This is a genomic window from Hymenobacter artigasi (genome assembly GCF_012275535.1).
Classification (GTDB): Bacteria; Bacteroidota; Bacteroidia; order Cytophagales; family Hymenobacteraceae; genus Hymenobacter; species Hymenobacter artigasi.
In genome coordinates this window covers 1-113,883 of record NZ_JAAVTK010000013.1, presented here as the reverse complement: position 1 = coordinate 113,883, position 113,883 = coordinate 1, and the positions used below count along the sequence as shown (strand labels likewise).

The following is a 113,883-nucleotide window of genomic DNA, read 5'->3' as shown; positions in this document are numbered from 1 at the left end:
CTCAAGTTCATCGGCAAGTACACCAAGTTTGCCGACCTCGATGGCGTGGGCGGCGGCTTCGACAGCGGTTACCAGCCCATGGGCCTGCCCGCCAGCAACTTCGACAACGAGCCAAGCCCTTTCGCCCCGAACACCATCCGGCTGGGCTCGAAGATTAACGAGTCGCCGGTGCCGTTTCCGAAGAGCAACAGCTTCGGCGAGGAGCCGCCGTTCTAGCGTGTGATGCAGGCCGAAAACGCAGCATCACTCACCAGTGTGCCCTACCAACGCCTCTATTCGGCAGGAGGAATCAGGCTCTTGTCGTTGTTTTTTAATACGATAGTGGGTGGGGTGATGGCATTCCAGAACCTGAAGGATGTCCGGCAGCCCAAGACGGCCTGCGTTGTTTTGTGGGGCAGCATTGGCTACACAATCATCGTGCTTTTCCTGGTGGCCCGACTGACCGGCCCGCCAGCTTCTATATGGCTTTCATGGACTTTTAACATACTCGGTGGCCTGGGGCTGGAAGCGTATTGCCGCAGGTTTATACCTGAGTGGCAAACGGCTCCACTGAAAAGCAATTTCAAGCCGATTATGCTTTGTCTGGGCATTTTCGCGCTTCTGTTCGGGCTACTCTTTTCGCTCGCCGGCCATGCTAATCGGCCACTGTTTTAACCAAGGCTTTTATGATGGATGGCATCAGCCTGACTACCCTGGCGCTATTGAGCTTTTTCGCCTTTCTGGCCGGTTTTATTGATTCGATGGTGGGCGGCGGCGGGCTCATTCAGCTGCCGGCCCTGCTGCTGCTGCTGCCCAAAGACACGCCCATTCCTACGGTGCTGGGCACGGGCAAAGTGGCCAGCCTGGCGGGCACCTCGGCGTCGGCATATCGCTACCTGAAGGGCCTGACGGGCGTACCCATTCGCTGGCGCACGGTGGCGGTGGCGGCGGTAGTAGCGGGCTGCTTCGCGCTGCTGGGTGCCCGCGCCGTGAGCGGCCTGAACAAGGAGCTGGTGAAGCCGCTGGTGCTGGCCCTGCTGGTGCTGATGGCCGCCTACACCTTCTGGCGCAAGGATTTTGGCAGCCTGCATGCGCCCCGCCTGCACGGCCGCCGCGAGCTGTGGACGGGCGTGGCGCTGGGCGCGAGCATCGGGTTTTACGACGGCTTTTTTGGGCCGGGCACGGGCAGCTTGCTGCTGTTTGCCTTCGTGGGGCTGTTTGGCTACGATTTCCTGGCCGCCTCAGCCTCGGCCAAAGTGGTGAACGTGGCCACCAACATTGCCGGGCTGGCCTACTTCGTCTCGACCGGGCAGGTGTTGTACCAGGTGGCGCTGCCCATGGCGGTGTGCAATGTGCTGGGCGCCACGCTGGGGGCGCGGGTGGCCATGCGCCAAGGCACGGGCTTCGTGCGGGTGCTGTTTTTGGCGGTGGTTAGCGTATTTATTCTGAAGCTGGGCTGGGAGACATTTGCCTGAAACAGCAAGTGCCCCGAATCACTACATACGGGGCACTTGGTCAGTTAGCTAATCGGGTAGCAGGGCCCGTCGGGGTTACCTGGTGGAGCGCACGAAACGGGTGCTGGTGCCGGTGCTCAGGTCGCGCACAAAGTAGATGCCGGCGGGCAGGGCGCGCACGTCGAGCACCGACTGTGAAGCCAGTACTTCTCCCGTTTGCAACTGCCGCCCGAGTTGGTCGCACAGGGCAAAGCGAGTGCCGAGCACCCCCATAACCGTCACGTTTTCAATGGTAAGGCTGGGATAAACAACCAGCCGCTGACTGAAGGCTGCATTTTTCACGACCACCACGGGGCTGATGCTGCTGGTGCCGTCGCGGTCGACCTGCCGCAGCCGATAGTAGCACAACGACTTGGGGCGAGCATCCACGAAACTGTACTGCGTGAGCTGCGACGCGGTGCCCACCCCCTGCACCTGGCCAATGGCCCGGAAGCTCTCCGGCGAGTCATCGGCCCGCTCTACCACGAAATAGTCGCTATTGCGCTCCGAAGCCGTGCTCCAGCTCAGGGAGGTGCCGGCAGCAGTGCTTTTGCCCTGAAAAATGGCCAGCTCTACCGGCAGTGGGGCCGCGAGGGGGGCATAGGCGGCAAATAAATCCACGTCCAGGCTGGCATTAATCAACCCTCCAACCCGCAGCTCAATCTGGTTGAAGGGCTTACCAGCAGTGAATTCCACGTTGGCCTTGCCCCCGCTCAGCGCGCTCAGGGTCACCAGACTATTCACGGCAATATTTTCTTCGTACCCCGAGTTCGAGTTCATGTAGGTACGAATCGACATGTTGTTTAGGAGCGACACATCCAGGGTTGAGCCGGCCTGAATAACCAATCCGACCCGGCCGCCCGACTGCACCATCGAGCTAAAGACCAACCGGAGCCGGGAAGCACCCAGAGCCGGGGCTGAAAGCGTAGCAGCGGTCATAAGCGAGCCGTCCACCGCTTGCTCGGTATTAGCAGCAAACGCGGAGGTGGCTACGGAGGTCGCGTACTGCACCTGCTCGGCGCAGGCTTTTCCGGTCATACTCAAAGAAACAAGCGCCACCAAAACGACGCGCACCAAGGGGTATAGTTTAAACATAAGTAGCTGATTAGAGTGTCCGCCTATGCCAGACACAATCTTCCAGCCACCCTTCAGCCAGTTGCCTAACCAGCTAACAATCAATAATTTTACTTTTTCGCACTTATTTAAATTGCATCTAAATGGGAAAGTCAGCACCAAAATGGGAATGAGTTACCAAAAACCAACTTATTACCAGACCTTTATATTCTTGACAAGAATTTATCCGATTGAACAATACTTAGCTCAAACCAATCAACCCAGATTCAATTCATTCCAACCAAAATTACATTTTCAACCGGCCGTGCCCGACGGCTTTTGCGCCGCCGGTTCCACCACATAATGGTGCCCGTAATGGGAAAGGTGGCTCCCAACAGGCCGATAGTAAAAGCCAGAATTTTGGTTGGCAAGCCCCCAATAGCTCCCGTGTGCACCGGCTTGAACAAACCCCGGATACGCTGGCCCACCGGCTTTTGCGCATAAGTCTGACTGCTGATTATCCGGCCCGAATACTGGTCGAGATAGACTTCATAGGTAGCACTTTCGGTGATGGCGCCGGGGCGCAGGATGGCCACCCGAATACTGCCGGTAGGCTCCTTGGGCATTTGCACGGAGTATGACTCGGCATCGGGGGCCTGCTGGCGGGCCAGGGCCAGCATGGCATCGGCGGCCAAGGGCGCGGTGCCGCCCACAACGGGCGCGGCCGAGGTGGGAGGTTCGGGCCGCTTCAGGGGCGAGTGGGTGAGCTTATTGATGCCCGTGCCCACCCAATCGAACGACATGCCCACGCCCGTGAGGGCCATGATGAACAGGAACACGGCGGCATAAAAGCCCAGCGAGATGTGAAAATCGTGGTTCAGGCGCTTCCAGTTGCTGCCCCACTTCACCGTCAGGCGCGGCTTGAGGGCCTTGCGGGCGGTGGGCCACCACAGCACCAGCCCGGTGCCGAGGATGAACAGGAACACCACGGAATTCACGCCCATCACCAGCTTGCCGGTTTTGCCGGCTACTAGGCCGCGGTACAGCTGCTCCACGGTTTTGAAGAAGTTGTCGCGCGGGTTCAGCTCACCCGTGACGGCGGCCGTGTAGGGATTCACGAAGATGCGGGGGCCGGCCGCGCCTTTGCCCTTGCCTCCTTTGCCGGGGCCGCCTTTGCCGGGCATCTGGCCCGCACCGCCGCGCGCGTTCCCCTGTGCTTCCTTACCGTTGGCATCGCCGGCCAGGCTTACTTCCACGGTGCGGGCGGGGTCGGCGTAGAGCTTGAAGCTGCTGATTCTGGCTTTGGGCTTATAGGCTTTCACGGCCTCGGCCAGCTGCGTCAGCGGCAGGCGCGGCGTGGTGGCGGGGGCCACGAAGTAGCGCGCCGGGTACCAGGCCTGCTCTATTTCCTGCTCGAAGGCCAGCACGCTGCCCGTGAGGCACACGAACACGATAAGCAGGCCGGTGCCCAGGCCCAGCCAAAGGTGGATATTGCGGAAAAGGGTTTTGGTCGGGCTCATCGGGGTTCAACTACAGCTTGTAAGTGAGGGTGGTGGCGAAGGTGCGGGGCGCGATGGGGTTGATACTGTTGTCGTCGTGCACGTTGTAGCTCAACTCGTTGAGCAGGTTGGCCATTTTGAAGCGCACCGAAAACCGCTCGTAGGCATAGCCCACCGAGGCGTCAAAGAGGAAATAGTTGGGCAGAGCAATGAGCTTGAAGGCATCGGCCGATGCCGTGCCGTTCGTGGCCCAGGGCTTGCCGGTGGTGGGGTCGAGCAGGCGGGGATTGCGGCCGGCCAGGCGGTCGCCCACGTAGTAGGTCGTCAGGCCGGCGCTGAGGCCGCGCAGGAAGTTGTTGTTGGCGAAGACGTTGGCAAAGCTGTAGTACAGGCTGGCATTGGCCGTGTGGGCGGGGTTGTAGCGCAGGCGGCTGCCGTCTTCGTAGAGGTTGCTGCGGGTGTAGGCCGTGTGGTTGTAGCTGTAGCCGGCAATGAGCGAGATGCCATTGACAGGCCGGCTCTGGATATCGACTTCTATGCCCTTGCTGGTGACCTGGCCGGCCAGCTCCTGCGGGCTGGCAGTGGCGGCGGTGGCAAAGCGCGGGTCGGTGGGCAGCACGCTCTGAGCCTGGTTGCTGTTCACGATGCGGTAGGCCGTCACGTTGGCCGACAAAGCTCCTTTAAACAGGTCATTTTTGATACCGACTTCGTACTGGTCGATGAGCGAAGGGGCCAGGTTATTGCCCCGCACATCGACGCCGGAATTCGGGGTGAAGGAATTGGAATACGAGGCAAAAATGGCCGTCGTTTTCACGGGCTGATACACTAGGCCCAGGCGGGGCGAGAAGGCATTGTCGTAGCGGCGGTTTTCGGCTACCGTGGGCGCGTTGGTGGCCGGCAGCGCCAGGGCCGGATAAGTGTACACGTCGCTGGGGGTTTCCTGGTAGCTCCAGCGCATGCCGGCCAGCACCTTCACTTGGTCAGTCAGGCCGATGAGGTCCTGCGCGTAGAAGCCGGCGCGGCGGGTGTTGCCCAGCGTGCGGGTGTTGTAGCGCATGGCGTCGAAACCCGTTACCCGGCCTTTAGGCTGGCCCAGCACCCGGCTGGCATTGAGGATGTTGAGCGAGTCGTAGGCCTGAGAGATGAAGGCCAGCGTGTTGGTGTTGTACTGGTCGGCATCGGCGCCCACCAGCACGGTGTGGCCAATGCGGCCGGTGCGGAGCATCCCGGTGAGGTCGACCTGCGCGAGGTAATAGTTCTCGGCCGTTTGGGTGCGTTGCAGGCCGCGCTGCCAGTCGCCGTAGCGGCGGCCGGCCGTGGTGCCCACAATGCTGGTGGGGCGGGCAGCGCTGCGCAGCTCGTTGTCGTAGCGCTGGAACGAGCCCACGGCCCGCACCTGCCAGGTGCTATTGAGGCGGGTGGTGAGGGTGGCGGTAGCGCTGGTCTGGTTGGTGGCGTTGGTGGCGTCGGCCACGTTCAGGAAGCGACTGCGCGATTCCTGAATCTCGTAGCCGATAGCCCCGATGCCGTAGTCGGGCGTGCGGTTGTCGCGCAGATAGTCGCCTTCAATCACCAGCTCGGTTTTAGGCGACAGCCGGAACAGCAGCGAGGGGTTGACGTACACGCGGTTGCTCTTCACGCCGGCGCGGTAGCTGTCGGCGCGCTCCCAGGTGCCGTTCAGGCGGAAGGCCACTTGCCGGCTCTCCCCCACCGCGCCGTATACGTCGAACTGCGGCTTCACGAAACCGTAGCTGCCCACCCGCAGCCCCACCGAGCCGCCGCGCTCAAACAACGGCTTCTTCGTCACCAGGTTCAGGATGCCGCCCGCCGCCACGTTGCCGTACAGAATGGCCGCGCTGCCCTTCAGCACCTCCATGCGCTCCAGGGAGCTTACTTCGGGCATGATGCCGTTGTTGAAGCGCACGCCGTTTTTGAAGGTGTTGGCGCTGGTGTAGGCGAAGCCCCGGCTGGCGATTTCCTCCTGCGCGCCGCCCGTAGTGCCCATCACGTACACGCCGGCCACGTTGGTCAGCACGTCGCTCAGGCGCAGGGCCTGCTGCTGCTCCAGCACCGGCCGCTCAATGGTGAGCGTGGCCTGCGGGTTGTCGAGGGGCGCGATGGGCATTTTGCCCGCGCTGGGCGTGCTCTGGTTCAGGCTTTTAGCGCCGGCCACGGTCACTTCCTGCAATTGCTGCTCGCCCCGGGCCAGCGTGAAGGGCGGCAGGGCCACCGCCTGGCCGGGCTGCACTTCTACGGCCACTTCCTGCGCCTGGCAGCCCAGGCAGCTCACCACAAAGGCCTGCCAGCCCGCCGGCACTTTTAAGGCGAAGCTGCCGTCGGCGGCGGTAACGGTGCCGCGCTCGCTGCCCTTGAGACGCACCGAAACCTGCTCGGCCGGCTGGCCATCGGCCAGCAGCACGCGGCCCGTCACGGTGCCATTCTTACTGCTGCCGCGCTGCTGCTCATGGTGCCGCAACGGCGTATTCTGGGCAAACCCCGTGGCGGGTAGCAGCGCAATGGAAAGCGAAAGGAGCGGGACGAAGTATTTCATGACCTTATTTAGAATGATTCAAAATAGAGCACAAAGGTGTTCGCTATTTAGAATCATTCCAAATAAACTTTCCAAAGAAACCAGAATGTCTTCAGGATTGCAATGGGATTGATTCAGCATTTTTCAGCCAATCGACTGCTTTTCAAATAAAAAAACCCGGCTGCAAGGCCGGGTTTTTTTATTGAGAACATATTGTTAATGGGTTTCGCCGTTGAACGGAAACCGCCTGCATCGTTCAACAACGGGACACAAATCCACAGGTCGCTACACCGTGCTGGCGAAGTCGTGAGCGCTGTCAGGCGTCAGTGGACAGCCGTTCAATCAGGCCAGCTGGGCCTCGTGTTCGGCCGGCGCGGGCGTTAGCTCGAAGGCCTCGGCCAGCAGCTCGTAGGAGCGCAGGCGGTCCTGAAAATCGGCGGTGATGGTGACGGCCGTGATTTCATCTACCCCGTAGTCGGCGGCCAGCTGGGTGAACTGGGCGTGCACCTGCTCGGGGGTGCCGCTCACCACGCGGTTGCGGTTGGAGGCAAGGTGGGCCTGGTCCTGGGCGGAGAAACGGTGGTTACGCACTTCTTCGGTCGAGGGAAAGGTGCGGTATTCGCCCCGGTTGAAGCGGATGAGCTGCATGTCCATGGCTTTGCGCAGCTCCTGGGCTTTTTCCTCGGTATCGGCGCAAAACGTGAATACGGCCACGTTGGCCAGCGGCGCGGCCAGCTCGCGGCTGGGCCGGAACCGCTCGCGGTACTGGCGCACGGCCGCCGGGCCGCCCGCCCCATTAATGAACTGCGCGAACGAAAACGCCATGCCCAAATGCGCGGCAAACAGGCCGCTCTGGCCGCTGGAGCTCAGCAGCCAGAGCTCCGGCACGGTGGGGGCCTGGGGGGCGGCCATCACCCGCTCGTGAATAGTGTCGGGCACCTTGTCATCGCGCAGATAGGCTTGCAGGTCCATGAGCTGCTCCACGAAATCCTGCTCGCTGAAGGTGTTGCTGGGGTTGAGGGCGTGGGCCGTGAGGCGGTCGCCGCCGGGGGCGCGGCCCATGCCCAGGTCGATGCGGCCGGGAAACAGGTTTTCGAGCAGGCGGAAGTTTTCGGCCACTTTCAGGGCCGAGTAGTGCGGCAGCATCACGCCGCCCGAGCCCAGCCGGATGTGCTGCGTCTGGCTGCCGAGGTGGGCAATGAGCACCTCGGGCGTAGAGCCGGCCAGCGTGTGGGTATTGTGGTGCTCGCTCACCCAGAAGCGGGTGTAGCCGAGGCGGTCGGCGAGCTGGGCCAGCTGCACGGTTTCGAGCAGGGCCTGGCGGGCGGTGCTGCCCGGCCGGATGGGCGACTGGTCGAGGACGTTGAGGCGGATTTGGGGGGTGGATTTCATAGCCAGCGGATTGGAACAAGGTGGTAAACCCCCGGCCGGGCCATCCGGTTCGGAAAAGCGCCCGGGCCGGGCCGGCGCAATGAACAATTGCCCGTTCAACTGTTAATGCCCGAAACAATCCCAAATCCTTTCAAATGAGCGACCAGAATTTCGTCACCCTCGCCGTGGCCGATGGCACCGAGATGCGTGCCTACACCGCTTTCCCCAGCAGCACCGGCCCCGTACCGGGCATCATCCTGCTGCAGGAAGCCTTCGGCGTTAACCACCACATCCGCAGCGTGGCCGACCGGCTGGCGGCGGCCGGCTATGCCGTTATCGCCCCCGAGCTGTTCCACCGCACGGCCGCCCCGGGCCTGGAAATCGACTACGCCAATTTCGGCACCGAGGCCATGCCCCACTACATGGCCATCAACAACGACGACCTGACTTCGGACCTGCAGGCAGCCTACGCCTGGCTGCAAACCCAGCCGCTGGTGAAAGCTGAAAAAATTGGCAGCATCGGCTTTTGCCTGGGCGGCCGGGTATCGTTTCTGGCCAATGCCGTGCTGCCGCTGGCGGCAGCCGTATCGTACTACGGCGGCGGCACCCACACCATTGCCGACCGCGCCAAAGACCTGCACGCCACGCACCTGTTTTTCTGGGGCGGGCTCGATGAGCACATTGGCAAAGCCGATATTAACCAGGTAATTGAGGCGGTGGAAGCGGCTAACAAGCCCTACATCAACACCGTCATCTCCTACGCCGACCACGGCTTCCACTGCGACGCACGGGCCAGCTACCACCCCGAAGCCGCCAAAGAAGCCTGGGCGCTGACGCTGGCGTTTTTCGGGGAGAAGCTGGGCGCGTAAGCATAACTTCCCTGCAAAACCTGACGCGGGTGACCTCACCCCCGGCCCCTCTCCAAAAGAGAGGGGAGCCTGATGTCAGGCTATAAAAAAGGTTCGATTCTATCCAGAATCGAACCTTTTTTTTGCAAAAAAACACCTTGTATACGCCGCCGTGGCCCCCCTCTCCTGCGGAGAGGGGCCGGGGGTGAGGTTTTGCCGTTGGTTCGGCTCCGCCGCGTCAGGCTGCCACCGGCTCTATTACCGGCTGGCGGCCCAGGTACTGCGCCATGCTACTGGCCAGCACAATCTGCAAGGCGTGGTAGAGCATGAGCGGCAGCAGAATGAGCCCCGTGGCGGCGCTGGCCGGAAACAGCAGGCTAGCCATCACACTGCCGTGCACCAGCGACTTTTTCGAGCCGCAGAAAACGGCCACAATCTGGTCGGCGCGGGGGAAGTGCAGGGCGCGGCTCAGGGCCCAGATGATGCCGAACACCAGCAGGTACAGCGCAACCATGCCCGCGCCCAGCTTGAAAATATCGGCCGGGCGGTAGCGGCTGAAAATGCCATCGGCGAAGGAATCGCAGAAAGCGGTGAAGACGATGAGCAGGATGGTGACCTGGTCGAAGATGCGCAGGCCGGCCTTGTGGCGCTCGGCGAAGGCGTGGAAGCGGGAATTGAGCAGCACCCCCGCCCCTACCGGCAGCACCACCTGCCACAGCAGCTGCACGGCCAGGCTCCAGAGTTGGCCACCGCCCGTGCTGGTATGCAGGAAAAAACTACACAGCAGCGGCGTGAGAGCGATGCCCAACAGACTGGAAATACTGGCGTTGAAAATGGCCGCCGGCAGGTTGCCGCCCGCAATGCTCACCATCACCACCGACGTGGAAACCGTGCTGGGCAGCGCGCACAGAAAGAAGATGCTTTGCCAAAGCAGCTCGCCGCCTTCAGCCCCAAAAAACGGGTGCACCAGCAGCGCCAGGGCCGGAAACAGCACGAACGTACTCAGCTGCACCAGCGTGTGCAGCCGCCAGTTGCGCATGCCGTCGCGTAGCTTATCAAAGCTCAGCTTCAGGCCATAAAAGAAAAAAACCAGCGCCACGCCCACCGTCGTAATGCTGTGCCACGGCACAGGACTGGCCTTGCTGCCCAGGCCGGGCGCGAAGTAGGCCAGCGCCACTACGCCCAGCAGCGCCAGCAGAAACCAGTCGAGCCCGGCGCGGGATAAGAGGGCGGCAAAGCGGTTTGGGGCAGCGGGCGGAACGGGAGTCATAGCGCAAGAATACGCCGGACGGGCGGCTTTTGCGATGCAGAGTGGCCACGAAAAAAGCGCCAGCCTCCTGAGAGTCTGACGCTTTTTCATGTGACCGATGAATCTGCTGTCATCCTGAGCGTAGCGAAGGACCTTGTCACCGCTGAGCAAATCGCGTCAACGTGACAAGGTTCTTCGCTGCGCTCAGGATGACAGCAGATTATCTACTCACTGGGAACACCGCCGCCCAGGCCGGGCGCGGCATTGCCCTGCACGCCTTGGGCATTGGGCACGCCCATTTTCTCTTCGCGCTTGCGCTGGTACTTGCCAAATTGGGCGGGGTTGAGCACGTCCTTGAGGGCTTCGAGGCGCGAGCGGCCAGCGCTTTCTACCACGCCGGCCAGCTTGCGCGGGTCGGCTTTGTAGCGCAGGCGGCCGATTTCGACCTGCTCTACGGCACGGCGATTGATGACGCGCACCTTCTCGGTTTGCTGGGGGTTGAGGCCCAGGTTTTGCTGCATGTTGGTGGTGAGGGCGTTGGCTTTGGCATCGATAACGGCATCGGGCGGCGAAACCACGGAGGGCTCGGCTGGCACGGTGGTTTTGATTTTGACGCTGGGCTGACCGGCGGGCTTCACCTTGGTTTTGACGGTGGCCTGCGCCTGGGCGGCCGGAGCCGCCGACAACAGGGCCAGGGCCAGCAGCGGCGAGAGCAACAAGAATTTCATAGAAAAGCGAAAAAGCAAAAAACAGCGCCCGGAAACATAGCGCTATGAAAGAGTAAATATCGGCCAAAAGACCGGCTCATATCGTGCCGAACGCCTTTCCACGCATCTTTCGTGCCAGCGAACCCCGAAAATTCGGGCCTCCCCGGCTCAGCTTGCAACCTTTGGGCCGCTTTTTCCATACTACTGACCATGAAACAAGCCAAACGCTCGAAATCAAACTGGCTGCTGGCCGCCGGCCTCGGCGCGGCCACGCTGGCCGCCACCCTGTGGGGCAACCGCCGGGGCTCCTACGACCTGAGCCGCCGCGTGGTGCTCATCACTGGCGGCTCGCGTGGACTGGGCCTCGTGCTGGCCCGCCAGGCCGTGGCCGAAGGCGCCCGCGTGGCCATCTGCGCCCGCGACGAAGCCGAGCTGGCCCGCGCCCGCCAGGACCTGCTGATGGCCGGCGCCGCCGAGGCCGACGTGCTCACGCTCTCCCGCGACGTCACCAACGCGGTCGAGGTACGCACGATGGTAGCCGAGGTCGAAAGCCGTCTCGGGCCGGTTGATGTGCTCGTGAACAACGCCGGTATCATCACCGCCGGCCCACTGGATAACATGGATTCGCGCGATTTTGAGGAGTCGATGGCCGTGCACTTTTGGGCGCCGCTGCACGCCATGCAGGCGGTGCTGCCCAGCATGCGGCAGCGCGGCGCGGGGCGCATCGTCAATATCTCGTCGCTGGGCGGCAAGGTGGCGCTGCCCCACATGGCCCCGTACAGCGCCAGCAAATTTGCGTTGGTGGGCTTGTCCGAAGGCTTCCGGGCCGAGCTGCGCCAGCACGGCATTTCGGTGACCACCGTGTGCCCCGGCCTGCTGCGCACCGGCAGCCAGGACCACGCCCTGGTGAAGGGCCAGCACCAAAAGGAGTTTGCCTGGTTCAGCATCGCCGATGCGCTGCCCGGCTTCACGCTCAGCGCCGAGCAGGCCGCCCGCCAAATCTGGAACGCCTGCCGCCGGGGCGACGGCGAGGTGATACTGTCGCTGCCCGCCAAGTTTCTGGCGGCCTTCCACGGCCTGCTGCCCGGCACCACCACCGACATTCTGAGCTGGATGAACCGCGCCCTGCCCGCCACCGGCGAAAGCGCCGCCGCCAACGTGCGCCGCACCGGCTTCGAGAGTGAGTCGGACATTACCCGCTCGCCCCTCACGGCGCTCACCCGCAAAGCTGCCGCGAAAAACAACGAGCTATAAGCCCGAATACCCCGAATAGGCAATTCGGCCCGCCAAAACAACTCCAAGCGGATTGTTCTGGCGGGCCGAATTGCCTATTCGGGGTATTCGTTTTTACGGCGTATCCTGCGCCTTGCGTATTTCCGTTGAGCTTGTTCTAGGGCATCGATTTCGGTCGCGGCATTGCCATGCCATTAACCGCTGCGAAATCCTGTTTCCGGGACTGCTGGCGTGACTGTAGTGGCTGCTGGGCATTAGCACTTGGACGACGGGCGGCGATTTGAGCTGTTTCTGAGCAGTTGTATACTGTTGCAACTTCTGGTGGGCTTCATCAAGATTGCCTGATGATTTATCGCGGCTGGGGCTCACGGCTACTCAGTGGGCTTGCGTGACGGGCCTGGGGTATTATGTTTGAGGGTGAAACAAAAGCAAATCAATAAACAAAACGTTTCAATTTAAATACAGCACACTTATGGAATTATACGAAAACAGAGTGGTTTTATTCTTGGACATTCTAGGGTTTCAGAAAATCATAGACGAAACCGTCGTAAAAGAAAAGGAACAAACCGAAAAGGTTAGGCATATCATTGAAGCTCTACAAGAGATGAAGAATATAGTTTCACTAATACCAAAAGAAACTTCAAAAATTGTTACCCAATTTTCTGATTCAATTGTAGTTTCCTTTAAAGAAGATGACACCAAAGAAATTTCAACTTTTATTGGAAATATAAACCGAATGATTGTGGCATTATTCAGCAAAGGAATTTTATGTCGAGGTGCAATTTCCTATGGGAAGCTATTTCATAATGATGAATTTGTATTGGGGCCAGCGTTGGTAGAAGCATATCAAACTGAAACTGAAGCTGCTATTTACCCTCGTGTAATATTTGACAAGTCTGTGCTTGATATAATGAAATCAAATTATACAGCAAATAGTACTCATTCATACCGCGCCGTTCATTTTGACAGTACAATTGGCTTACATTCCAAAAAAGACTCAGATGATAAGTATTTTATAGACTATTTCGCAAATGCAAGTCAATACCTAGAAAATGAATCTTTGGTAAATTATTACAGCAGCATGCGTTCAATAATAATTAATGGGCTGAAGCATAAATCAGCAGGTGTGAAGGCTAAATACGGATGGATGAGAAATAAATACAATAAGATTGCGAAGGACTTCATTGCAATTGATAGTGAAGAGGGATTATTCTATAAGCGCGATGACATCAAGCTAATAACTGAGTCGTTCAAGATTCTATAGCTGTTCTTTACATAGCATCCCCTTATGCTCCGCTACTATGGCCTCAACCTTAGCCTGCAACTTCTGCGCCGAATCGAGGCCCTTTTGCCCATGCTAAAAAAACGAAAGAGGAACGCCAGCACAATGTTTTCCCTCCTGTTATTGTCGTACCTACCCGCCCACGCCCAGTACCTCCCATTCCACGAAGGCGAATACCTCGACACCACCACCACCCGCAACCCCGCCTGCGCAAAGACCATGACGCTGCCCTACTTCGCCATGGATGGGAAGTACCCGCGCAGCTCGGCCACGCTGGTGCGCGAGGCCACCGCCTTTCTACAGCGCGGCAGCCGCAAATTCAATGGCAGCGGCTATATCACTTTTCGGTTTGTGGTCGATTGCGCGGGGTATCGGCAACCGATGACGCAGGTGCTGCAAACCGATGCGAGTTACGCGGCCATTCACTTCCGCCCGGAGCTGGTGCAGGAGCTGTACGCCTTTCTGAAAACGCTGAAGGACTGGCGGATGGTCACCTATAGCGGCCACGCCGTGAGCTACTTCACTTATTTAACGTTCAAGCTAACCGATGGAAAAGTGGTGGCCGTTATTCCTTAGCCTGCTGGCTCCGGCTTGTCGCGGCTATGGCCAGGCACTGGCTGCCGCCGGCAGCCCGCCGCTGGCGGCGGCGTGTGGCAGCAAAGCCTATCAGGACACCCTCGTGGCCCGGTACCTCGACCGGGGCGCGCACCGCGTCAGCTACCTCAGCCCGCAGTGGGGGCAGTATTGCGACAGCCTGATTGCGGCCTGTCCCAACATTGCCTACGCCTACCAGCAGAAGGCCATGCCGCTAATTAAATGCGGCGACTACGCCCAGGCTTTCCCACTGGTAGACAAGGCCGTGGCGCTCGATGCGAACCGTTGGATGGCCTACCGGGGCTTCCTCAAGTGCATTTTCACGAAGGACTATACCGGGGCCCTTGCTGATTTCCAGCGCGTGGCCAAGCTCAAGCCCAACGGCCGCGAGATGGACCACACGTATCCGTTTTTCGAGGGTATTTGTGAGCTGGAGTTGGGGCATTACCAGCGGGCCGAAACCGCGCTGGCCCAGGATATGGCCTTGCAGCGCGGCCCCGACGGCCAGGGCCCGGTTCACTTCAACACGCTGTTCTATGCCGGCGTGGCGGCCGCCCGGCTCAAGCAATCCACCCAGGCGCAATTCTACCTGCAACAATGCCTGAAAGCCTATCCGCAGCATCCGGAGGCCAATTATTACCTGGCGCTCACCTACCAGGCGCAGGGCCAGTCAGCCCTGGCCCGCCAGCATCTGGAAGCCGCGCAACGGGCCCTGATTGGAGGCTACCGACTGAATGAGGACAATATATTCTACGCCAACTACCCGGAGCAGATAACGGAGTTCGAAGTGACGCAGGCGCTAAAGGAAATCAATGGATAACCAATTGATTTACAAAGTTTTTACGCACCATATTACGCAATTTCTGTCGACACAAAAACTGGTTATTCTTCGGGCATTACCCGGCGGGCATCGGCCAAGACTCAACCGCCGGCGGCCTGGGCGGCAGGCACTAAAGTGGGCGCAGGCTGGCACTTCGGGCAGAGGTAGGTGGCCCGGCCGCCCACGTAGTATTTCTCGATTTTCACCTTCGGGTGGCGCGGGCAGAAAGTGTGTGCGTCGGAGCCGGGCGTGGCCGAGTCGTCCCACTCGCGGGCGTGGATGAGGAAGCCCTTGGGGAAATATTTATAGTTGGCCTCGTGGGCGATGGCCGTGGTGAGCACCAGCTGAATGGCGGCGTGGAGGGCTTTAAATTCGGTTGAGGATAACGAGGCACCCAGCCGCTCGGGGTGAATTTTGGCCTGAAACAGCACCTCGTCCACAATCCAGTTGCCGAGGCCGGCGGTGATGCCCTGGTCGAGGAGCAGCGGCTTGAGCAGCGTTTTGCGGCGGCTGAGTTTGGCCTGCAATTCGGCGGCGGTAATGGCGAGGGCATCGGGGCCGATTTTTTTGGCGGCCTGGTGGGCGGCGGCGCTTTCGGCGAGGCGGATGCGGCCAAATTTGCGCGGGTCGATGAAGGCCAGGCGCAGGCCCGAATCGTCGAGGTGCAGAGCCACGCGGGTGAAGCGCGGGGCGTCGGGCTCGTCGCGGTAAGCGCCGATGTCGCCGGTCATGCCGAAGTGCAGCACGAGCACCTGGCCGTTATCGAGCTCCACAAAGCAGTTTTTGCCCAGGCGGCTGGTGCCCGTGATGGTGCGGCCCACCAGGCCGGCGCGAAGCTGGTCTTCGGGCGTGGCCAGCACGTGGGCATCGTTCACCTGCACGGCGGCAATGGTCTGGCCCACGGCAATTTCGTCGATAAAGCGGCGGTAGGTTTCGACTTCGGGTAATTCGGGCACTTGGGAAGGGTTGAGTTTTGAGGGTTGAGGGTTGAAAAAGGCCGTCATGCCGAGCGCAGCCGAGGCATCTCGCACGGAGAAGTAACTCAATCGATTGGTTTACTACTGCACGCGAGATGCTTCGGCTACACGGATGCCAGATGAAGCATGACGTTCTTTTTCTGGCTCATTAACAGAAACAAACCAGTCCCGGTTGCGCTTCCCTCCTACAAGCCTCCGCGCAGCCCGCCTTCCAGCACCACCACGCCGGTGCCGCCAATCTGCACTGATTTAATGGCTTCGCGCGGGCCGCTGATGCGAACCTGCACCGCGCCGGCCCGGCCCATGTCGTGGCCCTGCTCGGCAATGAACTCGGGCGAATTGATATAGCCGTGGTGCCAGAGGTAGGCCGCCATGCCTCCGGTGGCCGAGCCCGTGACGGGGTCTTCCGACACGTCGGGCGGGGTGCCGAAGTGGCGGGCGAAGGTGTCGCCTTCCGAAGTCGCGCCGCCCAGGCAAAACAGGTGCGGGCTGAAGAAGTCGCTGGTGGCGCGGTAGCGGCCCAGGCCGGCGGCATCGGCCACGTGAGCGCGGCGCAGGGCGGCGTGGTCGCGCAGCAGGACCATGAGCTGCGGCGTGCCGGTGCTCACCGTCTGGATGGGTGCGCCGGGCAGCAGGTCATCAGGGGTCAGGCCGAACAGCGGCAGCACCACTTCCGGCGCGTGCGTGGCCCCAAATATGGGCTGCCGCTGCGTCATCCAGACCAAGGCCGGGGCCCCGGGCGCGCCCGGTAGCACATCGACCCGAATGGGCCCGTGCAGCAGGTGCAGCGTGAGCGTGAGGCCCCCGCCGGAAGCGGGCAGCGCCACCCGGCCCGCGTGCAGCAGCGCCGTGACGGTGGCAATGGTGGGGTGCCCGGCCAGCGGAATTTCCTCGGCCGGCGTGAAGAAGCGCACCGTGAATTCGGTGCTGCCGGGCGCGGCGCGGTTCACAAAAGCGGTTTCCGACTGGTTGAACTCGCGGGCCAGGCGCTGGCGAAGCGCAGGGTCGAGGTCGTCGGCATCGAGCACCACGCCGCAGGGGTTACCGCGCAGGGGCTCGGTGGTGAAGGCATCAATCAGCAGAAAAGGAAGCTGGGACATAAGGCAGTGAATGGGGGACATGGGGAAACCGGCCGCGAAGGAACAACAGCCGGCCAGAATCAAACTCGCCGCCCCGCAAAAAAGCCGGCTCGCAATTACGCAGGCCGGCTTTCGATTATGGGCAAACGGCTCCTTACATGGTGTCGTGCAGCTTGGCTACGCGCTGGCCAGCCTTGTCATACACGTCGCCACGGGCCGTGATGAACAGGCGGTGCTGCTGGCCATCGGTGAGCACGTAAGGGAAAGTGTCGCTGGTGGTGCGCGTCACGCGGCCCACCACTTCGGCGTTGTCGTCCTCATCTACCCGCACCACTTTTAGGGCGTTGGTGAGGTAGTAGCGCTGGCTGGGGTCGTTGCGGAAGGTGAGCTGGCCCACGAGGCGCACGGCACCGCCAGTGTTCTGGCTCACGGCCACCATTTCGCCCTCATCATCGGCCGGGGCCGTGGGGTAGCGGCGCACCGGCGGCGCGGCTACCACGGCCGGGGCGGCCGAGGGCGCGGCCGCGCGGGCACTGGCCACCAGCTGCGCATTGGCCCGCTGCCAGCCCTGGCCGATGGCGGCCAGGCGCGGCGTGCGGCCGGGGTGCGTGGCCGAATCGTCGGCATCGGGCACGGTGGCCATGGCGGCCTGGGCCTGGGCCAGACTGGCCCCCAGCTTGCGCAGCACGAAGCCGGAGAATTCGTCGGCTTCCAGCTCATCGGCGGGCTGCGAGCCACCGGCGCGCAGGGTGTGGCCGTTGAGGTGGTGGCCCATCTCGTGGGCCAGAATGCTGATGCCGGCCCAGTCGGTGTGGCCGGCGCGGTTCACGGAATTCAGGAAATCGGGGTTGTAGAGAAGGAACCGCTTGCCGTTGTACACCACGGCGGCCGCGTTGTCGACTTCGCGGGTGGCGCGCAGCTCGAAGCGAGCTTTGAGGCCCACGGCATCGGTGATTTCGCGGATAACGTCGGTGGGCGCGGGGGCGGTCTGGGCCTGCGCGGGAGCAGTCAGGACCAGCGGCAGCACAAGCAGCAGCGGAGCCGCTAAGCGACTAATAAAACGAGGGAGGAAAGCCATATCGAAGCAGGAGAAGGGAAATGACTGTTAAGTACAAACCTGAAGGCAAGCGTAATGCCAGCTTTCAGCGCCCGCTGGTGGGCTTATTAGCAAGCGGATACCGGTGTAAAGCCCGCCATAACCAGCAGTTAAGCACCGCCGAACTGCCGCTAAAAATCAGCCAACGACGCGGGGCCGCTTTATTGCGCCATTGGCAATATAACCGGCTGGTTAAATAACGATTTTACCCCGCTGGCAGTTCATTAAAGGAGAGTCGTTGCCCGGGGAAAAGGGTTGCGTGATTCCGGCCGCTCACGGGCCCGGAGTAGCTTTGCGCCTCCGGCCGCCATCCCCCATTCCGTTTTCATTTCGCGTTGATGAACCAAGCCCACCTGCACCTCATTGTCAACCATGTGCCCATTGTGGGCAGTCTCTTTGCCGCCGTGCTGCTGGCGGCAGGCGTGCTAAAGCATAGTCTCGACCTGACCAAAGCCGGCCTGGTGGCCGTGCTGGCCGCTGGGCTGCTGTGCCTGCCGGCTCAGCTCACGGGCGAGGGTGCGGCGGCCATTGCCCTCAACCTGCCCCGCGTGAGCCGCGCCCTCATCCAGAACCACGAGGCAGCGGCCGAGCTGGGTTTCTGGGTGTTGGAGGCAGCGGCGGCGCTGGCCCTGTTTGGGTTGCTGCTGCTGAAGAATGGGTCGCCCAAAGCCCGCCTGCTGACGCTGGCGGCACTGGCAACGGCCGTGCTCAGCTTCGGCCTGCTGGCCCGGGCCGGCAACCTCGGCGGCCAGATTCGGCACACCGAAATCCGAGAAGGCTTTGGCACACCCGATGAGCTGTAATATCCCATAACCAAGCCCCCTACCCTTTCGCATGGCTTTTCCTTTTTTTGGCGACGATAAATCGACGGTGGCGCGCCTGTTGAGCACCCTGCCACAAACCGGCCACCTGGCCTGGATTGGCCAGCGCCCGCTGCGCCGCGAGCCGCTGGTGGCGGTGCCCGAGGTCGAATTAAAAACCGACTCCCACATGCTCGGCGACCATGCCCGGCCCAAGGCGGGCGGCAAGCGGCAGGTCACGCTTATTCAGCACGAGCACCTGGCATCGGTGGCGGGCTACCTGGGGCTGGATGCACCGCTGGACCCCACCCGCCTGCGCCGCAACCTGGTGGTGAGCGGCCTGAACCTGCTGGCCCTGAAAAACCGTCAGATTCATATCGGCGAGGAGGTTATTCTCGACATCACTGGCGAGTGCCACCCCTGCTCGCGCATGGAGGAAGAGCTGGGCCCCGGCGGCTACAACGCCATGCGCGGGCACGGCGGTCTCACGGCGCACATTGCGCAGGGCGGCATCATCCGGGTGGGCGATGCGGTGCGGGTGGTAGCGTAGCCGGCGCGGGCCGGGGCCAGTAACTTTCGGCAGCGGGTAGCCGTTTGCAGGACAGGCATTTTACCCGTTTTCGCTCCGATTATTATGGCTACTTCTTTACGTTCGTTTTCCGGGCTGGCCGGCATTTCGCTGGGCCTGGCCGTGCTGGCTGGCCCCGCCGCCCTGGCCCAGACGGTGTATGGGCTGGGCACGCTCACATCTCCCTATCTGGGCTCGCCGGCCGGATCGCAGGGCCTGGTTGCCATCAATGTGGCCAATGGCGTGGCCGTGGGCACGCCCGCTACCGTGGCCGGTGTGGCGGCCGGCCAGAGCCTGGTAGGCATGGATTTCCGGCCCGCCAACGCTCAGCTCTACGCCCTGGGCTACGACACGGCCGCCCTGGCCCCCGCCCCCAATGCCCAGCTCTACACCCTGAACCTGACCAGCGGGGCCGCCACGCCGGTAGCGCCCGCTGTGCGCCTGGAGCTGGGCCGCCGCACCGCCCGCATCGGCTTCGACTTCAACCCCGTGGCCGACCTGATTCGGGTGGTGAGCACTACCCGCGCCAACTACCGCCTCAGCCCTGTTACCGGCGCGCTGGCCGGCACCGATACCAACCTGGCCTATGCCAGTGGCTCGCCGGCCACGCCCGGCATTGGGGCGGTGGCCTACACCAATGCCTACCCCGGCGCGGCCAGCACCACGCTCTACGCCTTCGATGAGCTGAATAACGGCCTGCTTTCGGTGGTGAGCCCGCCCAATGGCGGCGTGCTTACGGCTCCGGTTACGGTGATGCTGCAGGTGCCATCGGGCACGTATGGCATTGGCTCACCGCAGGCCATCGATTTCGATATTTATTCCAATGCCGGCCTCAACCGCAACGAAGGCTTCCTGACGGAGGTGACGGCTGGCGGCAGCAGCAACTTCTACCGCTTCAACCTGACAACCGGTCTGGCCACGCTGGTGGGCAACACGGTACCGGCAGTAGTGCCCTTCGTTATCCGCGACATTGCGGTGGGCATTGGTGCGCCGCTGGCCACGGCCCCGGCCGCCCTGGCACGGCTGGCGGCGGTGTACCCCAACCCGGCCCGGGGCACGGCCACCCTGCTCCTGCCCGCCGCCCTGCGCGGCAACCAGCCCACGCTGGTAACCGTGACCGATAACCTGGGCCGCTCAGTGCTCACGCGCACCCTGGCCGCCGGCCCCGCCGAAGCCCTTGACCTGCCGCTGGCCAGCCTGGCCCCCGGCGTGTATTCGGTGCAGGCCCGCACGGCGGCTGGCCTCGTGGCCAAGCGACTGATGGTGCACTAAACCCCGCCGCTACCCGTCCTTTCTGGGATAAAAAGCACAGCGCCCCGGCCGCAATGGCCGGGGCGCTGTGCTGTGGGATACCCTTTCCCTGCAATTAAAAAACCTCCCGCCAAAGGCGAGAGGCTTTCCGAGCTATGAAAACAACTGTCCCCTGTAAGAGACACGCAGTTATGTACGCACGGCACCGGTCGTTCGGATTGCGGGGGAATTAACTGCTGCAACGCAGTTGCTGCCGAAGCAGGAGCTTCAGCTCCTGATTTCTAGCATCTGGCTGAACGCTGTTGAGCCGTTTTTCAGGATGAAAACCAACCAGCAACGAGAAACCAGCCATCAGGCCCCGTCCATCCGCACGATTTTGGGCGTGAAGGAGCCCAGCACATCCACCAGCTCGTGCTGGCTGGCCATCACAGCGTGGATGTCTTTGTAGGCCATGGGTGCTTCGTCGAGCCCGCCGCCGATGAGCTCGATGCCGTGGTCGGCCAGGTACTTGCGCACCTGGCTTTCGCCCAGCTCGGCCTTGGCGCGGGTGCGCGACATGAGCCGGCCCGCCCCGTGCGAAGCCGAAGCCAGCGACCCCGCCCCGTTCCGCCCCCGCACGATGAAGCCCGGGGCCGTCATCGAGCCGGGGATGATGCCGAGCACGCCCACGCCGGCCGGCGTGGCCCCCTTGCGGTGGGTGATGACCTCGCGGCCATCGGCCAGCCGCTCCTTCCAGGCGAAGTTGTGGTGGTTTTCCACTTTCGCCAGGGGCTTCTCGCCCAGGGCGCGGGCCAGGCGGCGGTGAATCTGCTCGTGGCAGGCCGAGGCATAGTCGCCGGCCAGGGTCATGGCGGCCCAGTATTCCTGGCCGGCTTCGGTGTCGAGGCCGAGCCAGGCGAGGTGCTGGGCTTCACCGGGCAGCTGGCACACGTCCTTGGCCAGCTTGGTGTAGCGCTCGGCGATGCCCGCGCCCAGGCCCCGCGAGCCGGAGTGCGAGAGCACGCCCAGGTACTGGCCCACGGGCACGCCCAACTCGTTTTCCGCCTCGGTGATTTCGACAATGCCGAACTCCACGAAGTGGTTGCCGGAGCCGGAGGTCCCCACCTGCTCGGCAGCTTTATCAAGCTTGTTTTTCAGAAAAGGAATTTCCTGAAATTCGGCCCGGTCCAGCACCGCGTGGTCCAGCCGCTGGCCCCGCTCGAAGCCCCGGCCGCTGCCGAAACGGGTATTTTCGAGCAGCAGGCTGCGCAGCTCCTGGGTGCGCTGGGTGAGGTACTTGGTCGGCAAATCGAACACCGACAGGGCCATGCGGCAGCCGATGTCCACGCCCACGGCGTAGGGAATCACCGCGTTGTCGGTGGCCAGCACGCCGCCGATGGGCAGGCCGTAGCCGTGGTGGGCATCGGGCATGAGCGCGCCGGCCACGGTCACGGGCAGTTTCATGGCTATTTCCATCTGATGGATGGCGCCCGGCTCGATGTGCTCGGCCCCGAACACGGCGTATTCCTTGCGCTCGACCAGAGCAATGTGCCGGTTGGGCGGGGGCAGCAGGGCGGCGGCCGTGTGGCTCCAGTCGAGGTGCGTGAGGTAGTCGCTGGGGTTGGCAATTAATTGGCCCAGCAACGCCAGCTGGTCGGTTTGGGAGAGTTTTTTGAGGTGCTTGCGCTGCAGTTGAGCCAGCGCGAGCCCGATGGCCCGGCCTTCGGGAAACCCGAGGGCGCGAAGGTCGTTGCCGCGTAATATGTTGGCCATAAAAATGGTTGTTGCACGAGGTGGAGAGGCATCAGTTGGCATCTCCATCGTTGATGAGAAAAAAATAAAACGGGCCGGGCAACAGGGCGCATCGTCGTGGTCATTTGCTCTACCAGACTGAGCTACCACCGGCAAGCCAGCGGGCGGGATTCGAACCCGCGACCCAACGAATCGAAGTAGGACGGTGCTACGGCACCAGCCCGTTTTATCAGTAAAAAAACCGGAGCAACAAGCGGCCCGCGCAACGGGCCCAAAGGCCCGACGTGATAGGGTCGGAGTAGCGCGGGCCTACGGCATCCGGCAGGTTGTTTAATTCGGCTTTCTCCGAAAATTCGGGGCAACAGGCGGCAGGCGTATAGTTTCGTCCGAAACCAAGATTTGGGACCAGGGCTCGAACCCGCAATTCTCCAATAAAGCAGAACTGGAAACAACCAGAAGTAACGCCCGCCTACGGCACCCGAACCATTCGGAATCAGCAAGGGTGGAACGGGGCCACAGGTATGGCCCCGCCCCGGTCGGCGACTGCCCCAGGTGGGCAGCCGTCTTCCTCATGTGTGCGGTAAGCTTTAGCTTGCCGGCTTTATTAGCAAAATATTGTTGTTCAGTCACTTCACGGCAAGCTAAAGCTTACCGCACAAAGCAGGGGGAATGAGCGGCGGGCCACATTTGATGAAGGGACTCGAACCCTCACCGCCGAAGCGGCCACCCAGCACCCGCGAAGTAGGCCACGCCTACGCCACCCTGCACCGCAGCGGCCGGGGGTTCCGCTTTATTGCCCGGCCGTTTTTTTTAGGATTTACAAATCAATTTTCTCGATTTCGCTCAGCGCCGAGCCGCCGTTATCCAGCGCGCTCAGCACGTCGAACACCCTATCGGACCAGCCGGCGATGAGGGCCACGCCCGTTTCGGGGCGCACCTCCAGCGGCACGGTGCCGTGCCCGGCCAGGTCGAAGAGGTATAGGCGGGCGCTGGGGGCCACGGTGCGGCGGTACTCGGCCCATTCGCGGGCCAGGGTGCCACCGTCGCCGGTGCTGTTCCAGAGCTGCACGTCAGTGAATAGCATCACTTTATCCACTACCTCGCGCCGTTCGCGCAAGTCTTTGATAACCAAGTGGCCGTTGGTAGAGTAACCCACCTCGCCTTCGCGGCGGTAGAACTCCTCCACGTTGCGCAGCACCGGCCCACGGGCCATACTGATGCGCTTCCACGTATCGCCGAACATGCCGGTAATCACGTTCTGGCAACGGCTCTGGAGCAGCATGCCCAGCACTAAGCTCACATCGTAGAGCAGCACTTTGCTGCGCGGCGAAATAGCTTTTTGCATGGAGCTCGACACGTCGCAGGCTACCACCACGCGGGTATCGGGCCCGAAACCGCGCAGGTTTACGGCACTGTGCGCGATAGCCGTTTCCAGGGCTGCCAGAACCGCTGCCACATGGCCACTTGGCAGGGCTTTCACCTCGCGGTAGGCGGCCAGGAAGCGGAACGGCAGCTGCTTGCTGCGGGCTACTGCAAACCGGTCGGCCAGGGTATCGCACACCCGCTCCATCGTTGCGGCTGATACGTTGGCTTCGAGGATGTTGCGCAGGTTACGCAACAGGGCCATGTAGCCCAGCTTACCACTGGTAATCAACGTTTCCCAGGTCTGGCGGACGGCCGTTTGCCGGTCCGCATCGGTGGCGTAGCTCCCCTGCCCGACCGCCGACAGCTCGGTTTCCCAGGTATAAGGCGTGGGCAGCTCGCCGCGCACCAATTGGTCGAAAAGGGCTTGCTGAGCCGCATCCTTGGCATTGGGGTGCACCAGGAAAAGGGCATCCCGCAGGCGCACGGCCCCGTCGCGGTCGTACTTGGCCAGCTGGTAGCCGTCGAAACGGTTGAAACTGAGCGCCAGGCCTTTCTGCAGCTGCTTGGAGAGGCGGTTGAGGACTTTGTTGCCGCTCCGGGCGTTGGCCAGGGCGTAGAAAGCCAGCAGTTCCGTTATTTCATCGGGGCGCTGCACCACGCGGGCCACCAGGCGGCTCACGAGGCTATCGCCGCGGTGCAATTGGGCCAGCTCCACACACAGCACCAGGGGCACAGTGCGCAGATTGAGACTCTCACGGGCATAAACCGCCAATTGCGCTACGAAAACGGGTTCGTTTTTGGCCACCAGCTCGCGCAAGCGCTGCAGGCGGGTATCGGCGTGTTCGTAGAACTGGTCGCTGAGCGCGGCGGTGGCCACGGCGGCGTACAGCTCCACCTGGGGCGTGAGGGTGAAGGCGGGCGCCCCCTCGTGGTTGACGGTGGGCGCGCTGTTTCGGGAGAAGAAATTGAAGCGCATAAATGAAAGGACTGAGGGTTAAATGTTGAGTGCTGAATTAGCTGATTTGAATTTTAAATCGACTCAAAAGGCCAATTTTATTTTTATGCAGCTAATTACTAATTTGAATTAGACGCACCTCTTCCGGGCAAATAAAAACGGATTTTTATTCAGGAATTAATGACACGAAAAAGCCCGGCTTTTGCGGGCCGGGCTTTTCTTTTTCGCGGGAATTACGCCGAGGTTATCGACGCATCCAACCAGGAAGAAAAGCACGACCGCGCCGGTTCAGCGAGCCGCCATCGGGGCGGAGCTGGGACTGTTTAGGCAGGTATTCGGGGCGGATACTGTGCATGAGTGGATTGAGCTAAGCGGTTGATAAACCGACGAACAACAAAAAACCCGAGCGTTGTGGGCTCGGGCGTGGCGGGTTTCAGCGAGGGCTGAAATCAGGCAAACATACCGAGCGGAGACAGCCGTTCTGGCTGCATCTTATCCGAATTGCTGGTGAATGGGAAGTGGCGGTACATGGCTGTTTGCTTTTGGTGCGACAAAGGTTAGCTATTAATTTTAATTGCGCAACTTATTTTAAAAATAATTAGCAATTATTTTTTCAGATTGAATTTATTTTTGGAAACATGAAGCTATTAAACGTCATGCAGAGCGCAGCGAAGCATCTTTACCGTCACCATTAATCCCCAATCCATTTAATTGCGTTGCGCAGTAAAGATGCTTCGCTGCGCTCTGCATGACATACGATTTACGTTTCGAAAAAACATCCACCCCCCATTCACAGTACCTGCGGCGTATGCCCCGCCTCGCCACTTCCGACCACTACACCCTCGACCTGCCCGCCGGCCACCGCTTCCCCATCGCTAAATACGCCCTGATTCGGGAACAGCTCCTGTGGCAGGGCATTGCCGAACCGGCCGATTTCTACGAGCCCGGCCTCTGCGCCGAGGCCGACGTGCTGCGCGTGCACACCGCCGCCTACTGGCACCGCGTGCGCGACCTCCAGCTTACGCCCCGCGAAGTGCGCAGCCTGGGCCTGCCGCAAAGCCCGATGCTGGTGCGCCGCTCGCTGAGCAGCAGCGCGGGCACGCTGCAATCGGCCCTGCATGCCTTGCGCGACGGCGTTGGACTGAACCTGGCCGGCGGCACCCACCACGCCTTCGCCGACCGGGGCGAAGGCTTCTGCGTGCTCAACGACCAGGCCATTGCCGCCGCGCATTTGCTGGCGCACGGGCTGGCCCGGCAGGTGTTGATTGTGGACCTGGACGTGCACCAGGGCGATGGCACGGCGGCCATTTTCCGCGACGAGCCGCGCGTGTTCACGTTCTCGATGCACGCCGGGGCCAACTACCCGCTGCGCAAGGAGCAGTCGGACCTGGATATTGCGCTGGCGCTGGGCACCGATGATGCAGCATATCTGGCGCGGCTCGCGGCCACGCTGGAGCCACTGGTGGAGCGCGTGCGGCCCGATTTCATATTCTACCAGGCGGGGGTGGATGTGCTGGCCACGGATAAGCTGGGCAAGCTGGCCCTCACCCCGGCGGGCTGCCGGCGGCGCGACGAGCTGGTGCTCGGCCTGTGCCACGCCCGCCACCTGCCAGTGGCCGTGAGCATGGGCGGCGGCTACTCCGAGCGGCTGGCCGATATCGTGGACGCGCACTGCAACACGTTCCGGGTGGCGTTTGAGCTGTGGCCGTAATGCACCCCACCCCCGGCCCCTCCCCTCCGGGAGAGGGGAGCCTGACGCAAGCAGACGACTGGCTCCCCTCTCCCGGAGGGGAGGGGCCGGGGGTGGGGTGAAGCAGTACAACTACCTTTGCAGCTGATGAAAAACCCTGATTCCGCGCATCCCGACCGTATTACGGTCCCGGTGCTGACCACTGAGCTGCCCACCGGAACCCTCGCGCAACAAGCATTCCGGCAGGCTATTCTGGACGTGGAGAACCTGCGCGAGCGGCTGCGCGACCTGCGCGCCGAGCAGGCCGAGGCCCGGCGGCGCTACTGGCAGCAGGTGGGGCCGGCGGCCACGGCCGTGGTGGCGGCCCGCCACGCGCTGTATGCGCCACTGGAGGAAGCCCTGCTGCTGAGCTACTTCAGCCGCCTGGAAGAAGCCCAGATTACGGGCGTGATTCTGGGCAATGCCCACAACCTGGAAGACCGGTTTGGAGAGGATGAAGCGGCCATTATCCGTAAATATGCCCCGGCCGGGCACCGCCCTGCAGCCGCCAAACCCGCCGCCGAGCGCAAGAAGCCCGCAGATTCGGCCCCGGAGTTTGTCCCCGACCCCACCCTGCCGCCGCATGAGCAGGCTGCCGCCGCCGCCCGCGCCCGCCGCAAAACCAAGGCCCAGCGCCAGCAGGAAGCCAACGCGCAGGCCGACCAGAAGCAGCTCGAAACCAACGCCAAAACCATCTACCGCCAGCTGGCCCGCACCCACCACCCCGACCTGGAGCGCGACCCCGAAAAGCAAGCCGACAAAACCGCCCAGATGCAGCGCATCACCGAGGCTTATGAGGCCGACGACCTCTACACGCTGCTGCAGCTACTAGCTGAATCGGCCCCCGCCGACGCGGCCGCCGATGATGTATTGGCCCGCTACACCCGCGCCCTGCTCCAGCAGCAAATTCAGCTGAAGCAGGAAATGAACGAGCTGAAATACGGCCCCAATGGCTTTGCCATGGCCTCGGGCAAAAAGCAGGAGCTGGAGCTTCGCCAGCTCAAGCGCGACCTGCGCGCCGAGGCTGAATATGTGCAGCACATCGACCGGATGATGAGTGACGCCGACGGCTTGCGTGATGTTTTGCGCCAGCTTGCCGCCGAGGGCCTGGACAGCATCTAGCGCTGCCGCTGAGCAGAGGCTCGGCGCCGTCCTGATTTCAGCCGAAATCAATCGTGGCCTTTGGGTTGGTGCTTGCTGAGGTACGCCAGTCGGCCATCGGTGAATAAGTTGTGGAAATACGCCACGGCGATGGCAAATACCACGGAAAACAAGCTGAGCAGCGCGTTATAATACACCGGGGCCAGCAGCGAAAACCGGATAAATACCGTCACCAGCACGAAGGCGGAATACCGGAAAACGTCTGGGTAATGCAGCGTGTACCGGAAGGCCACGAGCATGAATAGCAGGTCGGCAAAAATTAATATCATGTAGAACCGGTCTGCAGACTGCACCCAATGGCTGCTGCTAAACATGTGAAAAACATCGAATCCATACATGCCCAGCAGGGTGACGAGCACGAGCAGCGCAATGAATTGTTTCAACAATACGAATTGCATCTTGTCGCTTTCCTGCGTGATGGAACGGTGCCGTTGAATACCGTAGTAGACGTAAATCAGCAGGAAAACCAGCAGGGCACCCACACCATCGGCCACCATTTTATACACCGATTCGAGCTGGCTTTGCAGCGGAAGCTGGAAATTATAGTGCGAAAATTCTTTGAAAGAAGACCGCAACAAAATCAGGCTCAGAATTTCAATTTGCTTGCCGATGGAATTTGCAATGGATTCTGGAATAACAAATACCAGGCTCACCATTTCAAAAAACAACAACAGCGTAAACGATATTTCCACGGCTTGCAGGAAATGGATTTGGCCCCACATGCCCGGCAATTGCAATATGCCGGTGTAGTTGACCAAGGCCACTGCGATGCTCAACACAAACACCGTTACCAACGCCACGCTCAGCAGATAAGCCGTCCGCTTGCTTTCCCAGATGAGTTGTAGGGGTAAATAGGTTGCCTGTACGATGCGAGCCAGCAGTAGCATAAGTAGTATTCTATTTACAGAATTTACAGAATCATATATTGCTCAACAATAATGAACGCAAAAAAGCCAGCCACTCAGGCAGAAACCTGAACAGCTGGCTTTAGTATGCAACCCGGACGCGGGAAAATCTTATCGGGCAGCAGGCGCACCGGCGCGGCCCAATAGGAAACGGCCGCAAAGGGCGTGCTTACGCGCCTTTCGAGGCCAGAATGTCTACCATTTCGATGTGGGGAGGGCTGGCCCACAAATCGGCGTGGGTGCCCAGGGCGGCGGCTACCTGCCCGGCGAGGTGGGCTTTGCGGCCGGCTTCATCGGGGAAAGTATCGAAAATACCGAACGTGGAAGGCCCCAGGCGCAGGGCGTACCAGGTGGTCGTAGCGGGCTCCGCTTCGACGATGGGCAGGGCCCCGGCCAGAAAATCGGCCACGGTCTGCTCATGACCAGGTTTTACTTCGAGGCGAACTAACAGCGCAACTTTTACCATGACAGGAAGAAAATGAGTGAGATATTCCCTTACAACAAAAGTTGAGATGTTTTGGCGGTAAAGGGCTAAAAGCTACACGATGAAGCGCACCACGGATTGCACCACGCCGGCATCGCGCAGAATGCGGTTGTGGCCCAGGCCGCGCGTGGCGTGCAGCACCGCGCCGGGCCACGCGGCCACAATCTGCCGGCTTTCGGCGAAGGGGATGATTTCGTCGGCCTCGTCGTGCAGCACCAGCACCTTTTCGGCCCCGATGGACGGCCCCGAGGCGGCAGCGGCAAAGGAATCGGCGGGCCGGCCGGTATTCTGCTCGATGTGGGCCGCAAACCGTGCCACCACCCCCTGGGGCAGGTGCAGGAAATCAGCAAACCGCTCGGCCACCACCCGCGGCCCCACCGGCGCACTAATAAGCACGAGGCGCGGCAAGGCCGCCCCCGCCGGCAGCCGCACCGGCAGCCCCGCCACCGACGCCGCCCCAAACGAATGCGCCACGATGGCGCGCACCGCCCCCAGCGTATTCACCACCGCCTGCACGGCCCCACCGAAATCGGTGAGCGTGACCTGCCGGCCGCTCGATTCGCCGTGCGCGGGGCCATCGAGAGCCACCACGCGGTAGCCGGCCGCCAGCAGCGGGGCCACCCACGCCCCCCAAAAGCTGGCCCGATGCTCCCAGCCGTGCACCAGCAGCACCGCCGGGGCGGCGGCCGGGCCCCACTCATATACGGCCACGGTGCCCGTACTGGCCGCCACGGTGCGGCGGCGGGCATCGGCCAGGGCGGGGCCTTCCCAGGCCTTAAGGGCCAGGCGGCGCGGCGTCACAAACAGCCCCCAGGCCTGCCGAAATGCCAGCGCGGGCATGATGGCCCACTGCACCCGCAGCTGCCAGCGTAGCCAGCGCAAGCCCGGCGGCGGCGAAGGGTAACGGATTTTTGGAGCAGCGGGCAGTGGGGCATCGGTCATGAATAAGGAATGCGCGGGCGAATAAGTATTGGTCATGGGCGGAAGATTGTAGCACATGCTTCAGCTTGTGCGGCATCAGGTATTTTTCAATAATTCATTACTGCACAAGCTAAAGCATGTGCTACAAGCAGTCGAATCAGGTCAGCAGCTCCAACCGCAGCTGGCCCACTATTACCTGAAAGGGCGTTTCGTCGTGCACGCGGGCTACTTGCAGGGCCCCGGCCAGCGTGATGAGCACCTGCGCCGCCTTGGCCGCCGGACTGCCCACGAAGCGCAGGGTGCCCGTGGCCCGGCCCACGGCCAGCACTTGGGCCAGCCACTCGGTCAGCTCGCGGTTGAAGGTGCGGAGCTCGGCCTGCATGGGCGCGGGCAGGGTCCGGAAATCGGCCGCCAGCGCGCCAAACAGGCACACGCGCCGCTCGTGGCCCAGGTGCGTGTCGTACACTGCCAGCAGGGCTTCGAATTGCGCGACAGGCGGCAGGTCGGCCACACGGGGCAGGTCGCGCCACTTGCGCAGGCGCCGCAGCTGCCGGGCCACAATGGCCATGCCCAGGTCGTCCTTGCTCGGGTAGTGGTAATGAATAGCGGCCGGCTTCACCCCCAATTCTTTGGCCAGATGCTGGTAGCTGAAGGCATTGAAGCCGCGTTCCAGCAACAGCCCTTCGGCCAGGTCGAGAATGCGGGTGCGGGTATCAGCCGGGATGGTGGGGATTACAGGGGCAGTAGTCATTTCAGGACAAATATACTACTTACTTACTAATTAGTAAGTTTTTTTAATTAACACAAATAAGTCCTCTCCTGATTAGGAAAGGGCTTATTGAAAGAAACTGGGCAGAAGCAACCACTGTAAAAAGCCCGACGGACTAAGCGGTTTTTTTCCATTAACCCACACTGCGAAGTAGCCGCAGAGCGGCGCCAGGTTTGTAGTAGGGCGAACGGTTAAGGGATAAAGCCGCGTAGCGGTGACAGAAACGCAAGAAAATCTGTCACCGCTACGCGGCTTTATTCGTGTAGATAGCTGGTTTTCTACAAATCTGCCGCCGCTCTGCGGCTACTTCGCAACTCAGGTTAAAGCACAGGACTTACACGTAGCATATTTATCAAGCATTGGCTCAGAAATAAGCGTATCGGTGAGGCAATTAGTCGCGCTATTTGTGCAATTAATTTTGCACAAATAGCGTGACTTTACTTTGGCAAGTTGAGCTGATTGAGGCTTCCGGGATGTAGGGGCGGGGTCGTACACCCAACCGACAACCTGCCAAAGTAGAGCTGAGCCCCAGAGGGGCCAAATACCGGCAGTTGCTACTGAATTATACCAACAAAAGCCCCAGCGAAGCGACACTCGGCTGATAGCCTGATGAGTGTTGCGCTGCTGGGGCTTTTTTGTTGCAATCGCGCATTTGCGCAAGTCCCGACTCCGCAGAACTATTGCTTCAATACGCGCAGGGAGCGGCGGCCAGTGGCTGTTTCGTACTGTACCAGGTACACTCCCGTGGGCTGGCTATTCAGGTCGAACGGCAGGCTCGTGGTGGTGGCATCGGCTCGCAGGCGGAGTACTTCGGCCCCCAGCACGTTGCGCACTACTACCGGGCCGGTCAGGGCCAGGCCCGTGGGTAGCAGCAGGGCGAAAGTGCCGCTGCCGGGGTTGGGCGCAATGGTGGGCTCGGTCAGTGCCACGCCATCTACGAGCACCGGGGTTAGGTAAGTCATGGTGCCATCCAGGTCCGTCTGGCGCAGGCGATAGTAGGCGCGGGAAGCCAGCGGCTGCTTGTCGTGGAAGGCGTAGACGGTGGTGCTGCTGCTATTGCCGACGGCGGCCACCGTTCCCACGGCCTCGAAGCTGCGGCCATCGGTGCTGCGCTCCACGGTGAAGTCACGGCTATTTTTTTCGCTGGCCGTAGTCCAGGCGCAGGCCACTGCGGCACCTTCGCGGCGGGCGCTGAAAGCCGTGAGCTCCACGGGCAGCGGGTTGGCGCGCGAAGTCACGGCAAAGGGCGAAAAGCTGGTGATGCCCGTGCGCGACACCTTGTAGATGCCCGTGCTGGGACTGCTGGCGCTGGCCAGCGGCGTGGTGTCCCAGCTGCCATTGGTGTAGTGGCTGATGTGGGCCTTGTTGGTGGCAAAGTTGGTAACCGCATCCGCGCTGTTCCACTGCAGCGTCATGGCCACGTTGGAATTGCCGAGGACTTCCTCTTCTACCAACCAGGTTTTTTTCACGTTCTGGTTGGTTACGGGCGTGCCCACACCAGCTCCGGCACTGGTGTAGCCGGCATACATGCCATCGATTACCCGCACGCTGTACGCGTCTTCCACGCCGGTACCCGACTGCACGAGCGTGACGGGCGTGTAGGAAGTGGTGGTAGAGCCCACCGGAAACAGCACGGCCTTATTGTCGCCCGATACGGTGCGAACCAGGCTGCCCGTACCATTCGTAACGAGCAGCGGGGCCGTACGGGAGGGGCCATTGAAGTCGACGCCTTTTTGCAGCTGCAGGTTGTAGCTGTTCAACATCAGCGGCGATTTGTCGCCGTTGTCGTAGCTGAAATCAGAACGCACCAGCACCGGTCCGGCCAACGTCCGCGGCCCGTCGTCGCTCAGGTCCAGTGTACCGTAGGTGCCGCCGGTAATGGTCTGGACCGTATTAGTCGAGTTGATGTAGCTCACGGTGCTACCTGCGTCGAGCGAGCCCAAGGTCAGGCTGTTGTTCATATGCTCAATTTCCAGCGTGGCTTTGTCACTCAGGAATATTGTACCCACAATATTGTCGTTGGAGCCAACATACATGTAGCTGTTCTTTTTGCCGTCGCCCACCACAATTTTCGAGTTTTGCCCGCTGATTGTCCAGGTATTGGCCAGGCGCTTGGCCTTCTTGTTGTCGCCCTGCACGAAGTATGTGCAGTTATCCTGCGAGAAACTGACAGGCTCCGTGCCAGAGCCATCAATATTGGTACCCCAGCTGTTTTTCGAAGTCAGTTTCTTTTTGTCGTCGCTGCTCGAATAGTAGATGTTGGTTTGTGGCGTAATCACCACATCATCAATGCTCAGGCCGTTGCCGTTCGTACCCGAGTTGAAGTCGTACCCAAACCGCACCATAATCTCCTCGCCCACGGCCAGGTTCAGGCCCATCAGGGTCGTGCGTTTCACCCGGCGGTTGGTAGCAGCGTTGCCATCGCGCGGAGCGATGGCGGTAGAAGTTGACGGCGCGGATACGCTCAGCGCCGCTATATTTTCCCAGTTGCTGCCACTAAACACGGAGGTAATGGCCGATTTACTGCGCCGGTAATCAACCGTGACGGCGGCCGCCTGCGTGCGGCTGGAGTTAAACCACTGCTCCATGGCATACTCAATCTCCAGATTGGCAATGACCTTGGTAGAGGAGTTTTTCAGGCGAATGCCTACATAGCCCTGCCCGTTAGCGGTGGTGGTGCCGGCAATACCGCCCAGGGCGCGGTCGCTGCTGCCAGTGGCTCCGAAATGGTACCAAGAGGCCCCATGGGCAGTACCATTGGCATCAACCGACGAGGCATTGGGCCCCTCCGAGCCGTTGTCGGGGCCCAGTCGGGCCTGCGTGCCCCATCTGTAAGAGTTTTCGAAGTCGCCCCCGTAGTAGTCGAGCGTGTAGCGGGCATACACACCGGGCAGGGTGCTGTTGCTCACAAACAGGGCGTTGGTACCGGCCAGCCCATCGAAGTTCTGCTGGTAGGCCCCCAATCCAGCCGATGCAGCGGTGGGCGCATCGAAGAATTCGTATTGCGCATGCCCGGGCAGGGACATGAAAAAGAAGAAAGCGGCCGATAGCCAAACGAAAGTACCGGGTTTACTCATGTGGAACTGAGTTTAAGAGTGAATGGTATTATTTTACTAAATACTCATTTTAAGCATCCAGCATTACCATAAAGCTCTTATCATATTGCCATTTTAGCAAATAAGCCCAGCCATACTACCCCTGATAATATTATTAAGTATTTGAAAATCATTATAAAATACTTTATTATTACTTTATCATTTAAAAGCACTGTTCAATAGAATGGCGACAAAAATATAGGCATTATTTAAATAATATTTTGCATCAACAGCCCGATAGAATAGTTACGTAACAATCCTTTTTTGCGTCTATTCGCGAATACCGCCCTACTGGCTTATCCGAAGCCTGGCCTTCGGCTCCGGTGGTTATGCAGTCCGGCATTTCACACCTAAGGCCTTACAATCAGTTCCGTCTGCTTCGTGGCCAATTGAATTGTGCCGGGATGCGGGGGCTATTCGGCCGGCCGGTTTTCCTCGGCCTGGCCCAGCGCATCGACCGCCGCCTGCACGGCTTCGGCGCGGAAGGCGGGGGCGGTGCCGGGGGCTTTCAGCAGGCGCAGCAGGCGCTGGTATTTCTGGCGGCCCTCGGCCAGCATCTGCTCGCTCACCTCGATGGTGAAAACGCCGAAGGGCTCGTTTTTTTGCACGCCCACCAGCAGGAATCGCTCGGCGCGCAGGGCATCGGTGTAGAAGGCGGCCTGCCGGTCGTAGTCGTAGGCCGAGCATTGCCAGAGGAAATGGTCGGCGTCGCGGGCGCCGGTGGTTTTGAAGTCGATGATGGTGAACGGCTCGTCGGGGTGGGCCACCACGAGGTCGGCCCGCAGCTTGCAGAGCGTGTCGGATTCGGGCTCGGTGAAAAGCACGCTCACTTCGGAAGTGCCGTGCTCCAGCAGGCTGGCCAGCTGGGTGTTCAGCTTCACGCCCTCCACCAGCCACCACACCAGCGTATCGTTCAGGCCGGGCTGGCCGGCCACGTAGTCGGCGGGCTCCAGCAGGGCGGTATGGAAAGCGGTGCCAAAGCTCAGGGCGCCTTCGTTGGCACTGGTTTGGGGGCGGGGCGGGCGGCCGTCGAGGGCATCGCGCAGGCGCGAGAGGTCGGAATTGGCAATGGCGGGTAGGGCGCGGTAGGTGTCGTAGTCGAGGCGCAGCAGGTCGGGGCGCGGGGCGGGCAAGGTTGGCATAGGCCAATAACAGCATAAGCCCGCATTTAGTGGCAGGGCCGGGCCGCAAAAGCCGGTCTGACCACCCCCGAAAGACAGTCAGACCGGCTCACTACCCGCCAATAACAACCTGATTGATAACCGCCAAAATTATTTTAGCAATTCCCGGGCAATGAGCTGCTGAAAATTAATGGCTGAGAAAATACAGCTCCAGCCGCAGGCGGTTCTCGCTGCGCCTGGGGCCGCCCAGCACCACCCGCTCCGGGCTGGTGGGCGCGGCCGATGCCAGCAGCACGCCATCGTTGTCGAGCGTGCGGTCGACCACCGCCTGGCAATAGGCGGTGATGGCGAAGTTGTAGGAGCCCGTTTCCAGGCCGGTCAGCGTCGACACGCTAGTCAAATATGGAATGGCGACGGCCCCCACGGCCAGGCCCTGCTGATTGCCGCGCCCGGCCAGGTACGGAACCAGGCTGCCGGGCGGCGGCAGGTAGCGCGTGGTGGAGCCCGGTAGCACTTCGAGCACCAGATGCGCCTGCACAATGGTGATGCCGGAGCCAAAGGCGCGCAGGTTATTCAGGTATGGAATCTCGACTTTGGTCTGCAGGCCCAGCGCGCCATCGATGTAGCTTTCCTGGGCGGTGCGCGACACGTCGAGCGCCTGCAACGAAGTAGTGAGCGGCGCGAGCAGCGTGCCCGCGCCGTCGGTGGCTACCTGGTAGAAATGCTTGGCACCCGCCGCCAGGGTAAAGTCCTTCGCGAGGGCCGTGAGCGGGTCGAGGGGCAGGTGCGTGTACAGGCTCAGGGCGGCCCCGGCGGTGCTCACCTGGCTGCGGAACAGGGCCGCATCGTCGGCCGCGCCGGGCGTAATGGCCAGGCCGGCCAGCTGGTTGTAGAGCTGCTCCTCGGTTTCGAGGCGGTGAGCTTTGCCGGCGGTCAGCAGCTCCTGGCCCAGGGCATCGGCCAGACGCAGGCGCAGCGTGGTCAGCTTGGGCCTGATGCGCAGGGCGCGGGTGCCCGTGCCCTGGTTGAGCACGGCCGCATCGTAGCCCAGCTGGCTGAAGGCGTAGTACGTTTTGGCCGTCACGAAAGGGTCGCGCAGGCGGTGCACTTCCACGGTTTGCAGCCGGGTAGTGTCGCCGTAGCGGTACGTATCGGGCTTCAGCACCAACACCAGGGAATCAAACACTTCGTCGGTGGTGGGGGCGTAGGTCGCGCCCAGTCCCACCCGCACAAAGCTGCGGGCCGTGATGGTGCCCAGGCGCGGGTCGTGGTAGCGGCCCACCAGCAGGTTGTCGGTGGTGGAAGTGGCTATCGAGTCGTGCAGCACCGTGGCCACCCGCACCGTCAGGGTGTCGACGTAGTAAGCCGTGCTGCCGGTGCTGGTGGCGGGCAAATCGAGCGCGATGTTGCCCACTGGGTCGCAGGCGGCCGTGGCGGCGGCGGCCACGGCCAGCAGCGCCAGCTGCAGCCCCCGCCGCCACCAGCCGGCCCCCGCCGGCCGGCCGGTGGCGGGCCCTTTCCCGCAGGAAGTGCCCGCCTGGGTAGCGGGGCGCTTAGTCCACATCGGTAGCGGGCTCCAGTTTCCAGAGGTCGTCGTAGCGGATGCTGCCGCCCACGCCCAGCCCGACGTAGCCGTAGTCGCCCAGGCCAAAGGCCACCGCCAGGGTGCGGGAGGCCCCGCTGAAGTCGGTTTTCTGGTACCAGTTGTCATCCGTGGGGCTGTAGGCCCAGCAGCTGAGCAGCTGGGTGTCTTTGCTGCCCAGCGTGACGTAGCCGGTATTGGCAATGGTGAAGGCCACGCCGTAGGCCCGGGGCACGGCGCTGAAGTCGAAGCCGGTGCCGTTGGTAGCGGTACCCTCCAGCTTGCGGTGCTCGGTCCAGGTTTCGGTGGTGGGGTTGTAGCTCCAGTTATCGGTCTGGTACGTGCCGTTGTCGAGGCCCGTGCAGATGTAGCCCTCGTTGTTGGCCACAAACGCCACCGCTCCCAGGCGCTTGTTGCCGCCGAAGCTGGGCTTCTGGGTCCACACGTCGGTGCCGGGGTCGTACTGCCAGAAGTCTTTCTTGTAGTTGCCGTCGTAGCCGGTGCCCACGTAGCCTTTTTCGTTAATGCTGAAGGCCACGGCGCTGTAGCGGCCGCTGCCGCCGAAGTCGGCCTTCCGGGCCCAGGCGTTGGTTGCGGGGTCGTATTCCCAGAAATCCTTCAGCCGGTTCAGGCCGTCGTAGCCGGTGCCCACGTAGCCCTTGCCATTGGCGGCGAAGGCCACGGCCTGGTAGCGCCCCACGCCCGGAAACGGCGCTAGCTGCTTCCAGGTATTGGTGCCGGGCACATACTGCCAGAAATCGGTGTACTTGTCGGTGCCATCGGTGCCGAGGCCCACGTAGGCCTTGCCGTCAATCACGAAGCTTACGGCGCCGCTCCGGGCCAGGCCCTCAAACTGCGAGCGGCCATACCAGGCCCCAATGACAGAGTCGACATCCGTTGAATCTTTGGTGCAGCTGTTCAGGCTGGCTAAAATCAGCAGCAATACTGCCAGTAATCGGGGTGTTTTCATGGGAAGCTGAATGGTGATTTGTGCCTGTAGGAGGCCAGCCACGCCACTTCCGGTTGCAGGCGCCCTTTCCCCGGATGCCTTATTTTCTCCCAAACCAGGGTTTTCCACCTCCTAACGGGCTACTATCATCGCCCAGCACGTAGCTTTCATTGGTCACCGGTGCCTTTTCAAGCTCCACTCCTTTTCCCCTCTGATTATGGCTTCCTGGATTCCCTACGCCCTGCTTTCGGCCCTGTTTGCGGCCCTCACCGCCATTTTTGCCAAAATCGGCATCAAGGGCGTCGATTCGGATTTGGCCACGGCCATTCGCACGGTCGTGATTTTGCTGCTGGCCTGGGGCATTGCCATGGCGCGCGGGGCCACGGCGGGGCTGCCGGCCCTTACGGGGCGCACCTGGCTGTTTCTGGTGCTATCGGGCATCGCCACGGGGGCGTCGTGGCTGTGCTACTTCCGCGCCCTGAAGCTGGGGCCGGTAACGAAGGTGGCCCCGGTCGATAAGCTGAGCGTGGCGCTGGCCATGTTGCTGGCAGTGGCATTTTTGGGCGAAACCATCAGCCTGAAAGGCGCGCTGGGCGCGGGGCTTATTCTGGCCGGCACCGTGGTGCTGGTGTGGGCCTAAGCATCACCGATTAATGAAACTAAGCTGAGCAGCAAACGCTCAGTCAGACTTCTCAAAGTACCATGGTGGCCCCCTGCATTTGCAATGCAGGGGGCCTTTCTGCATTTACATACCTGCTATATACTAAAATCGGCAAATCACTTACCCGGGCTCAATAAATTGCATCTTTTTTATAATATTTACCATTGTGACTTTAATTACGTATTTTCATTATATTCATATTAACAATCAAACGCCATGGAAAAGATTATTACTTACCTATCCCTGACCATTATGCTGTTGCTTGGGCGAGCTTTTAGCAGCCAGGCCCAATGCACGTTCACGGCCGTGAAAGACGGCGATTTCTACGACCCTGCGACCTGGACGGTGTCCGGCTCAAAATGCACCAGCACAGCCCCCGTTTCCAATAGCGACGCGACCATTGTCATCAACGGCTTTAACGTAGTGCTGAATGGAAACTACGCCGTGGACAAAAACGGCTCCATCTCCCTGCTGGGCGGCGGCTCGCTCATTGGCGGAGCCAACCTGACGCTGGGCGATGGCAGCGGCGGCCCCACCGATACCAACCTGCTGGTGGGCGCGGGCAGCACCCTGCGCGTGGCCCAGCTGACGGTGGACAAAGCCAAGGTGATGGTGATGGCGCAGGGCACGGCGGCTACCCCCACCCTGCTTAGAACCGACTGTAACCTGATATTGGTAAACTCCGACATCATTGATAACAGCCGGGTGATTATCAACGGCAGCATCGACCTGACCCGCGGTGGGGCCGATAATACGCTGTGCGGCACGGGCAGCTTGCGCATTGGCGGCTGCGTATTCGGCAATAACGGAGCCTTCAAAAAGCTGGCTGCCAACTGCGCATCCTCTCTCGTCACCGTGTGCGCCCTGCGCCTTACCGCTGGCTGCCCCGGCCCCATCGATGCCACCAACAACTCGGAGCTGGAATGCCAGAGCCTGGCGGTGTGCTCTGGCCCACTCCCCGTCGAACTGGTGATGTTTACGGCCACCGTAACCGGGCGGCAGGGCGTGGCCCTGCGCTGGGTCACGGCCTCGGAGAAGAACAGCAAGGAATTCGTGGTTGAGCGCTCGGCCGATGGCAAAACCTTCAACGCGCTGCACACAATGGCGGCCGCCGGCAGCACCCAACTCCGCACCACCTACGACTACACCGACGAGCAGCCGCTCTTCGGCACCAGCTACTACCGCCTCCGCCAGGTCGATTTCGATGGTACCACGGCCTACTCGCCCGTACAGACTGTTCGCCCGGGCAGCGCCAACGCCGAAGGGCTGGCCGTGTACCCAGGCAGCCAAGCCCACCAGTGGGTGGTGCGCACCAGCCTGCCCGCCGAAGTGCTGGCTACCGGCCCGGCCACCGTGCGCGTGTTCGATGCCCTGGGCCGCAGCCAGCAGATAACCTGCACGCCCGAAACCGGCCAGACCGGCCGCTGGCTGCTCGACCTGCGCGCACTGCCCACGGGCATCTACATTGTGCGGCTGGTATCGGCAGCGGGCTCGTTCAGCCAGCGTATTGCGCACTAGCAATTAACTAACATTAAGGCCGCCTGCGCTTTCGAGCACGGGCGGCCTTTATGCTTTGGCCCAGCGCCACGTGAGCGACACGTTGAACACGCGGCCTTCCACGGGGGCCCACAGCTCGCGGAAAACCGGGTTGTCCAGCGGGGCGAGCACCACTTTTTCCCGGCGCGTCTGGCGGTAGTCAAGCAGGTTTTCGCCGTTCAGGGCCAGCGTGAAATTGCCCGTGTGGTAGCGCAGCAGCGCGGCAAACAGCGGGTAGCCGGGCGTGGTGCGGCCATCGGACAAGTATTGCTGGCCGATATAGGAGGCTTCGAGGCCAGCGCTGAACGCATCGGTAAATTCCACCAGCCCTACGGCCGCAAACTTGTGCCGGGCGGCCAGCGGCAGGTGCGGGTTTTGGGCATCGTACTGTCGGCGGGCATCGGTGAAAACGTAGCCGAGGTAGAGCTCGGTTTCGTCTGCCCGCAGGCGCACGTAGGTTTCGAGGCCGCGCGTGGAGAGCGGGGCGGCGGCATTCTGCCAGGTAAGGTAGTTGGCCTGGAATGGCCCCGCAAAACCCAGGCCATTCAGCACCAAAGGGTTGCCTAGACGGGTGAAGAAAAACGACTGATTCACGCTCAGCACCAGCGGCTCGTCGAAGCCGTCGAAGGTGTGCTGGTAGTTCACGTCGCCGTTCAGGCCAAAGGAAGTTTCGGCGCTCACGCCCTGCAGGGCCTTCACCAGGTGATAATTCCGCTCGTCGAGGCTGTTGATGTAGGGCACCGGGGCGCGGTAGCCCAGGCCGCCGTTCAGGCGGGCCGTCACGGATGGGCTGGCTTTGTAGAGCAGGGCCAGCCGGGGCAGCACGAAGGTGCCGTACTGGTTGTGGTGGTCGAGGCGCAGGCCGGCCTGCAGGCTCAGGCGCGGCAGCACGCGCCAGTCGTCCTGCACAAACGCGCCCAGCGTGTGGTAGGTGTAGGGGCTGCGCAGCGGCGTGGCGCTGCGGTTGAAGGAGGCCAGCTGCTCGCCGTTGGCGTTCAGGCCCACTACCAAAAGGTGGCGCGGGCCGGCCGCGTGCAGGTAGCTGGCCTCGGTGTAGTAAGTGGTTTGGTAGGCGGTGAAGGCGTTGGAATTGGTGTTCACGTCGCGGATGAAATCCGTAATGGTGCCTTTGATGGTGAGGCGGCCGCCGGCCAGGCTGTCGTTGCTGTAAAGCAGGTCGGCGGTATTGCGCAGGCTGGTGTTGTCGATGAAGAAAACGTGGCCGCTCACAGGGTCGAAGCCGTTTTTGAGCACCTCCACGTCGCCGGCCCGGCGGCTTTCCAGCGTGCCGGTATAGCCCAGCGCCACCTGGCTGTGGGCGTTGGGATAGAAAAACAGGCGTGGGTGCAGGTTGAGGCTACGCACCCGGGGCACGTCCACGAAGCCGTCGCCGTCCACGTCTTTTTCCTTTTGATTGACGAGCCCCGCGAAAACCGAGTAGCCCCAGCGCCGCCCGCGCCGGGCCGCAAAGCCATTCAAATCCGTTTCGCGCAACGTGGTTTGGTTGAAGCTGGCAGCGTATTGCGGCGTGCCCAGCGTGGGCGTTTTGCTCACCAGGTTCACTAGGCCGGCAATGGCCCCGCCGCCGTACAGCGTCGAGTTCGAGCCTTTGATTAATTCCACCTGCCGCAAATCGAGCGGCGGCACCGTAAGCAGCCCAAACGAGCCCGCGAAGCCGCCGTACAGCGGCAGGCCATCGCGCAGAATCTGGGTGTACTGCCCCGGCAGGCCCTGCAGGCGCAAATCCAGGTTGCCGGTGGTAGGCGAAGTGGGCTGAATCTGGGTGCCCGCGATATCGCCAAACAAGCTGGCAATACTGGCCGGTCGGATGCTGCTTTCCTCCTCCATCTCCTCGGCCCCCAGCACCTCCACGCGGGTGGGCAGGTCCTCGATGCGCGAGTTGGTGCGGGTAGCAGTCACCAGCACTTCCTGCTCAATCTCCACGCCGCCCGGGGCCAGCAGCAGCGTGAGCCCCTGCCCGGCCGCCGGAGCCACCGCAAAGCGCGGCCGATAGCCCAGCGCGGTGATGCGCAGCCGCGTGCCAGCCGCCGGGGCGGGCGCGAGCACGGCCGTTCCGGTAACATCGGTGGCGGCTCCAGCGCCCGTGCCCGGCACCACCACGCTGGCCCCCACCAGGGGCTCGTGGCGCAGCGAGTCGCGCACCTGCACGCGCAGCATCCCCTGGCCGTGGGCTACTGCCGGCAGCAACCCAAGCAGGCATATCAGTCCATAAATGGCAGCGCAACGAAGCATAGCAGCAGGGAGAATGAATAATAATCCGAAGGCGGAAAAGCCTGCAAAATTAGACCATTCAAAGGTGCTGATTTTGAAGGAAAACTGTTTTTAGCCCAACTGTAAGGTTTGTCGGGCGTCTTCGTCTGGCCCGGTCCCACTTACTGTAATCGCCTTATGAAAAAGCATTTTCCCTCCCGACTTGGATTGGCCCTGCTGGCCGTAGGTAGTCTGGCCCTGGCCAGCTGCAATAAGCGTACTGATGCCAGTCCGGCCCCGGCCTCGGCCGCGCCCGCCGGAATCACCTACTCCACGCTGCGCCAAGGCACTGTCTCGGCCCAGGGCGGCGTTTCGAGCGGTGGCGGGGTGGCCCTGGTGAAGGGCAGCGACGGCAACGAATACGTGCAATTCAAAACTGATTTTCACTCCGATTTTCACACCGGCTCGCTGGGTATTTACTTGGCCAAATCCAGCGACCTGATTAAAAATCAGCGCGCCGCCGACCCGGCCAGTGTGGTGCGGGTGGGTACCATCACGCAATCGGGGGCGCAGCAGCTGGCTGTGGCGGGCATGTCGGCGGGTTTCTCGCACCTCATCCTGCACTGCGATGCGGCCCAGTACAACTTCGGCGCAGCCACGCTGCAATAAATCCTTCGCTATTATGGAAAAAATCTTACTCGGGCCCGTTTGCCATTTGCGCTATGCCAGTCGGCTGGCCGGCGTCGCCATCACGCTGCTGCTAGCCGCCGCCCCTGCCTGGGCCGGCGGCGGCTGGACGCGCCAAAAAGGCCACGGCTACGCCAAAGTCGGCCTCACGCTGGCCAATACGTCCAAGTACCACCCGCTAGCGGGCGGCATCATCAACACGGCGCAGTTCCAGCAGCAGGTGTATAGCCTGTATGCCGAGTACGGCCTCACCAACCGGCTCGAAGCCACCCTGAACTTCCCCTTCTTTCGCCGCGCCACCTTCCCCAGCACCAGCCCTGGCCAGGGCGTGGGCGACCCCGAATTTGGCCTGCGCTACGGCGTGCTTACCGGCAAGTGGCCGCTAGCGGTGCAGGTAGCCGCCCAGGCCCCGCTGGGCAACCCCAACGCCGTGGGCATCGTGAATAATGACCCTGCTAATTTCGTGTACCTGCCCACCGGCAACGGCCAGTGGAACATCTGGACCCGCGCCGCGCTCTCGCACACGCTCGGCACGCTTCCGGCCTTCATTACCCTCGAAGCCGGCTACAACTTCCGCACCGCCGGCTTCACCAACCAGTACAGCTACGGCGCGCAGCTTGGCTACAAGTTTTTCGACAAGCTCTGGCTCACCGCCGCCGTCCGCACCCTCGACAATGTGCGCGCCCCCGACCCCGCCAAACTGGCCCGAATCGGCCTCGGCGAAGGCGTGGCCTACTCCGCCGCCAGCCTCGGGGCCAGCTACGCCATCACCAAGCGCATTGCCGCCACCGCCGATGTAGCAGCGGGCTTCGGCAAGCTGCGCAACGTGTATTCGGGGCTGCAAAGCACGTTTGGGGTAGCCGTGGAGTGGTGATACGCCTTCGGCTTAATGAGGAATGTGTCATCCTTAATCTGGCGTCCGCGCAGCGAAGGACCTTATCACGTATGCGCCACGCGGCGACTCCCGCGCATTGTTCCGCGGTCATAAGGTCCTTCGCAAGCTCAGGATGACACATTCCTTATTCCTCATTTCTGATTTTTAAACAGCTCGCTCCCCTCCTGCCACCGCGCCACTTTGGCCGCAATTTCTGCCAGCCCCAAATTGTGGATACTGCCCAGATGGGTGGTCTGAAACTGGCGGTGCGGCACGTAGCTGCCGTCCTCCACGCTGCGCCCCACCTGCTGGTAGGCATCGCGAAACGGCACCCCGGCAATAATTAGCTGGTTGATATTTTCGACCGAAAAAATCGGGTCGTATTTGGCCTGCTCAATTACGCCTTCCTTTATTTTGATTTCGGGCAGCGCAAACAGCAGCATATCCAGCAAATCGGCAAACTGCATCATCGGCCCAAACAGTAGCTCCTTCAGCAGCTGGAAGTCGCGGTGGTAGCCGCTGGGCAGGTTGCTGGTGGCCAGCATAATGTCGTTGGGCAGCGCCTGGAGGCGGTTGGCGTGGCCGCGCACCAGTTCAAATACGTCGGGGTTTTTTTTGTGCGGCATGATACTGGAGCCGGTAGTAAACTCCTTCGGCAGGTTCACGAAGCCCAAATCCTGGCTATTGTAGAGCACCAAATCATACGCCAGCTTGCCCAGCGTGCCGGCCGCGCCCGCAATGGCAAAGGCCAGCGTTTTCTCGGTTTTGCCGCGTAGCATCTGCGCGCCCACGCTGCTCACGGCCACGCTGCCAAAGCCCATTTCCCGGGTCGTCATTTCGCGGTCAATCGGGAAGCTGCTGCCGAAGCCCGCGCCCGAGCCCAGCGGGTTCTGGTCGGCCACTTTGTGGGCCGCCTCAAATAGCGCCAAATCCAATAGCAAATGCTCAGCATAAGCCGAAAACCACAGCCCGAAGCTGCTCGGCATAGCCGCCTGAAAGTGCGTGTAGCCCGGCAGCAGGTCGTTTTTGTGGGCCTCGGCCTTTTGCAACAACACTTCCACCAGTGCCACTATTCTGGCCGAAATCTGCTCGGCATAATCCTTCAGGAAAAGCTGAATAGCCGTCAAAACCTGGTCGTTCCGCGAGCGGGCGGTGTGAATTTTCTTGCCTGCATCACCGAATTTCTCGGTCAGGTAAGATTCGATTTTGGAATGCACGTCCTCAAAATCGTCCTCAATCTGGAACGTGCCCGAGGCTACCTGGGCCAGTAGCTCATCCAGGCCCGTAACCAACTGCTGCCGTTCTGCTTCCGAAATCATGCCCACTTTAGCCAGCATATTGGCTTGCGCTTTCGAGGCCCGCATATCGAACGGCGCGAGGTACATATCCAGCACCCGGTCCTGGCCCACCGTGAATTTTTCGATGGTATCGTTTACCGAAAATCCTTTTTCCCAAATTTTCATAATTGCATGTCTAAATCATCTGTCATGCTGAGCCTGCGAAGCATCCTATCACGCCTGCACGAGTCGTCCAACGGTTCGTTCAGCGGCAAAGGATGCTTCGCAGGCTCAGCATGACAGACGAATATTAAAATTTAAAATCCGTCAGCAGTTCAATGTAATCCCGAATTCCCGCTCGAATTTCACTCACCAGAATAAACTCGTCCGGTGTGTGCGAGCGGGCACTTTCGCCTGGCCCCATTTTCAGCGTTTCAAAGGGCATCATCGACTGGTCCGAGAGCGTCGGCGAGCCGTAAGTCGTCTTAACCATCGCCAAACCTTTCTGAATTAGCGGGTGATTTTCGTTGATGCACGAAGAATTTAAATGCGTGGAGCGCGGCACAATTTCCGACTGCAGTTTCTCCCGCAGGAAATCAATAATTTTCGGATTTTGGTACAGCTCATTGGTTCGCACGTCAATCACAAACTGACACCTATCCGGCACTACATTGTGCTGCGTGCCGGCGCTGATTTGCGTCACCGTCATTTTCACCGGCCCCAGCAGCGGCGACACGTCAGGAAACTGAAATCCCCGCAGCCACTGAATATCATCCAACGCTTTGTAGAGGGCATTTTCACCTTCCTCGCGGGCGGCGTGGCCGGTTTTGCCGTGGGCGGTGCAATCCAGCACAATCAGACCCTTTTCGGCGATTGCCAGATTCATTCCCGTGGGTTCACCCACAATTCCCAGGTCGATTTTCCCTAATTCCGGCAGCACGCTACGGATGCCATTGGCACCCGAAATTTCCTCCTCGGCGGTGATGGCGCATATCAGATTAAAGGCATTCGATTTATTCTGAAAATATAGAAACGTAGCCAGCAAACTCACGGCCGAAGCACCCGCATCATTACTACCCAAACCGGTTAGTTTATCCCCATCCAGCACTGCGCCAAAGGGGTCGGCCGTCCAGCCCGCACCGGGCTTCACCGTGTCGTGGTGCGAGTTGAGTAATACCGTCGGTTTGCTCGCGTCAAAATGCGCCGAAACGGCCCATACGTTGTTCTGTTGCCGCTTTGCGACTACTCCGTGCGCCAATAGAAACTCCTGAATCAGCGTGGCAGTGCCGGCTTCTTCGCGGGAGAAAGAGGGTGTTTTTATGAGCCGGATTAATAAATCAACGGCCTCATTGCTTAGTTGCTCAATTAATTCAGCCATAGCGTCGTTTTCAAATCCTCATTGATGTGCAGCGCGTGTTCGATAATAACTTTATCAACGCCGAATTGCAGCGCGTCAAACGCATTTTCTAATTTGGGCAGCATACCATCGGCGATAATGCCACTTTCTTTTAATTCAGCGTAATCCGCAAGATTAATTTTCATAATCACGGAATCATCGTCGTTAATATCCGTGAGCACGCCGCGCTTTTCAAAGCAGAAATGTAATGCTACTGCGTATTTCTTACTTAACGCTTTGGCAACGGAAGCGGCAATGGTATCGGCATTGGTATTTAATAGCTGGCCGTGGCCGTCATGATTAATCGGGCAGAAAACCGGCGTCAAACCGAGCGTCAGAAACTGATGCACCAATTCTGTGTTTACACTGGCCTCGCTCAGGTCGCCTACGAAACCGTAGTCGATATCACGCACCGGGCGCTTCACGGCCTGAATCACATTGCCATCGGCACCACTGAGGCCCAACGCGTTGACGCCATGACTTTGCAGTGCCACCACAATTTGCTTGTTGGTCTTACCGGCGTAAAACATGGTTACCAAATCCAGCGTGGCGGCGTCGGTAATGCGGCGGCCGTTTATCATGCGCGGGGCGATGCCGAGATTTTTCATCATTTCGCTGGCGCCTTTACCACCGCCGTGTACCAGAATTTTCGGCTCCCTAATTTTGGAAAATAAGCGCACGAATTCCAGCAAGTCAGCCTCGCTGTCAATTATACCGCCACCTATTTTAAATATTCTTAATTCAGGTTTCATCACTACTTCATATTCGCGCAAACCCAGCGTCGGGCAAGGGCTATTTTAAAAAAACCACCGGAAAGGTTGCAGGCAAAAGTAGGAGCTTTTACCTTTGTGCCAGAATTGAACTACTTGGTTCGCTGCTTCGTTAAAGCGCCGAATCACTTTGATTTTCATCATGCCCCTCCTCGTTTCCACGCCTTCGATGCTTGCCTCCGCCGTTCGGCCGGGTGCAGCCGGCGTGTGCCAAACGACTTGCGCGCTGGTGCGACGACCCTAGCGGCTTCAGCAGCCGCATGTTGGCCCCTTGGCCAGCCCCTTTTGAGCCGGGCTAGTATCCGCTCAACTTACAGACAGGTTTGGGCTTTAGCAGGAAATCACCGTACAGCAATGCGGGTTTTCCGGACAGCCACGTATCTATCCCTAAGTTTCTAATTATCAATGACAATTCGGGTTGCAACGGAGGCGGACGCACAGTACGCTGAACAATTATGCCAATGGTACGTCGAGTCGGCCAAAACGCGGGGCACCGGTATCGCCAAGCGCGAGCCGGCCTACGTGGCTAAAAAGATGGCCAGCGGCGACGGCATTATCGCCTTTGTCGACGGCGAGCTGGCGGGCTTCTGCTACATCGAAACGTTTGACGACAAGACCTTTGTGGTCAACTCAGGCCTGATTGTAAACGCCGAAATCCGCAAGGGTGGCGTGGGCAAGGCCATCAAGCAGGCTGTGTTCGACTTGTCGCGCAGCAAGTACCCGCAGGCCAAGATTTTCGGCATCACGACCAGTCTGGCCGTGATGAAAATCAACACCGACCTCGGCTACGAGCCCGTCACCTTTTCGGAGTTGACCACCAGCGAAGACTTCTGGAAGGGCTGCAAAAGCTGTAAAAACTACGGCATTCTGATGGAGAACGAGCGCAAGCTGTGCCTCTGCACCGGCATGCTCTATGACACGCCGGAGAAGCAGCTGGTGCAGCTGCAGGTACCCGATTTTAATGTTGCCGCATCCGATTCTGATGAGTAGCGGTGTGCGGTAAGCTTTAGCTTGCCGTGTGCCATGTTCCCGACGCCAAGCCTTAACTCACCATTTACGTAACGGCAAGCTAAAGCTTACCTCACTAAATATGAAGAAAAAAGCCATTCTCGCCTACAGCGGCGGCCTCGACACCTCGTTTTGCGCTGTGTACCTGTCGCGCGACCTCGATTTGGAAGTGCATACCGTCATCGTGAACTCCGGCGGCTTTACGGCCGAGGAGCTGGCCGCCATCGAGAAGCGCGCCTACGAGTTGGGCTCGGTGAAGCACGAGGTGATTGACGTGACCACGCGCTTCTATCAGGATTGCCTGCGCTACCTGCTGTTCGGCAACGTGTTGAAAAACGATACGTACCCGCTGAGCGTGAGCGCCGAGCGCATGTTCCAGTCGCTGGCCATTGCCGAATACGCCCGCGCTAACGAGGCCGACTACATCGTGCACGGCAGCACCGGCGCCGGCAACGACCAGGTGCGCTTCGACGTGGCTTTTTCGGTTATCTCGCCCAAAACGGAGATTCTCACGCCCATCCGCGACCTCAAGCTCTCGCGCCAGGCCGAGATTGAGTACCTGCAGAAACAGGGCTTCGAAATGAGCTGGGAGAAGGCGAAATATTCCATCAACAAAGGCATCTGGGGCACCAGCGTGGGCGGCGTGGAAACGTTGACTTCGCACGAGGCCCTGCCGGAAAGCGCCTACCCCTCGCAGCTGCAGCGTCACGATTCGGAGCGCGTGGAAATCACCTTCGAAAAAGGCGAGCCGGTGGCGCTAAATGGCGAAAAGATGGACCCCATCGCGCTGATTCAGAAACTGAACGAGCTGGGCTCGGCCTTCGCCATCGGCCGCGACACGCACGTAGGCGATACCATCCTGGGTATCAAGGGCCGCGTGGGCTTTGAGGCGCCCGCGCCGCTCATGCTCATCAAGGCGCACCACCTATTGGAGAAGCACACCAGCACCCGCTGGCAGCTGCTGCACAAGGACTACATCGCCAACTGGTACGGCACGCTGCTGCACGAGGCCCAGTACCTCGACCCGGTGATGCGCGACATGGAAGCCTTCCTGGAATCGTCGCAGAACCACGTGTCGGGCAAGGTATTCGTGCAGCTCCAGCCCTACCGGTTCAAGTTGCTCGGCATCGAGTCGAAATACGACATGATGCAGTCGAAAGTGGCCACGTATGGGGAAGAGAATAATGCCTGGGATGCGCGAGATGCTAAAGGGTTCATTAAGATTTTCGGTAACCAGCTGAAGATTAGTGCTAGTCTCAACGATTGACCCCACCCCCTAACCCCCTCTCCTTGGGGAGAGGGGGGACTAGCTTCTAGTTTTACTTTTTTAGCTCTAATCTCATTTAATCGCGCCGCCTTGGCTCCCCCTCTCCCGGAGGGGAGGGGGCCGGGGGGTGGGGTGCACCGGGGAGGGCGACCAAATCATGCAAAACACCAAAATCAAAGCCGGCATCGTAGGCGGGGCCGGCTACACGGCCGGCGAGCTCATCCGCATCCTACTGCACCACGAGTTCGTGGAACTGGGTGGTATCGTGAGCTCCTCGAACGCCGGCAACCCCGTGCACCAAGTGCACGACGACCTAGTGGACGAAACCGATTTGGTGTTCGCCTCCGAGCTGGCGGGCGACGAGGACGTGGTGTTTCTGTGCCTGGGCCACAACAATTCCAAAGCCTGGCTGCTCAAAAACTCCCTGCCCGCAACCACCCACGTCATCGACCTGAGCAACGATTTCCGCCTGCACGCGGATGCTGAGTTTGAAGGCCGCGAGTTCGTGTACGGCCTGCCGGAGCTGAACAAAAGCCGCATCCAGCAGGCCCAGAGCATTGCCAACCCGGGGTGCTTCGCCACGGCCATTCAGCTGGCGCTGCTGCCGCTGGCCCGCGCCGGCCGCCTCACCGATGACATCCACGTCTCCGCCATCACCGGCTCGACCGGCGCGGGCCAGAGCCTGGCGGAAACGGTGCATTTCTCGTGGCGCTCCAACAACGTGTCCATTTACAAGCCCTTCACGCACCAGCACCTCGGCGAAATCGGCGAGAGCCTAGCGCAGCTGCAGCCACAATCAGAAGCGGAGATTCACTTCATCCCCTACCGCGGCAATTTCGCGCGGGGCATTTTCGCCAGCGTCTACACGCCCTCGGATTTGACGCAGGACGAGGCGCGGGAGTTGTACCGGAATTTGTACTCCGACGCGCCGTTCACCACGGTTTCGGACAAGGAAATTCACCTCAAGCAGGTGGTGAACACCAACAAATGCCTGCTGCACGTGCAGAAACAGGGCAAGCAGCTCTTGATTACCTCGGTGATTGATAATCTGGTGAAAGGTGCCTCGGGCCAGGCGGTGCAGAATATGAACCTGCTATTTGGCCTGCCGGAAACGACGGGGTTGAATTTGAAATCAGGAACGTTCTAGCTCATCTAAAACGTCATTCCGAGCGCAGCCGAGGAATCTCGCGTGCTGACGTCAGGATTACTATTGCAACATCAGCACGCGAGATTCCTCGGCTGCGCTCGGAATGACATTCTTATTTTAACTACGCTCTGACACCACCAAAAACCATGGAGCTTTTCAACGTTTACCCCCTCGTCAACATCACACCCGTGCGGGCGCTCGGCGCGAAGCTGTGGGACGACCACGGCCAGGAATACCTGGATTTCTACGGCGGCCACGCCGTTATTTCCATCGGCCACAGCCACCCGCACTACGTGCAGCGCCTCACCGAGCAGCTGCAGAACATCGGCTTCTACTCCAACTCGGTGCAGATTCCGATTCAGACGCAGCTGGCGCACAAGCTGGGCCAAGTGTCGGGCTACGACGATTACACGCTGTTTCTGTGCAACTCGGGGGCCGAGGCCAACGAGAATGCGCTGAAGCTGGCCTCCTTCCACACCGGCAAAACCCGCGTGGTGGCATTCAAAGGCGCGTTTCACGGCCGCACCTCGGGCGCGGTAGCCGCCACCGACAACCCCAAAATCGTGGCCCCCTTCAACGCCGGCCACGCCATCAGCTTCGTGGAGTACGACCTGAAGGCAGTGGCCGAAATCCTGCGCGGCGGCGACGTGTGCGCCGTCATCATCGAGCCCATTCAGGGCGTGGGCGGCATCATCATGCCCTCCGATGATTTCCTGCAGGGGCTCTCGCTGCTGTGCGGCGCGCACAACGTGCTGCTCATTGCCGACGAGGTGCAGAGCGGCTACGGCCGCAGCGGCAAGTTTTTCGCGCACCAGCACGCCGGCATCCGGCCCGATATCATTTCCGTGGCCAAGGGCATGGGCAACGGCTTCCCCATCGGCGGCATCCTGATTGCGCCGTCGCTGAAAGCCTCCTACGGCCTGTTGGGCACCACCTTCGGCGGCAACCACCTGGCCTGCGCCGCCGCCCTGGCCGTGCTCGAAGTCATCGAGGACGAACACCTGCTGGCCCACGCCACCAAGCTGGGCGACTACCTCCGCCAGGAGCTGCTGGCCCACGCCGGCGCCGAAGAAATTCGCGGCCGCGGCCTGATGGTGGGCATCAAATACGACTTCTCCATCAAGGAAATCCGCGACAAGCTGCTTTCGGAATTCCACATTTTCGTGGGCAACGCCTCCGACCCCACGGTGCTCCGGCTGCTGCCGCCGCTCAACATCACGCGGGCCGAAGTCGACCGGTTTTTGCAGGCGCTGTACACACTTGTCCCGGCAGAAGCAAGGAGTTAAGCCGCTTTTGGCCTAACTTGCAGCCCCAATGAGTAGCACGATGAAGTTTACGAGCCATGCTCCCCTTCTAATTAGCTGCACGCTGCCGTTGGCCCCTTTTCCGCCGCAGCCGGCTGGTTCTTTCCCCGAAAGAGCGGCCACCAACTATTCCATTCAGCAGTCGTGCCCGCCCGATTTTCCGATGCCTGACATCCGGAAACGGTGTTGCGCGGAGCAGATAGACTTACCCGCTTTCGCTCCCGTTTGGCTTACAACCTGCTTCGGCTGGAACAGACCCCTGATTTATGGTTCTGTTCCAGCCGAAATTGTGTCGAGCCAGTTACAAACGCAAGTCACGCCCTGTCTCAGCCTCCATCAACGTCAACCTCTAAAACGCAAACGCCACCATGGCTTCCTCTCTCCCAAAGGAGAGGGGGCCGGGGGGTGAGGTGCACCGCCAGAACGACATGTCCCAAACAGTAAAACTCATCCTCGAAGACGGCACCGAAATCCAGGGCGAATCCTTCGGCGCCTTCACCTCCGCCGCCGGCGAAGTGGTATTCAGCACGGCCATGACGGGCTACCCCGAAAACCTCACCGACCCGTCCTTCGCCGGCCAGATTCTGGTCCTCACCACCCCCATGGTGGGCAACTACGGCGTGCCCGGCGAAGACCTCTACGAGTCAATTTCCAAAATTTTCGAGTCCGACAAAATCCATATTGCCGGGTTGGTCGTCAATTATTATTCCGAGGAGCACAGCCACTGGAACGCCGCCAAAAGCCTCGGCGACTGGCTCAAGGAGTACAACATCCCCGGCATCTGCGGCGTCGATACCCGCATGCTCACCAAGAAGCTGCGCGAGAAAGGCGCCATGCTGGGCAAAATCGTGGCCGAAGACGACGTGCCCTTTCACGACCCCAACCTCGACAACCTGGTGGCGCAGGTGAGCCAGCCCGGCGTGCAGCACTTCGGCAGCGGCCAGCACAAAATCGTGCTCGTGGACTGCGGCACCAAAACCAACATCATCCGCTGCTTCCTGGAACGCGACGTGGAGCTGATTCGCGTGCCCTGGGACTACGATTTCACGACCCTCGACTACGACGGCCTGTTCCTGAGCAACGGCCCCGGCGACCCCAAAATGTGCGAAGCCACCATTCAGCACCTCCAGAAAGCCCTGCAACAGGACAAGCCCATTTTCGGCATCTGCCTGGGCTCCCAGCTCATGGGCCTGGCGGCGGGCGGCGACACCTTCAAGCTCAAATACGGCCACCGCAGCCACAACCAGCCCGTGAAGCTCACCGGCACCCAGCGCTGCTACATCACCAGCCAAAACCACGGCTTCGCGGTGGATACCGAAACGCTACCCGCTGATTGGACGATGTTGTTTGAGAACCTGAACGATGGCACCTGCGAAGGCATCAAGCACAAAACCAAGCCGTTTTTTTCGACGCAGTTTCACCCCGAAGCCGCTGGCGGGCCGGAGGATACGGAGTTTCTGTTTGATGACTTTTTGAAAGCGGTGGTGGCCTATAAGAGTAACGCCGGGACAAAATAGAACGTCATGCTGAGCGGAGCGCAGCGAAGTCGAAGCATCTCTACCGCTTCGTTTGCCTCAATCTGAGTCTAACCATTTAAGCCCATGGACGCGAAAAACATATTCATTTCAAGTCAGCACCGACTAAAGGATTTGGATTGGTCGGACTTGATTTATGTTGGCTTAGACCACGAAAAAGCGAATGAGTATAAAGCTGAGATGGTAGCAGAATACGCTCATAAGTTATTCGACGAATCAGAAGTATATGTGATTATCGGCCGTCATGATTCTCATTTGTCAACACTAGATGAAGCCCTAAGCAAAGTGAGCACGATTTTAAAAACAGCCGATGTAATGCTATGTGATACCGCGTTTACAAAGGCTATGAATTTTGACATGATTGGCGTTATGTCTTTCGGGCAGAAACGCAGTTGACATGATTTCAACGAAGCAGTAGAGATGCTTCGGCTTCGCTCAGCATGACGTTCTAGAATCATCCAACATGTACATCTACATCCTGACCAATCAAACCCAAACTGTCCTCTACATCGGCGTCACAAACGACCTCATGCGGCGACTTTACGAGCACAGCAGTGGCCGGGGCGACGTTGGGAAATTCACCGGACGGTATCAGACGGATTTGCTGGTATACTTTGAAATCTCACCTGATGCTACGCAAGCCATAGAGCGCGAGAAACAGCTGAAACGCTGGACGCGCCGCAAGAAAGACGCCTTAATTACCGCGTTTAACCCGACGTGGCAAGCCATTGATTTAGAAACGTGGACTGGTTGATTTTGCAACGAAGCGGTAGAGATGTTTCGACTCCGCTGCGCTCCGCTCAACATGACGTTCTGATTGCTCCGCCAGACGTTCAAAAAGAATACACCCCTTAGCATGAACAAACCCAACAAAGTTCTCATCCTTGGTTCCGGCGCCCTCAAAATTGGCGAGGCCGGGGAGTTCGATTATTCCGGCTCGCAGGCCCTCAAGGCGCTGAAAGAGGAAGGCATCCGCACCATCCTCATCAACCCCAACATTGCCACCGTGCAGACCTCCGACGGCATGGCCGACGACGTGTACTTCCTGCCCGTGACGCCTTACTTCGTGGAGGAAGTCATCAAAAAAGAGCGGCCCGATGGCATTCTGGTCGCCTTTGGCGGCCAAACGGCCCTGAACTGCGCCGTGGCCCTGTACCGCGCCGGCGTGTTCGAGCAGTACAACGTGCAGGTGCTGGGCACGCCCGTGCAGAGCATCATCGACACCGAGGACCGGGAGATTTTCAAGGTCAAGCTCGACCAGATTGGCGTGCTCTCGGCCCGCAGCGTGGCCTGCACCAGCATGGCCGAGGCCCTGGCCGCCGGCGAAACCATTGGTTTCCCCATCATCGTGCGGGCCGCCTTTGCGCTGGGCGGGCTGGGCAGCGGCTTCGCCAACAACATGGACGAGCTGCGGGCCCTGGCCCGGCAGGCCTTCACGACTTCCGACCAGATTCTGGTGGAAGAGTCGCTGAAGGGCTGGAAGGAAGTGGAGTACGAAGTGGTACGCGACCAGTTTGATAACTGCATCACGGTCTGCAACATGGAGAACTTCGACCCCATCGGCATTCACACCGGCGAGAGCATCGTGGTGGCCCCTTCCCAGACGCTAAGCAACCGCGAGTACCACAAGCTGCGCACCATCGGCATCAAAACCATCCGGCACCTGGGCATCGTGGGCGAGTGCAACATTCAGTACGCCCTCGACCCCGTTTCCGAAGATTACCGCGTGATTGAGGTCAATGCCCGCCTCTCGCGCTCGTCGGCGCTGGCCTCGAAAGCGACGGGCTACCCGCTGGCCTTCGTGGCTGCCAAGCTGAGCCTGGGCTACTCGCTGGCCGAGCTGAAAAATAGCGTCACGCAGACCACCTCGGCCTTTTTCGAGCCCGCCCTCGACTACGTGGTGGTGAAGCTGCCACGCTGGGACCTGGGCAAATTCTCGGGCGTGAACCGCCAGATTGGCTCGGCCATGAAGAGCGTGGGCGAAGTGATGGCCATTGGAAAATCGTTCGAGGAAGCCATTCAGAAAGGCCTGCGGATGCTCGATACCGGCAAGCGTGGCTTCGTGGCCAACCGGCCCGAAAATATCGAAAAAGACACAATTGACAAGCTGCTGAGCGAGCCGAACGAGGAGCGCATCTTCGCCATCAACAGCGCCTTCGAGGCTGGCTACACGCTGGAGCAGGTGCACCAGCTGACGAAGATTGACCACTGGTTTTTGCAGCGCCTGTTCACCATTTTCGAGCTGGGCCAGCAGCTGGCGGCCGGCCGCGCTACGGGCCTGGACTCACTGGAAACCAAGCTATTGCGCGAGGTGAAGAAAGCTGGTTTTTCGGACCAGCAGATTGCCGTGCAGCTGCTGGGCGAGGGCGACGTGAAGGCCGATGAGCTGCGGGTGCGCGCCCGCCGCAAGGCCCTGGGCGTGCTGCCCGTGGTGAAGCAGATTGACACGCTGGCCGCCGAATTCCCCGCCAAGACCAACTACCTCTACACCACCTATCACGGCACCGAAAACGACCTGGCCCGCGAAACCGCCAAGTCCATCGTGGTGCTGGGCTCGGGCGTGTACCGCATCGGCTCGTCGGTTGAGTTCGACTGGTGCGGCGTACAGGCCGTGCAAACGGCCGCCGAGGAGGGCTACAAAACCATTCTCATCAACTACAACCCCGAAACCGTTTCGACTGACTACGACGTGAGCGACCGGCTCTACTTCGAGGAGCTGAGCTTCGAGCGGGTGATGGACATTCTGGATTTCGAGCAACCTAGCGGCGTGATTCTGAGCACCGGCGGCCAGATTCCCAACAACTTAGCCATGCGCCTCGAAGAGGCCCACGCGCCCATTCTGGGCACCACGGCCGCGCACATCGACGAGGCCGAAAACCGCCACAAGTTCAGCAGCATCATGGACGAGCTGGGCATTGCCCAGCCGCGCTGGAAGGAGCTGACCTCGCTGGAAGCCATGAACGGGTTCGTGCGGGAAGTGGGCTACCCGGTGCTCATCCGGCCCAGCTACGTGCTGTCGGGTGCAGCCATGAACGTGGTTTCCAACGCCTTCGAGCTGGAAGAATTCCTGAAAGCCGCCAAGGAAGTCAGCGCCGAATACCCGGTGGTGGTGTCCGAATTCATGCAGGAAGCCAAGGAAATTGAGCTGGACGCGGTGGCCGACAAAGGCGAAATCGTGAGCTACGCCATCTCCGAGCACGTCGAGTTTGCCGGCGTGCATTCCGGCGACGCCACCATGTACTACCCGCCCCAGCGGGTGTACGTGGGCACCATCCGCAAGCTGAAAATCATCGCCGAAAAGGTGGCCAAGCGCTACGAAATCAGCGGCCCGTTCAACATTCAGTTCCTGGAAAAAAACGGGGCCATCAGCGTGATTGAGTGCAACCTGCGCGCCTCGCGCAGCTACCCCTTCGTGTCGAAAATCTCGGGCAACAACCTCATCAAAAAGGCCACCCAAGTGCTTCTAGGCAAGCAGGTAGCCCGCGATGAAAGCGAGCGAGTGTACGACCTGCCTTTCGTGGGCGTGAAGGCCCCACAGTTCTCCTTCACCCGCCTGCCCGGCGCCGACCCGGTGATGCGCGTCGACATGGTGAGCACCGGCGAAGTGGGCTGCCTAGGCGACACCGCCGAGGAAGCCCTGCTGAAATCGATGCTGAGCGTGGGCTACAAAATCCCCGAGAAAACGGTACTCATTTCCGGCGGCCCCATCCAGTCGAAAGTGGCGCTGCTCTCCGCCACCGGGCTGCTGGTGAAGCGCGGCTACCAGATTTACGCCACCCAGGGTACCCACCGCTTCTTCGCCGAAAACAATGTGCCGTCGAGCCTCCTCTTCTGGCCCGATGACATGCAGGAGCCCAACGTGCTGACGTATCTGAAGGAGAAGAAAATCGACCTCGTAATTAATATCCCAAAGAACCTCTCCAAAGGCGAATTGGATAACGACTATAAAATCCGTCGCACCGCCGTGGACTCCGGCGTGCCGTTGCTGACGAATGCGCGGCTGGCAAAGGCGTTTATTAAGGCGTTTTGTACGCTGGGGATGAAGGATTTGAAGATTAAGAGCTGGAACGAGTATAAGGCAATGTAAATTGATAGCGCGGACTCAATAGAGTCCGCGCTTTTTTATATGGAACAAATTCTTCGCTTAAAGGCTACTTGGGAACGGAGGAAAATCAGGTCTGAATGGACGGTAAGCGAAACTGATATTCTAAAATTTGAAACTGACCGCAACGTAAACTTTCCGGAGGATTTTCGTAGCTACTTCAAGCTTGTTAATGGCATGGATGGTGAAGTAGATGATGGTTTCTACGAATTTTATTCGTTGGATAAAGTAGATGATGTCGTCACTTTATTAGGAGATTACGGCATGCCGAAACACGGCAAATCAATAGCTGTGATGGAGAATCCGGAAAATTGTTTTGTATTCGCCGATTACTCAATCAATCTTATAGCATATGTAATTAGACTAAATCATATTAATTCAAAGCGAAACGAAATTTATGCAATATGCGGAGGTGCCCATAAAATCATAGCAGAATCATTTTCAGATTTCATTTCTCTGTATTTAGAGAATTCTGATGATTTACTGATTTGACGTTACCCCCAAACTGGCGCGAGTTTAGCGCAGCGTAACTCGTGACCAGCTATGACGTGGAGGCTGTGCCTCCACTGCCGCGCAAGCGGCAAGCCAGAACTGCGCAATTTGCTTCGTTCAACGATGCCGTTCTGTTGCGAGGCACAGCCTCGCCCGAATGGCCGGCACGAGTTACGCTGCGCTAAACTCGCGCCAGTGGACTCTTACTACAATTGACCCATGAAAAACTTCACCTCCTTCGCCGATGCGGGCGACTACAAAGCCCTGTTGCAGCAAGCCCTGGAAATCAAGGCCAACCCCTACGGCTACCAGCACATCGGGCGCAACAAAACCGTTGGCCTCATCTTCTTCAACCCCAGCCTGCGCACCCGGCTCAGCTCCATAAAGGCGGCCTACAACCTGGGCGCGCAAGCCTGGGTGCTCAACGCCGGCGCCGACTCCTGGACCCTGGAAATGGCCGACGGCGCGGTGATGAACGGTGGCACCCAGGAGCACATCAAGGACGCCATCGCCGTGATGAGCCAGTACTGCGACGTGCTGGGCGTGCGGACGTTTCCTTCCCTCACCAACCGCGACGAGGACTACCAGGAAGTCGTGTTCAACAAGATTCTGCAGTACGCCACCGTGCCCTTTATCAGCCTGGAAAGCGCCACCCTGCACCCGCTGCAGTCCTTCGCTGACCTCATCACCGTGGCCGAAACCAAGCAGAAGGAGCGCGTGAAAGTGGTGCTCACCTGGGCCCCGCACGTGCGCGCCCTGCCCCAGTGCGTGCCCAATTCCTTCGCCGACTGGTTCTCGGAAATCGACTGGGTCGATTTCGTCATCACTCACCCCGAGGGCTACGAGCTGGCCGAGCAGTTCACCAAAGGCGCCCGCATCGAATACGACCAGCAGAAAGCCTTCAAGGGCGCCGACTACATATACGCCAAGAACTGGAGCAGCTACCGCGACTACGGCCAAATCCTCAGCTCCGACCCCGCCTGGATGGTGAGCGAAGCCCACATGGCCCTCACCGACAACGGCAAGTTCATGCACTGCCTGCCAGTGCGCCGCAACGTGGTGGTGACCGACGCCGTGCTGGACTCACCCAACTCCCTCATCATCCAGGAGGCCGGCAACCGCACCATTTCCATGCAAACCGTGCTGCATGAGCTGCTGAAGTAGCTGCCGGAATTCCGCAAGCGGTAATTACCGGTAAAGCCGGCACTATTCATCGCCCGGCAATCTGCTATTAATACAAGTCCAAGGTTCTCAGCCAGTAGCTCAGCGCTGCCAGCTGAGAACCTTTTTGCGTATCGGCCGGCCCACCGTCCGGCTTTGAGCTAAACCAGCCGTGGCCGGACCTACATCAATGAAAAAGCCCCATCCTGTTTCCAGAATGGGGCTTTTTGCTGTGATCCCGCTGGGATTCGAACCCAGGACCCGTACATTAAAAGTGTACTGCTCTACCAGCTGAGCTACAGAATCGGTACCTTTACCTTGGAAGGGCGTTTCCTTCTTTGGTGGTACAAAAGTACTATAGCCCTCGGAACTACACAACCCTGACTTTAAAAAAAAGTCACCCTCATTGCTGTGCGAATCCTTTTATTCTTCCTAATCTTCCTGCCTATCTGTGCCTTGGGTGCAAATCCGCCGGCAAAAAAAAAATCAGCAGCTCCCCTTTCCATGTCGCCCACCGGCCTGCAACGGGCCGATTCGCTTTTCACGGCGGGGCAATACGAGGCTTCTTTTCCTGATTATCGGCAGCAAGTATGGCAGCAGCGGCGGGTTTCGCCCGAGCTTTTGCTGAAAATGGCCTTCGCCCAGCAGCAGTTGGGGCATTATCCGGCGGCGCTGCTCTACCTGAGCATGGCGCAGGCGCGGCAGCCCCGGGTACGAACGTGGCGGCAGCTGGTGGCCCTGGCCACCCAGCACCGGCTGGTGGGCTACCCCGCCACCTGGCAGCAGGAGCTGCGGGTGCAGACGCAGCGCTACTTCTATCCGGGCTTGCAGGGCTTGCTGGCGGGCGCGGTGGTGGCCGCCGTGGTGCTGCTGTGGCGCCGGAGCCCGCGCGGTGCCTGGCTGGGCTATACTGCCTACGTTGCCCTGCTGGGGGCCTACCTGCATTTCCTGCGGCCAACGCCGACGGGGCTGGTGGCCCGCCCGGGAGCAGCCCTGATGGACGGGCCGGGCGCCGCCGCCGCCTGGCTGAGCACCGCCGCCATGGGCGACCGCCTGCCCGTGCTGGGCCGCCAGGACATCTGGTACCGGGTGCAGTGGCAGCAGCGCGTGGCTTTTGTGCGAGCCGCCGATTTGCTGGTGGTAGAGTAGGCCGCCCGGAATAGCGGGGCGGTGCAGTTGCGGCGCGGCCGGTACTTTTGTGGCTATGTCAGCTCCCCTTTCCCTCACCGGCCTTTTTCTGTACCCCGTAAAGTCCCTCGGCGGGTATGCCGTGGCCGAAGCCGAGGTGACGCCCCGCGGCCTGCGCCACGACCGCCGCTGGCTGCTGGTGGACGAGCGCAACCGCTTCATGACGCAGCGCCAGCAGCCCGAGCTGGCCTTGCTGGCCGTGGCCCCGGCCTACAATGGCTTTCTAATTTCACACCGCCAGCGGCCCGATTTGCTGCCGCTCTTCATTCCCTTTGCGGCCACGCCCGACCGCACCTTGTTCGTGACCGTGTGGGACGATATTCTGTGGGCCTGGCGCGGCACGCCCGAGGCCGACGAATGGCTGGCCGAGGCGCTGGGCCGCCCCTGCCGGCTGGTTTATATGTCGGACATGGTGCGGCGCGATGTGGAGCCGGAATTCAACCCCGAAGGCCAGCTGGTGAGCTTCGCCGACGGCTACCCCTTCCTGCTGGCCGGCGAGGCCGCGCTGGCCGACCTGAATACCCGCCTGGCCGAACCGGTGCCGATGAACCGCTTCCGGCCCAACCTCGTGTTTGGGGGCGGCGCGGCGTATGAGGACGATGCGTGGGAGCAGTTTCAGATTGGCGAGGTGCCGTTTCGGGCCGTGCGGGGCTGCGGGCGCTGCGTGCTCACCACCATCGACCAGCACACGGCCCGCAAAAGCCCGGTGGGCGACCCGCTGCGCACACTGGCCACCTACCGGCAGGCAGAAAACAGCACACTGTTTGGCCAGAACGTGACCGGGCCGGGCCGGGGCCGCCTGCGCGTGGGCGATGCCGTGACGGTGCTCAGCCGGAAATAAGGCCGGTAGCGGCCGCTGGCGGCTGTTTTGCAACTCCGGCGGTAGCGGGTGCGTTGGGAGAGGCCGGGCCTGATGCCCGGCTTTTTTATGGAACTGGAATACCTGCTGAACTTCCTGGCCCGGCTGGCGGCCAACAATACCACGGCCTGGATGGCCGAGCATCGGCCCGACTACCAACGCGCCCGCACCGCCTGCATCGAGCTGGTGAAGCAGGTGCTGGCCCGCGCCGCCGCCACCGACCCCGATTTGGCCAACCTCACGCCGGGCGACGTGATGTTTCGGCTGCATAAAAATGACCGGGCGCACCGCGACCCGGAGCCCTACAAGCGCCGCATGGGGGCCGGCCTGAAGCGTGATGGCCGCCACGCGCCCCGGGCGGGCTATTTCGTGGCCATTCAGCCGGAAGGGCGCAGCTGGCTGGGGGCGGGCACTTTCCACCCCACTCCGGAGCTGCTGGCGGCCATCCGGCAGGAAATTCACTACAGCGGCGACGAGTTTCATCGGCTGCGGCAGGCTCCGGCGCTGCTGCGCTACTTCCCCGATGGCCTCGACACTACCGGGCCGCAGCTAACCCGGCCGCCGCGCGGCTATGCCGCCACCGACCCGGACTTGGCGTGGCTACGGCTGAAAACGTTTGGCGTGGGCCGCTATTACTCCGATGCGGAGGTGCTGGCCCCTGGCTTCGTGGATGAGGTGGTGGCCGGCATTGCGGCGGCCCGGCCGCTGGTCGATTTTTTCAACGCGGCACTGTAAGGACCTGAGCTTACAATGGGTTAAACCAGAACGTCATGCTTCGACGGCGCTCAGCATGACGTTCTGTTTATATTCTTACGGTCTTATAGTGCCTTCTAAAACAGCCCAAACAGCGTGTTATCAATCTTTTCGATGATGGTACCCAGGTCCTCGGGGTTGCGCACGTAATCGAGCTCGTTTACGTCCACGATGAGGGAGCGGCCGGCGTCGTAGGTGCTAATCCACTTCTCGTAGTGCTCGTTGAGGTTTTTGAGGTACTCGATGCTGATGGTGTTCTCGTAGTCGCGGCCGCGCTTCTCAATCTGGCCGATGAGCTTAGGCAGGTCGGCGCGCAGGTAAAGCAATAAGTCGGGCGGGGCCACCAGGTCTACCATCGACTCGAAGAGGGCGTAGTAGTTATTGTAGTCGCGGGTTTCGAGCAGGCCCGACTGGTGCAGGTTGGCCGCGAAGATGTGGGCATCCTCGTAGATGGTGCGGTCCTGAATGATGCCTTTGCCGGCCTTTTGCAGGGCCTTGATGTGCTGCGTCTGGCGAAAGCGGCCGTTGAGGAAATAGACCTGCAGGTGGAAGGCCCACCGGGGCATGTCGTGGTAAAAATCCTTCAGATAAGGATTGTCGTCCACATCTTCCAGAAATACTTCCCAACGGAAGTGCTGGGCCAACTTGTGGGCCAGCGTGGTTTTACCGGCCCCAATGTTGCCGACGATGGCAATGTGCATGCGCTACGAATGAAAAAAAACGAGAGAAAAGCAGAACCTCAAAGGTAGCAGCGCGGCCCGTATTGACTCAACGATTTAAGCACGTCATTATGTAGTATGTTTGATATACAATACTACCTATCTGCCATGCTAACCGCCGAAGCCGTTCACCTGACCACCATAGCCGACTGCTATGGGGCACCATTGGCCGAATATTATTTTTTTCCGGACCATTCCCTGCTCTACATCAGCTGGCACGGCCAGCTTACCGCCGCCGAAGTAATCCGGGGGGTACTGGAGGGTACGCGCCTGCTGGAGGAGTACGCGCTTCAGCGGGTGCTCAACGACAAGCGCGATACCGGCGGCGACTGGAGCGAAGCCCTGCCCTGGCTCGAATACGAGTGGATGCCCAAGGCCGTGGCCGCCGGCCTGCGGGCCATCGCCTACATCCTGTCGCCCAACCTGGATGCGCAGATTGTGAGCCAGGAATTTGTGGCCACCATGCACGACCATATCCAGATTTCGCTGTTCACCAACGAGGAAGATGCCCGGCAGTGGCTGCAAGCGCAGTAGTTGAAAGCTGTCATTCCGACGAAGGAGGAATCAGAGAAAAACCGTTCAAGCAGTTTTTCTCTGATTCCTCCTTCGTCGGAATGACCTTTTTTAGTCGAGCTTATCCTTCACTTGCCGGGCCCCGCGCAGGGTATGAAACTCGCCCTGAAATGAGCGCACGCGGAGGCGCTCTTCGAGCGGCAGGGTGGTGCGCACCTGCTCGTAGCGCTGGTTGAGGCGGGCCAGCACCTGGCCGGCGGCATCCCACTGCGGGTAGGTCCACTGGCGGCGCTCGTCGCGGGTAGTGGCGATGAACCGCTCGTAGAGGCTGGGGAGCTGGTCGGCGCTGGCCTGGGCCAGGTTCACGTCGGTTTGCAGCAGGTGCTGCTGCACGGGGTCGGAAGCGGTATTGGCGGGGCGGGGGGCAGTTTGCCGGGCCTGGCTGCGGGCGCTGGGCCGGGTGCCGGTGAGCTCGCCGCGCCGCAGCAGCTCGGCCTGAGTGGTTTGGGCGGCGGCAGCGAATGGCAGGGCAGCCAGCAGAATGATGAATGCAGATTTCATGGAACAGAACGTAGAAAAACAACTTATTGCGGGCCTAAACGCAAGGAACGGGCCAACCGTATGCCCGGAGGCAGGTGGGTTTCGGTTTTTTCGCCCCAATTTCGTGTTTTACTGCTTATGACTTCTGACGCCCCTACCGCGCCGCCGCGCATTGAGCCCGCCACGCTCAACGATATTCCGACCATTATTCAACTGGCCGAGGCTACCTGGGAGCCTACCTACCGCTTCATCATTTCGGAGGAGCAGCTGGAATATATGTACCGGGTGATATACTCGCCGGCTGCCCTGAAACGGCAGATGAGCGAGCAGCAGCACGTTTTTCTACTGGCCCAGGTGGAGGGCGAGCCCGCCGGCTTTGCCTCCTTCGGCCCCCTGCCGGCCGAGGACGGCAGCGGCCCCGGCTACAAGCTGCACAAGATTTATGTACTCCCCACGCGCCAGGGCCAGGGCCTGGGCGTGCACCTCATCGAGGCCGTGGAAAACGCCGCCCGCACCGCCGGCGGCCAGTTCCTGGACCTGAACGTGAACCGCTACAACCCCGCCATTGCCTTCTACGAGCGGCGCGGCTTTGTGCGCCAGCGCGAAGTAGATGTGCCGATTGGCCCCTATTTCATGAACGACTACGTAATGCGAAAGGCGCTGTGAGAAGGGTTGAGTTTTGAGGGTTGAATGTTGAGTCATAGAACATAAAAAACAACATTCAACCCCCAAAACCCAACCCTTCTATTTTCCATAACTCAACATTCAACCCTCAAAACTCAACCCTCCTAAAATGAAACTTACCGTCCTTTCCAATGGCTCCCTCCGCGTAGAGGGCGAAAATATCGAACTCGTGGATGCCCAGGGCCAGCCCTACGGCCTCGGCGGCCGTGAGCGCATCAGCATCTGCCGCTGCGGGCTGTCCAAGCAGAAGCCTTTCTGCGACGGCTCGCACAAAGGTCACTTTGAGCACGACGCTACGGCGTTTGACCTGCCCGCTCCCAAGCCGGCCGTGTAATCCGGCATTCGCCTAACGAAAAAGCCCGCTGGTCAATTGGCCAGCGGGCTTTTTCGTTAGGCGAATGCCAATTGGGTTTTCGCCCTAGTTCCACAACTCGGCAGCGGGTATTTACTTTAAACACTGCCCCCTACCCGGCGGCCCGCAACGCGCCGCTGGCCCCCAGCATCAGCCACAGGTTCTGGCGCACAATGTCGCCCATCGAGTCGCACTGGTCGAAGGCGTCGGTGTAGTGGTAGCGGTTGAGCTCGGCCTTGAGTTGGGTTACTTTTTCGGGCGGAGCCAACTCGTGACGGCGCATGGCGGCCAGCAGGTCGCGCAGGCGGTGGCGCTCGGCGCGGGCACGGCGGGCCATGAGGGCGCGCTCCTCGGTCTGGTACTGGCGCACGTTTTCGGGCTTGAGGTGGCGGGCGCACATGGCCACCACGGCGGCATTGTCCTTAAAAAACTGGGGCAGGTACATGGCGCGGCGGCCCTCGTAGCTCTGCTGGTCGAAGTCGATGGCCTTGACGCGGTACTGCTCGTTTTCGAAATCGGGCGTCACCGCAATCACGTAGTTATAGGCGCGCATATCGCCCAGCAGCCGCACGAAGCAGCGCTCGTTGAACTTCACAAACTCCTTGGCCAGGCGCACCTGGTTGAGATGGGGCTGGCTGAGGTTTTTGCGGATAAAATCATCGCCCGGAATGCCCACAATATGCTCCTCAATGAGCGTGTCGCCGCTCACCAGGAAGTTCATCGAGTTGGGCGAGAGCAGGTGCTCCAGCTCCAGGCCGTAGAGGCGCGAAGCATCGGCCTGCTTCACGTAGAAGTAGTCGTAGTTGTCGTTGAGCTGGTTCACGATGCGAACCCGAAAAGGCCGCGAGTTGCCAAACTCGCAGTAGTCGATGCGGTCGGCCACGAGCTGTTCGGAGAACGACAGGTCGCCGGCCGTTTTCAGCAGCGCATATACCTCCGTGAGCCCCTGGCTGAGCTCGCGTAGCGTCTGGGGCTCAAAGAACACGGTTTGCCAGAGCGTGTCCTTACCCGCCCGGTCCAGCAGCGGAAACGAGCCCGTGAACTGCCGCAAATCGGCGTAGGCCACGGGCAGCAGGGCTTCGCGGTCGTAGGCTCGCAGGTACTGGCGCAGGGCCGGCGTGATGGGATACGGCGGCTTTTTGCGGGAGATGTCCATGTTTTTAGGGTAAGTGGGTGTGGGGGTAGGAGGGTAGGAGTTGGCGGCCGTCGTTTTACCTCATGCCCTCCTACCCCCACACCCTCCTACCCTATTCTACCCCGCCAGCTCGCTCACCAACTCCACGTATTGCTGGCGGGCGGCTTCCTTGCTGGTGCCTTTCAGGCCGTTCCAGGCATCGTATTTGGCAATGGCTTTGAAGTCGAAGCCGCCGGGGCGGTCGCCGGTCAGGTCGCCATCGGTGGCCTGCTTGTAGAGGGCGTAGAGTTGGAGCAGCACCATGTTGGAGGGCTTGCTGGGCAGCTGCTGGGCGCGCTGGCTGGCGGCGTCGAATTCTTCTTGCGTAGTCATGGGGTGAGGGGATAAAATGGTGAGGTGTGAGTGCTGAAGGCAAGAGGTAAGGGACGGTTGGTTGAAGCGGTTCGGGCTGGCGAAAAGTATACCTGCATCCCTCACCATTTCCCCCCCTCACCACTTACCTTGGCGGTTCATTCACACAAACGTATGATGCGCAAATCTATTCCTGCTTTGGCCACGGCCGTGTTTTTGCTGGCCGCCCCGGCCGCCTTCGCCCAGAAAACCTATCTGCACTGCGGCCACCTGCTGGATGTGCGCAGCGGCAAGCTGTTGGCCCAGCAAACGATTGTGGTTGAGCGCGACCGGATTACGGGCGTGCAAAGCGGCTACACCGCCGCCTCCGGCCCGCAGGATAAGGTCATCAACCTGGAAAACCGCACCGTGCTGCCCGGCCTCATCGACTGCCACGTGCACCTCGAATCGACACCCAGCCGCAACAGCTTCCGCGAAGGTTTTACGCTGAACCCGGCCGATGTGGCTTTCCGCGCCCAGGGCAACGCCCTCACCACGCTGCGGGCCGGCTTCACCACGGTGCGCGACTGTGGCGGCTCGGGGGTGAACACCAGCCTGCGCAATGCCGTGGCCCAGGGCTTGGTGCCCGGCCCGCGCATCGTGTCGGCGGGCATGGCCATCTCGGCCACCGGCGGGCACATGGACGAAACCGATGGCCTCAGCGAAGACCAGATTGCCAAGGCCGGCCACCCCATCAACCTGGCCAATGGCCCCGACCAGTGCCGGCAGGCCGTGCGTGAGCAGTTTAAGCGCGGGGCCGACCTCATCAAAATCGCCAGCACCGGCGGCGTGCTCGACCTGAGCAAGGACGGCACCGGCGCGCAGTACTCCGAGGAAGAAATAAAGGCGATAGTGGAAACGGCCAAGGACCTGGGCATGCGCGTGGCCTGCCACGCCCACGGCGCCGAAGGCATCAAGCGAGCCGTGCGGGCCGGCGTGACCAGCATCGACCACGGCTCGCTGATGGACGACGAAGCCATCAAGCTCATGGCTAAAACCCGCACCTGGTATGTGCCCACGCTCATCGCCGGCAAGTCGGTGGCCGACACCGCCCGACTGCGGCCCGGCTATTTTCCGCCCGTTATCGCCCGCAAAGCCCTCGATGTAGGCACCAAGATGCAGGGCACCTTCACTCGTGCCACCAAGGCTGGGGTGCGGGTGGCATTTGGCACCGATGCCGGCGTGTTCCGCCACGGCCAGAACGCCCGGGAGTTTGGCTACATGACGGAGGCCGGTATGAGCCCGCTCGATGCCATTCGCACGGCCACCCTCAACGCGGCCGAGCTGCTGGGCGAAACCACCGACCTCGGCACCATTGAAACCGGCAAAATGGCCGACATCGTGGCCCTGGACGGCGACCCGCTGCAGGACATTTCGGCCCTGATGCGGCCAACGTTCGTGATGAAGGCCGGCGTGGCCTACCGGCAGGAGTAGAAGTAGGGTACGGGGCTTGCCCCCGCCCGTTGTTGCACGACCTACAACGGGTATCGTTTAACGGCGGGCGGGGGCAAGCCCCGCACCCTACTTGTCAGCCGCGTCGCGGTACAGCGTGGTTACGCGAAACAGGCCGGTTTTGCGGTCGAAATCGACCAGGCTCTGGTCGATTCGCAGCTTGCTGGCGGCGGCCACGAAGTTAGGGTTGCTGGCTTCGTAGGCTTCGCGCAGGTAGCGCGTGGTGAGGGGGAAAACAAGGCCGGTGAGGCCCCGACTGAAGAAGTAGCGCGTGTTGTCGCCGTTGGCACCGCCCAGGGCCCCATTCACGGTGGTCGAGCTCTGGGTGTACACGCACAGGGTGTCGGCGTGCTCGAGGCGGTATTCTTCGTTGCGGAACAGGCGGGAGGTGCGGCCCTTGCCCGATACGTAGCCCCACACGCTGTCGGGGGCCACGCGCAGCTTCGCGGTTTTGGGGCCGCGCGGCACCACCACCACCAGCTGGCCGCGCTTGTCGGGGTAAAAGGCATTGATGCCGGCGGGCTGGGGCTGCTTGCGGTGGTAGGCCGCCGCCGTGCGGTAGGCCCCCGGCGGAATGGTGAATACCTGGGCGGCCACCGGGCCGGCCAGCAAGCTAAACAGGCCTAAAAACGAGCAGCGCGTGAAATTCATGGCGAGTGGTTGAGCGACGAAGGTACGGCCCGCCCCCACCCTGCCAACAGGGCCCGGCCCCGGGGCTTCTGAATGTGGTGGCCAGTGCCGAACTTTGGCCAGGGGAACTACCCCTGGCCCCGTAATCATTCCCGCATCTATGAAAAAAACGTTGTTGCCGCTGCTGCTCGCGGCCCTCATCCTGGCCCACGGTACCGCGAGCGGCTGGGGGTTCTTCGGCCACCGCACCATCACGCAGATTGCCGTGTACGAGCTGCCGGCCACCATGCAGGGGTTCTACTTCCGCCACATGGCCGAAATTGTGCGCCTGAGCACGGCCCCCGACGAGCGCCGCAACGACGACCCCACCGAAGCGCCCAAGCACTACATCGACATGGACCATTACTCCGAGAGTAACCCATTTGCGAAGATGCCGCGCCAGTACGACGAAGCCGTGGCCAAGTTCTCGGCCGATACGCTCAAGAAGTACGGAACCGTGCCGTGGGTGATTCTGGAGATGAAGAACAGCCTGACCGAGGCCTTCCGCCAGCGCGACACGATGAACATCGTGAAGTACTCAGCCGAGCTGAGCCACTACGTGGGCGACTCGTTTGTACCGCTGCACACGACCATCAACTACGACGGCCAGCTCACCGACCAGAAGGGCCTGCACAGCCTCTGGGAAAGCCAGCTGCCCGAAAAGTACATCAACGACTACAACCTCACCGCCGAAAACGCCAGGTACATCAAAGACCCGCAAGCCGCCATCTGGACCACGCTGCAGAGCAGCTATGGCTTTTTGGGCGAAACCTTTGACCGGGCCAGCAAAATTGAGAAAGTGATGAAGCCCGACGTGCGCTTCACGTTCTCGCACAGGTACGGCAAAACCACACGCCGCTACTCCGACGCCTTCGCCGCCGAGTACGAAAAAGAAGTGGGCGGCATGGTTGACAACCGTATCAAGGAGGCCACCACGATGGTATCGTCGCTCTGGCTCACGGCCTGGCAGGATGCCGGCAAGCCCGACCTCGGCGGCATGATGACGCCCAACAAGCCCACCAAGGAGGAAAAAGAAAAGCTGAACACTGAATTTTTGGCCTGGAAAAAGAACACCCTGGCCCAGGACCAGCTCCTGCTGGCCCAGCAAAAGGTGAAGAAGGTGGAAGCCGTAGACGAAATCAAATCGGCCAAGGACATGACCGAGCCCGCCGCCGAAGCCGAGGACTCGCCGGCTCCTGCTGCGCCGGCCCCGGCCGCCACTACCAAGCCTACCGCGCCCTTAGATAAGCTGAAGGTGAAAACCAAAACCAAGGCTGGCAGCGAAAAAACCAAGCAAAAGGCCGGCAGCCTGGAGTGGTAAGCCCGCTTGGCGTTTGTTTCACCCCAAAACTGTTGGCCGGATACCGAACGGCGAGCCGTTGCTCCGGTCCGACCGGTTGTCGTCAGGGCGAAATCGTGCTCACTTCAACCGGTCAGACCGCCTGGGGCAGTCGGACCAGGGCAACGAGTCCGGCGTAGGCTTTTTTGGGCCTGAGCCCAACCGGCGGGGCCGACTCCTCGTCTTACCTTGGGCCACTTTTCGGCCCTGATTCTATGCCTACATCTTTTTCCGTCGCTTGCCGCCTGGTGCTTGGCCTGGGCCTGCTGGCCGCCTGCAACCAGGCTCCGCCCGCCACCGCGCCCACCGCCGCCAAGCCCGTAGTGCCCGGCCCCGACCTGGCCACCCTCACCGACAGTACCGCGCCGGCCGCGCTGCTGGCCTATGGCCGCCAGTACCCCGGCTCCGAAGTTCTGGTGCACACACGCCTGGGCAACATTCGGGTGCGGCTGTACGACGATACGCCCATTCACAAGGCCAACTTCCTGCTGCTGGCCCGCAAGGGCGTGTTCGACGAAACCATGTTCAACCGCGTGGTGAAGGATTTTGCCGTGCAGGGCGGCCAGACCTATGGCGCGCGCACCATTCGGCTGAAGCGCTACCGCCTGCCGCCGGAAATCAGCACCGCGCACTTCCACCACAAGGGCGCGCTGGGCATGGCCCGCTACGATGACGAGCAGAACCCCGGCCGGCTGTCCTCCAATACCGATTTTTACTTTGTGGTGGGCGAAAAAATGGTCCCTTTCCAGTCGCAGGCCATGGCCGGGCGCAAGCTCACGCCCGCCCAGGTGCAAGCCTACGCCACCGTGGGCGGCGTGCCCTCGCTCGATGGCCAGTACACGGTTTTTGGCGAAGTGATTGAGGGCCAGGATGTGGTGGACCGAATTGCCAACGAGCCCGTGGAGTCCGATAAGTGGCCGGTGAAGGACATCACCATAAAAGTGGAAGTGAAGTAGGTGCGAAGCGGCGCTTCGCACTACACTCCCCTCAGCGGCTCCTCGGCCATGAAAGCTTCGAGCAGCGGCAGAAGGTTGCGGATGTGCTCCGGCGTGGCATCGGGCCGGAGTGTAAGGCGCGAGAAATCGGCCGGCGCAACGCGGCGAAACTGCATCGACCAGTCGGCAAAGGCCCGGCTGGGTACGGGGCCATCGGCCAGCTTCACCACGTTGCGGTGCCGGACATCGGCGGCAATCACGGTGTAGAGCTGATGCACCACCGTGGCATCGCCCTCCAGCACCTGCATAATATTGCCCTCGGTGCTGAAAAGCAGCAGGCCGGTGATGTTGAGGCTGGCGTTGGTGCTGCGCCAGTGGCCCAATTGTCGTTGCAGCTCGGCTTCGGTGAGGCCAAGGCTGGCAGTACTGGAGTATACGAGGTGATGCATAGGGCCTGAATGACGGAACGGCCCCAAAGCTAGCGCACTGCGCAAATCACGGCAACTGCAATCGTAAACTTTTGAGCCCGGGCAATTAAAAAGGCCCGCCCCCAGGGGGAGCGGACCTTCTCGTATCGGGCGCGGAAACAGTTTTCCGTGCGTGATTCACACAAATATCTGCAAAGACCTTACCAGATTTTGGCACGCGCCGTTGCCGAGCGTACCATCTTGTCGCCTTCCTTGCAGTTGAAGGCCTTATGAAACTCCGGCATATTCTGCAGCGGGCCGATGGTGCGGTACTGGCTGGGCGAGTGCGGGTCGGTCTGAACTTGCTGGCGCAGGGATTCGGGACGCTGGTTTCGACGCCATATCTGGCCATAGGCCAAAAAGAAGCGCTGCTCGGGCGTGAAGCCGTCGATGGACTTTCCGGCCTTGGCCTGCGGGGTTTTCATAAAGGCCGCGTAGGCAATGGTGAGGCCGCCGAGGTCGGCCAGGTTTTCGCCCATGGTTAGTTTGCCGTTCACGTGCACCGAATCGAGAGGCGAAAAAGCGTCGAACTGCTTGCCCACCACATCGGCTTTAGCCATAAACTTCTCGCCATCTTCCTTGGTCCACCAGTCGCGCAGGTTGCCGCTGGCGTCAAACTGCCGGCCCTGGTCATCGAAGCCATGGGTCATTTCGTGGCCAATCACCGAACCGATGCCGCCGTAGTTCACCGCATCGTCGGCCTGCGCGTCGAAAAAGGGTGGCTGCAGGATACCGGCCGGGAACACAATCTCATTCAGCAATGGATTGTAGTAGGCATTCACCGTGGGCGGCGTCATGGTCCATTCCGTGCGGTCTACCGGCTTGCCGTACTTGTTCAGGTTCTCCTGATTGGCAAACTCATTGGCCGCAAACATATTGTTCAGGTAGCTCTCGCGGCTGACCGTGAGCGTTGAATAGTCCTTCCACTTATCTGGGTAGCCAATCTTTACCACGAAGGCGTTGAGTTTTTTCAGGGCCGCCGCTTTGGTTGGGGTACTCATCCATTCCGTGGCCTGAATGCGCTCGGCATAGGCCGCGCGCAGGTTTTCGACCAGCGCCTTGGCCCGGGCTTTGGCTGCGGGCGGAAAGGCCTCGTCCACGTACAGCTGGCCGAAGGCCTCGCCCAGGGCACCATCGGTGGCGGCCAGGGCCCGCCGCGTACGGGGTAGCTGTTGCTTGGCCCCGCTCAGCGTCTGCGAAAAGCGAAAAGCCTCGTCGACATACGCTTTGGGCAGCGCCGATGTAGCGGAGGTGACCAGGTGCCAGCGCAGGTACGTTTTCTGGTCGGCCAGGGGCTCGCTGCCCAACATGGTATTCAGCTCCTTGGCAAACTCAGGCTGGCCAATCACGAGGTCCTGGGCCGCGCTCAAGCCATCCATTTTCAGCTGTTGCGAAAAGTTCAGGTTGGGGTATTCCGCGGTGAGCTGGGCCACGGTGCGCTTGTTATACAGCGCCGGAATGTCGCGCATGGCCACGCGGGTGCGGCTGGCCTGCGCCAGGCGGGTTTCGAGGCGCTGCACGGTGGCGGCATTCTTTTCGGCAGTGGCGGGGCTGTCGCCCAGCATTTTAAAGGTATTCGTCAGGTACGTTTGGTACGCTGCCCGAATGGCCTTCGAACGGCCGTCCTCTTTCAGGTAGTAGTCGCGGTCGGGCAGTCCCAGCCCGCTCTGGCTGAAAAAGGCCATGTACACGTCATTCTGCTTCAGGTCCTGAATGACTCCAAACGAATACCATGCGTTGCCCAGGTGGCTCTTGGGGTCGGCGAGCAGGCGCTGCATGCCGGCCATATCTTGCACGGCCTCAATCTTATCGAGGTGCGGCTGCAGGTATTTCAGCCCGGCCGCTTCGATGGCCGCCGAATCCATGGCCGAAGCGTAGAAGTCGCCCACCTTCTGGGCGTTCGAGCCCGGCTTGGCCGTGCGGTTGGCCGCTGCCTGGTTCAAAATGCGGAGCGAAATGGCCCGGTTGCTTTTGGCCAGCACGCTGCCCGCGCCCCAGCTCGATTCCGCCGCTGGAATGGGGTTGTTTTTCAACCACGTACCCGAGGCGTACCGATAGAAGTCGTCGCAGGGCGGCACCGACTTGTCCAGATTGGCCAGTGCGATGCCCTTGCCCGACTGCCCCATGGTGGATACCACCACTTTCTGCTTGCCCACACCGCTGGACTTGGTTTTAATTTTGGTCTGGGCCTGGACTGTGCCAGCCATCAGCCCAAGCATTGCCGCCGAAAGAGCAGTGCACCGCAAAATGTAAAGTTGATTCATACAATGAAAAAAAAGGACAAAACCATTAACACCGCCAAGGTAAGCAATTATCCAGTACCAATGAAAAATGACCAAAAAAAAGGAAGAACAAAGGAGTAGCATGGCTGCTGCCCTCCCTTGTTCTTCCTCTCAAACCGTTAAAAGTCGGCTACTTCCTTACCAGATTTTGGCGCGGTTGGCGGCAGAGCGTACCATTTTGTCGCCGTCTTTGCAGTCGAACGCCTTTTGGAACTCCGGGAAGTTCTGCAACGGCCCAATGGTGCGGAACTGGCCGGGCGAGTGCGGGTCGGTTTGCACAAGCTGGCGGGTGGTTTCGGGGCGCTGGTTGATGCGCCAGATTTGCGCCCAGCTCAGGAAGAAGCGCTGCTCGGGCGTGAAGCCGTCAATCATCTTGTTGGCCTTGGCCTGGGGCGTTTTCATGAAGGCCGCGTAGGCAATGGTGAGGCCGCCGAGGTCGGCGAGGTTCTCGCCCATCGTGAGCTTGCCGTTCACGTGCACCGAGTCGAGGGGCGAGAAAGCGTCATATTGCTTGCCCACCACATCGGCCTTGGCCATGAACTTCTCGCCGTCTTCCTTGGTCCACCAGTCGCGCAGGTTGCCTTCCGAGTCCACTTTCCGGCCCTGGTCGTCGAAGCCGTGGGTCATTTCGTGACCGATTACGGCGCCAATGCCGCCGTAGTTCACCGCGTCGTCGGCCTTGGGGTCGTAGAACGGCGATTGCAGGATGCCGGCCGGAAACACAATCTCATTCAGGCTGGCGTTGTAGTAAGCATTCACCGTGGGCGGCGTCATGCCCCACACCGTCCGGTCCACGGGCTGACCAAAGTGGCCCAAGTTGTCGTAGGTGTTGAATTCGGACACCGCGAACAGGTTGTTCAGGGCGCTTTCGCGGCTGATATTCAGCTTGGAATAGTCCTTCCACTTGTCGGGGTAGCCAATTTTTACCACGAAGGCGTTGAGCTTTTTCAGGGCCTCGGCCTTGGTGGCGGCGCTCATCCACTCGGTGGCTTGAATGCGCTCGGCGTAGGCCATGCGCATGTTTTCCACCATTTGCTTGGCGCGGGCCTTGGCGGCAGGGCTAAAGTCCTGGTCCACGTAGAGCTGGCCGAAGGCTTCGCCCAGCGCACCATCGGTGGCGGCAAAGGCGCGCTTCCAGCGGGCCTGCGGCACCTTGGCGCCGCTAATCACCTGCGAAAAGCGGAAAGCCTCGTCTACATAGGCCTTGGGCAGGGCCGACGTCACGCTTTCCACCAGGTGCCAGCGCAGGTACTGCTTCTGGTCGGCAATGGGCTCGTCCTTTATCATGGCGTTGGCCTCCTTCAGGTAGTCGGGCTGGCCCACAATGATGTCCTTGGCCCCACTCAGGCCGCTTTCCTTCAGGCGCAGCGGAAAGTCCAGGTTGGGGTAGGCGGCGGTGGCCTGGGCCACGGTCATCTTGTTGTAGTTGCTTTCGCGGTCGCGCAGGGCCACGCGGTCGCGGCTGGCTTTGGCCATGCGGGTTTCGATGCGCGTTACGGCATCGGCGTTTTTCTCCGCCGTGGCCTGGTCATCACCCAGCATTTTAAACAGGTTGACCTGGTAGGTGCGGTAAGCCGCCCGAATGGTTTTCGAGCGGGTATCGTCCTTGAGGTAATAGTCGCGGTCGGCCAGGGTCAGGCCGCCCTGGCGCACCTGCACGGCATACAGGGTACTGTTCTTGCTGTCCTGGCCCACGCCAAAGCCATACCAGCCCTTGCCCACGTTCTTGGGGTCGGCCAGGTAGCGCTGCACGCCGGCCACATCCTGAATGGCGTTAATCTTATCCAGGCGGGGCTGCAGGTATTTCAGGCCGGCGCGTTCCACAGCCATGCTGTCCATGGCGGAGGCGTAGAAGTCGCCCACCTTCTGCGCGTTCGTCCCGGGCTTGGCCGTGCGGTCGGCAGCTACTTTCTCCAGAATGCCCCGGGCTACGTCGCGGTTGCGGTTGCGCAGCTGGTTGAAGCCGCCCCAGCCGGTTTCGGAGGCCGGAATGGGATTGTTTTTCAGCCAGTTGCCGTTGGCGAATTGGAAGAAATCGTCGCAGGGCGGCACCGATTTATCCAGGTTGGCCAACGTGATGCCCACGCCCGACTGCCCCATGGTGGATACCACCACTTTCTGCTTGCCCTGGCTGCTGGACTTGGTTTTGATTTTGGTTTGGGCCTGCGCCCCACCGGCGACCAAGGCCAGCATCGCCGCCGAAAGCGCCACGCGGCCGGCAAAGAATGATTTAGACATATGACAAGAAAAGTGAGAAGTTATTATTGACTGGCAAGATACAACCGCTTGCCATCGGCTAAATGCTCAACAAACAAAAAGGAAGAATGCAAGAGTGACAATTCAGGCCGCTCCTCCATTCTTCCTTTCCTTATTGTGCTACGTTGCCTGACTTACCAGATTTTAGACCGGTCGGCCGAGGCGCGCATCATCTTGTTGCCGTCCTGGCAGCCGAAGGCTTTGTAGAACTCCGGCATGTTCATCAGCGGGCCGTTGGTACGGAACTGCGCCGGCGAGTGCGGGTCGACCTGCACCTGCTGGCGCAGGTACTCGGGCCGGGCGTTGGTGCGCCAGATTTGGGCGTAAGCCAGGAAGAAGCGCTGCTCGGGCGTGAAGCCGTCGATTTTTGCCTGGGCTTTGGCCTGCGGGGTTTTCTCAAACGCCTGGTAGGCAATGGTGAGGCCGCCGAGGTCGGCGAGGTTCTCGCCCATGGTCAGCTTGCCGTTCACATGCACCGAGTCGAGGGGCGCGAAGGCGTCGTACTGCTTGCCCACGATAGCGGCTTTGGCGTTGAACTTGTCGGCATCCTCCTTGGTCCACCAGTCTTTCAGGTTGCCTTCGGAGTTGTACTGCCGGCCCTGGTCGTCGAAGCCGTGGGTCATTTCGTGGCCAATCACGGCGCCAATGCCGCCGTAGTTCACCGCGTCATCGGCCTTGGGGTCGTAGAACGGGGGCTGCAGAATGCCGGCCGGGAACACAATCTCATTCATCGGCGGGTTGTAGTAGGCGTTCACCGTGGGCGGCGTCATGCCCCACTCGTTGCGGTCAATCGGCTTGCCGAAGTGGCTGATTTCGTCCTTACTGGCCCACTCACGCGCAGCCAGAATGTTGTTCAGGTACGACTCGCGGCCGATGGTGAGGGCCGAATAGTCCTTCCACTTGTCGGGGTAGCCGATTTTTACCGTGAAGGCATTGAGCTTTTTCAGGGCCTCCGTTTTGGTGGCGGCGCTCATCCAGTCGGTGGCCTTGATGCGCTCGCCGTAGGCCGTGCGCAGGTTCTCAATCATCTGCTTGGCGCGGGCCTTGGCGGCGGGCGAGAAAGCCTTGTCCACGTACAGCTGGCCGAACGCCTCGCCCAGGGCGCGGTCCGTCGAGCCCAGCATGCGCTTCCAGCGGGGCTGCTGCTTTTTGGCGCCGCTCAGCACCTGCGAGAACTTGAAGCTTTCATCGCCGAAAGCCTTGGGCAATGCCGGTACCACGCTGGTCACCAGGTGGAAACGCAGGTACTGCTTCTGGTCGGCAATGGGCTCGTCCTTGAGCATGGCGCTCACTTCTTTGAGGAAGTCGGGCTGGCCGATGATAACCTCTTTGGCCGCGCCCAGGCCTTCTTCTTTCAGCGTGAGTGGCAGGGCCAGGTTGGGATAAGCGGCGTCGGCCTCGGCCAGCGTCATCTTGTTGTAGTTGGCGTAGGGGTCGCGCAGGTCTACGCGGGCCTTGCTGGCTTTGGCCAGGCGCGTTTCGATGCGCTGCACGGTAGCGGCGTTGGCCTTGGCCGTGGCCTCGTTGTCGCCGAGCATCTTGAAGGTGTTCACGAGATACGTATCGTAGGCCGTGCGAATGGCTTTCGAGCGGGCGTCGTCCTTCAGGTAGTAGTCGCGGTCGGGCAGCGAAAGGCCGCCCTGGCCGAACTGCACCGCGTACTGGGTGCTGATTTTGTCGTCCTGCCCCACGCCCATGCCGTACCACACGCTGCCGGTATGGGCTTTGGGGTCGGCGAGGAAGCGCTGCATCTCGCCCAAATCCTTGATGGCCGCAATGCGGTTCAGGTGGGGCTGCAGGTATTTCAGGCCCGCTGCTTCGATGGCGGCCGAGTCCATGGCCGAGGCGTAGAAGTCGCCCACTTTCTGGGCGTTCGAGCCTTTGGCCGCTTTGGGCGCATTCTTAGCGGCATCGTTCAGGATGGCGCGCAGCGTGGCGTTGTTGTGGTCGGCCAGCTCGTTGAACGAGCCCCAGCGCGACTCCGCCGCCGGAATCGGGTTGCTTTTCAGCCAGTTGCCCGAAGCGTAGTGGAAGAAGTCCTCGCAGGGCTTCACCGACGGGTCGATGTTGGCAATGGTGATACCAACGCCCTTCTGGGACGTGGTGGCCTGTGCTGCCGCAACAGTGGCCGACAGGCTGCTCAAACCGAGCACGGCCAGACTTAGCCGCCGCGCAAGAGAAGTTGAAATCATGTATGTAGTGGGAATTGGGTTAGAAAATGATGCCGTGAAGTTAGGGACACGCGCGGGTACCAGCCGTTGCACCAATGCAGCGGTAAGCAACCGCTACACCAAAAGATTTATGGCCGGACGGCAGCGAGCCCTTATTAATCCCGGCCTTGGTATAAGCAGTGATGCTACCATATTTTGGCTCGGTCGGCCTGGGCGCGCATCATCTTGTTGCCGTCCTGGCAGCCGAAGGCCTGGTAAAACTCGGGCATGTTTTGCAGCGGGCCGATGGTGCGGAACTGGTCGGGCGCGTGCGGGTCGACCTGGATGAGCTGCCGCACGGTTTCGGGGCGCGCACTGCTGTGCCACACCTGGGCCCAACCCAGGAAAAACCGCTGCTCGGGCGTGAAGCCGTCGATTTTGGCGTGGCCTTTGGCCTGCGGGGTTTTCTCAAAAGCGGCGTAGGCAATGGTGAGGCCGCCGAGGTCGGCGAGGTTCTCGCCCATGGTCAGCTTGCCGTTCACGTGCACCGAATCGAGGGGTGTGAAGGCATCGAACTGCTTGCCTACCACGGCGGCGCGGGCGTTGAACCGTTCGCCGTCCTCCTTGGTCCACCAGTCGCGCAGGTTGCCCTGGGCGTCGTACTGGCGGCCCTGGTCGTCGAAGCCGTGGGTCATTTCGTGACCGATGACCGCGCCGATGCCGCCGTAGTTCACCGCGTCGTCGGCCTTGGGGTCGTAGAAGGGGGGCTGCAGGATGCCGGCCGGAAACGTAATGTCGTTCATGCTCGACATATAGTAGGCATTCACCGTGGGCGGCGTCATCAGCCACTCGCCGCGGTCTACCGGCTTGCCAAATTTCCGCAGGTTGTACTTGTTCTCCCACACCCGGGCCGCCAGCAGGTTGTTGAGGTAGGACTCGCGGCCGATGGTGAGAGCCGAGTAATCCTTCCATTTATCGGGGTAGCCAATTTTGACGGCGAAAGCATTCAGCTTTTTCAGGGCCTCCGTTTTGGTGGCCGCGCTCATCCAGTCGGTCGCCTGAATGCGCTCGCCGTAGGCCACGCGCAGGTTTTCAATCATTTGCTTGGCCCGGGCCTTAGCTTCAGGCGAGAAGGCCCGGTCAACATACAGCTGGCCGAAAGCCTCACCCAGGGCTCCGTCGGTGCTAAGCATCATGCGTTTCCAGCGGGGCCGGCGGATTTTAGCGCCGCTCAGCACTTGCTGAAACGCGAACTGCTCCTGGCCGTAGGCGGCGGGCAGCGCATCCATCAGGCTATTCACCAGGTGCCAGCGCACGTAGGCTTTCTGGTCGGCCATCGGCTCGGCCTTCAGCATGGCGCTCAGCTCCTTGAAGAATGCCGGCTGGCCCACAATAACGTCCGTGGCCGCGCCCAGACCTTCGGTTTTGAGCAGCAGCGGCAGGTTGAGGTTGGGGAACTGGGCGGTGGCCTGGGCCACGGTTAGCTTATGGTAGTTGGCAACGGGGTCGCGCAGGTCCTCGGGGCGCTTGCTGGCGTTGGCCAGGCGCATTTCGATGCGCTGCACGGCCGCCGCGTGCGCCGTGGCCGTGGCCTGGGGCTCGCCCAGCATCTTGAACACGTTGACCAGATATGTCTGGTATGCCGCCCGGATGCGCTTGGATTGGGCATCCTGGTTGGTGTAGTAGTCGCGGTTGGGCAGGGTGAGGCCGCCCTGATAGAACTGCACCGCATATTTCGCGCTGTTCTTATCGTCCTGCCCCACCCCGCTGCTGAACCACGCGCCGCCCAGCGCCAGGTTGGGGTCGGCCAGCAGGAGCTGCATCCCAGCCAGGTCCGTCACGGCATCGATGCGCGCCAGGTGGGGCCGGAGGTACTTCAGGCCCGCCGCATTGATGGCCGCCGAGTCCATGGCCGAGGCGTAGAAGTCGCCCACTTTCTGCGCGTTGGTGCCTTTGGCAGCCGTAGGAGCTTTGCGGGCTGATTCTTCCAGAATGGAGCGCATGGTGGCGTAGTTGTGCTCGGCCAGCACATCGAAGCTGCCCCAGTAGCCATCGGTGGCGGGAATGGGGTTGCTTTTCAGCCAGCCGCCCGAGGCGTACTGGAAAAAATTATCGCAGGGGCTCGCCGTGGGGTCCAGGTTGGCCATATCGAAGCCAGTACCCGCGGTTTGGGCCAGCGCGGGGGTGGCCCACGCGCAGCCAATGAATCCCAATGCGGCCAACGCCAGCCGCCGGGTCAGTATAGATGTCGTCATGCCAGTAAAAAGCAAATTGTACTTGGTTTAAAGCGGGGAAAGGTACAATCATTTCATCATTTAGTTTAGCATCTGATTTTACCGGTCTGGTAATGCCTACTCGCAGGCATGCCCCTGCTTTCCGGCTGCGCCTGCCACCCGTAACTTGCGCCCATGCCGCTCTACAACCGCCGTTCCGAACCAGCACCCCCGCCCGCCCCCGCCCCCCTGGGCCTGGCCGAGCTGCTGGGCTATGTGCGCCTGGCCCTCCAGCAGCAGCTGGCCGACTCCTACTGGGTGGTGGCCGAAGTTTCCGACCTCACCCTGCCCCGCTTTACCGGCGCGCACTGCTACCTCACCCTCACCGAGCAAACCATCGACGGCCGGGGCACGCCCCTCAAGGCCCAGGCCCGGGCCACGCTCTGGAGCCAGCGCTACCAGCAGCTGGCCCCCACATTTGAGCGGGCCACCGGCCAGCCGCTGCGCACCGGCCTCAAGCTGCTACTGCGCGTGCAGGTGCGCTTTCACGAGCAGTATGGCCTGAGCCTCGACGTGGTGGCCATCGACCCGAGCTACACCGTGGGCGAGCTGGCCCTGCTGCGCCTCAAAACCCTGCGCCTGCTGGAAGAAAAAGGCCTGCTGGAGCGCCAGAAGCAGCTTATGCTGCCGCTGGCCCCGCAGCGGCTGGCCGTCATCTCCTCGCCCACGGCGGCCGGCTTTCAGGATTTTGTGCAGCAATTGCAGGAAGCGCCCTACGACTTTGCCCTCACGCTGTTCCCGGCCATTATGCAGGGCGACGACTCGCCGGCCAGCATTCGGGCGGCGCTCGACGGCGTGCGGGCCCGGCGCGGGCAGTTCGATGCCGTGGTGCTCATCCGGGGCGGAGGCAGCCGCACCGATTTGCTGGCCTTTGATGAATATGGCCTGGCGGCGGCCGTGGGGGCGTTTCCGCTGCCGGTGCTCACGGGCATTGGCCACGAGCGCGACGAAGCCCTAGTGGACCTCACCGCCCACCGCGCCCTAAAAACGCCCACCGCCGTGGCCGCCTTCCTGGTCGAGCGCCTGGCCCGCCTCGAAGCGGCCGTGCTGGGCCTGGGCGAGCAGGTGGTGGCCGTGGCCCGCCGCCAGCTCAGCCAGGGCCACGCCCGCCTCGACCAGCTTAGCGGCCGCAGCCGCTACGCCGCCCACCGCCAGCTCGATGCCGCCCGCGAGGCCCTGCGCGCCCGCGCCCACCAGGCCACCCTGGCCCCGCGCGAGCAGCTCCGGCAGCTGGCCGTGGGCCTCGGGCGCTTCCGGCACCAGCTGCCCCGCGCCGCCCGCCGCACGCTGGCCCGCGAGCAGCGCGGCCTGCGCCAGCGCGGCCGGGTGCTGCTGCGGCGCTTTGGCCGGCACCACCAGCGGCGGCGCGAGGCCCTGCTGCGCCAGCGCTACCAGCTGCAGCTGGCCGTAGAGCGCCAGCTTCACCGCGCCGAGCTGCGCCTCTGCCGGTTGGTACCTGCCAGTGCGCCATCGGTGGTGGGCAAAGCATCCGGCACCCCATCACCTCACAAATCCGGCACCTGAGCTACCGCCTGCTGCCAACCGTTTATTGACAACCGATAACTGAAATACATGACTTACCGCGAAGCCATTGAGGAGCTTGAAACCATACTCCGCGCCCTGGAAACCGATGCTGTGGACGTTGACGACCTGACCACGCGCGTGGAGCGCTCGGCCGAGCTTATCCGCCTGTGCCGCTACAAGTTGCGCCACGCCGAAGCCTCTCTCGACCGGGTATTTGACACGCTGGACGAAGCGGAAGAAACCGGCGCCCTCACCGACCCCGAAGCCGACGAAGAAGACAGCGACGACGACGATGAGCACGACCACCTGCCCGGTGGCCCTGGCCGGGGCTGGTAATTATTTTCAGCCCCGGGTGTCATTCATCAGCCATACCGCTATATTTGATACCTCAATCCAATACAAACTTCTTTTTTTTCAATTTTTTTTAACAATACCTGATGGCATTTAATGGAGGCGAAGGCCGCGCAATTGACCCCACCAAAGCAGGGGAATGGACTAAAAGCTTTCGTGAAGCCCATCCAGGAGAAATCATGGGGCATTTTTTCGGCCGCGATATTCTGCTGGACCTCCTCAACCAGGAGGCTTGCCAGGGCATTCGGTTTTACTACGGTTCCGATGGCAACGTGCCGCAGCTGATAGCTGTGGGAGCCGATGCCAACGAAAACGACCAGCTGGGCCCAAACCGCATTGTGGCCGATGAAGCCTGCCCTTGCCCAACCAGTTGCAGCCAGCCTAACATTCTCAATAGCTAATTTCGCTTTTCTTTCTTCACCGGCTGCCGAATATCATGAGCTTAGCGCAATTTCATTCTTGTTTGGGGTGGCTGATAACGTTCATGCAGTTCAGCATTCTGGTGCCGATGGTGGTGGTGTGGTGGCGACAGCAACATTTTTCGCCCGCCGTGAAAATGCTAAGCTGGTATGTGTACCTGTCCGCCTTTTTTGCCCTGAGCGCCAGGCTATCAGGCATTTACCTGCACAATAACCTCTTTTTTCTAATCGGGTTCAACGTCACTAAGGTGCTGTTATTCGCGGCGATGTATCGGCTGGTGCTCACGGGGCCACGCATCCGCCGGGTGCTGGCGATAGCCACGCTGGTAGCGCTCGGCATCGTGGCGGCATCTTTTGCCCTGGACACCCCACGCACCGTAACGGTGAGCCGGGTGGTGCAGTGTGCAGTGCTGGCCGGTTTTGCGTTGGCGTATCTGGAGCAAGGGCTCAATCGGGGCGTCGCGTATAAATTCACCCACGACCCCATCTGGCTTTTGAGCGTGGGGCAGCTTATTTATTCAGCCACTACTGTTTCAGCTTTTAGCGTTGAATTTGTAACGTTGTTTAAGGGAGATATATTCAACAATATTTCATCCCTCTCTTTTTCAATTGGTGGCCTGGCGTTTAATTACTTTCTTACGCTGGCTTTTCTGCGGGCCAAGCCCGATGTGCCGGCCCCGGCAGCGGTTGCCGCCGCCAGGGGTCGGCTGGTGGCATCCTGAGTTTACCCGGCCCGAGGCAGCGCGTGGGAACTGCCTGCTGGTGCCCGCCCATCCGTTGTTTCTAATCTGAGCTGTAACCTGAACGTTCTGTCCTGCGCTACGCTCCTGCTTCCTGTTGACTGACTTAACAGGAGGCTCTCCTTTCTTCTTTTTTTCGCGCTTCTCTGCCGGGTGCCCTCACGTGACAAACCTTTTACCGTTGCTACTCCTCACTCCTACATTGCTCTTGCTGGTGCTTGGGCTGGTGTGGTTTGTGGTACGGTACCAACGGGGGCAGCTGCGCCAGCAGCAGCAGCTGGCCCAGATGCAGGAAGCCGCGCAGCAGCAGGCCCTGGCCGCCGCGCTGGTGGCCCAGGAAGACGAGCGCCAGCGCATTGCCGCCGAGCTGCACGATGGCGTGGGCACCATTCTGGCCCTGGCCAAGCTGCACCTGTACGCGCCCGGCAGCCAGCCCTCGCCCGAGGCCAGCGCCCTCATTGACCAGGCCGTGGCCGAGGTGCGCCGCATTTCGCGCAACCTGCAGCCGGCCACGCTTCAGCAGCTGGGCCTGGCCCAGGCGCTGCGGGCGCTGGTGCAGGCCGTGCCCACCGACAATGGCCCCAACGTGCGCCTGGAGCAGGAAGGCCCGCTGGGCCGGCTCATTCCGCCGCACGAGCTAATGGTGTACCGCATTGCCCAGGAGCTGCTCACCAACGGCTTGCTGCACGCCGAGGCGGCGCACATTGTGCTGCACGTGGCCACCGTGCCGGGCCTGCTCACCCTCACCTACTCCGACAACGGCCAGGGCTTCGACCTGGCCGCCCTGGAAGAGCTGCCGCCCCCCGGCCCGCACGGCCAGCCCGTGGGCATGGGCCTCATCAACCTGCGCAGCCGCGTGGCGGTGCTGGGCGGCCAGCTGCACTATCATTCTGAGCCCGGCGTGGGTACCCGCGTCGAGGCCGTACTGCCCGTCACGCTTCTGCCGGCGGGCACGCCCAACCCTTCTTTCTCCCTTAACTCATGACTGCCATCTCCGCTTCCCCGGCCGGTGCTACTCCCGTGCGCCTGGCCATTGTCGACGACCACATTCTGTTCCGCAAAGGTTTGCGGGCGCTGCTCAGCGGCTACGCGGGCATTGAAGTGGTGTGCGAGGCCGGCAATGGCCAGGAGCTGCTTGAGCTCCTGGACCAGGGCAGCAACCCCAACGTAATTCTAATGGACATGCAAATGCCCATTCTCGACGGCCTGCAAACTACCCGCCTACTGCGCACCCAGTTCCCGGCCGTGCGCGTGGTCATCATTTCCATGCACGACGACCCTTCGCTGGTGAGCACCGTACTGGCCGAAGGCGCACACAGCTACCTCGTCAAAAACACCTCGCCCGAGGAAATGCGCAGCGCCGTGCTGGCCGCTGCTGCCGCAGGCAGCCGGTAGAATGGCAAATAAGCAAATGGGTAAATGAGTAAGGTGGCTGGCCGGTAGCGTTTTGCGCATACCAACCAGCCACCTTACTCATTTACCCATTTACCATTTTACCGCTACAGCGTGGCCGAGAGGCCAACGGTGAAGGTGCGGCCGCGGTTGAAGAAGCCCTGCAACAGCGACGGGTTGGTGGCCGAGGTGCTGGCCGGTACATCGGTGATGTAGAACTCGTTGAGTACGTTGAGCATGGAGCCTTTGATGCCCAGGCGCACTTTGTCGCCGAACAGGCGCTTGGGCAGGTCGTAGCCTAAGTGTACGTCGAGGTTGCGCGAGGTGGGCACGCGGTAGGTATCGGTGCGGTTGGCTTCGCTGAGGAGGGTCACCGGGTCGAAACCGGCGTAGTACTTGGTAAAGAGCAGGAACGAGGACCGGATGTAGAAGTTACTGAACGGCTCGTAGCGCACTCCCACCTGAAACTGGTTCTGGGCGGCATCGCCCACGTGCACGTCCTTGAGGTAGATGGGCATGTCGGGAGTACCCACCTGCTGGTTGTTAATGTCAAATTGGTTTACCACGCCGTTGCCGGCCCAGCGCCAGTCGCCGAGGCTGATGGCGGCGTTGAGCTGCAGCCGACGGCTGACTTCCTGGGCCACGCTCATTTCAATGCCCATGTGGCGGGCATCCACGTTGCGCACGTTGTTGTACACGGCAGCATCGCCGGTGCCGCTGATGGAGTTGCTGGTTTTGTTGGTCCAGTAGGTATAGTAGGCGTTCAGGGTCACTTTCAGGCTGGGGTAGCTGATGCCGTAGCCCAGCTCCAGGGAGGTAATGCCTTCGTTGCGGATGTCGTTGTACTTCTGACCGGTATTGCTGAACACAAACTGATAGAACGGCACCTTGCTGTTGTAGCCCACGTTGGCAAACAGGTTGTCGTGCTCAGTCAGGTTGTAGTTGGCGCCGGCTTTCACGCTGTAGCCGGTGATGTTTACCTGGTCGCCTTCGAGGTAGTGGCCGTCGGCATTGGTGTAGCTCTGGCCGTTCACCACCACAGGGGCCGCGCCGAAAGGCACGTCGTAGTTCTTGCCATCCAAGGTCACCTGCTTGGCCTGGAAGTAGTCGATGCGCGCGTAGCTGATGCGCGAAACCGTACCGCTTACCACCGCCGAGAGGAGCTGCGTTTTGTATTCGAGCTGGCCATAGCCGCCCAGCCACCCGGTTTTGCTGTCGTTGTAGAAGCCAAATTTGTCGCCCACCCGCAGCCGGGTATTGGCATCGGCGTTGCGGTTGATGCTGTTACCGGAGCCAAGGGCGAAATCGCCGCCCAGCAGGTCCCGGACCTGGCGGTAGTGCGTGCCGTAGTAGTAGCGGGCATCCACGCCGGCCGACAGCGTGAGGCTGGGCTTGAGCAGGTAGTCGAACCCGGAAATCAGGCCGGCCCAGCGGTGCGAGTTCACGTTGTTGGCCAGGAACTGCGTGGACTGGCGCTGGCCATCGGCCTTCACGTTTTTGTAGTTGGTGTCGTATACCTTCTGGAAGTCGTCCTGGCCCGCCGCGTCTACGGGCAGCGTGCTCGACGTGCCCGCACCCTGCGAGCCGCCACCCGTGCCCTGGGAAGCGTAGAGGACCGTAGAAATGAACAGCCGGTCGGTCACGTTCCAGAAGTGGTTGAGGTTGAGCTGGGGCTTATAAAAATAGTTTACCCGCTCGTTTACCACCTCCTGGCCGTGGCTGATGCGATTGCCGCTGGCATCCAGCGTGTAGCGGTCCAGGTAGCCCCAGCCTTTATTGTACCGGAAGCCCCGGTCGGCGCCGAGCGCGGCCCCCAGCTCCCGGGCTTTCTCGTTGGAATACGTTCCGATGCGCTCGCCGAAGGGAATGCGCTGGCCGTGGCTTTGGGGCGAGCCCATGCCCGTGAGGGAGAGGGTGTGCTTGCCCATGCGCTTGCTCAAGGTGCCGAAGTAGGTCCAGGCATCGTCAAACGTTTTGTCGACCCAGCCGTCCTGGGTGCGGCGGGCGCCGTAGGCCGTCACGGCCCAGTCGCCCTTCAGCTGGCCGCTGCTGAGCATGAGCGAGTATTTCTGGTAGTTGTTCGAGCCGCCTTCCACGCGGGCCACCACCGAGCGTTTATCGTCGAAGCCCTTGGTGAGCACGTTGATGGTGCCGCCCACCGAGGGCACGGTAATCTTGGCGGCCGAGAGGCCCCGCTGCACCTGCAGCGACTTGGTCACGTCGCCCAGGTCCCAGTTGCTCCAGTACACCTGACCGTTCTCCATGTCGTTCACGGGCACGCCGTTGATGAGCACGGCCACGTTGCGCTGGTCGAAGCCGCGCACGTTGATGCGGGAGTCGCCGGTGCCGCCGCCCGCGCCCTGGGTGGCGTACACGCCGGGCGTCTCGTTGAGAATCATGGGCAGGTCGCGGTTGGAGAGGGTTTCGCGCAGCTTCACCTCGTTCACGGCCGCGAAAGCCACGGGCGTTTCGCGCTCCTGGGCCTGGCTGGCCACCACCTGCACCTCGTCGAGGCTGGCGTTGTCGGAGGCCAGGGAAAAGGAGGCCACCACGCTTTGGGTCGAGATTTTGACCGTTTGGGTGTTCACTTTGTAGCCAATGAAGCTGGCCTGCACCGTGTAGGTACCGGCGGGCAGGTTGCTCACCTTGTAGCCCCCGTCGGCATCGGCGCCGGCCCCGGTATTCTTGCCGTTGCCGGTTACCTGCACGGTAGCGCCGGGCAGGGTTTCGCCGGTCACTTTATCAAGCACGCGCCCGCGAATGGAAAACGTGGTTTGGGCCAGCGCGGGCAGGGTAAGCAGAACGAATAAAAGCGCAGTAACGAAGTGCTTCATACCTATTTAAATACTCCCCGGCACATTCCGGGACAACAAATATACAGATTAGCCGGAGTCGGTAGTAGTGTACCGGCCGTAAAGGTTTGATGAAGAAAGGAAATTAGCGGCTGGCCCGAATCTGGCCAGGGCCAGCCATCGCCGCCCGGCCGTTGGTTCAGATTGCCCGGCTGCTACCTAGGTTTGCGTGCTACTGCCTCGGCCAATTCCCGCTACGTGTCTTTCCGCATGTCCTTTCGATTTCCATTTTTTGGCCGGCCCGTCCGCTTCAGCCCAAAGCTGTGCCTGCTGTTCTTCATTTTTTGCAGCCGGCCGGCGCTGGCCCAGGTTTATTACCTCGACCTGAGCAAGCAGTTGTTGGACCTGCCCGGCCGCGTGGTGTCGGTAGAGCAGGTGGTGGATGGCCGCCCGGGCCGCCCAGCCAGCATGGGCACCATCTACAAGGGCCTGAATGACAACCCGGCACCCGTACTGTTCCGGCAAAGCCTGGAAACGGAGCTCACGGCCTGGCTTGGGCAGCAGCTGCCCGCCCGGCCCACCGACCAGCCCGTGCTGCTCTGCGTGCGCCAGCTGCTGGTGAGCGAAACGGTGACGTCCAGCATACTCGCCGATAAGCCAATCGCCGGTGCGGAGCTGGCCCTTGATGTGTACGCCCACCGGCCCGATGGCTACCATTTTGTGCGCAACGTGGCAGCCCACTCCAGCAAGCCGGGCATCACTATCAATTCCGACCACGCCCTATATGTGGCCCAGTTGATGCAGCAATGCCTGGCCTCGCTCACGGCGGCCGATTTGGCCACCGCCGCCCAGCGCCCGGCGCGCTCCCTGGCGCAGGCGCTGGCGGCAGCCCCGGCAGCCCGCCCCGCCGTGCTGCGGGCCGCTGCTCCCCGACGCGGCGTTTATTTTTCCGCGGCGCAATTCGCGGCCAACCAACCCGACACCACCAGCCAGCTGCTTCTCGATACGGTGCGATGGAGCTCCGTGCGCGCCAGCATTCTGGACCCCAATGGCCCGGTACTGGCCACCACCAACCGCACGGCCCGGGGCTACTCCCGCTCGGTGGTCAGCACGCCATCGGGCTGGCAGGGAACGGTGCAGCTGAAAGCCAAAGTGCGCACCGCCACCGGCGACCGGGTAGCCGCTCGCGACGTGTGGGGCTTTTCGGACGGCCGGCAGGCCTACTTGCGGCAGGCCAACTACTACCGGCTGTTGGGCCGACAAGACGCGTTTTACACGTTTGTTGGCGCGGCCCCGCTCGATTTGCCGGCGGCCCACCGCCAGGCCACGGGTGCCCCCACCAGCCGCATGGTTCATGGCGGGATGCGCATTGATATCAGCGACGAATCCGGCGAGCCCGTTACGTTTGCCCTCGACCTGCGCACGGGGCAAACGGCGCGGTTTCCGCCGCACGGCCAGCCGGCCCACGCCGATACGGCCTACATCTATGTATACCGCCCGCCAGGTGGGCCGCCCACGGCGCAGCCCATACTGCTCAACGACCGCGAAGTGGGCCAGCTGCGGCCCGGCACCTTTCTGGAGCTGACCTGGCCCCACCTGGGCGATGTCGTGCGGCTGAGTCTTAACTCGCCGAATGGCCCTACGCTGCTGCTGGGGCCCAGCACCACCATTGCCAACTACGTGAAGCTACGGCCCGGGGCCGCTCTCACGCCCTGGCAGGTGGTGCCCGCCACGCAGGGCGAAGCCGAGGTAGACGCGCTGGAGAAGCCCGGCAAGTAGCCCGGCGCTAAGCCAGTTCCACGGCGGGGTCCCAGAGCAGCTTATCGAAATCCGGTAAGCGGTCGATGTCTACGCGCACGCCTTCGGCTTCCAGGGCTTCCTGCATGGCGGTGGGCGTGGCAAAGTGCAGGCGGCCAGTGAGGTGGCCCAGGCGGTTGACTACGCGGTGGGCGGGCACGTATTGGTCGGCGGTGTGGGCGGCCATCATGGCGTAGCCCACGGTGCGGGCCCCGTGGCGCGCCCCGAGGTAGTGCGCAATGGTGCCGTAGGTGCTCACGCGGCCGGCCGGAATGAGGCGCACTACTTCGTGCACATCCTGAAAAAAATTGCGCGGCTCGGGCGCGGCGGGGGCTGCTGGTTTCATCGGGACGAAGATAGTTTCGGTCAGGGTGATGCCAGCTTACGTCTATTTCCGGGCAAGACACGCAACCTTTTAGCCGAAATTTGCACTATGTCCTTTCGGGCGGGCCGGGGCCCGGGCATTGCGCCCGCGCCCGACCCGGCGGCCGAATGGCCGTTGGCCGTCCTCAAACATCTGCCTACCGCCGCACGTTCCTGCATACTATGTCACTGGAAACCATCACTGCTACCCCACCCAAAACCTGGGATGCCACCACCACTACTCCCCCGCCCCTGGCCCCTGAACCCACGCCCCAGCCGGCCCCGACGGGCAAGCGCGGCTGGTTGGGCTGGTTGATAGCGGCGTTGATTATCGGCGGCATCGCCTGGGCCAAAGTCAAGTATTTCCCCAGCAACGCGGGCGGCGACAAAAAAGGCGGTGGCAAAGGCAGCGCGGGCAAAGGCGCGCCGGGCGGCAAGGGCGCGCTGACGCCGGTGCAGGTATATGTGGTGGCCGCCACCAACCTCACCGACCAGGTGGCCGCCACCGGCTCCGTGCTGGCTGAGGAGTCGGTCATCATCAAAAGCGAGCTGTCGGGCAAAATCACCAGCCTTAATATTAAGGAAGGGCAGTCGGTAAGCAAGGGCCAGCTGCTGTTCAGCATTAATGCCGATGAAGCGCAGGCCGCCATCCAGAAGCAGCAGTACAACATTAAGCTGTACCGCGACCAGGAAAAGCGCCAGCGCACCCTTCTCGATAAAGAATACATCAGCGCCCAGGAATACGAGCAGTCGAACAACGCGCTGCTGACGGCGCAGGCCGACTTGCAGAGCTTGCGCGCCACGCTGGCCAAGGCCTACGTGCGGGCCCCCTTTGCCGGGGTACTGGGCCTGACCACCGCTACGGTGGGCACCTACGTGAGCCCGGGAGCCGAAATCACGACCCTCTCGAAGGTACGGCCCGTGAAGATTGACTTTGCCGTGCCCGGTCGCTTTGCCGCCAACGTGCGGGTGGGCGATGTGGTGAGCGTGGTGGACGAAACCACCAACAAGACCTACGACTCCAAAGTCTACGCCATCGACCCGCAGATTGACCCCGTGAGCCGCACCCAACCCGTGCGCGCCCGCTTTGCCAACACCAACAACGAGCTGCGCCCTGGCGCCTTCGTGCGAGTGAACCTGAAGCTGGGCGAAAGCGAAAGCGCCCTGCAGGTGCCCACCGAAGCCGTGATTCCCGAAGCCAGCGGCTACAACGTGTACACGGTGAAGGGCGGCAAAATGGTCCCGCAGAAAGTGAAAATCGGTATCCGCTCCGACAAGGTTATCCAAATCACCGAAGGCATTGCGGTGGGCGACACGATTATTCGCACCGGCATTCTACAAGTGAAGCCCGGCGATGCGGTTAAGGTAATTAAGTAGTTAAACATCAAACTCCCCTCCTTACCAAGGAGGGGATGTTCGAGCCAACGGCTCGAACGGGGGTGGTTGTGGGCGTTGAACACTAGGTTGGCGTAATTAACAAGAGCCTAGCGAACCGGCCGCGAACCGTGCAACGCCCACAACCACCCCAGTTGTCGCTGACGCGACAACGTCCCCTCCTTGGTAAGGAGGGGAGTTTATCGCGCTATAGCTAAAAACCAAATGAGTCTTTCCACTACTAGTATCAACCGGCCGGTGCTCGCCATTGTGATGAGCCTGGTCATCATCATTTTTGGGGTGATTGGGTTCCGGTACCTCAGCATTCGGGAGTATCCGAGCGTGGACCCGCCCATTATTACGGTATCAGCTTCGTACACCGGGGCCTCGGCTGACGTGATGCAGAGCCAGGTGACGGAGCCATTGGAGGAAGCGCTGAACGGCATTGCCGGCATCAAGAACATGACGTCGAACTCGCGCGACGGCCGCACCCAGATTACGGTGGAATTTGACCTCGACTCGAACCTGGAAACGGCGGCTAACGACGTGCGCGACAAGGTTTCGGGGGCGCAGGGCCGGTTGCCGCGCGACATCGACCCGCCCATTGTGAGCAAGGCCAACGCCGACTCGCAGCCCATCGTCATTACCTACCTCAACTCCAACAAGCGCACGCTGCTGGAGCTTACGGACTATGCCAACAACACCCTCAAGGAGCGCCTGCAGACCATTCCGGGCGTGTCGGAAGTGCGGGTGTACGGCGAGCGCAAATACTCCATGCGCCTGTGGCTGGACCCGGTGAAGCTGGCGGCCCTGCGCGTGTCGCCGGTGGACGTGCAGCAGGCTCTCACCCGCGAAAACGTGGAGCTGCCCAGCGGCGCGGTGCAGGGCGAGGCCACCCAGCTCACGCTGCGCACCATGGGCCGCCTGACTTCGGTGGATGACTTCAACAACCTGATTATCCGCAAGGATGCCATCTCGCTGGTGCGCCTTTCCGACATTGGCTACGCCGAATTGTACCCGGAAAACGACCAGACCATTTTCCGGGTGAACGGGGTGCCGGGCGTAGCGCTGGCCGTGGTGCCCCAGCCGGGCTCCAACCAGATTGAAATTGCCGACGAGTTCAACCGGCGTCTCAAGCAGTACGGCAAGGATTTGCCCTCGGATTTGAAGCTGCAGGCGGGCATCGACAATTCGGTATTTATCCGCAACTCCATTAGCGAGGTGGAGCACACCATCATCGAAGCCTTTGTGCTGGTGGTGGTTATCATCTTTTTATTCTTGCGCGACTGGCGCTCCACCATCATCCCGGTGGTGGCCATTCCGGTGTCGCTGATTGGTATTTTCTTCGTGATGTACCTGCTCAACTTCTCCATCAACGTGCTCACGCTGCTGGCCATCGTGCTGGCCATTGGCCTGGTGGTGGACGATGCCATTGTGGTGCTGGAAAATATCTACTCGCGCATCGAGGACGGCGAAGAACCCAAGGAAGCGGCCATTAAAGGCACCGAGGAAATTCTGGTGGCCGTGGTGAGCACCACGGTGGTGCTGGCGGCGGTGTTCCTCCCGGTGGTGTTCCTCACGGGCATCACGGGGCGGCTGTTCCGCGAGTTTGGCATTGTGGTGGCGGGCTCGGTGCTGATTTCGGCCTTCGTGTCGCTCACCCTCACCCCCATGATGTGCGCCAAGCTGCTGAAGCGGCAGGAAACCCACAACTGGTTCTACCGCACGACGGAGCCATTTTTTGAGCGCATGATTAACGCCTACCAGGGCAGCCTGCGCTCATTCTTGCGCAACCGCTGGCTGGCCTGGGTGATGATAGTGCTAACGGGCGGCGGCATCTGGGGCTTCACGAAAATAATCCCTTCGGAGCTAGCCCCGGTGGAAGACCGCAGCCGCGTGAACGTGAACGCGACCGGCCCGGAAGGGGCCTCGTTTGAGTACATGGACAGCTACGTTTCCCAGCTCACCAAGCTGGCCGCGGACTCGGCCGGCGCTAAAAACCTGAGTAGCGTGTTCACGGTCACCTCGCCCGGTTTTGGCGGGGGCTCGAACTCGGCCATTGCCCGCATCATTCTGGTGGAGGCCGACCAGCGCACCGGCACCCAAGACCAGGTGGCCAACGCTGTGAGCGCAGGCGTAAAAAACCTGCCCGCCGCCCGCACCTCGGTGTCGCAGGACCAGAGCATTGGCGGCGGCGGGGGCGGCCTGCCGGTACAGTTCGTAGTGCAAACCCAGGACTTTGAGAAGCTGCGCGAAGTGGTGCCGAAGTTTCTGGACCTGGCCCGCCAGGACCCCACCTTCCAGTTCGTGGACGTGAACCTGAAGTTCAACAAGCCCGAGCTGCGCATCAACATCGACCGCGAGAAGGCCCAGAGCCTGGGAATTTCCGTCCAAAGCATTGCCCAGACCCTCCAGGCTGGCCTCAGCGGGCAGCGCTATGGCTACTTCATTCGCGACAGCAAGCAGTACCAGATTATCGGCCAGGTGGCGCGGGAAGACCGCAACCAGCCGCTGGACGTGCGCCTGCTGTCGGTGAAGAATGATAAGGGCGAGTTGGTGCAGCTCGACAACGTAATCCGGCTGGAGGAAAGCAGCACGCCGCCCCAGCTCTACCGTTTCAACCGCTACAACTCGGCCACGTTCTCGGCCTCGCTCGCCCCCGGCAAAACCCTGGGCGACGGCATCGCCGCCATGCGCGCCATTGCCGATAAAAACCTTGACGATGGTTTCACCACCGAGCTGGCGGGCACTTCCCGCGACTTCGAGGAAAGCTCCTCCTCGCTCCTCTTCGCCTTCGGCCTGGCCCTGGTGCTGATTTACCTGGTGCTGGCCGCGCAGTTCGAGAGCTTCCGCGACCCGGTTATCATCATGGTGACGGTGCCGCTGGCCCTGTCCGGCGCGCTGCTCAGCCTGTGGTATTTCAACCAAACACTGAACCTGTTCTCGCAAATCGGCATCATCATGCTGATTGGCCTGGTGACCAAAAACGGTATTCTCATCGTGGAATTCGCTAACCAGCGCGTCGAGAAGCACAACGTGGACTACATGACGGGTCTGATTGAAGGCGCAACGGCACGTTTCCGCCCCATTCTGATGACTTCGCTGTGCGCCATTCTAGGCATTATGCCCATTGCCATTGCCACGGGTGCGGGCGCGCTCAGCCGCCGGGCTATGGGCATTGGCGTAGTGGGCGGCCTGCTGTTTGCCACGGGCCTCACGCTGTATGTGGTACCGGTGATGTATTCGTATTTCGCTACGGCTAAGAAACATAAGTCGAAAGTGGAGCCCGAAGCGGTAGTTGCGTAAACTCCCCTCCTTTTTTAAGGAGGGGATATTTCCGCGAAGCGGAAATTGGGGTGGTGAAGTCGTTGAACGATGGCCGGATGACTGCCGAGTGCGTTGTTCGGCCATCGTTCAACGACTTCACCACCCCCGTTCGGCCTGCGGCCGAACATCCCCTCCTTAAAAAAGGAGGGGAGTTTGAAGTTCTGAATTTTCTGCATGAAACTTTTTCGATTCCTTCTCCTCTCCCTCCTCCCCTTCTCCGCGCTGGCGCAGCTGCCCACGGCCCGGCCCAACCAGCTGGCGCGGCCGGCCACGGTGGCTCCGGCCCCCGCACTGTCGCTCCAGCAGGCCATTGCCGAGGCGTTGCAGCACAACTACGGCATTTTGCTATCGCGGCAGGATGTGCAGATTGCGGAGAACAACGTGACCAGGGGCAACGCCGGCCAGCTGCCCAACATCAACGGCAACCTGACCCGGACCTTCAACCGCAACAACATCACCTCGACCATTGGCGACAACGCGCCCCGCGTCATCAACGGCGGCACGTCGAACCTGCTGAACTCGAACGTGACGCTGGGCTGGACGCTGTTCGACGGCTTCGGGATGTTTGTTGCCTACGACCGGCTGAAAACCCTGCGCCAGCAGCAGCAGCAAATAACCCGCGCCACGGTGGAAGAAACCGTGGAAAACGTGGCCAACGCCTACTACGACGTGGTGCGGCAGGCCGGCAAAATCACCTCGCTCGAAGAGGCCCTGAAAGTCGGCCAGGCCCGCATCGACCTCACCCAGGCGCAGGTAGACGTGGGCGTGAGCGCCAAGGTGGAAGTGCTGACCGCCCGCGTGGACTACAACGCCGACCGCAGCCTGTTTCTGCAGCAGCAGCAGGCCCTGACGGCCGCCAAAATCACGCTCAACAACCTGCTGGGCCGTTCCTCGCGCCTCGATTTTGAACCCAGCGACAGCCTGACCGTGACCCGCAACCTGCGCGAGGACGTAATTACGGCGGGCATCAAGGCCAACAACCCGCGCCTGGCCCAGGCCCGCCTGGGCGTAGACGTGGCCACCTACGACCGCAAGCTGGTAACGGCCTCCCGCTTCCCCCAAATTGGACTGGTGACGGGCTACGCCCTCAACCGCAACATCAACAACGCCCAGTTTATCACGCTGCCCACCGGCCCCGTGCTCAGCACGAGCATCAACAACACAGTGGGCCTGAACTACGGCATCACGGCTACGGTGCCGATTTTCAACGGCTTCAATATTCGCCGGCAGGAGCAAAACGCCCGCGTGGTGCAGGAGCAAAGCAAGCTCAGCCTGGCCCAAACCGACCTGCGGCTCGATGCTGACGCGGCCACTGCCTTCGCCCAATACCAGAACTTCATCCAGCTGCTTGAGCTCGAAGAAACTAACATCCAGCTGGCCCGCCAAAACGTGGACATTGCCCTGGAGCGCTACCGCCTGGGCCTGCTCACGCCCCTGGCCCTGCGCGAAGCCCAGCGCAACGAGTTGGCCGCCGAAACCCGCCTGCTCGACATCCGCTACTCGGCCAAACAGGCCGAAATTGCGCTGCAACGGCTGAGCGGCGGGCTGGTGCAGGAGTAGAACCACTGAAGCACAAACGCCTGTCATCCTGAGCACAGCGAAGGACCTTACCACGTTCGCATCGGCCGGATTACTCCCCAATGCTCTTTTGTGCTAAGGTCCTTCGCTGCGCTCAGGATGACAGGCGCTTTATTAAGCCGCAGGTGTCGTCCTACTCTTTCACAAACCGCTTGGTCTGGGTGCCGCCTTTGGTGGTGATTTTGTAGAAATACGTACCGGCCGGCACGTCGTGCAAGTCGAGCTGCTGGGTTTGCGGGCCCTTTTCCTGGCTGGCTTCCGATACCAGGGTGCGCAGCTTGTTGCCGTCCTTGTCGAGCAGGTCGATGGTTACGGGGCCGGCTTTGCGCACGTCGTAGTCGAGCTGGCTGGTGGGCGCGGCGGGGTTGGGGTAGAAGCTGGTGTTGCCTACGCCTTGTTCATTTTTGTTGGCAGCGGGGGCATTGGGGTCCAGCAGCAGGAACGCGGCGGGCTTGAAGAAGCGGCGCAGACCGCCGCGCTCGTGCTTGCGGCCCTGCATGGCGGCCATTCGCTGCTGCTGCTCAGGAGTGGCAGTTTTGGCCACGATGGCCTTGATATCAGTGGCCCATTTCTCTTTCTGCGGGGCTACTTCCTGGGTGAGCTGGGCGATGGGTGCGTCGTATTTCTGGGCCATCTGGGCCACGTTCAGCATGATGCCCCGGGCCTGGAAGCGCAGGTCGTGGGCCTGCTTCTGCTGGGCCTCGGTGAGGGCGGGGCGGGTGGCAGGGGCGGCCGTGCCCGCGGGCGCTACGCTGCGGCGCAGGGCTTGGCCCTGGTCCTTCAGGGCTTTGAGCTGGGTACGGTAGGTGGCGAGCTGAGTACGGTCGGCGGCGGTGAGCTGGGGCTCCAGCTTCTGGCGCTGCTGTTGCAGCACGGGCAGCACATTGGCCTGGAAGTAGGCCCGGACTTCGCGGCGAATGGGCCGGTCTTCGTGCTGGCGGTGCCGCCCGCCCCGAGCCACGCCCACTACCGTTGCGGAGAGGACAACCAGCAGCAGCAAGGTCAGAATTTTGGGTGCGTTCGATTTCATAATACTATAGAAGAATGATGAGTTAACAGGTTTCATGCTCAATAGACTGCGTGATGATGAAGGAGTTTAAGTACGCACTAAATTTCTTACAAACTGCTGTTACGCACCAACATGCTGGCGCGCGTCTGCGACGCGCGCCAGCCACACCAAACCAACAAACAAAAAGAGCCAACCCAATCGGGCCGGCTCTTTCCGGTTTCGAAGCAGGCAATCGAGCTACTCAATCACTACCTTGCGCGTAATGGGCGTGCCCGCCACGTCGAGGCGTAGGTTGTAGATGCCGGGGGCCAGGCTGTGCACGTCAACCTCGGTTTCTACGGCGCGGCCGGCGGTGGCGGGCAGGCTGCGCGTGAGCACCTGCTGGCCAATGTTGTTGAACAGGCGCAGCACAACGGGCTGCTGGGCAGCCGCACCGCTCAGCTGCGGCAGCTGCAGGTGGAAGCGGCCGGCGGCCGGGTTCGGGTACAGCTGCACCTGGGCGGCCAGGGCCTGGGCGGGCGTAGTGGCCAGCACCGTCTGGGCAGTGCCTTTGAAGCGCACGTTTTTCAGGAAAGCGTAGCGCGGGATGCCCGTGCTGCCGCAGGCGAAGTACAGGCGCACACTCAGCGTCTGGCCGCCGGTCAGGCTCACGCCGCCGTTGCGCAGCACCACGCGGTACAGGTTAGTATTGCCAGCCGTCTGGTTCAGCAGCGGGAAGGAGTTGGTGAAGGTGCCGCTGGCACTGAGGGTCTGGGCTCCGCCGGGGCCGAAAGCGGCCACTATCTCAGTGGAATCGGCCGGCGTGGTGAAGCCGTTCAGCGAGTACACTACCGCCATCTTGGTGTTGGAGGCGGTATTGTAGAACGCCGAGTTGAACAGCAGGGTATCGACCCGCACCGTCGAATTGGCAACCACGGTCAGCGTGAATTGCTCGTAGTATTTGCGGTCCAGCGTACCGCCGGGGCCACCGGCGGTGGTGCTCCACTGGCCGTCGCCGGCCGGGCTCGCTCCGAAGGCCTGTCCGAACTGGTTGGAGTAGGCCGGAATGGTGGCCATGGTAGTGCCGTTCGACACATACAAGCGCTTGAGCGTGGGCGTAGTGGCCACAATGCGGCTGCTACGCACCTGGGCGCTGTCGGTGGCGTTCACGCGCAGCGGCCACTGCTCCAGCACCGTCACGGGAGCCGGGGCCACATCGCCTTTGAAGCGCACGTTTTTCAGGAAAGCGTAGCGCGGAATGCCGGTGCTGCCGCAGGCGTAGTACAGGCGCACGGTGAGCGTGCGGCCGGTGGCCACGGTTACGCCGCCGCTGGGGTTAGCGGTGCTGGGACCATTGAGGGCCACGCGGTACAGGTTGGTATTGCCGGCCGTCTGGTTCAGCAGCGGGAAGGAATTGGTGAAGTTGCCGCTGGCGCTGAGGGTCTGGGCACCGCCAGGGCCGCTAACGCCGGTTATTTCGGTGGAGTCGGCCGGCGTGGTGAAGCCGTTCAGCGAGTACACGATGGCCATTTTGGTGTTGGACGCGGTGTTATAAAACGCCGAGTTGAACAGCACCGAGTCGATGCGCAGGGCAGGAGCGCCGGCGGCTACGGTCACGGTGAACTGCTCGTAGTATAAGCGGCTGAGGGTACCACCGGGGCCACCGGCTGCCGTACTCCACTGCCCGTCGCCGGCCGGGCTCGCCCCGAAGGCTTGTCCAAACTGGTTGGAGTAGGCCGGAATAGTAGCCATCGTGGTACCATTCGACAGGTACAGGCGCTTAAGCGTGGGCGTGGTGGCCGTGAGGCGGGTACTGCGCACCTGGGCGCTGTCGGTGGCATTCACGCGCAGGGGCCACCACTGCAACAGGTTCGAGGTGATGGTGGGGGCTACAATGGCCGTGCCGTTCAGAGTCAGTACCACGTTGGTGGCGTTGGTGCTGGTGAGGGTGAGGGTGCCGGTGTAGGGGCCGGCGGTGGTGGCGTTCAGGCGCACGTAAACCGTGGTGCTGGCTACCGCGCCGGTGGTGGGGCTCAGGCTCACACTGCTGGCGTAGGTGCCGCCCGAAGTCAGCGAAACCTGGAAATTGGCCGAGGCCGTCACCACGATGGGACCCACCAAATCGGAACCCGACACCGATACGTTCTGTGCACCGGAACCCGTACCCAGCTGCTGGGTGAAATTGCCCAAAGCACCGGCGGCCACAATGGTCGGGGCGCTGGTAATGGTCACGGTGTCCGACGAAATCTGGCGCGGAGTGGCACTGCCGCGCACGAAGTATTTGTAGAGACTGCCCGAAACGGGAACAGCATCAGAATACGAGTAGTTGAAAATCGTGTCGCTGGGCTCGGTCTGGGTGCCTACCACGGTGAACGCGCCGAGGGCGGCGGGGGGAGTGGCCATGGCGCGGTACACGCTCAGCACGTCGCCGGCAATCGGGAAGCTGGTATTCCAGGTGAAGGCTGACGTGGCAGCGCCTTTCACGCCCCGGAAGTTATTGACGATGACGGGCTTTACGAACGGCGTGGCGCAGTCAATCAACGTGCAGGGGTCCCAGGTGCCCAGGATGTTGGCTTTGGTGTAGGTAGCGGCTTCGGCGGCGGTGAGCTGCGAGGACGGCTGCACGGGCGTGAGGCCCTGGCCCGAGAGCACACGGCTGCTCACGTTGATGGCCTTGCCGTTGAAGTGGGTGTTCTGGTATTCCACGAAATACGAATCGCGGATGGTGGCCGTGCCGGCCGAGCTGGTGGGTGACCAGCCTTCATTCAAAATAATGGGCGTGGACAGGTTGCAACTCAGGAACGCGGCTTTGGGGTTGGCCTGCCAGGGACGGCCCAGGTCGTAGGAAGTGCCGCCGGCCACCGAATGCCCGGTCACGTTGCAGTTCTTGAACACGAGGCCATACGCCTGGCCCACCGGCGTGTTGGGCACGGCGATGTAGGAAGTGCTGGTCGTGGTTTTGTTCTTCGCGTAGATGTTGCAGCTCTCGAACAGGGCGATGGCGCTGCCGAAGATGAAGTCGGTATTGCCCTCGATGTAGCAGTTCAGGAAATACTGGCGCGGCGTACCGTTACCCTTCACGTACAGCGTGTCCTGGTTGCCCAGAAAGCGGCAGTTGCGGAAGGCCGCCCGGTCGGCGTTCACCAGCACGGCCACGGCCTGCCCGTTGGAAGCAGATTCGCCGAACGCGTTTTCGAAGGTCAGATTCAGGGCCGAAAAATCGGTGGCGTTGATGGTGACCGAGGCCGAGTTCTGGGTGCCCAGCGCAATGCCGTTCACGAGCGTGCCGGCCGAGTTGCTGTAGGTGAGAATGGTGTTGCCCACGCTCTCCCCCACCAGCTGCACGAAGGGCTTGGTGGCGGGCACCACAATCAGCTCCTTGTACTTGCCATTCTTGATGAAGATGGTGAACGGCGCGGTGCGCCCCACCGGGGCCGCGTCGATGGCGGCCTGCACGGTGGTGTAGTTGCCGGTACCGTCTTTGGCCACCGTCAGGTCGTAGGCGTACAGCCGGGGGCACAGCGCCAGTAGCAGCAGGGTGAGAACACCGGTGAACGCGGCGCGCAGAGTAAGCAATCGATTCATAGGTGCAGTTTTGGTGTTGGGCGGGAATTCCGTGAGTTGGCGGTAAGAAAGGTAGACTCCAACCCAGCGGTACCGTGCTCATTCATACCATTAAATCCTCGCAATCGATGCCGGGAACGTTCCCAGCCCGACCGTTGGCGCAGCAATCCGGCCCGCCCAAAATCAAAACCCAAACCCGCGCTACCTTAACGGGTGCAATCCAGCCGACTGTCAGCCCATGCCTTACCGCCACACCATCGGCCAGCGTGCCTACGTTTTCGAGGACCTGAAAACGCTGCTGGCGCGGGCCACTCCCCTGCGCTCCGGCGATGTGCTGGCCGGCGTGGCCGCCGCCACTTACGAGGAGCGCGTGGCCGCGCAGTTTGCCCTGGCCGATGTGCCGCTGCGCACTTTTCTCAATGAAGCTCTGGTGCCGTATGAGCAGGACGAAGTGACGCGCCTGATTATCGATACGCACGACGCGGTGGCTTTCGGGCCCATCGCCCATTTCACGGTGGGGCAGCTGCGCGACTGGCTGCTATCAGAAACAGCCGATGCGGAAGCCCTGCGTGCCCTGGCCCCCGGCCTGACGCCGGAAATGGTGGCCGCCGTGAGCAAGCTCCTGCGCAACCAGGAGCTCATTGGCGTGGCCCGGCGCTGCGAAGTCGTCACGAAATTTCGCAACACGCTGGGCCTGCGCGGGCATCTGGCCACCCGCCTCCAGCCCAACCACCCCACCGACGACGCGCGCGGCATCGCCGCCAGCCTCGTCGATGGCCTGCTCTACGGCAGCGGCGACGCGGTTATCGGCATCAACCCCGCCACGGATAGCCCCAAAGCCGTGAGCAACCTGCTACACATGCTGGATGCCGTGCGCGAGCAATACGCCATTCCCACGCAAACCTGCGTGCTGTGTCACGTCACCACCGCGCTCCAGCTCATCGGGCAGAAAGCACCGGTGGATTTGACCTTTCAGTCCATTGCCGGCACCGAGGCGGCCAATGCTAGCTTCGGAATCAGCCTGAGCCTGCTGCGGGAAGCCCACGAAGCCACGCTTTCGCTAAACCGGGGCACGCTGGGCGATAACGTGATGTACTTCGAAACCGGCCAGGGCAGCGCCCTTTCGGCCAACGCCCACCACGGCCTCGACCAGCAAACCTGCGAGGCGCGGGCCTACGCCGTAGCCCGGCAGTTCCGGCCGCTGCTGGTCAATTCGGTGGTCGGCTTCATCGGGCCGGAGTATCTGTACGACGGCAAGCAAATCATCCGGGCGGCGTTGGAGGACCATTTCTGCGGCAAGCTGCTGGGCCTGCCCATGGGCGTAGACGTGTGCTACACCAACCACGCCGAGGCCGACCAGGACGACATGGACAACCTGCTCACGCTGCTGGGCGTGGCCGGCTGCAACTTCATCATGGGCATCCCGGGGGCCGATGACATCATGCTCAACTACCAGTCCACGTCCTTTCACGACGCGCTGTACCTGCGCCAGGTGCTGGGCCTGCGCCCGGCCCCCGAGTTTGAGGCCTGGCTACAGCAGCAGGGTATTTTCGACGAGCGCGGCCGACAATTGCCCGCCGCTACCTCGAAACTATTGGGCCAGATGCCAGCGGCGCTACGCTGATTAAAACTACGCTTCCTGCCATGAAATCAGCCCCGGAACTACTTCCCGACGACGCTCCGCCGCCCGACCCGTGGGCCGGACTGCGGGCCTTCACCGCCGCTCGCATTGCGCTCGGCCGCACCGGCACCAGCGTACCGCTACGCGAAGCCCTGGCTTTCCGGCTGGCGCACGCTCACGCCCGCGACGCGGTTTATTCAACCCTGAACACCGCGCAGCTGCTGGCCGATTTGCCCACGCTGGGCCTGCCTGTATGCCAGGTGCACAGCCGCGCCGCTACCCGCCAGGACTACCTGCAACGCCCCGACCAGGGCCGGCAGCTGGCCGACGACAGCAAAAATCACCTCACCGAACATGTTGCAAACGAATGTGATATCGTGATGGTACTGGCCGATGGCTTGTCGGCCACAGCTGTAAACACCCATGCCCTGCCCTTGCTGCAGCTGCTGGTGCCGGAGCTGCGGCAGATGGGCCTGCGCCTGGGGCCGCTGGTGCTGGCCGGGCAGGCCCGCGTGGCCCTCGGCGATGCGATTGGCCAGCTGGCGCGGGCACGCCTCGTGCTGGTGCTCATCGGCGAGCGGCCGGGCCTCAGCTCGCCCGATAGCCTCGGGGCCTACTTCACCTACGCGCCCCGGCCGGGCCTTACCGATGAAGCCCGCAACTGCGTGTCCAACATCCGGCCGGCGGGGCTGGCTTATCCGGCAGCGGCGGCGCGGCTGCTGCACCTGCTGCGGGAGGCGCTGCGGCGGCAGCTCTCGGGCGTGGGGCTGAAGGATGAGTCGGATTTACTGCTAGGCTAATTGCGGCTGCGCGGCGGCTAGTAGCGCGACCTACAATGCCCGGGAATGCGAAACCGGTTTAGCGCAGCGTCCGCAGCTTTTCCAGGGCGGCGCGGGTTTCCTTTTGCTTACTGCCCTCTTTTTCTTCTTCCGAGGCCGGGGTTTTGGGCTGAGTGCCGTAAAAAGCGAGGATGTTTTGCCGCGCCAACGGGTTGAGGTTTTCGAATTTCTTGTCGGCCAGCTTGCGCAGCCACTCGCCGTAGGTTTCGTCGGCCATGCCGTATTCGCCGGCGTGAGTGGGCTTGCCAGTATCGAAATCGGCATTGGATAAGGTGAGGGGCGCGGCGGCCGTATCGGCGGGCTGGCGGCCCACGTTCACGCAGTAGCTGGCCATCACCTTGCGGAAGCTGGCCCGGAAAACTTTCTCCGCTTCCGGCGTGGGCAGCTTGAAGGCGAAGGGCTTTAGCGGGCCAATCTTGGGCAGCACCCGAATGAAATACGAAATAATGCGCGCCCCAAAACCGGGCTTCTTGTACTCCTTGCCGTATTCTTTGCGGAACGCCTTGGGGTGGTTGCGCGCCATGTAGTCGCGCCGCCGCGCACTGGGGCTCAGCTTCATAATGTCCTTGCGCTTGTAGTGCCAGGCGGCGCGGGCCGCCGTCGGAATAAGCTGGCTCACGGCAAAGCGGTAGCTGGCAATGCTCAGGTCCACGTTCACAATCACCTGGCCCAGCTCCAAGCCGTAGGTTTTCAGGAAGGCCCGCTCCAGCGGCGATTTGCTCACCTTGAAGCCGATTTTTTGGTGGTAGTCCTGGCTGTGGTACTTGCCGCTGGCCAGCTGCACCACGTCAAACGAAAATTCCAGCTGCCCGTGCTGCTTGGGACCTTGCTCATAGGTTACCACATTGCCATATTTCGCTTTCAGCTCGGGGTACACCATCGGCACGGCCCGGTTGGTGCCTTCGGAATGCCCATCGAGGTCGGCTGAGTAATGGGCCAGCGCGCCCAGCGCAAAAGCATAGTCGTTGAGGTCCCGGGATTCGAGAATGAGGTTGCGAATAAAATCGCCGGAGCGCACGTAGTGCGTCAGGTTCGTGAACAGCACCGAGCCGAAGGGATAATACCCCATGTCCTGAATAATGGCCCCACCGTAGGCATAGGCCTTGGCATCAACCAGTTGTTCGGCCGTGGAACCCGGATAGCGCTTCAGGATAGCCGGCACCAGGCAGCGCTCCCAGGTCGAGTCGATGTTGGCTTGGTGCGTCAGCACGGCATAGCCGGCGGCTGGCCGGCTGCTCAGTGCCAGCAGCAAAACCAGCAAAAAGGAATAAATACGAAGCATGAAGTAAGCGCGGGGGTAAGCACAACGTTAGGTGCTTGCAACGGCAAAGGGGCCGGCCGCGTTGCCGCCCCTGCTGCCGTTGCCGACAACAACCAGGCCAGCCAGCCATCGTTATCCCCGTACCCCAAACGTGTAGGTACTGGTGGTGCGGTAGGTTTCGCCCGGCTTTAGCAGCGTGTTCGGAAAACCGGGCTTGTTGGGCGAGTCGGGAAAGTGCTGGGTTTCGAGGCAGAAGCCCGCGTGCCGGCCGTACACGGTGCCGCCCTTGCCAGTCAGGCTGCCATCGAGGAAGTTGCCGGTGTAGAGCTGCACGCCGGGCTGGTCGGTGGTCACCGCCAGGGTGCGGCCCGAGGCGGGCTCGTGCACGGTGGCGGCGGGGTGCTGGCCGGTTTCGACGTTCAGCACCCAGTTGTGGTCGTAGCCGCCGGGCACCTGCGCAATGCGCGCCCCAATGGCGTGGGGCGTGGTAAAATCGAAGGGCGTGCCCGGCACCGGGCGCAGCTCGCCGGTCGGTATCAGGTCGGCATCTACCACGGTGTAGTGGTTGGCGGGCAGAGTCAATTCGTGTTGCAGAATGTCCGGGCTCACGCCCGCGCTCAGGTTGAAATAAGCGTGATTGGTGAGGTTGACGGGCGTGGCCTGGTCGGTGGTGGCGGTGTAGGCAATGCGCAGGGCATTGGTGTCAGTGAGGGTATAAACCACGGTAATGCGGAGGTTGCCGGGGTAGCCTTCCCCGCCGGCTTTGCTCAGGTAGTGCAGGGTCATGGTGGGGCCGTCGGGCGAGGTGCCGGGGGTGGCGTCCCATATTTTCTGGTCGTAGCCCACTTGGCCGCCGTGCAGCGAGTTGGGGCCGTTGTTCACGCTCACCTGGTAGGCTTGGCCGGCAATGGTGAATTTGCCGCCCGCAATGCGGTTGCCGTAGCGGCCGATGAGCGCGCCAATGTAAGGATTGGCCGCACGGAAGGCCGGGCTCTGGTAATCGCGCACGCTATCGAAACCGAGCACCACATCGCCCAGCTTGCCGTGCCGGTCGGGCATCAGCAGGCCCACGAGGGTGCCGCCGTAGTTGGTGATAGTGGCGGCGGCCCCGTGCTTATTGGTGAGAGTGAAGAGCTGAACTTTGGTGCCGTCGAGGGCGGTACCGAAAGAGGCGGAGGCAGGCATAGACATAGCTTTGGTTGGAAGAATGATGGCAGTGGCCGAAGCCAATCGGCGGGGCAGGTACTGTTACGGCCGGCGGCCGGGAACGATGGATTTCAGCGGCGGAATAGGAAACACGAGTCGGCAGGGCTAAAAAAGCCGCGGCCTCAACGCGCCTGTTCCCCACTGGCCGGGTAAACTTGCGGGGGCATGCATGTGCAAGCGCAACAGCCGGCGGGCATTTCGCAAGCCTGCACAATCGTTTGTGAGAAATATTCGCAAATATGCTGGAAGATTTGCTGAATCGGCGCGGCGTACGCGGCGTACCATGGCGGCGCCACCATTTCCTGCGCAACCGATTCTCCCGGGCTTCTGGCAGGGGCCGGACCCAGCCAGCCGGCTATTATATACCCAGTTAGCCAGCATGTTGCGGCGGGCACGGCAGCAGTAATCCGGCCACCTGGCGCTACGCGGCGAAAAATTGCTCCTGGCTTATAAACCGGCTTCTGCCTGGGCTGGCCTATTTTTACCCTCCTGTTGGTTGGGGTTGTCTTCAAAGCCGGCACCGCTGGCGCTGCCTCCGCGCAACGCCAAAATTGTTGCCTGGCATTCCAGACCTATCGTAACCCATTGTTTATCAATCTTTCACTATTTCAACCTTTATCCCGTAGCGGAATGACCAAAATTAAAGTAGCCAACCCCGTAGTAGAGCTCGACGGCGACGAGATGACGCGCATCATCTGGAAATTTATCAAAGACAAGCTGATTCTGCCCTACCTGGAGCTCGACATCAAGTACTACGACCTCGGCATCGAGTACCGCGACAAGACCAACGACCAGGTCACCATCGACTCGGCCAACGCCATCAAGCAGTACGGCGTGGGCATCAAGTGCGCCACCATCACCCCTGACGAGGAGCGCGTGGCCGAGTTCGGCCTGAAGCAAATGTGGAAGTCGCCCAACGGCACCATCCGCAACATCCTGGACGGCACCGTGTTCCGCGAGCCCATTGTGATGAGCAACGTGCCCCGCCTCGTGCCCAACTGGACGGCCCCCATCTGCATCGGCCGCCACGCTTTCGGCGACCAGTACCGCGCCACCGATTTCGTGACCAAAGGCAAGGGCAAGCTCACCGTCACCTTCCAGCCCGAAGATGGCGGCGAAACCCAGTCGTTTGAGGTGTACAACTTCAAAGGCGACGGCGTGGCCCTGGCCATGTACAACACCGACGAAAGCATCCGGGGCTTTGCCCACGCCTGCTTCAACCAGGCCCTGAGTAAGGGCTGGCCGCTGTACCTGAGCACCAAAAACACCATCCTGAAGAAGTACGATGGCCGCTTCAAGGACATCTTCCAGGAGATTTACGAGCAGGACTACACCGCCAAATTCCAGGAGGCCGGCATCACCTACGAGCACCGCCTGATTGACGACATGGTAGCCTCGGCCCTGAAATGGCACGGCAACTTTGTGTGGGCCTGCAAAAACTACGACGGCGACGTGCAGTCCGACACCGTGGCCCAGGGCTTCGGCTCGCTCGGCCTGATGACCTCCGTGCTCATCACCCCCGACGGCACCGTGATGGAGGCCGAAGCCGCCCACGGCACCGTGACGCGCCACTACCGCGACCACCAGAAAGGCAAGCCCACTTCAACCAACCCGATTGCGTCGATTTTCGCTTGGACGCGCGGCCTGGAGTTCCGTGGCAAGCTCGACGGCAACCAGGAGCTCATCGACTTCTGCCACGCCCTGGAAGCGGTGTGCATCGAAACCGTGGAAAGCGGCAAGATGACCAAGGACCTCGCCGTCTGCATCCACGGCAACAAAGTGGAGCACGGCCGCGACTACCTCTACACCGAGGAATTCCTGGCCGCGCTCGACGAAAACCTGAAGGTTAAGCTGGCTAAGTAGTTTTTCCGGATACTTTGCAAAAAAATCCCCGCCTGTCCGGCGGGGATTTTTTTGTAGCTGCGAAGCGGTGCTTCGCTGGCGGGCGCGGTTCTGTGAACGATTTGCGAAGCACCGCTTCGCAACTACTTTATTTAGCGGTGGTTGTAGCCGTAGCTACGGTCGTGGCTGCTGCGGTGCTGGGCTTCCCAGCGGGCACGCTCGGCGGCTTCGCGCTGGGCGGCGAGGCGGGCGCGGTCCTGCGCCAGGCGGCGTTGGTCGGCTTCGTAGCGGGCCCGTTCCTGGGCGATGCGGCGTTGTTCCAACTGGCGTTGGGCCGCTTCGTAACGGGAGCGCTCGATGGGCGACAGGCGGCGCGGGTCTTTGTCGTGGTCGTGGTCGAAAGCAGGAGCGGCCGAGGCGGCGGTTGAAACGAAGAGCAGGCCGGTGGCGAGGAGCGAAAGCAGGGAGGATTTCATAACGAAGAAGAACTTGAAGAGTGAATGGAGATTGTGACGCGTCTGTCTCTCCAAATGCAAGGCCTGTGCCAGTGCCGGAAATGAGCCAAACCATCTTTTTTCACCAATCAACTACTTTTCAATACTTTACTCATAAAATACACTGCGAAACCGTCGACCAAGCCGCCAACTCTCCCGACCAACTTCCCCGGCGCCTCGCCTCAGAACCCGCCCAACAGGCCCGCAATTCCTTTAATATTGAGCCGGGCAAACTTCTGAACCCGCGCAAACCGGTCGGTGGTCTGCGCCAGGTCGTCGTCGGCGGGCTGGCGCGTGAGTACCTGGGTGTGCAGCCGTTCAAAAATGCTCGCGGCAATGTCCATGTAGCCCAGCAGCAGCAGATACAGCTGCTTTTTTTCGTCCTCGGCGTAGCCCTTGAGGCGAATGGCTTTGACGAGGGTATCGAGCTGCGTGGTTTCGTCGGTGAACAGGTCGCGCAGGGCGCGGCGCTGCTGTTCGTACTCCTGCAGCTGCTCCTCGCTGGCCGCCGAGGCGGCAAAGGGGAACGTATCGGTGAAAGCCACGGCCCTGGCAAACGCGGTTTCGGCCGCGTACACCGTGGCCAGGTGCTTCTGGAGGCTGGTCCATAGCCCGGTGCGGGCTTTGTCGAAAGCGCTGGGGCTGGCCGGTTCGGTACCGTTCATCGGGAGGGTTGCGGGAATAGTAAGGAGCGGCAAAGGTACTCCGGCCTGCCGGGCTGGTGGCTACGGCGCAACGGGCGCGCCCACCGCTGTGGCAAAAAATCAAAAACCCCGTTTCCAGCTTGGAAACGAGGTTTTTCGGATGTAGAGAGCGAGGGATTCGAACCCCCGGACCTGTTACAGTCAGCGGTTTTCAAGACCGCCGCAATCGACCACTCTGCCAGCTCTCTGGGTCAGTTACTCGTGCGCTGTGGTTGGTAAAGCAACAAAAAAGGCTTTTTCCAGCGCAGAAAAAGCCTTTTTGTAGAGAAGGGGGGATTCGAACCCCCGATACCGTTGCCGGTATAACGGTTTTCGAAACCGTCGCATTCGACCACTCTGCCACCTCTCTATAAGGACCCCGAGTGATTGGGGAGTGCAAAAGTAGAAAGGAATGCGGAATGGAGAAGTAGGATTGAAGAATTTTTCTTAAAATTTCTGCTATCATCCTCAAAACCAATTCCTCATTTTTCGTTTTTCATTTTCAACTGCTCTTCCAGCATCTTGCGGCGGCGCCCGGTCACGGCATCCATACTCACGTTCACTTCGAACCCGATAATCAGGGTCATGCACACAAATTCGAGCCAGACCATGAAGCCCACCAACGCCCCAATGGAACCGTAGAAATGGTTGTAGGAATCGAAAATGCGAACGTATAGCGTGAATAAAAAGGACACCAGAAAAATGAGCAGCGTGGCCACAATGGCTCCGGCCGACACCAGCGGCCACTTATCATGCACGGGCGGCACGAAGTAGTAAATCACGCAGGTGGTGCTCAGAAACAGCCCCAGCAGCGAGCCGTAGCGAATGAGGGTGAGCACCAAATCGGTGAAGCGCTCGGGCACAACTTCATAGAACACCAGCCCGTCGATGAGGTAGGTCCCGAAGAAGATGCCCGCGATGGACAGCAGCAGTATCAGGGCCAGCCCAAAAGTCAGGGCGGTGGCAATCATGCGCTTGCGCAGGTAGCTTCGGTGCTTGAACCACGGATACTTTTTCTCGAAGGCATCGAGCAGGGCCATGATGCCGTTGGAGCTGAGCACCAGCGCCGTGCCGAAACCGAAGGAGAGCAGCCCGCCGTGCGGGATGTTCACAATGTCCTCGATGGTGCTGGCCGTGGCCGCGTACAGCTCGCGGGGCATGAAATCGGCCAGAAACTGGAGGATGTCCACGCTCAGATTCGGTACGGGGATGTACGGAATGAGCGTGAACAGGAAAATGATGGTGGGAAACAGGGCCACCGTGAGGTTGAAGGCCATGTAGGCGGCGCGCTTCTCCAGCGAGTCGAGCCGCAGCTCGTGCAGGATGCGGTCGAGCACGTCGTAGAGGGAGGCCTGGCCGCCGGGCAGCCGCAGCCGCTTCAGGCCCACAATCATCCGCCGGTAGGGCCGTTGCTGGCGCACATCGGGGAAGCGGGCACGGCGAATGGCGGCGGGGGCTTTCAAAGGCAGGGTTGAATGTTGAGGGTTGAGTTTTGAGTGGTTTGGCTGATAAAAACTCAACCCTCAACATTCAAAACTTAACACTTTATTTTCTAAACGCCGCCGGGGCAGGCGCATCGGGCGAAATAGCGCCGGGCGTGGGCAGCACGGGGCTATCAAACTCGTCTTCGCTAAAGTACGGCAGCAGGCGCTCCTGAATGTTGGCGGGCATGGCCACGGGCCGGCCGGTAGTGGTTTTCACGAACACCATGAGCGTGTGGCCCTCGGTGAGCAGCTGGCCGGCTTCGTTATAAATCTCGTACTCGAACAGCACGCGGGCACCTTCGGGCGGCTGGCGCAGCAGCAGGCGCACGGTCAGCAGGTCGTCGTAGCGGGCCGGGCGGCGGAATTTGGTGCGCAGCTCCCCTACCGGCATGCCCACGCCATCGGCCTCCATGTCCTTGTAGTTGATGCCGAGCTTGCGGAACGCCTCGGTGCGGGCCACTTCAAAATACGCCGCGTAGTTGCCGTGATAGACGTAGCCCATCTGGTCGGTTTCGGCGTAGCGCACGCGGATTTGGATATCGGAGGTGTACATACGATTTGTTACGTTTCGTTATCCTGAGCGGAGCGAAGGACCTTATCGCGTCCGCATCGGATGGATTACTGCAAACAGTGCAGATGCGATAAGGTCCTTCGCTCCGCTCAGGATGACAGAAGATTATCTAATGCCGGCCCGGTTCAGCGCCGCCTGATACCTGCGGGCATTCGCAATATGCTCCGTTTCATTGGTCGCAAAGGCATGATAGCCGCTGAAATCCTCCTTAGCGCAGAAATACAGGTAGCTGTTGCTCTCCGGCTTCAGCACCGCGTCGATGCTGGCAATGCTGGGCAGGTTGATGGGGCCGGGCGGCAGGCCGGCGTACTTGTAGGTGTTGTAGGGTGAGTCTTTTTGCAGGTGCACGTTGAGCACGCGCTTGATGGTGAAGTCGCGGTTGGCGTAGACCACGGTGGGGTCGGCTTGCAGCTTCATGCCTTTTCTCAGGCGGTTGAGGTACACGCCGGCAATGCGGGGGCGCTCATCGGCGTGCTGCTGCTGCTCGGCCTCAACGATGCTGGCCAGGGTGCTGACCTGGGCGCGGGTGAGGTGCAATTTCTCGCGCTCGGCGTCGCGGGTGGGGGTCCAGAACTTCTCGTACTCCTTCTTCATGCGCTGCATGAGGTTGGTAGCCGAGGTGTTCCAGTACAGCTCGTAGGTGTTGGGTATGAACATGCTGAGCACCGTGGTGGTGTCGAAACCCAGGCTGCGGGTATAGCTGGGGCTGGCCAGCAGCGAGTCGATGGTAGCCGGCTTGGCGTCAATCTGGGTCGAGAGCTTGTCGGCCAGCTCGCGGCGCAGGCGCACATTGGTGAATGTGAGCTTGAGCGGCGACTGAATTCCGGCTTTCAGTACATTGATAAGCTGGCGGTTGGTGAAACCATCTTTGAGCTCGTAACGGCCGGGCTTCACGTGCTGCGGGTATTTCATGAGCTTGGCCACGAAATGCAGCGAAAGCTTATCGACCACGGTGCCGGTGGCGTCGATTGTCTTCAGGGCTGCCTGCCAATCGTCGCCGCGATGTACGATGACGTAGGTGGGCTTGCCCCTGGTTTCGATGTTGGCGGTGAAGAACACCTGGTAGAAGTAATAAGAGAAGCAGACCAGCGCGAGCGTGAAAACAACACTCACGGCGCCCCAGCGCTTGCGGCGTTTGAGGGCGTCGTCGCGGCGTTCGAGGATGGACTTTTGAGCGGGTTGGGCCATGGGAGTTAAGAAGAGAATCGGGGGAGCGGCGCCAAAAGTACGAAGGCCTGCAACCGGAAGGCACGGGCGGCGGTTGAGTTGTTTCATTTCGGCTAGGCGTAGTACCTTGCCCGCGCCTTTGGTCTGGCAGGTTGCCCGCCGCCGAAGGCCGCGGCCGCTACGCCGCCGCATTACGTCTCTAATTTATTAACCATCAGCCGTATCCATGCCCGCCACCCTTCTCCGCATCCACCCCGACAATCCGCCGCAAAGCCGCATTCAGCAAGCCGTTGACGTATTGCGCAAGGGGGGAGTCATTATTTACCCCACCGATACAGTCTATGGAATCGGTTGCGACGTGACCAATGCCAAAGCCGTAGAAAAAGTTTGCCGCATCAAGAAGCTCTTCCCCGAAAAGGCCAACCTGAGCTTTATCTGCTACGACCTGTCGCACATTTCCGACTATGCCCACGGCATCACCACGGAAACGTATAAAGTCATCAAAAAAGCCCTTCCCGGCCCGTTCACCTTCATTTTCGAGGCCAGCGCCAACGCTCCCCGCTTCGGCGGCACCAAGCGCAAAACCGTCGGCATCCGCGTGCCGGACAACCAGATTATTCGCCAGCTGGTGAAGGAGCTCGGCAATCCCATCGTGAGCACCTCGGTGCGCGAAGACGAAAACACGATTGACGAGTACGTGACCGACCCAGACCTGATTTTCGAGAAATACCGCCTGCTGGTCGACCTTGTAATTGATGGCGGCTTTGGCGGCAACGTCCCCAGCACCATCATCGACTGCACCAACGACGAGTTCGAGCTCGTGCGCCAGGGCGCCGGTGATATTGAGCAGTACCTGTAAAAGTGTTGATTTTTGAGGGTTGGGTTTTAAGTTGACTCAGCCTTTTCTAAACAAAAAAACCGGCCTCTACAGGCCGGTTTTTTTGTGGGCAAACCCCTGATAAATCACTCCCGGGATTCAACACTTAACCTTCAACACTCAACCCTACCGCTTGTGTTTCCAGCGCCGATGTGTCCACAGGTACTGTTCCGGCGAGGCGCGCATATCTGTTTCCAATTGCCGGGCGAAGGCTTCGGTGATGGGAAACGTGCCGACGGGTGCGCCTTTTGCGGCGCGGCCATCGGGCAGCTCGGTGAAGGTGACTTCGTAGTACCCGCGCCGCACGCGGCGGATGCCCACGTAGAGCACGGCGCAGTCTAGCTGCACGGCCAGGCGGTCGGCGCTGGTGTAGAAGCTGGTGTCCTGATTAAGAAACTGGGTCCAGTAGGGCCGGTCTTCGGGGCCGGCGGCCTGGTCGGTGAGCAGGCTGAGGGTGCGGCCCTCGGCCCGGTGTGCCACCAGGTAGCGCAGGGTGGCGAGCATGGGCACGGCATCGGCCCCGAAGCGGGTGCGCAGGCGGCGCATCAGCGTTTCGAAAAACAGGTTATTGAGCGGCTTGTACACGCCGGCGGCCCGGCCGGGAAACTCCAGCGCCGCGCCATTCAGAATCCACTCCCAGTTGCCCATATGCGAGCCCAACGAAAGCACCAGCCGGTTTTCGGCAAAATGATTTGTCATCAGCTCCGGGTTGGTGAAGCGCATGCGCTGCCGCATTTCTTCGGGCGAGATGGCGGCCAGCTTCAGAATCTCGACCACCACCTGCGCAAAATGCCGGTAAAACGCCTTGCCGGTGCGCTCGATTTCGGCCGGGCTTTTCTCCGGGAAGGAGTTGCGCAGGTTTTCCGTGACCACGCGCCAGCGGTAACGCACCACGTAAGCCAGCAGGAAATAAATAGCTTCAGCAAACACATACAGCACCGCCAGCGGCAGGTGCGCCAGGCCCAGCAGCAGCCACCACAGCGGCTCGAAGTACCAGGCGTAGGGCCGGCCGGAGGTGGCGGGAGTTCCTTTCGTGGCCATGCTTAGCGAGGCACGGCAGCCCCGGCGGGCGCGTATTCGGCGGCGGAGTGCTCGCCAATGGCGCGGTGGCCGGCCAGGAGTTTCTTGTTGCCGGGGCCCCCGTACACTTCCACAAACAGGGTGAACGGGCCGTCGGGCAGCGGCCCCATGGGCAACTGCCCGGCAACGCTGGTGGGGCGGCCAGATTGGGGCGTGAGGGTAGCGTCGGCATCGGCGGCTGAGCCGTCGGGGGTGGTGAGGTGATAGTGCACGCGCAAGGGCTGGCCCACGGGCGCATTATGCAATTCGGTGTAGAAGAACACATTATCAGCCCCCCGGCCGTAGCTGCCGCCGGGCGCACGGGTGAGGCGGTAGCCACCCCGGGCGAAATTATCGTCGCCCCCGCTGCGGGCGGCGGGACGCGAGAGCAGCACCACATCGGTCAGAAATGGGCCGGTGGGCGCTTCCAGTACCAGCGGCTTTTCCACCACGGTTTCGCTGCCGGTGCTGCGGTATTGGTCTTTCACGGTGCCGCGCAGGGTGTATTTGCCATCGGGCAACATGATGCGCTTCAGAAAGCTCTGCGGGTTTTTGATGGCAATAGTAGTATCGGTGAGCACCGGCGGCTTCAGGGTGATGACTTCGTGATAAGCGGAGGAGCCGTCGGCTTTCAGAATATCGAGCGTGACAAGGGCCGACGACTGAAACGCCTTGGGAGCCCGCTGCCGGTACATGAGCGACTGCGTAGGCACGGTCACGTAGATTTCCACTTCGGCCCCTTTCTCCACCTTGTTCAGGTTGCGAAAGCGAGCCACGTCGAGCAACAGCTGCGGCGGGCCGGCCTGGGCGGCCAGCGCGGCGAGGACAATAAGACAGGTCAGAAGGTAGCGCATGGGGCAAAAGTACGGTGGGAGAAGGGAGGGCATCCGGAATGTAGGGCTTCCGCACCAAAAGTAAGCTGGTCGTAGGCTAGTTTCGGGAATGGACCCTTTCGCTTCCTTTGCCCATTTAACGGACCCGCGCGTGCAG

Annotated in this window: 97 protein-coding genes and 3 tRNA genes (1 of these 100 only partly in view); 51 read left to right on the top strand and 49 right to left on the bottom strand. The window is 61.2% G+C overall.

Annotated features, from left to right (window positions below; translation table 11 throughout):
* The 3 genes in view from dnaB to HBN54_RS18345 are tightly spaced (at most 11 nt apart) and all read left to right on the top strand, a layout consistent with a single transcriptional unit that may run on beyond the window.
* Positions 1-216: the 3' end of a replicative DNA helicase gene (gene dnaB / locus HBN54_RS18355; RefSeq protein ID WP_168674739.1), read on the top strand. It extends 1,317 nt beyond the left edge of the window; 216 of the gene's 1,533 nt are visible here — the last part of the coding sequence; the start codon falls outside the window, past its left edge; the stop codon is at positions 214-216.
* Positions 217-222: 6 nt separating this feature from the next.
* Positions 223-654 (top strand): hypothetical protein, encoded by a 432-nt coding sequence (locus tag HBN54_RS18350; RefSeq protein WP_168674681.1) that lies wholly within the window; start codon positions 223-225, stop codon positions 652-654.
* 11 nt (positions 655-665) lie between these two features.
* Positions 666-1,454 (top strand): sulfite exporter TauE/SafE family protein, encoded by a 789-nt coding sequence (locus tag HBN54_RS18345; RefSeq protein ID WP_235955594.1) that lies wholly within the window; start codon positions 666-668, stop codon positions 1,452-1,454.
* 75 nt (positions 1,455-1,529) lie between these two features.
* On the opposite strand, the gene HBN54_RS18340 is transcribed toward HBN54_RS18345, so the two are convergent.
* The 4 genes from HBN54_RS18340 to HBN54_RS18325 all read right to left on the bottom strand — a co-directional run bounded on the left by HBN54_RS18340 (position 1,530) and on the right by HBN54_RS18325 (position 7,946).
* Positions 1,530-2,567, bottom strand: coding sequence for a hypothetical protein (locus tag HBN54_RS18340; protein WP_168674680.1), 1,038 nt, complete (start codon positions 2,565-2,567; stop codon positions 1,530-1,532).
* 245 nt (positions 2,568-2,812) lie between these two features.
* Entirely contained in the window at positions 2,813-4,045 is a 1,233-nt protein-coding gene (locus tag HBN54_RS18335) for a PepSY-associated TM helix domain-containing protein (RefSeq protein WP_168674679.1), read from the bottom strand.
* A 10-nt stretch (positions 4,046-4,055) separates the two neighbouring features.
* Entirely contained in the window at positions 4,056-6,575 is a 2,520-nt protein-coding gene (locus HBN54_RS18330) for a TonB-dependent receptor (RefSeq protein ID WP_168674678.1), read from the bottom strand.
* A gap of 321 nt (positions 6,576-6,896) precedes the next feature.
* On the bottom strand, positions 6,897-7,946 hold the full coding sequence (locus HBN54_RS18325; RefSeq protein WP_168674677.1) for an LLM class flavin-dependent oxidoreductase: 1,050 nt from the start codon (positions 7,944-7,946) through the stop codon (positions 6,897-6,899).
* Positions 7,947-8,080: 134 nt separating this feature from the next.
* On the opposite strand from HBN54_RS18325, the gene HBN54_RS18320 reads away from it, so the two are divergent.
* A complete protein-coding gene (locus HBN54_RS18320) occupies positions 8,081-8,794 on the top strand; it encodes a dienelactone hydrolase family protein (protein ID WP_168674676.1) in 714 nt (237 codons plus the stop codon).
* 217 nt (positions 8,795-9,011) lie between these two features.
* On the opposite strand, the gene HBN54_RS18315 is transcribed toward HBN54_RS18320, so the two are convergent.
* Together HBN54_RS18315 and HBN54_RS18310 are read right to left on the bottom strand one after the other, a co-directional pair.
* Entirely contained in the window at positions 9,012-10,043 is a 1,032-nt protein-coding gene (locus tag HBN54_RS18315; RefSeq protein WP_168674675.1) for a bile acid:sodium symporter family protein, read from the bottom strand.
* Positions 10,044-10,246: 203 nt separating this feature from the next.
* Entirely contained in the window at positions 10,247-10,750 is a 504-nt protein-coding gene (locus HBN54_RS18310) for a hypothetical protein (RefSeq protein ID WP_168674674.1), read from the bottom strand.
* Positions 10,751-10,939: 189 nt separating this feature from the next.
* On the opposite strand from HBN54_RS18310, the gene HBN54_RS18305 reads away from it, so the two are divergent.
* From HBN54_RS18305 to HBN54_RS18290, 4 genes are all read left to right on the top strand, one after another.
* Positions 10,940-11,983 (top strand): SDR family NAD(P)-dependent oxidoreductase, encoded by a 1,044-nt coding sequence (locus HBN54_RS18305; RefSeq protein ID WP_168674673.1) that lies wholly within the window; start codon positions 10,940-10,942, stop codon positions 11,981-11,983.
* 451 nt (positions 11,984-12,434) lie between these two features.
* On the top strand, positions 12,435-13,226 hold the full coding sequence (locus HBN54_RS18300; RefSeq protein ID WP_168674672.1) for a hypothetical protein: 792 nt from the start codon (positions 12,435-12,437) through the stop codon (positions 13,224-13,226).
* 123 nt (positions 13,227-13,349) lie between these two features.
* Positions 13,350-13,820 (top strand): hypothetical protein, encoded by a 471-nt coding sequence (locus HBN54_RS18295; protein WP_210428109.1) that lies wholly within the window; start codon positions 13,350-13,352, stop codon positions 13,818-13,820.
* Positions 13,792-14,658 carry a tetratricopeptide repeat protein gene (locus tag HBN54_RS18290; protein WP_168674670.1) on the top strand — a complete coding sequence of 289 codons (867 nt, stop codon included), beginning with the start codon at positions 13,792-13,794 and terminating at the stop codon, positions 14,656-14,658. Before HBN54_RS18295 ends, HBN54_RS18290 begins: the two co-directional genes overlap by 29 nt.
* Before the next feature lie 101 nt (positions 14,659-14,759).
* Here the strand turns inward: HBN54_RS18290 and mutM are convergent, their stop codons facing one another.
* The 3 genes from mutM to HBN54_RS18275 all read right to left on the bottom strand — a co-directional run bounded on the left by mutM (position 14,760) and on the right by HBN54_RS18275 (position 17,792).
* The gene (gene mutM, locus HBN54_RS18285) at positions 14,760-15,614 is read right to left on the bottom strand and encodes a DNA-formamidopyrimidine glycosylase (protein WP_168674669.1); all 855 of its coding nucleotides are present in this window, start codon (positions 15,612-15,614) and stop codon (positions 14,760-14,762) included.
* 206 nt (positions 15,615-15,820) lie between these two features.
* Positions 15,821-16,735, bottom strand: a complete 915-nt coding sequence (locus HBN54_RS18280) for a PhzF family phenazine biosynthesis protein (protein ID WP_168674668.1) — start codon at positions 16,733-16,735, stop codon at positions 15,821-15,823.
* Between the two features lie 133 nt (positions 16,736-16,868).
* On the bottom strand, positions 16,869-17,792 hold the full coding sequence (locus tag HBN54_RS18275) for a M48 family metalloprotease (protein WP_210428108.1): 924 nt from the start codon (positions 17,790-17,792) through the stop codon (positions 16,869-16,871).
* A 20-nt stretch (positions 17,793-17,812) separates the two neighbouring features.
* Here HBN54_RS18275 and HBN54_RS18270 point away from each other — a divergent pair, with 20 nt between their 5' ends.
* The 4 genes from HBN54_RS18270 (at position 17,813) to HBN54_RS18255 (ending at position 20,450) form a co-directional block, all read left to right on the top strand.
* Positions 17,813-18,010 carry a hypothetical protein gene (locus tag HBN54_RS18270; RefSeq protein ID WP_168674667.1) on the top strand — a complete coding sequence of 66 codons (198 nt, stop codon included), beginning with the start codon at positions 17,813-17,815 and terminating at the stop codon, positions 18,008-18,010.
* A 138-nt stretch (positions 18,011-18,148) separates the two neighbouring features.
* On the top strand, positions 18,149-18,613 hold the full coding sequence (locus tag HBN54_RS18265) for a hypothetical protein (protein ID WP_168674666.1): 465 nt from the start codon (positions 18,149-18,151) through the stop codon (positions 18,611-18,613).
* 31 nt (positions 18,614-18,644) lie between these two features.
* Positions 18,645-19,160 carry an MOSC domain-containing protein gene (locus tag HBN54_RS18260; RefSeq protein WP_168674665.1) on the top strand — a complete coding sequence of 172 codons (516 nt, stop codon included), beginning with the start codon at positions 18,645-18,647 and terminating at the stop codon, positions 19,158-19,160.
* A gap of 84 nt (positions 19,161-19,244) precedes the next feature.
* Positions 19,245-20,450 (top strand): DUF4394 domain-containing protein, encoded by a 1,206-nt coding sequence (locus tag HBN54_RS18255; protein WP_168674664.1) that lies wholly within the window; start codon positions 19,245-19,247, stop codon positions 20,448-20,450.
* A 330-nt stretch (positions 20,451-20,780) separates the two neighbouring features.
* On the opposite strand, the gene HBN54_RS18250 is transcribed toward HBN54_RS18255, so the two are convergent.
* The gene (locus HBN54_RS18250) at positions 20,781-22,181 is read right to left on the bottom strand and encodes an RtcB family protein (RefSeq protein ID WP_168674663.1); all 1,401 of its coding nucleotides are present in this window, start codon (positions 22,179-22,181) and stop codon (positions 20,781-20,783) included.
* Positions 22,182-22,977: 796 nt separating this feature from the next.
* Complete coding sequence (locus HBN54_RS18245) at positions 22,978-24,501, bottom strand: TROVE domain-containing protein (RefSeq protein ID WP_168674662.1); 1,524 nt, start codon at positions 24,499-24,501, stop codon at positions 22,978-22,980.
* Positions 24,502-25,288: 787 nt separating this feature from the next.
* Between HBN54_RS18245 and HBN54_RS18240 the strand changes: the two genes are divergently transcribed.
* The gene (locus HBN54_RS18240) at positions 25,289-26,191 is read left to right on the top strand and encodes a histone deacetylase family protein (protein ID WP_168674661.1); all 903 of its coding nucleotides are present in this window, start codon (positions 25,289-25,291) and stop codon (positions 26,189-26,191) included.
* A 126-nt stretch (positions 26,192-26,317) separates the two neighbouring features.
* Complete coding sequence (locus tag HBN54_RS18235; RefSeq protein ID WP_168674660.1) at positions 26,318-27,331, top strand: J domain-containing protein; 1,014 nt, start codon at positions 26,318-26,320, stop codon at positions 27,329-27,331.
* A 47-nt stretch (positions 27,332-27,378) separates the two neighbouring features.
* Here HBN54_RS18235 and HBN54_RS18230 read toward each other — a convergent pair whose 3' ends face one another.
* From HBN54_RS18230 to HBN54_RS18195, 8 genes are all read right to left on the bottom strand, one after another.
* On the bottom strand, positions 27,379-28,257 hold the full coding sequence (locus HBN54_RS18230; protein ID WP_168674659.1) for a hypothetical protein: 879 nt from the start codon (positions 28,255-28,257) through the stop codon (positions 27,379-27,381).
* A 187-nt stretch (positions 28,258-28,444) separates the two neighbouring features.
* Entirely contained in the window at positions 28,445-28,741 is a 297-nt protein-coding gene (locus HBN54_RS18225; protein WP_070730927.1) for a putative quinol monooxygenase, read from the bottom strand.
* A 72-nt stretch (positions 28,742-28,813) separates the two neighbouring features.
* Complete coding sequence (locus HBN54_RS18220) at positions 28,814-29,737, bottom strand: alpha/beta fold hydrolase (RefSeq protein WP_168674658.1); 924 nt, start codon at positions 29,735-29,737, stop codon at positions 28,814-28,816.
* A gap of 100 nt (positions 29,738-29,837) precedes the next feature.
* Positions 29,838-30,431 carry a TetR/AcrR family transcriptional regulator gene (locus HBN54_RS18215; protein WP_168674657.1) on the bottom strand — a complete coding sequence of 198 codons (594 nt, stop codon included), beginning with the start codon at positions 30,429-30,431 and terminating at the stop codon, positions 29,838-29,840.
* A gap of 695 nt (positions 30,432-31,126) precedes the next feature.
* Positions 31,127-33,475, bottom strand: coding sequence for a T9SS type A sorting domain-containing protein (locus HBN54_RS18210; protein ID WP_168674656.1), 2,349 nt, complete (start codon positions 33,473-33,475; stop codon positions 31,127-31,129).
* A 482-nt stretch (positions 33,476-33,957) separates the two neighbouring features.
* Entirely contained in the window at positions 33,958-34,686 is a 729-nt protein-coding gene (locus tag HBN54_RS18205; RefSeq protein ID WP_168674655.1) for a PD-(D/E)XK nuclease-like domain-containing protein, read from the bottom strand.
* 166 nt (positions 34,687-34,852) lie between these two features.
* Positions 34,853-36,229 (bottom strand): DUF4270 family protein, encoded by a 1,377-nt coding sequence (locus HBN54_RS18200; protein WP_168674654.1) that lies wholly within the window; start codon positions 36,227-36,229, stop codon positions 34,853-34,855.
* Complete coding sequence (locus HBN54_RS18195; RefSeq protein ID WP_168674653.1) at positions 36,219-37,217, bottom strand: Kelch repeat-containing protein; 999 nt, start codon at positions 37,215-37,217, stop codon at positions 36,219-36,221. The genes HBN54_RS18200 and HBN54_RS18195 overlap by 11 nt, the downstream gene beginning before the upstream one ends.
* A 196-nt stretch (positions 37,218-37,413) precedes the next feature.
* On the opposite strand from HBN54_RS18195, the gene HBN54_RS18190 reads away from it, so the two are divergent.
* On the top strand, positions 37,414-37,836 hold the full coding sequence (locus HBN54_RS18190; RefSeq protein WP_168674652.1) for an EamA family transporter: 423 nt from the start codon (positions 37,414-37,416) through the stop codon (positions 37,834-37,836).
* 237 nt (positions 37,837-38,073) lie between these two features.
* Positions 38,074-39,375, top strand: coding sequence for a T9SS type A sorting domain-containing protein (locus tag HBN54_RS18185; protein WP_168674651.1), 1,302 nt, complete (start codon positions 38,074-38,076; stop codon positions 39,373-39,375).
* A 48-nt stretch (positions 39,376-39,423) separates the two neighbouring features.
* Here the strand turns inward: HBN54_RS18185 and HBN54_RS18180 are convergent, their stop codons facing one another.
* Positions 39,424-41,646 carry a TonB-dependent receptor gene (locus HBN54_RS18180; protein ID WP_168674650.1) on the bottom strand — a complete coding sequence of 741 codons (2,223 nt, stop codon included), beginning with the start codon at positions 41,644-41,646 and terminating at the stop codon, positions 39,424-39,426.
* A gap of 156 nt (positions 41,647-41,802) precedes the next feature.
* Between HBN54_RS18180 and HBN54_RS18175 the strand changes: the two genes are divergently transcribed.
* Complete coding sequence (locus HBN54_RS18175; RefSeq protein ID WP_168674649.1) at positions 41,803-42,273, top strand: hypothetical protein; 471 nt, start codon at positions 41,803-41,805, stop codon at positions 42,271-42,273.
* A 13-nt stretch (positions 42,274-42,286) separates the two neighbouring features.
* The gene (locus tag HBN54_RS18170) at positions 42,287-43,165 is read left to right on the top strand and encodes a hypothetical protein (RefSeq protein ID WP_168674648.1); all 879 of its coding nucleotides are present in this window, start codon (positions 42,287-42,289) and stop codon (positions 43,163-43,165) included.
* Positions 43,166-43,317: 152 nt separating this feature from the next.
* Here HBN54_RS18170 and argH read toward each other — a convergent pair whose 3' ends face one another.
* The 3 genes from argH to argB form a co-directional block, all read right to left on the bottom strand.
* Positions 43,318-44,628 carry an argininosuccinate lyase gene (gene argH / locus HBN54_RS18165; protein ID WP_168674647.1) on the bottom strand — a complete coding sequence of 437 codons (1,311 nt, stop codon included), beginning with the start codon at positions 44,626-44,628 and terminating at the stop codon, positions 43,318-43,320.
* Between the two features lie 124 nt (positions 44,629-44,752).
* The gene (locus HBN54_RS18160) at positions 44,753-45,820 is read right to left on the bottom strand and encodes a M20 family metallo-hydrolase (RefSeq protein ID WP_168674646.1); all 1,068 of its coding nucleotides are present in this window, start codon (positions 45,818-45,820) and stop codon (positions 44,753-44,755) included.
* Complete coding sequence (gene argB, locus HBN54_RS18155; RefSeq protein ID WP_168674645.1) at positions 45,808-46,590, bottom strand: acetylglutamate kinase; 783 nt, start codon at positions 46,588-46,590, stop codon at positions 45,808-45,810. The genes HBN54_RS18160 and argB overlap by 13 nt, the downstream gene beginning before the upstream one ends.
* 423 nt (positions 46,591-47,013) lie before the next feature.
* Between argB and HBN54_RS18150 the strand changes: the two genes are divergently transcribed.
* The 10 genes from HBN54_RS18150 to HBN54_RS18105 all read left to right on the top strand — a co-directional run bounded on the left by HBN54_RS18150 (position 47,014) and on the right by HBN54_RS18105 (position 58,627).
* Positions 47,014-47,598, top strand: a complete 585-nt coding sequence (locus HBN54_RS18150) for a GNAT family N-acetyltransferase (RefSeq protein ID WP_210428107.1) — start codon at positions 47,014-47,016, stop codon at positions 47,596-47,598.
* A gap of 100 nt (positions 47,599-47,698) precedes the next feature.
* A complete protein-coding gene (gene argG, locus HBN54_RS18145) occupies positions 47,699-48,883 on the top strand; it encodes an argininosuccinate synthase (protein ID WP_168674644.1) in 1,185 nt (394 codons plus the stop codon).
* A 157-nt stretch (positions 48,884-49,040) separates the two neighbouring features.
* Positions 49,041-50,030 carry an N-acetyl-gamma-glutamyl-phosphate reductase gene (argC, locus tag HBN54_RS18140; protein WP_168674643.1) on the top strand — a complete coding sequence of 330 codons (990 nt, stop codon included), beginning with the start codon at positions 49,041-49,043 and terminating at the stop codon, positions 50,028-50,030.
* A gap of 146 nt (positions 50,031-50,176) precedes the next feature.
* The gene (locus tag HBN54_RS18135) at positions 50,177-51,316 is read left to right on the top strand and encodes an aspartate aminotransferase family protein (protein ID WP_168674642.1); all 1,140 of its coding nucleotides are present in this window, start codon (positions 50,177-50,179) and stop codon (positions 51,314-51,316) included.
* Positions 51,317-51,702: 386 nt separating this feature from the next.
* Positions 51,703-52,851, top strand: coding sequence for a glutamine-hydrolyzing carbamoyl-phosphate synthase small subunit (gene carA, locus HBN54_RS18130; RefSeq protein WP_235955593.1), 1,149 nt, complete (start codon positions 51,703-51,705; stop codon positions 52,849-52,851).
* 84 nt (positions 52,852-52,935) lie between these two features.
* The gene (locus HBN54_RS18125; RefSeq protein ID WP_168674641.1) at positions 52,936-53,265 is read left to right on the top strand and encodes a hypothetical protein; all 330 of its coding nucleotides are present in this window, start codon (positions 52,936-52,938) and stop codon (positions 53,263-53,265) included.
* A gap of 67 nt (positions 53,266-53,332) precedes the next feature.
* Positions 53,333-53,623: a GIY-YIG nuclease family protein gene (locus HBN54_RS18120; RefSeq protein ID WP_168674640.1), complete on the top strand. Its 291-nt coding sequence runs from the start codon at positions 53,333-53,335 to the stop codon at positions 53,621-53,623.
* Positions 53,624-53,725: 102 nt separating this feature from the next.
* On the top strand, positions 53,726-56,956 hold the full coding sequence (gene carB / locus HBN54_RS18115) for a carbamoyl-phosphate synthase (glutamine-hydrolyzing) large subunit (protein WP_168674639.1): 3,231 nt from the start codon (positions 53,726-53,728) through the stop codon (positions 56,954-56,956).
* A 39-nt stretch (positions 56,957-56,995) separates the two neighbouring features.
* Complete coding sequence (locus HBN54_RS18110; protein WP_168674638.1) at positions 56,996-57,463, top strand: SMI1/KNR4 family protein; 468 nt, start codon at positions 56,996-56,998, stop codon at positions 57,461-57,463.
* A 219-nt stretch (positions 57,464-57,682) separates the two neighbouring features.
* Entirely contained in the window at positions 57,683-58,627 is a 945-nt protein-coding gene (locus HBN54_RS18105) for an N-acetylornithine carbamoyltransferase (protein WP_168674637.1), read from the top strand.
* Positions 58,628-58,857: 230 nt separating this feature from the next.
* Here HBN54_RS18105 and HBN54_RS18100 read toward each other — a convergent pair.
* A tRNA-Lys gene (locus tag HBN54_RS18100) sits at positions 58,858-58,930 on the bottom strand.
* 198 nt (positions 58,931-59,128) lie between these two features.
* Here HBN54_RS18100 and HBN54_RS18095 point away from each other — a divergent pair.
* The 3 genes from HBN54_RS18095 to HBN54_RS18085 all read left to right on the top strand — a co-directional run bounded on the left by HBN54_RS18095 (position 59,129) and on the right by HBN54_RS18085 (position 61,406).
* Complete coding sequence (locus HBN54_RS18095; RefSeq protein WP_168674636.1) at positions 59,129-59,773, top strand: hypothetical protein; 645 nt, start codon at positions 59,129-59,131, stop codon at positions 59,771-59,773.
* A 55-nt stretch (positions 59,774-59,828) separates the two neighbouring features.
* On the top strand, positions 59,829-60,653 hold the full coding sequence (locus tag HBN54_RS18090; RefSeq protein ID WP_168674635.1) for an MOSC domain-containing protein: 825 nt from the start codon (positions 59,829-59,831) through the stop codon (positions 60,651-60,653).
* Positions 60,654-60,740: 87 nt separating this feature from the next.
* Entirely contained in the window at positions 60,741-61,406 is a 666-nt protein-coding gene (locus HBN54_RS18085; protein ID WP_168674634.1) for a DUF2461 domain-containing protein, read from the top strand.
* Between the two features lie 95 nt (positions 61,407-61,501).
* Here the strand turns inward: HBN54_RS18085 and HBN54_RS18080 are convergent, their stop codons facing one another.
* Positions 61,502-62,125, bottom strand: a complete 624-nt coding sequence (locus HBN54_RS18080; RefSeq protein WP_168674633.1) for a deoxynucleoside kinase — start codon at positions 62,123-62,125, stop codon at positions 61,502-61,504.
* 126 nt (positions 62,126-62,251) lie between these two features.
* Here HBN54_RS18080 and HBN54_RS18075 point away from each other — a divergent pair, with 126 nt between their 5' ends.
* Positions 62,252-62,677 carry an STAS/SEC14 domain-containing protein gene (locus HBN54_RS18075; protein WP_168674632.1) on the top strand — a complete coding sequence of 142 codons (426 nt, stop codon included), beginning with the start codon at positions 62,252-62,254 and terminating at the stop codon, positions 62,675-62,677.
* 90 nt (positions 62,678-62,767) lie between these two features.
* On the opposite strand, the gene HBN54_RS18070 is transcribed toward HBN54_RS18075, so the two are convergent.
* Entirely contained in the window at positions 62,768-63,217 is a 450-nt protein-coding gene (locus HBN54_RS18070; protein ID WP_168674631.1) for a hypothetical protein, read from the bottom strand.
* A 117-nt stretch (positions 63,218-63,334) separates the two neighbouring features.
* Between HBN54_RS18070 and HBN54_RS18065 the strand changes: the two genes are divergently transcribed.
* Together HBN54_RS18065 and HBN54_RS18060 are read left to right on the top strand one after the other, a co-directional pair.
* Complete coding sequence (locus tag HBN54_RS18065) at positions 63,335-63,862, top strand: GNAT family N-acetyltransferase (protein WP_168674630.1); 528 nt, start codon at positions 63,335-63,337, stop codon at positions 63,860-63,862.
* A gap of 127 nt (positions 63,863-63,989) precedes the next feature.
* Entirely contained in the window at positions 63,990-64,214 is a 225-nt protein-coding gene (locus tag HBN54_RS18060) for a CDGSH iron-sulfur domain-containing protein (RefSeq protein WP_035558496.1), read from the top strand.
* 130 nt (positions 64,215-64,344) lie between these two features.
* Here the strand turns inward: HBN54_RS18060 and HBN54_RS18055 are convergent, their stop codons facing one another.
* Together HBN54_RS18055 and HBN54_RS18050 are read right to left on the bottom strand one after the other, a co-directional pair.
* Positions 64,345-65,388, bottom strand: a complete 1,044-nt coding sequence (locus tag HBN54_RS18055) for a hypothetical protein (RefSeq protein ID WP_168674629.1) — start codon at positions 65,386-65,388, stop codon at positions 64,345-64,347.
* Positions 65,389-65,484: 96 nt separating this feature from the next.
* The gene (locus HBN54_RS18050; protein ID WP_168674628.1) at positions 65,485-65,739 is read right to left on the bottom strand and encodes an acyl-CoA-binding protein; all 255 of its coding nucleotides are present in this window, start codon (positions 65,737-65,739) and stop codon (positions 65,485-65,487) included.
* A 153-nt stretch (positions 65,740-65,892) separates the two neighbouring features.
* Between HBN54_RS18050 and HBN54_RS18045 the strand changes: the two genes are divergently transcribed.
* A complete protein-coding gene (locus tag HBN54_RS18045) occupies positions 65,893-67,191 on the top strand; it encodes a metal-dependent hydrolase family protein (protein ID WP_317170248.1) in 1,299 nt (432 codons plus the stop codon).
* 87 nt (positions 67,192-67,278) lie between these two features.
* On the opposite strand, the gene HBN54_RS18040 is transcribed toward HBN54_RS18045, so the two are convergent.
* Complete coding sequence (locus HBN54_RS18040; protein WP_168674627.1) at positions 67,279-67,860, bottom strand: hypothetical protein; 582 nt, start codon at positions 67,858-67,860, stop codon at positions 67,279-67,281.
* 139 nt (positions 67,861-67,999) lie between these two features.
* Between HBN54_RS18040 and HBN54_RS18035 the strand changes: the two genes are divergently transcribed.
* A complete protein-coding gene (locus tag HBN54_RS18035) occupies positions 68,000-69,199 on the top strand; it encodes a zinc dependent phospholipase C family protein (protein ID WP_168674626.1) in 1,200 nt (399 codons plus the stop codon).
* A 233-nt stretch (positions 69,200-69,432) separates the two neighbouring features.
* Positions 69,433-70,173 carry a peptidylprolyl isomerase gene (locus HBN54_RS18030; RefSeq protein ID WP_168674625.1) on the top strand — a complete coding sequence of 247 codons (741 nt, stop codon included), beginning with the start codon at positions 69,433-69,435 and terminating at the stop codon, positions 70,171-70,173.
* A 20-nt stretch (positions 70,174-70,193) separates the two neighbouring features.
* On the opposite strand, the gene HBN54_RS18025 is transcribed toward HBN54_RS18030, so the two are convergent.
* The 5 genes from HBN54_RS18025 to HBN54_RS18005 form a co-directional block, all read right to left on the bottom strand.
* Complete coding sequence (locus HBN54_RS18025; protein ID WP_168674624.1) at positions 70,194-70,601, bottom strand: BLUF domain-containing protein; 408 nt, start codon at positions 70,599-70,601, stop codon at positions 70,194-70,196.
* Between the two features lie 179 nt (positions 70,602-70,780).
* The gene (locus tag HBN54_RS18020; protein WP_235955592.1) at positions 70,781-72,826 is read right to left on the bottom strand and encodes a M13 family metallopeptidase; all 2,046 of its coding nucleotides are present in this window, start codon (positions 72,824-72,826) and stop codon (positions 70,781-70,783) included.
* 213 nt (positions 72,827-73,039) lie between these two features.
* Positions 73,040-75,139 carry a M13 family metallopeptidase gene (locus HBN54_RS18015; protein WP_168674623.1) on the bottom strand — a complete coding sequence of 700 codons (2,100 nt, stop codon included), beginning with the start codon at positions 75,137-75,139 and terminating at the stop codon, positions 73,040-73,042.
* A gap of 152 nt (positions 75,140-75,291) precedes the next feature.
* Positions 75,292-77,349 carry a M13 family metallopeptidase gene (locus tag HBN54_RS18010; RefSeq protein ID WP_168674622.1) on the bottom strand — a complete coding sequence of 686 codons (2,058 nt, stop codon included), beginning with the start codon at positions 77,347-77,349 and terminating at the stop codon, positions 75,292-75,294.
* Between the two features lie 164 nt (positions 77,350-77,513).
* Positions 77,514-79,562, bottom strand: a complete 2,049-nt coding sequence (locus tag HBN54_RS18005) for a M13 family metallopeptidase (RefSeq protein WP_168674621.1) — start codon at positions 79,560-79,562, stop codon at positions 77,514-77,516.
* A gap of 153 nt (positions 79,563-79,715) precedes the next feature.
* Between HBN54_RS18005 and xseA the strand changes: the two genes are divergently transcribed.
* The 6 genes from xseA (at position 79,716) to HBN54_RS17975 (ending at position 84,009) form a co-directional block, all read left to right on the top strand.
* The gene (gene xseA / locus HBN54_RS18000) at positions 79,716-81,104 is read left to right on the top strand and encodes an exodeoxyribonuclease VII large subunit (RefSeq protein WP_168674620.1); all 1,389 of its coding nucleotides are present in this window, start codon (positions 79,716-79,718) and stop codon (positions 81,102-81,104) included.
* Between the two features lie 48 nt (positions 81,105-81,152).
* Positions 81,153-81,440: an exodeoxyribonuclease VII small subunit gene (gene xseB, locus HBN54_RS17995; protein WP_168674619.1), complete on the top strand. Its 288-nt coding sequence runs from the start codon at positions 81,153-81,155 to the stop codon at positions 81,438-81,440.
* 194 nt (positions 81,441-81,634) lie between these two features.
* Positions 81,635-81,856: a hypothetical protein gene (locus tag HBN54_RS17990; protein ID WP_168674618.1), complete on the top strand. Its 222-nt coding sequence runs from the start codon at positions 81,635-81,637 to the stop codon at positions 81,854-81,856.
* A gap of 35 nt (positions 81,857-81,891) precedes the next feature.
* Complete coding sequence (locus tag HBN54_RS17985) at positions 81,892-82,596, top strand: hypothetical protein (RefSeq protein ID WP_168674617.1); 705 nt, start codon at positions 81,892-81,894, stop codon at positions 82,594-82,596.
* A gap of 181 nt (positions 82,597-82,777) precedes the next feature.
* A complete protein-coding gene (locus HBN54_RS17980; RefSeq protein ID WP_168674616.1) occupies positions 82,778-83,599 on the top strand; it encodes a sensor histidine kinase in 822 nt (273 codons plus the stop codon).
* Positions 83,596-84,009 (top strand): response regulator, encoded by a 414-nt coding sequence (locus HBN54_RS17975; protein ID WP_168674615.1) that lies wholly within the window; start codon positions 83,596-83,598, stop codon positions 84,007-84,009. The genes HBN54_RS17980 and HBN54_RS17975 overlap by 4 nt, the downstream gene beginning before the upstream one ends.
* A 104-nt stretch (positions 84,010-84,113) precedes the next feature.
* Here HBN54_RS17975 and HBN54_RS17970 read toward each other — a convergent pair whose 3' ends face one another.
* Positions 84,114-86,840, bottom strand: a complete 2,727-nt coding sequence (locus tag HBN54_RS17970; protein ID WP_168674614.1) for a TonB-dependent receptor — start codon at positions 86,838-86,840, stop codon at positions 84,114-84,116.
* Positions 86,841-87,068: 228 nt separating this feature from the next.
* Between HBN54_RS17970 and HBN54_RS17965 the strand changes: the two genes are divergently transcribed.
* Entirely contained in the window at positions 87,069-88,577 is a 1,509-nt protein-coding gene (locus tag HBN54_RS17965) for a hypothetical protein (RefSeq protein ID WP_168674613.1), read from the top strand.
* A gap of 7 nt (positions 88,578-88,584) precedes the next feature.
* Here HBN54_RS17965 and HBN54_RS17960 read toward each other — a convergent pair whose 3' ends face one another.
* Positions 88,585-88,941, bottom strand: coding sequence for an MGMT family protein (locus HBN54_RS17960; RefSeq protein WP_168674612.1), 357 nt, complete (start codon positions 88,939-88,941; stop codon positions 88,585-88,587).
* 200 nt (positions 88,942-89,141) lie between these two features.
* Here HBN54_RS17960 and HBN54_RS17955 point away from each other — a divergent pair, with 200 nt between their 5' ends.
* The 3 genes from HBN54_RS17955 (at position 89,142) to HBN54_RS17945 (ending at position 95,219) form a co-directional block, all read left to right on the top strand.
* Positions 89,142-90,335 carry an efflux RND transporter periplasmic adaptor subunit gene (locus HBN54_RS17955; RefSeq protein WP_168674611.1) on the top strand — a complete coding sequence of 398 codons (1,194 nt, stop codon included), beginning with the start codon at positions 89,142-89,144 and terminating at the stop codon, positions 90,333-90,335.
* A 222-nt stretch (positions 90,336-90,557) separates the two neighbouring features.
* Positions 90,558-93,638, top strand: coding sequence for an efflux RND transporter permease subunit (locus tag HBN54_RS17950; RefSeq protein WP_168674610.1), 3,081 nt, complete (start codon positions 90,558-90,560; stop codon positions 93,636-93,638).
* Between the two features lie 195 nt (positions 93,639-93,833).
* Positions 93,834-95,219, top strand: coding sequence for a TolC family protein (locus HBN54_RS17945; RefSeq protein ID WP_168674609.1), 1,386 nt, complete (start codon positions 93,834-93,836; stop codon positions 95,217-95,219).
* A gap of 151 nt (positions 95,220-95,370) precedes the next feature.
* Here HBN54_RS17945 and HBN54_RS17940 read toward each other — a convergent pair whose 3' ends face one another.
* On the bottom strand, positions 95,371-96,267 hold the full coding sequence (locus HBN54_RS17940) for a T9SS type A sorting domain-containing protein (RefSeq protein WP_168674608.1): 897 nt from the start codon (positions 96,265-96,267) through the stop codon (positions 95,371-95,373).
* Positions 96,268-96,483: 216 nt separating this feature from the next.
* Positions 96,484-99,810, bottom strand: coding sequence for a pectinesterase family protein (locus HBN54_RS23885; RefSeq protein ID WP_168674607.1), 3,327 nt, complete (start codon positions 99,808-99,810; stop codon positions 96,484-96,486).
* 217 nt (positions 99,811-100,027) lie between these two features.
* Between HBN54_RS23885 and HBN54_RS17930 the strand changes: the two genes are divergently transcribed.
* Complete coding sequence (locus tag HBN54_RS17930; protein ID WP_168674606.1) at positions 100,028-101,413, top strand: ethanolamine ammonia-lyase subunit EutB; 1,386 nt, start codon at positions 100,028-100,030, stop codon at positions 101,411-101,413.
* Positions 101,414-101,433: 20 nt separating this feature from the next.
* A complete protein-coding gene (gene eutC, locus HBN54_RS17925) occupies positions 101,434-102,210 on the top strand; it encodes an ethanolamine ammonia-lyase subunit EutC (RefSeq protein ID WP_168674605.1) in 777 nt (258 codons plus the stop codon).
* A 58-nt stretch (positions 102,211-102,268) separates the two neighbouring features.
* Here the strand turns inward: eutC and HBN54_RS17920 are convergent, their stop codons facing one another.
* Complete coding sequence (locus HBN54_RS17920; protein WP_168674604.1) at positions 102,269-103,531, bottom strand: zinc dependent phospholipase C family protein; 1,263 nt, start codon at positions 103,529-103,531, stop codon at positions 102,269-102,271.
* A 111-nt stretch (positions 103,532-103,642) separates the two neighbouring features.
* The gene (locus tag HBN54_RS17915; RefSeq protein WP_168674603.1) at positions 103,643-104,695 is read right to left on the bottom strand and encodes an aldose epimerase family protein; all 1,053 of its coding nucleotides are present in this window, start codon (positions 104,693-104,695) and stop codon (positions 103,643-103,645) included.
* Positions 104,696-105,346: 651 nt separating this feature from the next.
* Here HBN54_RS17915 and HBN54_RS17910 point away from each other — a divergent pair.
* Positions 105,347-106,579 (top strand): isocitrate dehydrogenase (NADP(+)), encoded by a 1,233-nt coding sequence (locus HBN54_RS17910; RefSeq protein ID WP_168674602.1) that lies wholly within the window; start codon positions 105,347-105,349, stop codon positions 106,577-106,579.
* A 131-nt stretch (positions 106,580-106,710) separates the two neighbouring features.
* Here HBN54_RS17910 and HBN54_RS17905 read toward each other — a convergent pair whose 3' ends face one another.
* The 7 genes from HBN54_RS17905 to mltG all read right to left on the bottom strand — a co-directional run bounded on the left by HBN54_RS17905 (position 106,711) and on the right by mltG (position 110,978).
* Complete coding sequence (locus HBN54_RS17905) at positions 106,711-107,034, bottom strand: hypothetical protein (protein WP_168674601.1); 324 nt, start codon at positions 107,032-107,034, stop codon at positions 106,711-106,713.
* Positions 107,035-107,234: 200 nt separating this feature from the next.
* Complete coding sequence (locus tag HBN54_RS17900) at positions 107,235-107,717, bottom strand: hypothetical protein (protein WP_168674600.1); 483 nt, start codon at positions 107,715-107,717, stop codon at positions 107,235-107,237.
* A gap of 142 nt (positions 107,718-107,859) precedes the next feature.
* A tRNA-Ser gene (locus HBN54_RS17895) sits at positions 107,860-107,944 on the bottom strand.
* 74 nt (positions 107,945-108,018) lie between these two features.
* A tRNA-Ser gene (locus HBN54_RS17890) sits at positions 108,019-108,105 on the bottom strand.
* 112 nt (positions 108,106-108,217) lie between these two features.
* Entirely contained in the window at positions 108,218-109,198 is a 981-nt protein-coding gene (locus tag HBN54_RS17885) for a YihY/virulence factor BrkB family protein (protein WP_235955591.1), read from the bottom strand.
* A gap of 82 nt (positions 109,199-109,280) precedes the next feature.
* Positions 109,281-109,772, bottom strand: a complete 492-nt coding sequence (locus HBN54_RS17880) for an acyl-CoA thioesterase (protein ID WP_168674599.1) — start codon at positions 109,770-109,772, stop codon at positions 109,281-109,283.
* A 123-nt stretch (positions 109,773-109,895) separates the two neighbouring features.
* Positions 109,896-110,978, bottom strand: coding sequence for an endolytic transglycosylase MltG (mltG, locus tag HBN54_RS17875; protein WP_168674598.1), 1,083 nt, complete (start codon positions 110,976-110,978; stop codon positions 109,896-109,898).
* A gap of 205 nt (positions 110,979-111,183) precedes the next feature.
* On the opposite strand from mltG, the gene HBN54_RS17870 reads away from it, so the two are divergent.
* A complete protein-coding gene (locus HBN54_RS17870; protein ID WP_168674597.1) occupies positions 111,184-111,816 on the top strand; it encodes an L-threonylcarbamoyladenylate synthase in 633 nt (210 codons plus the stop codon).
* Positions 111,817-111,960: 144 nt separating this feature from the next.
* Here the strand turns inward: HBN54_RS17870 and HBN54_RS17865 are convergent, their stop codons facing one another.
* On the bottom strand, positions 111,961-112,875 hold the full coding sequence (locus tag HBN54_RS17865; RefSeq protein WP_235955590.1) for a lysophospholipid acyltransferase family protein: 915 nt from the start codon (positions 112,873-112,875) through the stop codon (positions 111,961-111,963).
* A 2-nt stretch (positions 112,876-112,877) separates the two neighbouring features.
* The gene (locus HBN54_RS17860; protein WP_168674596.1) at positions 112,878-113,747 is read right to left on the bottom strand and encodes a hypothetical protein; all 870 of its coding nucleotides are present in this window, start codon (positions 113,745-113,747) and stop codon (positions 112,878-112,880) included.
* Between the last annotated feature and the right edge of the window lie 136 nt (positions 113,748-113,883).

What these genes read in the sequence shown, in the direction of transcription:
- HBN54_RS17865 (WP_235955590.1), bottom strand. Translation starts at nt 112,875, where the DNA reads ATGGCCACGAAAGGAACTCCCGCCACCTCCGGCCGGCCCTACGCCTGG.
- HBN54_RS18270 (WP_168674667.1), top strand. Translation starts at nt 17,813, where the DNA reads ATGACTGTTAAGTACAAACCTGAAGGCAAGCGTAATGCCAGCTTTCAG.
- HBN54_RS18225 (WP_070730927.1), bottom strand. Translation starts at nt 28,741, where the DNA reads ATGGTAAAAGTTGCGCTGTTAGTTCGCCTCGAAGTAAAACCTGGTCAT.
- HBN54_RS18325 (WP_168674677.1), bottom strand. Translation starts at nt 7,946, where the DNA reads ATGAAATCCACCCCCCAAATCCGCCTCAACGTCCTCGACCAGTCGCCC.
- HBN54_RS17970 (WP_168674614.1), bottom strand. Translation starts at nt 86,840, where the DNA reads ATGAAGCACTTCGTTACTGCGCTTTTATTCGTTCTGCTTACCCTGCCC.
- HBN54_RS18050 (WP_168674628.1), bottom strand. Translation starts at nt 65,739, where the DNA reads ATGACTACGCAAGAAGAATTCGACGCCGCCAGCCAGCGCGCCCAGCAG.
- argG (WP_168674644.1), top strand. Translation starts at nt 47,699, where the DNA reads ATGAAGAAAAAAGCCATTCTCGCCTACAGCGGCGGCCTCGACACCTCG.
- HBN54_RS18315 (WP_168674675.1), bottom strand. Translation starts at nt 10,043, where the DNA reads ATGACTCCCGTTCCGCCCGCTGCCCCAAACCGCTTTGCCGCCCTCTTA.
- HBN54_RS18040 (WP_168674627.1), bottom strand. Translation starts at nt 67,860, where the DNA reads ATGAATTTCACGCGCTGCTCGTTTTTAGGCCTGTTTAGCTTGCTGGCC.
- HBN54_RS17955 (WP_168674611.1), top strand. Translation starts at nt 89,142, where the DNA reads ATGTCACTGGAAACCATCACTGCTACCCCACCCAAAACCTGGGATGCC.
- HBN54_RS18135 (WP_168674642.1), top strand. Translation starts at nt 50,177, where the DNA reads ATGGAGCTTTTCAACGTTTACCCCCTCGTCAACATCACACCCGTGCGG.
- HBN54_RS18250 (WP_168674663.1), bottom strand. Translation starts at nt 22,181, where the DNA reads ATGGCCAACATATTACGCGGCAACGACCTTCGCGCCCTCGGGTTTCCC.
- HBN54_RS17945 (WP_168674609.1), top strand. Translation starts at nt 93,834, where the DNA reads ATGAAACTTTTTCGATTCCTTCTCCTCTCCCTCCTCCCCTTCTCCGCG.
- HBN54_RS18185 (WP_168674651.1), top strand. Translation starts at nt 38,074, where the DNA reads ATGGAAAAGATTATTACTTACCTATCCCTGACCATTATGCTGTTGCTT.
- HBN54_RS18170 (WP_168674648.1), top strand. Translation starts at nt 42,287, where the DNA reads ATGGAAAAAATCTTACTCGGGCCCGTTTGCCATTTGCGCTATGCCAGT.
- HBN54_RS18345 (WP_235955594.1), top strand. Translation starts at nt 666, where the DNA reads ATGATGGATGGCATCAGCCTGACTACCCTGGCGCTATTGAGCTTTTTC.
- HBN54_RS18330 (WP_168674678.1), bottom strand. Translation starts at nt 6,575, where the DNA reads ATGAAATACTTCGTCCCGCTCCTTTCGCTTTCCATTGCGCTGCTACCC.
- mltG (WP_168674598.1), bottom strand. Translation starts at nt 110,978, where the DNA reads ATGGCCCAACCCGCTCAAAAGTCCATCCTCGAACGCCGCGACGACGCC.
- HBN54_RS17940 (WP_168674608.1), bottom strand. Translation starts at nt 96,267, where the DNA reads ATGAAATCGAACGCACCCAAAATTCTGACCTTGCTGCTGCTGGTTGTC.
- HBN54_RS18300 (WP_168674672.1), top strand. Translation starts at nt 12,435, where the DNA reads ATGGAATTATACGAAAACAGAGTGGTTTTATTCTTGGACATTCTAGGG.
- HBN54_RS17900 (WP_168674600.1), bottom strand. Translation starts at nt 107,717, where the DNA reads ATGAACGGTACCGAACCGGCCAGCCCCAGCGCTTTCGACAAAGCCCGC.
- HBN54_RS17930 (WP_168674606.1), top strand. Translation starts at nt 100,028, where the DNA reads ATGCCTTACCGCCACACCATCGGCCAGCGTGCCTACGTTTTCGAGGAC.
- HBN54_RS18200 (WP_168674654.1), bottom strand. Translation starts at nt 36,229, where the DNA reads ATGTGGACTAAGCGCCCCGCTACCCAGGCGGGCACTTCCTGCGGGAAA.
- HBN54_RS18230 (WP_168674659.1), bottom strand. Translation starts at nt 28,257, where the DNA reads ATGCTACTGCTGGCTCGCATCGTACAGGCAACCTATTTACCCCTACAA.
- HBN54_RS18245 (WP_168674662.1), bottom strand. Translation starts at nt 24,501, where the DNA reads ATGCGCTTCAATTTCTTCTCCCGAAACAGCGCGCCCACCGTCAACCAC.
- HBN54_RS18305 (WP_168674673.1), top strand. Translation starts at nt 10,940, where the DNA reads ATGAAACAAGCCAAACGCTCGAAATCAAACTGGCTGCTGGCCGCCGGC.
- HBN54_RS18055 (WP_168674629.1), bottom strand. Translation starts at nt 65,388, where the DNA reads ATGGACATCTCCCGCAAAAAGCCGCCGTATCCCATCACGCCGGCCCTG.
- HBN54_RS18080 (WP_168674633.1), bottom strand. Translation starts at nt 62,125, where the DNA reads ATGCACATTGCCATCGTCGGCAACATTGGGGCCGGTAAAACCACGCTG.
- HBN54_RS18215 (WP_168674657.1), bottom strand. Translation starts at nt 30,431, where the DNA reads ATGACTACTGCCCCTGTAATCCCCACCATCCCGGCTGATACCCGCACC.
- HBN54_RS18260 (WP_168674665.1), top strand. Translation starts at nt 18,645, where the DNA reads ATGGCTTTTCCTTTTTTTGGCGACGATAAATCGACGGTGGCGCGCCTG.
- HBN54_RS18065 (WP_168674630.1), top strand. Translation starts at nt 63,335, where the DNA reads ATGACTTCTGACGCCCCTACCGCGCCGCCGCGCATTGAGCCCGCCACG.
- HBN54_RS18190 (WP_168674652.1), top strand. Translation starts at nt 37,414, where the DNA reads ATGGCTTCCTGGATTCCCTACGCCCTGCTTTCGGCCCTGTTTGCGGCC.
- HBN54_RS18235 (WP_168674660.1), top strand. Translation starts at nt 26,318, where the DNA reads ATGAAAAACCCTGATTCCGCGCATCCCGACCGTATTACGGTCCCGGTG.
- HBN54_RS17960 (WP_168674612.1), bottom strand. Translation starts at nt 88,941, where the DNA reads ATGAAACCAGCAGCCCCCGCCGCGCCCGAGCCGCGCAATTTTTTTCAG.
- HBN54_RS18350 (WP_168674681.1), top strand. Translation starts at nt 223, where the DNA reads ATGCAGGCCGAAAACGCAGCATCACTCACCAGTGTGCCCTACCAACGC.
- HBN54_RS18210 (WP_168674656.1), bottom strand. Translation starts at nt 33,475, where the DNA reads ATGTCCCTGCCCGGGCATGCGCAATACGAATTCTTCGATGCGCCCACC.
- eutC (WP_168674605.1), top strand. Translation starts at nt 101,434, where the DNA reads ATGAAATCAGCCCCGGAACTACTTCCCGACGACGCTCCGCCGCCCGAC.
- HBN54_RS18110 (WP_168674638.1), top strand. Translation starts at nt 56,996, where the DNA reads ATGGAACAAATTCTTCGCTTAAAGGCTACTTGGGAACGGAGGAAAATC.
- HBN54_RS18290 (WP_168674670.1), top strand. Translation starts at nt 13,792, where the DNA reads ATGGAAAAGTGGTGGCCGTTATTCCTTAGCCTGCTGGCTCCGGCTTGT.
- HBN54_RS18335 (WP_168674679.1), bottom strand. Translation starts at nt 4,045, where the DNA reads ATGAGCCCGACCAAAACCCTTTTCCGCAATATCCACCTTTGGCTGGGC.
- xseB (WP_168674619.1), top strand. Translation starts at nt 81,153, where the DNA reads ATGACTTACCGCGAAGCCATTGAGGAGCTTGAAACCATACTCCGCGCC.
- argC (WP_168674643.1), top strand. Translation starts at nt 49,041, where the DNA reads ATGCAAAACACCAAAATCAAAGCCGGCATCGTAGGCGGGGCCGGCTAC.
- HBN54_RS18205 (WP_168674655.1), bottom strand. Translation starts at nt 34,686, where the DNA reads ATGCCAACCTTGCCCGCCCCGCGCCCCGACCTGCTGCGCCTCGACTAC.
- HBN54_RS17990 (WP_168674618.1), top strand. Translation starts at nt 81,635, where the DNA reads ATGGGGCATTTTTTCGGCCGCGATATTCTGCTGGACCTCCTCAACCAG.
- HBN54_RS18265 (WP_168674666.1), top strand. Translation starts at nt 18,149, where the DNA reads ATGAACCAAGCCCACCTGCACCTCATTGTCAACCATGTGCCCATTGTG.
- HBN54_RS18125 (WP_168674641.1), top strand. Translation starts at nt 52,936, where the DNA reads ATGGACGCGAAAAACATATTCATTTCAAGTCAGCACCGACTAAAGGAT.
- HBN54_RS18160 (WP_168674646.1), bottom strand. Translation starts at nt 45,820, where the DNA reads ATGGCTGAATTAATTGAGCAACTAAGCAATGAGGCCGTTGATTTATTA.
- HBN54_RS18195 (WP_168674653.1), bottom strand. Translation starts at nt 37,217, where the DNA reads ATGAAAACACCCCGATTACTGGCAGTATTGCTGCTGATTTTAGCCAGC.
- HBN54_RS18255 (WP_168674664.1), top strand. Translation starts at nt 19,245, where the DNA reads ATGGCTACTTCTTTACGTTCGTTTTCCGGGCTGGCCGGCATTTCGCTG.
- HBN54_RS17965 (WP_168674613.1), top strand. Translation starts at nt 87,069, where the DNA reads ATGTCCTTTCGATTTCCATTTTTTGGCCGGCCCGTCCGCTTCAGCCCA.
- HBN54_RS17880 (WP_168674599.1), bottom strand. Translation starts at nt 109,772, where the DNA reads ATGTACACCTCCGATATCCAAATCCGCGTGCGCTACGCCGAAACCGAC.
- HBN54_RS18240 (WP_168674661.1), top strand. Translation starts at nt 25,289, where the DNA reads ATGCCCCGCCTCGCCACTTCCGACCACTACACCCTCGACCTGCCCGCC.
- HBN54_RS17905 (WP_168674601.1), bottom strand. Translation starts at nt 107,034, where the DNA reads ATGAAATCCTCCCTGCTTTCGCTCCTCGCCACCGGCCTGCTCTTCGTT.
- HBN54_RS18075 (WP_168674632.1), top strand. Translation starts at nt 62,252, where the DNA reads ATGCTAACCGCCGAAGCCGTTCACCTGACCACCATAGCCGACTGCTAT.
- HBN54_RS17915 (WP_168674603.1), bottom strand. Translation starts at nt 104,695, where the DNA reads ATGCCTGCCTCCGCCTCTTTCGGTACCGCCCTCGACGGCACCAAAGTT.
- HBN54_RS18180 (WP_168674650.1), bottom strand. Translation starts at nt 41,646, where the DNA reads ATGCTTCGTTGCGCTGCCATTTATGGACTGATATGCCTGCTTGGGTTG.
- HBN54_RS18060 (WP_035558496.1), top strand. Translation starts at nt 63,990, where the DNA reads ATGAAACTTACCGTCCTTTCCAATGGCTCCCTCCGCGTAGAGGGCGAA.
- HBN54_RS17910 (WP_168674602.1), top strand. Translation starts at nt 105,347, where the DNA reads ATGACCAAAATTAAAGTAGCCAACCCCGTAGTAGAGCTCGACGGCGAC.
- HBN54_RS18035 (WP_168674626.1), top strand. Translation starts at nt 68,000, where the DNA reads ATGAAAAAAACGTTGTTGCCGCTGCTGCTCGCGGCCCTCATCCTGGCC.
- HBN54_RS18010 (WP_168674622.1), bottom strand. Translation starts at nt 77,349, where the DNA reads ATGATTTCAACTTCTCTTGCGCGGCGGCTAAGTCTGGCCGTGCTCGGT.
- HBN54_RS17975 (WP_168674615.1), top strand. Translation starts at nt 83,596, where the DNA reads ATGACTGCCATCTCCGCTTCCCCGGCCGGTGCTACTCCCGTGCGCCTG.
- HBN54_RS18090 (WP_168674635.1), top strand. Translation starts at nt 59,829, where the DNA reads ATGTCAGCTCCCCTTTCCCTCACCGGCCTTTTTCTGTACCCCGTAAAG.
- HBN54_RS18275 (WP_210428108.1), bottom strand. Translation starts at nt 17,792, where the DNA reads ATGGCTTTCCTCCCTCGTTTTATTAGTCGCTTAGCGGCTCCGCTGCTG.
- HBN54_RS18340 (WP_168674680.1), bottom strand. Translation starts at nt 2,567, where the DNA reads ATGTTTAAACTATACCCCTTGGTGCGCGTCGTTTTGGTGGCGCTTGTT.
- HBN54_RS17860 (WP_168674596.1), bottom strand. Translation starts at nt 113,747, where the DNA reads ATGCGCTACCTTCTGACCTGTCTTATTGTCCTCGCCGCGCTGGCCGCC.
- HBN54_RS18120 (WP_168674640.1), top strand. Translation starts at nt 53,333, where the DNA reads ATGTACATCTACATCCTGACCAATCAAACCCAAACTGTCCTCTACATC.
- HBN54_RS18280 (WP_168674668.1), bottom strand. Translation starts at nt 16,735, where the DNA reads ATGTCCCAGCTTCCTTTTCTGCTGATTGATGCCTTCACCACCGAGCCC.
- HBN54_RS23885 (WP_168674607.1), bottom strand. Translation starts at nt 99,810, where the DNA reads ATGAATCGATTGCTTACTCTGCGCGCCGCGTTCACCGGTGTTCTCACC.
- HBN54_RS18095 (WP_168674636.1), top strand. Translation starts at nt 59,129, where the DNA reads ATGTCGCCCACCGGCCTGCAACGGGCCGATTCGCTTTTCACGGCGGGG.
- HBN54_RS18070 (WP_168674631.1), bottom strand. Translation starts at nt 63,217, where the DNA reads ATGAAATCTGCATTCATCATTCTGCTGGCTGCCCTGCCATTCGCTGCC.
- carB (WP_168674639.1), top strand. Translation starts at nt 53,726, where the DNA reads ATGAACAAACCCAACAAAGTTCTCATCCTTGGTTCCGGCGCCCTCAAA.
- HBN54_RS17920 (WP_168674604.1), bottom strand. Translation starts at nt 103,531, where the DNA reads ATGCTTCGTATTTATTCCTTTTTGCTGGTTTTGCTGCTGGCACTGAGC.
- HBN54_RS18030 (WP_168674625.1), top strand. Translation starts at nt 69,433, where the DNA reads ATGCCTACATCTTTTTCCGTCGCTTGCCGCCTGGTGCTTGGCCTGGGC.
- HBN54_RS18175 (WP_168674649.1), top strand. Translation starts at nt 41,803, where the DNA reads ATGAAAAAGCATTTTCCCTCCCGACTTGGATTGGCCCTGCTGGCCGTA.
- HBN54_RS18025 (WP_168674624.1), bottom strand. Translation starts at nt 70,601, where the DNA reads ATGCATCACCTCGTATACTCCAGTACTGCCAGCCTTGGCCTCACCGAA.
- HBN54_RS18005 (WP_168674621.1), bottom strand. Translation starts at nt 79,562, where the DNA reads ATGACGACATCTATACTGACCCGGCGGCTGGCGTTGGCCGCATTGGGA.
- HBN54_RS18015 (WP_168674623.1), bottom strand. Translation starts at nt 75,139, where the DNA reads ATGTCTAAATCATTCTTTGCCGGCCGCGTGGCGCTTTCGGCGGCGATG.
- HBN54_RS17870 (WP_168674597.1), top strand. Translation starts at nt 111,184, where the DNA reads ATGCCCGCCACCCTTCTCCGCATCCACCCCGACAATCCGCCGCAAAGC.
- HBN54_RS18045 (WP_317170248.1), top strand. Translation starts at nt 65,893, where the DNA reads ATGATGCGCAAATCTATTCCTGCTTTGGCCACGGCCGTGTTTTTGCTG.
- HBN54_RS17950 (WP_168674610.1), top strand. Translation starts at nt 90,558, where the DNA reads ATGAGTCTTTCCACTACTAGTATCAACCGGCCGGTGCTCGCCATTGTG.
- HBN54_RS18310 (WP_168674674.1), bottom strand. Translation starts at nt 10,750, where the DNA reads ATGAAATTCTTGTTGCTCTCGCCGCTGCTGGCCCTGGCCCTGTTGTCG.
- HBN54_RS18085 (WP_168674634.1), top strand. Translation starts at nt 60,741, where the DNA reads ATGGAACTGGAATACCTGCTGAACTTCCTGGCCCGGCTGGCGGCCAAC.
- HBN54_RS18105 (WP_168674637.1), top strand. Translation starts at nt 57,683, where the DNA reads ATGAAAAACTTCACCTCCTTCGCCGATGCGGGCGACTACAAAGCCCTG.
- HBN54_RS17985 (WP_168674617.1), top strand. Translation starts at nt 81,892, where the DNA reads ATGAGCTTAGCGCAATTTCATTCTTGTTTGGGGTGGCTGATAACGTTC.
- xseA (WP_168674620.1), top strand. Translation starts at nt 79,716, where the DNA reads ATGCCGCTCTACAACCGCCGTTCCGAACCAGCACCCCCGCCCGCCCCC.
- argH (WP_168674647.1), bottom strand. Translation starts at nt 44,628, where the DNA reads ATGAAAATTTGGGAAAAAGGATTTTCGGTAAACGATACCATCGAAAAA.
- HBN54_RS18220 (WP_168674658.1), bottom strand. Translation starts at nt 29,737, where the DNA reads ATGACCAATACTTATTCGCCCGCGCATTCCTTATTCATGACCGATGCC.
- carA (WP_235955593.1), top strand. Translation starts at nt 51,703, where the DNA reads ATGGCTTCCTCTCTCCCAAAGGAGAGGGGGCCGGGGGGTGAGGTGCAC.
- HBN54_RS18295 (WP_210428109.1), top strand. Translation starts at nt 13,350, where the DNA reads ATGTTTTCCCTCCTGTTATTGTCGTACCTACCCGCCCACGCCCAGTAC.
- HBN54_RS18150 (WP_210428107.1), top strand. Translation starts at nt 47,014, where the DNA reads ATGACAATTCGGGTTGCAACGGAGGCGGACGCACAGTACGCTGAACAA.
- argB (WP_168674645.1), bottom strand. Translation starts at nt 46,590, where the DNA reads ATGAAACCTGAATTAAGAATATTTAAAATAGGTGGCGGTATAATTGAC.
- HBN54_RS18320 (WP_168674676.1), top strand. Translation starts at nt 8,081, where the DNA reads ATGAGCGACCAGAATTTCGTCACCCTCGCCGTGGCCGATGGCACCGAG.
- HBN54_RS18020 (WP_235955592.1), bottom strand. Translation starts at nt 72,826, where the DNA reads ATGGCTGGCACAGTCCAGGCCCAGACCAAAATTAAAACCAAGTCCAGC.